The 115,343-nt window shown below is 71.7% G+C and carries 89 protein-coding genes (1 of these 89 only partly in view); 46 read left to right on the forward strand and 43 right to left on the reverse strand.

Features of this window, described 5'->3' with window-relative positions:
* The 4 genes from AW274_RS41065 to AW274_RS04410 all read right to left on the reverse strand — a co-directional run.
* On the reverse strand, nucleotides 1-1,481 hold the 5' portion of the coding sequence (locus AW274_RS41065; protein WP_062429545.1) for a thiamine pyrophosphate-binding protein. It extends 253 nt beyond the left edge of the window; the window shows 1,481 of its 1,734 coding nt (coding positions 1-1,481); it begins with the start codon at nucleotides 1,479-1,481; the stop codon falls past the left edge of the window.
* Nucleotides 1,478-2,644: an acyl-CoA dehydrogenase family protein gene (locus AW274_RS04400; protein ID WP_062429547.1), complete on the reverse strand. Its 1,167-nt coding sequence runs from the start codon at nucleotides 2,642-2,644 to the stop codon at nucleotides 1,478-1,480. The genes AW274_RS41065 and AW274_RS04400 overlap by 4 nt, the downstream gene beginning before the upstream one ends.
* Nucleotides 2,611-3,486 carry a DMT family transporter gene (locus AW274_RS04405; protein ID WP_198169003.1) on the reverse strand — a complete coding sequence of 292 codons (876 nt, stop codon included), beginning with the start codon at nucleotides 3,484-3,486 and terminating at the stop codon, nucleotides 2,611-2,613. The genes AW274_RS04400 and AW274_RS04405 overlap by 34 nt, the downstream gene beginning before the upstream one ends.
* A gap of 164 nt (nucleotides 3,487-3,650) precedes the next feature.
* The gene (locus AW274_RS04410) at nucleotides 3,651-4,874 is read right to left on the reverse strand and encodes a metal-dependent hydrolase family protein (RefSeq protein ID WP_083973823.1); all 1,224 of its coding nucleotides are present in this window, start codon (nucleotides 4,872-4,874) and stop codon (nucleotides 3,651-3,653) included.
* 75 nt (nucleotides 4,875-4,949) lie between these two features.
* On the opposite strand from AW274_RS04410, the gene AW274_RS04415 reads away from it, so the two are divergent.
* Nucleotides 4,950-6,734 carry a S9 family peptidase gene (locus tag AW274_RS04415; protein WP_062429549.1) on the forward strand — a complete coding sequence of 595 codons (1,785 nt, stop codon included), beginning with the start codon at nucleotides 4,950-4,952 and terminating at the stop codon, nucleotides 6,732-6,734.
* Between the two features lie 5 nt (nucleotides 6,735-6,739).
* On the opposite strand, the gene AW274_RS04420 is transcribed toward AW274_RS04415, so the two are convergent.
* The 4 genes from AW274_RS04420 to AW274_RS04435 form a co-directional block, all read right to left on the reverse strand.
* Nucleotides 6,740-7,537, reverse strand: a complete 798-nt coding sequence (locus tag AW274_RS04420) for a hypothetical protein (RefSeq protein ID WP_062429551.1) — start codon at nucleotides 7,535-7,537, stop codon at nucleotides 6,740-6,742.
* Between the two features lie 122 nt (nucleotides 7,538-7,659).
* Nucleotides 7,660-9,192: a glycoside hydrolase family 43 protein gene (locus AW274_RS04425; protein WP_062429553.1), complete on the reverse strand. Its 1,533-nt coding sequence runs from the start codon at nucleotides 9,190-9,192 to the stop codon at nucleotides 7,660-7,662.
* 85 nt (nucleotides 9,193-9,277) lie between these two features.
* Complete coding sequence (locus AW274_RS04430) at nucleotides 9,278-12,157, reverse strand: endo-1,4-beta-xylanase (protein ID WP_062429555.1); 2,880 nt, start codon at nucleotides 12,155-12,157, stop codon at nucleotides 9,278-9,280.
* A 26-nt stretch (nucleotides 12,158-12,183) separates the two neighbouring features.
* A complete protein-coding gene (locus AW274_RS04435) occupies nucleotides 12,184-13,554 on the reverse strand; it encodes a glycoside hydrolase family 5 protein (protein WP_062429556.1) in 1,371 nt (456 codons plus the stop codon).
* 157 nt (nucleotides 13,555-13,711) lie between these two features.
* Here AW274_RS04435 and AW274_RS04440 point away from each other — a divergent pair, with 157 nt between their 5' ends.
* Entirely contained in the window at nucleotides 13,712-14,740 is a 1,029-nt protein-coding gene (locus AW274_RS04440) for a LacI family DNA-binding transcriptional regulator (RefSeq protein WP_030454448.1), read from the forward strand.
* Here AW274_RS04440 and AW274_RS04445 read toward each other — a convergent pair.
* The 3 genes from AW274_RS04445 to AW274_RS04455 all read right to left on the reverse strand — a co-directional run bounded on the left by AW274_RS04445 (nucleotide 14,715) and on the right by AW274_RS04455 (nucleotide 17,873).
* Nucleotides 14,715-15,572 carry a carbohydrate ABC transporter permease gene (locus AW274_RS04445; RefSeq protein WP_062429558.1) on the reverse strand — a complete coding sequence of 286 codons (858 nt, stop codon included), beginning with the start codon at nucleotides 15,570-15,572 and terminating at the stop codon, nucleotides 14,715-14,717. The two genes, AW274_RS04440 and AW274_RS04445, sit on opposite strands and share 26 nt — an antisense overlap.
* Nucleotides 15,569-16,513: a carbohydrate ABC transporter permease gene (locus AW274_RS04450; protein ID WP_198169004.1), complete on the reverse strand. Its 945-nt coding sequence runs from the start codon at nucleotides 16,511-16,513 to the stop codon at nucleotides 15,569-15,571. Before AW274_RS04450 ends, AW274_RS04445 begins: the two co-directional genes overlap by 4 nt.
* Before the next feature lie 64 nt (nucleotides 16,514-16,577).
* A complete protein-coding gene (locus tag AW274_RS04455; RefSeq protein WP_062429562.1) occupies nucleotides 16,578-17,873 on the reverse strand; it encodes an extracellular solute-binding protein in 1,296 nt (431 codons plus the stop codon).
* A gap of 280 nt (nucleotides 17,874-18,153) precedes the next feature.
* On the opposite strand from AW274_RS04455, the gene AW274_RS04460 reads away from it, so the two are divergent.
* The 6 genes from AW274_RS04460 to AW274_RS04485 all read left to right on the forward strand — a co-directional run bounded on the left by AW274_RS04460 (nucleotide 18,154) and on the right by AW274_RS04485 (nucleotide 24,406).
* A complete protein-coding gene (locus tag AW274_RS04460) occupies nucleotides 18,154-19,911 on the forward strand; it encodes an alpha/beta fold hydrolase (RefSeq protein WP_157519759.1) in 1,758 nt (585 codons plus the stop codon).
* 237 nt (nucleotides 19,912-20,148) lie between these two features.
* Nucleotides 20,149-21,183 (forward strand): Gfo/Idh/MocA family protein, encoded by a 1,035-nt coding sequence (locus AW274_RS04465; RefSeq protein ID WP_062429566.1) that lies wholly within the window; start codon nucleotides 20,149-20,151, stop codon nucleotides 21,181-21,183.
* Nucleotides 21,171-22,010, forward strand: a complete 840-nt coding sequence (locus AW274_RS04470; protein ID WP_062429567.1) for a DUF6807 domain-containing protein — start codon at nucleotides 21,171-21,173, stop codon at nucleotides 22,008-22,010. The genes AW274_RS04465 and AW274_RS04470 overlap by 13 nt, the downstream gene beginning before the upstream one ends.
* Complete coding sequence (locus AW274_RS04475; protein WP_062334330.1) at nucleotides 21,998-22,636, forward strand: cupin domain-containing protein; 639 nt, start codon at nucleotides 21,998-22,000, stop codon at nucleotides 22,634-22,636. The genes AW274_RS04470 and AW274_RS04475 overlap by 13 nt, the downstream gene beginning before the upstream one ends.
* A 181-nt stretch (nucleotides 22,637-22,817) precedes the next feature.
* Complete coding sequence (locus AW274_RS04480) at nucleotides 22,818-23,387, forward strand: copper resistance CopC family protein (protein WP_062429569.1); 570 nt, start codon at nucleotides 22,818-22,820, stop codon at nucleotides 23,385-23,387.
* Nucleotides 23,384-24,406, forward strand: a complete 1,023-nt coding sequence (locus AW274_RS04485) for a CopD family protein (protein ID WP_062429571.1) — start codon at nucleotides 23,384-23,386, stop codon at nucleotides 24,404-24,406. The genes AW274_RS04480 and AW274_RS04485 overlap by 4 nt, the downstream gene beginning before the upstream one ends.
* On the opposite strand, the gene AW274_RS04490 is transcribed toward AW274_RS04485, so the two are convergent.
* A complete protein-coding gene (locus AW274_RS04490; RefSeq protein ID WP_232319971.1) occupies nucleotides 24,387-25,505 on the reverse strand; it encodes a hypothetical protein in 1,119 nt (372 codons plus the stop codon). The genes AW274_RS04485 and AW274_RS04490 overlap by 20 nt on opposite strands.
* A gap of 57 nt (nucleotides 25,506-25,562) precedes the next feature.
* Here AW274_RS04490 and AW274_RS04495 point away from each other — a divergent pair, with 57 nt between their 5' ends.
* The 4 genes from AW274_RS04495 (at nucleotide 25,563) to AW274_RS04510 (ending at nucleotide 32,557) form a co-directional block, all read left to right on the forward strand.
* Entirely contained in the window at nucleotides 25,563-27,854 is a 2,292-nt protein-coding gene (locus AW274_RS04495) for a beta-glucosidase family protein (protein ID WP_062429575.1), read from the forward strand.
* Entirely contained in the window at nucleotides 27,851-30,421 is a 2,571-nt protein-coding gene (locus AW274_RS04500; protein WP_062429577.1) for an alpha/beta fold hydrolase, read from the forward strand. Before AW274_RS04495 ends, AW274_RS04500 begins: the two co-directional genes overlap by 4 nt.
* Entirely contained in the window at nucleotides 30,418-31,260 is an 843-nt protein-coding gene (locus tag AW274_RS04505; protein WP_062429579.1) for an ABC transporter permease, read from the forward strand. Before AW274_RS04500 ends, AW274_RS04505 begins: the two co-directional genes overlap by 4 nt.
* Before the next feature lie 187 nt (nucleotides 31,261-31,447).
* A complete protein-coding gene (locus tag AW274_RS04510) occupies nucleotides 31,448-32,557 on the forward strand; it encodes a terpene synthase family protein (protein WP_157519760.1) in 1,110 nt (369 codons plus the stop codon).
* On the opposite strand, the gene AW274_RS41070 is transcribed toward AW274_RS04510, so the two are convergent.
* Nucleotides 32,558-32,722, reverse strand: a complete 165-nt coding sequence (locus AW274_RS41070) for a hypothetical protein (protein WP_169806296.1) — start codon at nucleotides 32,720-32,722, stop codon at nucleotides 32,558-32,560.
* A gap of 127 nt (nucleotides 32,723-32,849) precedes the next feature.
* Here AW274_RS41070 and AW274_RS04515 point away from each other — a divergent pair, with 127 nt between their 5' ends.
* Nucleotides 32,850-34,958 (forward strand): ATP-binding protein, encoded by a 2,109-nt coding sequence (locus tag AW274_RS04515; RefSeq protein ID WP_062429583.1) that lies wholly within the window; start codon nucleotides 32,850-32,852, stop codon nucleotides 34,956-34,958.
* Here the strand turns inward: AW274_RS04515 and AW274_RS04520 are convergent.
* A complete protein-coding gene (locus AW274_RS04520) occupies nucleotides 34,955-35,341 on the reverse strand; it encodes an ankyrin repeat domain-containing protein (protein ID WP_062429585.1) in 387 nt (128 codons plus the stop codon). The genes AW274_RS04515 and AW274_RS04520 overlap by 4 nt on opposite strands.
* A gap of 102 nt (nucleotides 35,342-35,443) precedes the next feature.
* Here AW274_RS04520 and AW274_RS04525 point away from each other — a divergent pair, with 102 nt between their 5' ends.
* Complete coding sequence (locus AW274_RS04525; RefSeq protein WP_062429587.1) at nucleotides 35,444-36,343, forward strand: proteasome assembly chaperone family protein; 900 nt, start codon at nucleotides 35,444-35,446, stop codon at nucleotides 36,341-36,343.
* Nucleotides 36,336-37,346 (forward strand): Gfo/Idh/MocA family oxidoreductase, encoded by a 1,011-nt coding sequence (locus AW274_RS04530; protein WP_062429589.1) that lies wholly within the window; start codon nucleotides 36,336-36,338, stop codon nucleotides 37,344-37,346. The genes AW274_RS04525 and AW274_RS04530 overlap by 8 nt, the downstream gene beginning before the upstream one ends.
* Here the strand turns inward: AW274_RS04530 and AW274_RS04535 are convergent.
* The 3 genes from AW274_RS04535 to AW274_RS04545 all read right to left on the reverse strand — a co-directional run bounded on the left by AW274_RS04535 (nucleotide 37,333) and on the right by AW274_RS04545 (nucleotide 41,465).
* The gene (locus AW274_RS04535; protein WP_062429591.1) at nucleotides 37,333-37,872 is read right to left on the reverse strand and encodes a hypothetical protein; all 540 of its coding nucleotides are present in this window, start codon (nucleotides 37,870-37,872) and stop codon (nucleotides 37,333-37,335) included. The two genes, AW274_RS04530 and AW274_RS04535, sit on opposite strands and share 14 nt — an antisense overlap.
* Before the next feature lie 71 nt (nucleotides 37,873-37,943).
* A complete protein-coding gene (locus AW274_RS04540) occupies nucleotides 37,944-38,750 on the reverse strand; it encodes a tyrosine-protein phosphatase (protein ID WP_062429593.1) in 807 nt (268 codons plus the stop codon).
* Between the two features lie 123 nt (nucleotides 38,751-38,873).
* Entirely contained in the window at nucleotides 38,874-41,465 is a 2,592-nt protein-coding gene (locus AW274_RS04545) for an ATP-binding protein (RefSeq protein ID WP_062429595.1), read from the reverse strand.
* Nucleotides 41,466-41,622: 157 nt separating this feature from the next.
* On the opposite strand from AW274_RS04545, the gene AW274_RS04550 reads away from it, so the two are divergent.
* From AW274_RS04550 to AW274_RS04560, 3 genes are all read left to right on the forward strand, one after another.
* The gene (locus tag AW274_RS04550; RefSeq protein ID WP_198169005.1) at nucleotides 41,623-42,777 is read left to right on the forward strand and encodes an SGNH/GDSL hydrolase family protein; all 1,155 of its coding nucleotides are present in this window, start codon (nucleotides 41,623-41,625) and stop codon (nucleotides 42,775-42,777) included.
* 69 nt (nucleotides 42,778-42,846) lie between these two features.
* Entirely contained in the window at nucleotides 42,847-44,373 is a 1,527-nt protein-coding gene (locus AW274_RS04555; RefSeq protein WP_062429599.1) for a choice-of-anchor I family protein, read from the forward strand.
* 18 nt (nucleotides 44,374-44,391) lie between these two features.
* Nucleotides 44,392-45,897, forward strand: a complete 1,506-nt coding sequence (locus tag AW274_RS04560; RefSeq protein ID WP_062429601.1) for a serine/threonine-protein kinase — start codon at nucleotides 44,392-44,394, stop codon at nucleotides 45,895-45,897.
* On the opposite strand, the gene AW274_RS04565 is transcribed toward AW274_RS04560, so the two are convergent.
* Genes AW274_RS04565 through AW274_RS04575 form a run of 3 tightly spaced genes read right to left on the reverse strand, consistent with a single transcriptional unit; the run spans nucleotide 45,898 to nucleotide 50,846 of the window.
* A complete protein-coding gene (locus AW274_RS04565; RefSeq protein ID WP_062429603.1) occupies nucleotides 45,898-46,545 on the reverse strand; it encodes an HAD family hydrolase in 648 nt (215 codons plus the stop codon). It abuts the gene before it with no gap.
* A complete protein-coding gene (hrpA, locus tag AW274_RS04570) occupies nucleotides 46,542-50,378 on the reverse strand; it encodes an ATP-dependent RNA helicase HrpA (RefSeq protein ID WP_062429605.1) in 3,837 nt (1,278 codons plus the stop codon). The genes AW274_RS04565 and hrpA overlap by 4 nt, the downstream gene beginning before the upstream one ends.
* 48 nt (nucleotides 50,379-50,426) lie before the next feature.
* On the reverse strand, nucleotides 50,427-50,846 hold the full coding sequence (locus AW274_RS04575; RefSeq protein WP_062429607.1) for a winged helix-turn-helix domain-containing protein: 420 nt from the start codon (nucleotides 50,844-50,846) through the stop codon (nucleotides 50,427-50,429).
* A 136-nt stretch (nucleotides 50,847-50,982) separates the two neighbouring features.
* Between AW274_RS04575 and AW274_RS04580 the strand changes: the two genes are divergently transcribed.
* Nucleotides 50,983-51,882: a diacylglycerol/lipid kinase family protein gene (locus tag AW274_RS04580; protein ID WP_232319972.1), complete on the forward strand. Its 900-nt coding sequence runs from the start codon at nucleotides 50,983-50,985 to the stop codon at nucleotides 51,880-51,882.
* Nucleotides 51,883-51,985: 103 nt separating this feature from the next.
* Here the strand turns inward: AW274_RS04580 and ppgK are convergent, their stop codons facing one another.
* From ppgK to AW274_RS04595, 3 genes are read right to left on the reverse strand one after another with little or no spacing between them, the layout of a single operon-like run.
* Complete coding sequence (gene ppgK / locus AW274_RS42890) at nucleotides 51,986-53,722, reverse strand: polyphosphate--glucose phosphotransferase (protein ID WP_369408605.1); 1,737 nt, start codon at nucleotides 53,720-53,722, stop codon at nucleotides 51,986-51,988.
* The gene (locus AW274_RS04590) at nucleotides 53,719-54,351 is read right to left on the reverse strand and encodes a response regulator transcription factor (protein WP_062429613.1); all 633 of its coding nucleotides are present in this window, start codon (nucleotides 54,349-54,351) and stop codon (nucleotides 53,719-53,721) included. Before AW274_RS04590 ends, ppgK begins: the two co-directional genes overlap by 4 nt.
* Nucleotides 54,348-56,318 carry a sensor histidine kinase gene (locus tag AW274_RS04595; RefSeq protein WP_062429615.1) on the reverse strand — a complete coding sequence of 657 codons (1,971 nt, stop codon included), beginning with the start codon at nucleotides 56,316-56,318 and terminating at the stop codon, nucleotides 54,348-54,350. Before AW274_RS04595 ends, AW274_RS04590 begins: the two co-directional genes overlap by 4 nt.
* Nucleotides 56,319-56,527: 209 nt before the next feature.
* Between AW274_RS04595 and AW274_RS04600 the strand changes: the two genes are divergently transcribed.
* Complete coding sequence (locus AW274_RS04600; RefSeq protein WP_062429616.1) at nucleotides 56,528-57,091, forward strand: hypothetical protein; 564 nt, start codon at nucleotides 56,528-56,530, stop codon at nucleotides 57,089-57,091.
* A 640-nt stretch (nucleotides 57,092-57,731) separates the two neighbouring features.
* Here AW274_RS04600 and AW274_RS04605 read toward each other — a convergent pair.
* On the reverse strand, nucleotides 57,732-61,118 hold the full coding sequence (locus tag AW274_RS04605; RefSeq protein WP_083973827.1) for a discoidin domain-containing protein: 3,387 nt from the start codon (nucleotides 61,116-61,118) through the stop codon (nucleotides 57,732-57,734).
* 517 nt (nucleotides 61,119-61,635) lie between these two features.
* On the opposite strand from AW274_RS04605, the gene AW274_RS04610 reads away from it, so the two are divergent.
* The 9 genes from AW274_RS04610 to AW274_RS04650 all read left to right on the forward strand — a co-directional run bounded on the left by AW274_RS04610 (nucleotide 61,636) and on the right by AW274_RS04650 (nucleotide 79,861).
* A complete protein-coding gene (locus AW274_RS04610) occupies nucleotides 61,636-66,831 on the forward strand; it encodes a non-ribosomal peptide synthetase/MFS transporter (RefSeq protein WP_232319973.1) in 5,196 nt (1,731 codons plus the stop codon).
* 47 nt (nucleotides 66,832-66,878) lie between these two features.
* The gene (locus tag AW274_RS04615; protein ID WP_198169008.1) at nucleotides 66,879-67,199 is read left to right on the forward strand and encodes an acyl carrier protein; all 321 of its coding nucleotides are present in this window, start codon (nucleotides 66,879-66,881) and stop codon (nucleotides 67,197-67,199) included.
* Nucleotides 67,187-68,425, forward strand: a complete 1,239-nt coding sequence (locus AW274_RS04620) for a glycosyltransferase (RefSeq protein ID WP_157519761.1) — start codon at nucleotides 67,187-67,189, stop codon at nucleotides 68,423-68,425. Before AW274_RS04615 ends, AW274_RS04620 begins: the two co-directional genes overlap by 13 nt.
* Nucleotides 68,422-71,457, forward strand: a complete 3,036-nt coding sequence (locus AW274_RS04625; RefSeq protein ID WP_062429622.1) for a non-ribosomal peptide synthetase — start codon at nucleotides 68,422-68,424, stop codon at nucleotides 71,455-71,457. The genes AW274_RS04620 and AW274_RS04625 overlap by 4 nt, the downstream gene beginning before the upstream one ends.
* 66 nt (nucleotides 71,458-71,523) lie before the next feature.
* Nucleotides 71,524-73,794 (forward strand): glycoside hydrolase family 3 C-terminal domain-containing protein, encoded by a 2,271-nt coding sequence (locus AW274_RS04630; protein ID WP_232319974.1) that lies wholly within the window; start codon nucleotides 71,524-71,526, stop codon nucleotides 73,792-73,794.
* 114 nt (nucleotides 73,795-73,908) lie between these two features.
* Entirely contained in the window at nucleotides 73,909-74,796 is an 888-nt protein-coding gene (locus tag AW274_RS04635) for a GNAT family N-acetyltransferase (protein ID WP_062429626.1), read from the forward strand.
* 100 nt (nucleotides 74,797-74,896) lie between these two features.
* The gene (locus AW274_RS04640) at nucleotides 74,897-76,234 is read left to right on the forward strand and encodes a DUF1996 domain-containing protein (RefSeq protein ID WP_198169009.1); all 1,338 of its coding nucleotides are present in this window, start codon (nucleotides 74,897-74,899) and stop codon (nucleotides 76,232-76,234) included.
* Nucleotides 76,235-76,364: 130 nt separating this feature from the next.
* The gene (locus AW274_RS04645) at nucleotides 76,365-78,803 is read left to right on the forward strand and encodes a helix-turn-helix transcriptional regulator (RefSeq protein WP_062429628.1); all 2,439 of its coding nucleotides are present in this window, start codon (nucleotides 76,365-76,367) and stop codon (nucleotides 78,801-78,803) included.
* A gap of 35 nt (nucleotides 78,804-78,838) precedes the next feature.
* Nucleotides 78,839-79,861: a hypothetical protein gene (locus AW274_RS04650; protein WP_062429630.1), complete on the forward strand. Its 1,023-nt coding sequence runs from the start codon at nucleotides 78,839-78,841 to the stop codon at nucleotides 79,859-79,861.
* On the opposite strand, the gene AW274_RS04655 is transcribed toward AW274_RS04650, so the two are convergent.
* From AW274_RS04655 to AW274_RS04665, 4 genes are all read right to left on the reverse strand, one after another.
* On the reverse strand, nucleotides 79,834-80,541 hold the full coding sequence (locus AW274_RS04655) for a lasso peptide biosynthesis B2 protein (protein WP_062429632.1): 708 nt from the start codon (nucleotides 80,539-80,541) through the stop codon (nucleotides 79,834-79,836). The genes AW274_RS04650 and AW274_RS04655 overlap by 28 nt on opposite strands.
* The gene (locus AW274_RS42560) at nucleotides 80,538-82,415 is read right to left on the reverse strand and encodes an asparagine synthase-related protein (RefSeq protein WP_062429634.1); all 1,878 of its coding nucleotides are present in this window, start codon (nucleotides 82,413-82,415) and stop codon (nucleotides 80,538-80,540) included. Before AW274_RS42560 ends, AW274_RS04655 begins: the two co-directional genes overlap by 4 nt.
* Nucleotides 82,416-82,503: 88 nt before the next feature.
* Nucleotides 82,504-82,647 carry a hypothetical protein gene (locus AW274_RS40020; protein WP_157519762.1) on the reverse strand — a complete coding sequence of 48 codons (144 nt, stop codon included), beginning with the start codon at nucleotides 82,645-82,647 and terminating at the stop codon, nucleotides 82,504-82,506.
* 61 nt (nucleotides 82,648-82,708) lie between these two features.
* A complete protein-coding gene (locus AW274_RS04665) occupies nucleotides 82,709-83,836 on the reverse strand; it encodes an ROK family transcriptional regulator (protein WP_157519763.1) in 1,128 nt (375 codons plus the stop codon).
* A gap of 293 nt (nucleotides 83,837-84,129) precedes the next feature.
* Between AW274_RS04665 and AW274_RS04670 the strand changes: the two genes are divergently transcribed.
* The 10 genes from AW274_RS04670 (at nucleotide 84,130) to AW274_RS04715 (ending at nucleotide 92,364) form a co-directional block, all read left to right on the forward strand.
* On the forward strand, nucleotides 84,130-86,541 hold the full coding sequence (locus tag AW274_RS04670; protein ID WP_062429638.1) for an ABC transporter substrate-binding protein: 2,412 nt from the start codon (nucleotides 84,130-84,132) through the stop codon (nucleotides 86,539-86,541).
* A 100-nt stretch (nucleotides 86,542-86,641) separates the two neighbouring features.
* On the forward strand, nucleotides 86,642-87,403 hold the full coding sequence (locus tag AW274_RS04675) for a DeoR/GlpR family DNA-binding transcription regulator (protein WP_062429640.1): 762 nt from the start codon (nucleotides 86,642-86,644) through the stop codon (nucleotides 87,401-87,403).
* Nucleotides 87,400-88,338, forward strand: a complete 939-nt coding sequence (gene pfkB / locus AW274_RS04680; protein ID WP_062429642.1) for a 1-phosphofructokinase — start codon at nucleotides 87,400-87,402, stop codon at nucleotides 88,336-88,338. The genes AW274_RS04675 and pfkB overlap by 4 nt, the downstream gene beginning before the upstream one ends.
* A 57-nt stretch (nucleotides 88,339-88,395) precedes the next feature.
* Nucleotides 88,396-89,499, forward strand: a complete 1,104-nt coding sequence (gene mtlA / locus AW274_RS04685) for a mannitol-specific PTS transporter subunit IIC (protein ID WP_062429644.1) — start codon at nucleotides 88,396-88,398, stop codon at nucleotides 89,497-89,499.
* A gap of 5 nt (nucleotides 89,500-89,504) precedes the next feature.
* A complete protein-coding gene (locus AW274_RS04690) occupies nucleotides 89,505-89,816 on the forward strand; it encodes a PTS sugar transporter subunit IIBC family protein (RefSeq protein ID WP_062429646.1) in 312 nt (103 codons plus the stop codon).
* Complete coding sequence (locus AW274_RS04695) at nucleotides 89,809-90,246, forward strand: PTS mannitol transporter subunit IIA (protein WP_062429648.1); 438 nt, start codon at nucleotides 89,809-89,811, stop codon at nucleotides 90,244-90,246. Before AW274_RS04690 ends, AW274_RS04695 begins: the two co-directional genes overlap by 8 nt.
* Entirely contained in the window at nucleotides 90,243-91,268 is a 1,026-nt protein-coding gene (locus AW274_RS04700) for a zinc-dependent dehydrogenase (RefSeq protein WP_062429650.1), read from the forward strand. The genes AW274_RS04695 and AW274_RS04700 overlap by 4 nt, the downstream gene beginning before the upstream one ends.
* Nucleotides 91,268-91,537, forward strand: a complete 270-nt coding sequence (locus AW274_RS04705) for an HPr family phosphocarrier protein (protein WP_062429652.1) — start codon at nucleotides 91,268-91,270, stop codon at nucleotides 91,535-91,537. Before AW274_RS04700 ends, AW274_RS04705 begins: the two co-directional genes overlap by 1 nt.
* 342 nt (nucleotides 91,538-91,879) lie before the next feature.
* Nucleotides 91,880-92,035 (forward strand): type II toxin-antitoxin system RelE/ParE family toxin, encoded by a 156-nt coding sequence (locus AW274_RS42895; protein WP_369408606.1) that lies wholly within the window; start codon nucleotides 91,880-91,882, stop codon nucleotides 92,033-92,035.
* Nucleotides 92,032-92,364 (forward strand): helix-turn-helix domain-containing protein, encoded by a 333-nt coding sequence (locus AW274_RS04715; protein ID WP_062429654.1) that lies wholly within the window; start codon nucleotides 92,032-92,034, stop codon nucleotides 92,362-92,364. The genes AW274_RS42895 and AW274_RS04715 overlap by 4 nt, the downstream gene beginning before the upstream one ends.
* Before the next feature lie 316 nt (nucleotides 92,365-92,680).
* Here AW274_RS04715 and AW274_RS04720 read toward each other — a convergent pair whose 3' ends face one another.
* The 3 genes from AW274_RS04720 to AW274_RS04730 all read right to left on the reverse strand — a co-directional run bounded on the left by AW274_RS04720 (nucleotide 92,681) and on the right by AW274_RS04730 (nucleotide 94,294).
* Complete coding sequence (locus AW274_RS04720) at nucleotides 92,681-93,355, reverse strand: hypothetical protein (protein WP_062429656.1); 675 nt, start codon at nucleotides 93,353-93,355, stop codon at nucleotides 92,681-92,683.
* Nucleotides 93,356-93,481: 126 nt separating this feature from the next.
* Nucleotides 93,482-93,850, reverse strand: coding sequence for an MmcQ/YjbR family DNA-binding protein (locus AW274_RS04725; protein WP_198169010.1), 369 nt, complete (start codon nucleotides 93,848-93,850; stop codon nucleotides 93,482-93,484).
* 33 nt (nucleotides 93,851-93,883) lie between these two features.
* Nucleotides 93,884-94,294, reverse strand: coding sequence for a MarR family winged helix-turn-helix transcriptional regulator (locus AW274_RS04730; RefSeq protein ID WP_062429659.1), 411 nt, complete (start codon nucleotides 94,292-94,294; stop codon nucleotides 93,884-93,886).
* 76 nt (nucleotides 94,295-94,370) lie between these two features.
* On the opposite strand from AW274_RS04730, the gene AW274_RS04735 reads away from it, so the two are divergent.
* A complete protein-coding gene (locus AW274_RS04735; RefSeq protein WP_269750533.1) occupies nucleotides 94,371-96,095 on the forward strand; it encodes an ABC transporter ATP-binding protein in 1,725 nt (574 codons plus the stop codon).
* Here the strand turns inward: AW274_RS04735 and AW274_RS04740 are convergent.
* Nucleotides 96,064-96,666 carry a DUF6518 family protein gene (locus AW274_RS04740; protein ID WP_062429661.1) on the reverse strand — a complete coding sequence of 201 codons (603 nt, stop codon included), beginning with the start codon at nucleotides 96,664-96,666 and terminating at the stop codon, nucleotides 96,064-96,066. The two genes, AW274_RS04735 and AW274_RS04740, sit on opposite strands and share 32 nt — an antisense overlap.
* Before the next feature lie 84 nt (nucleotides 96,667-96,750).
* Here AW274_RS04740 and AW274_RS04745 point away from each other — a divergent pair, with 84 nt between their 5' ends.
* Nucleotides 96,751-97,410, forward strand: a complete 660-nt coding sequence (locus AW274_RS04745; protein WP_062429668.1) for a ThuA domain-containing protein — start codon at nucleotides 96,751-96,753, stop codon at nucleotides 97,408-97,410.
* Nucleotides 97,395-98,456, forward strand: a complete 1,062-nt coding sequence (locus AW274_RS04750) for a Gfo/Idh/MocA family protein (RefSeq protein WP_062429670.1) — start codon at nucleotides 97,395-97,397, stop codon at nucleotides 98,454-98,456. The genes AW274_RS04745 and AW274_RS04750 overlap by 16 nt, the downstream gene beginning before the upstream one ends.
* Here AW274_RS04750 and AW274_RS04755 read toward each other — a convergent pair.
* Genes AW274_RS04755 through AW274_RS04765 form a run of 3 tightly spaced genes read right to left on the reverse strand, consistent with a single transcriptional unit; the run spans nucleotide 98,441 to nucleotide 101,372 of the window.
* A complete protein-coding gene (locus AW274_RS04755; RefSeq protein WP_083973832.1) occupies nucleotides 98,441-99,127 on the reverse strand; it encodes a response regulator transcription factor in 687 nt (228 codons plus the stop codon). The genes AW274_RS04750 and AW274_RS04755 overlap by 16 nt on opposite strands.
* The gene (locus AW274_RS04760; RefSeq protein WP_157519764.1) at nucleotides 99,124-100,239 is read right to left on the reverse strand and encodes a hypothetical protein; all 1,116 of its coding nucleotides are present in this window, start codon (nucleotides 100,237-100,239) and stop codon (nucleotides 99,124-99,126) included. Before AW274_RS04760 ends, AW274_RS04755 begins: the two co-directional genes overlap by 4 nt.
* Entirely contained in the window at nucleotides 100,236-101,372 is a 1,137-nt protein-coding gene (locus AW274_RS04765) for a sensor histidine kinase (protein ID WP_157519765.1), read from the reverse strand. Before AW274_RS04765 ends, AW274_RS04760 begins: the two co-directional genes overlap by 4 nt.
* 150 nt (nucleotides 101,373-101,522) lie before the next feature.
* On the opposite strand from AW274_RS04765, the gene AW274_RS04770 reads away from it, so the two are divergent.
* From AW274_RS04770 to AW274_RS04780, 3 genes are read left to right on the forward strand one after another with little or no spacing between them, the layout of a single operon-like run.
* Nucleotides 101,523-101,738, forward strand: a complete 216-nt coding sequence (locus tag AW274_RS04770) for a hypothetical protein (protein ID WP_062429676.1) — start codon at nucleotides 101,523-101,525, stop codon at nucleotides 101,736-101,738.
* Between the two features lie 13 nt (nucleotides 101,739-101,751).
* Nucleotides 101,752-102,681 (forward strand): alpha/beta hydrolase, encoded by a 930-nt coding sequence (locus tag AW274_RS04775; protein ID WP_062429678.1) that lies wholly within the window; start codon nucleotides 101,752-101,754, stop codon nucleotides 102,679-102,681.
* 10 nt (nucleotides 102,682-102,691) lie between these two features.
* Nucleotides 102,692-103,387 carry a helix-turn-helix transcriptional regulator gene (locus AW274_RS04780; RefSeq protein WP_062429680.1) on the forward strand — a complete coding sequence of 232 codons (696 nt, stop codon included), beginning with the start codon at nucleotides 102,692-102,694 and terminating at the stop codon, nucleotides 103,385-103,387.
* 22 nt (nucleotides 103,388-103,409) lie between these two features.
* Here the strand turns inward: AW274_RS04780 and AW274_RS04785 are convergent, their stop codons facing one another.
* The 7 genes from AW274_RS04785 to AW274_RS04815 form a co-directional block, all read right to left on the reverse strand.
* Nucleotides 103,410-104,519 carry a sensor histidine kinase gene (locus AW274_RS04785; RefSeq protein ID WP_083973895.1) on the reverse strand — a complete coding sequence of 370 codons (1,110 nt, stop codon included), beginning with the start codon at nucleotides 104,517-104,519 and terminating at the stop codon, nucleotides 103,410-103,412.
* 5 nt (nucleotides 104,520-104,524) lie between these two features.
* Nucleotides 104,525-105,178 carry a response regulator transcription factor gene (locus AW274_RS04790; RefSeq protein WP_062334536.1) on the reverse strand — a complete coding sequence of 218 codons (654 nt, stop codon included), beginning with the start codon at nucleotides 105,176-105,178 and terminating at the stop codon, nucleotides 104,525-104,527.
* Nucleotides 105,179-105,226: 48 nt separating this feature from the next.
* The gene (locus AW274_RS04795) at nucleotides 105,227-106,414 is read right to left on the reverse strand and encodes an ABC transporter permease (RefSeq protein ID WP_062429684.1); all 1,188 of its coding nucleotides are present in this window, start codon (nucleotides 106,412-106,414) and stop codon (nucleotides 105,227-105,229) included.
* Nucleotides 106,407-107,075, reverse strand: a complete 669-nt coding sequence (locus AW274_RS04800; RefSeq protein ID WP_062429686.1) for an ABC transporter ATP-binding protein — start codon at nucleotides 107,073-107,075, stop codon at nucleotides 106,407-106,409. Before AW274_RS04800 ends, AW274_RS04795 begins: the two co-directional genes overlap by 8 nt.
* The gene (locus tag AW274_RS04805; RefSeq protein WP_063813069.1) at nucleotides 107,072-108,085 is read right to left on the reverse strand and encodes a peptidoglycan-binding protein; all 1,014 of its coding nucleotides are present in this window, start codon (nucleotides 108,083-108,085) and stop codon (nucleotides 107,072-107,074) included. Before AW274_RS04805 ends, AW274_RS04800 begins: the two co-directional genes overlap by 4 nt.
* The gene (locus AW274_RS04810) at nucleotides 108,082-108,588 is read right to left on the reverse strand and encodes a hypothetical protein (protein WP_063813070.1); all 507 of its coding nucleotides are present in this window, start codon (nucleotides 108,586-108,588) and stop codon (nucleotides 108,082-108,084) included. The genes AW274_RS04805 and AW274_RS04810 overlap by 4 nt, the downstream gene beginning before the upstream one ends.
* A gap of 107 nt (nucleotides 108,589-108,695) precedes the next feature.
* Entirely contained in the window at nucleotides 108,696-110,444 is a 1,749-nt protein-coding gene (locus AW274_RS04815; protein ID WP_062429690.1) for a S1 family peptidase, read from the reverse strand.
* Between the two features lie 126 nt (nucleotides 110,445-110,570).
* Between AW274_RS04815 and AW274_RS04820 the strand changes: the two genes are divergently transcribed.
* On the forward strand, nucleotides 110,571-112,415 hold the full coding sequence (locus AW274_RS04820; protein ID WP_062429692.1) for a C1 family peptidase: 1,845 nt from the start codon (nucleotides 110,571-110,573) through the stop codon (nucleotides 112,413-112,415).
* 52 nt (nucleotides 112,416-112,467) lie between these two features.
* On the opposite strand, the gene aceE is transcribed toward AW274_RS04820, so the two are convergent.
* Nucleotides 112,468-115,215, reverse strand: a complete 2,748-nt coding sequence (gene aceE / locus AW274_RS04825; protein ID WP_062429694.1) for a pyruvate dehydrogenase (acetyl-transferring), homodimeric type — start codon at nucleotides 115,213-115,215, stop codon at nucleotides 112,468-112,470.
* Between the last annotated feature and the right edge of the window lie 128 nt (nucleotides 115,216-115,343).

Genomic DNA, 115,343 nt, shown 5'->3' on the forward strand with positions numbered 1-115,343 from the left:
GCCAGTTCTTGGACGCTGAACTGAAGCGCCCCGTCCCCTGCCAGGACGGCGACGGGGAGGTCGGGGTTCGCGACCTTGGCGCCGATGGCGGCGGGGAGCGCGTAACCGAGGGTGCCGAAGCCGGTGGGGAACAGGAACCGGTGCGGGAGGACGGCGAGGGCGCCGTAGTAACAGAACATCGAGTTGTCGGCGGCGACGACGGCGTGGCTGGGGAGGGCCTTGGCGATGGCGTCGAGCTCGGCCCGCCAGGGGGCGGAGAGGGCGGCACGCTCTTCACCGATCCGAAGCGCGACCTGAGCGAGAGAAACGTGCTGATCATCGATCTCCCGGGTGATCACGGGCAGGTCGGAACCGGGCGCATCCACAGCGGCCGTGCTCCGCTCGTCACCGACCTGCCTGATCGCGGCGAGGCCGGGGCTCGTGGGACCTGCGTGTCCGGCCGTTGTGCTGTGCTCCGCAGACAGATCGGGGTCGGCGTGCAGTGTGTGTCCAGCGGTCATGCCCTGCTCGTCACTGGCTTCTTGAAGGATCGCGGGCCAGTCGGGGGCGGTGCGCGCAACGAGTGTGGCCAACGTTGGGAGGGCGGTTTCCGCTCGCGCGGTGATGGGGATCGTCGCGTTCGTCGTCTGGGCCGGGTCGACGTCGATTCGGATGAGGGTGCCCTCGTAGGCGAAGTCCGTCCACAGATCTGAGGGGGCCAGTTCCGTTCCCACGGCCAGCAGCACGTCGCAGGACTTCAGCCACGCCTGGGTCGCCTTGAGGAAGAGCGCGGGGCCGAGGTTGCGGGGATGCGCCGGGAGGATGCCCGTCCCGTTGATGGTGGTGACGATCAGAGCGTCTACCGCGTCGGCGAGTTGGAGGGCCGCTTCGCCCGCGTGCCGGGCGCCGCCGCCCAGGACGATGCCCACCCGTCCGGCCCCGGCCAGGGCCGCGACGGCTTCGGGGAGGCCACCCCGCCCCGGGAGGGTGACGTCGCCCTCGGCGTCGAGGAGGTCGGCGGGGATCTCGATGTGGACGGGCCGGGGGCGCCCCGATGCGAAGAAGGTGAACGCCGCCGCGAGCGCCGACGGGATCTCGGCCACGGTCGTCACGCGGTGGCTCCAGGCGCAGACCGCGTCCATGGCCGCCGACTGGTTCTTCGTCTCGTGCAGGTAGCCGGTGCTCCGGCGCGGGTGGGTCGTCGGGACTCCCGGCGAGATCAGGAGCAGGGGGATCGAGTCGGAGTAGGCCTGCCCGGCCGCCGTGGCCGCGTTCAGGATGCCGGGGCCGGTCGTGGTCAGCACGACCCCCGGACGGCCCGTGATCCGGGCGTAGCCGTCGGCGGCGTAACCGGCTCCCTGTTCGTGCCGGGGGGTGACCAGCCGGGTGCCCTGGCGGGCGAGGGCGTCGTACAGGGCGAGGTTGTGGGTGCCCGGGATGCCGAACACCGTGTCGACCCCGTGGGCGGCCAGGGTGGCCGCGACCGCCGTCGCGCCGGTCATGAGCGGGCCAGGGACCGGGAGATGATCAGCCGCTGGATGTCGGAGGTGCCCTCTTCGAGCTCCTCCAGTTTGGCGTCGCGCAGCCACTTCTCCACGAGGAACTCGCGCGAGTAGCCCCATCCGCCGAACGTCTGCATCGCCGCCCACGCGCACCACACCGCGTTCTCCGACGCCGTCAGCTTGGCGATGGCGGCCTCCTCGGTGATGGAATGGCCGAGGTCGTGGAGGTCGGCGGCCCGGCGGGTGAGCAGCGCCGACACGTCGGTCCTGGCGGCCATGTCGGCGAGCCGGAACGCCACCGCCTGGTGGCCGATGATGGGCGTGCCGAACTGCTCTCTCTCCTTCGCGTACGCCAGCGACGCGTCCAGAGCGGCGCGCGACAACCCCGTGCAGGCGGCGGCGATGAGGACCCGGGAGGCGTCGAAGGTCCGCATGAGCCCCCGGAACCCCTGCCCTTCGTCGCCGAGCCGGTCGGACACCGGCACGCGCACCCCGTCGAGGAAGAGCTCCGCGCATGCGATGCCGCGCTGGCCCATCTTCGGCATCGGCGACCCGACCGTGAAGCCGGGTGCGTCGCGGTGGACGACGAAGGCCGTCACCCCTTTGGCGCGGGTGCCGGGCGCGACCGTCGCGAAGACGACGAACCATTCGGCGAACGGCGCGTTGGAGATCCACGTCTTCTGGCCGGTCAGCACGTAGTGGTCGCCGTCGCGTTCGGCCCGGGTGGTGATGGCGGCCGCGTCGGAGCCGACGCCGGGCTCGGTCGTGGCCAGCGCGGTCAGCGGCGGGTCGTCACCGGTCAGCGGCGCGAGCAGCCGTTCCTGCTGCTCCCGGGTGCCGAGTTCGAGCACCGGCGAGGCGAAGAAGCCCCCGGACGTGATCAGGTTCCCGATGGAGATGTCTCCGTGGCACAGCTCCTCCTGCACGAGGCACTGGGTGACCAGGTCGGTGACCCCGCCCCCGCCGAACTCCTCGGGGATCATGAACGACGTCAGCCCGGCCCGCGCCGCCTTCGCCCAGATCTCCCGGGGGAACACGTGATCGCCCTCGTCGACCTCGCGGGCCCGGGGCCGGATCTCCTCGGCGGCGAACCGTCGGGCCAGCGCGACGACGTCGGCCTGCTCCGGGCTCAGCTCACGGCCGAGACGCGGGACTCTGGACATGGTCTCTCCTCGGGTACGGGCCGGGCCACGATCCCCATGGCGGCCAGCATGCAGCCGCCCCCGACGAGGACGGTCCAGGTGAGCGGCTCGCCGTACAGGACGGCGGCGAACGCGGTCGCCCACACGGGCTCGACCGCGATGACGACGGCGGCGGCGGTCGGCGGCACGTGCGCCTGCGCCCACGTCTGGGCGAGAAACGTGCCGGCCCCGGCGACGGTGGCGAGGTAGACCACCCCGGTCCAGTCGACCGCGCTGTCGGGCAGCGCGATCCCGTCGGGCGCGGCGGCGACGGTCATCACGACGGCCAGCGTGAGGATCTGCACCACGGAGAGCGCATAGGCGTCTTGCGGCCGTGACCACTTCCCGAGGGCGACCAGATGGACGGCGTACAACGCCGCTGACACGGCGGTCAGCGCGACCGCGCCGGCGGGTGCGCTGGCGGGCCCGCTGAGCAGACTGAACGAGGCGGTGCCGACAGTGGCGAGCCCGACGGCCGCCCAGGTCGACCGGCCGACCCGCGTCTTCAGCCAGACCAGCGCGATCAGCGGCGTCATGACGAGATAGGAGCCGGTGACGAACCCGGAGACCGACGAGGGGAGCTCGGCCAGCCCGATGGTCTGCAACGTCAGCGCGACCCCGTAGACGAGCCCGAGGAGCGCCCCGACCGCCCACAGACGGGCGGGCAGGTTGCGCAGCGCCTTCGGCCGGATGGCGACGAGGACCACGACGGCGATCCCGAACCGCGCGGCGTAGAGGTCGGCGATAGGCAGGCGGGCGACGAGATCCTTGGTCAGCGGGAACGTCGATCCCCAGATGGCGGTGACCGAAACGAGCGCCAGCACCCCCAGGTGATAGTGACGCCTGCCGGATGACCCGGGCGGACTTGGGAGGCCCCCACCGGTCGCGGACGTATTGGTCGCTTCAGGGTGGGCGCGCGCGGTTGCGGGCACCGTCGCAACAACCTCAGTCGGCACCGAAAGCGGCACCGAGTGCTGGTCGCCGGTTGTCATGAGGCGGCCCGCAGGGTGTTCTCGACCACCTCGCCGCCCTTCATCACGAAGGCCACGTCGGCGAACTTCGTGATGTCGAGCTCTCCCGGCACCGCGACCAGGTCGGCGTACAGGCCAGGAGCGATGGAGCCGACCCGGTCAGCCCATCCCATGCACTCGGCGCTGGTCAGCGTCGCGGCTTTCAGTGCCTGGATCGGGGTGAGGCCGTGCTCGACCATGGTGGCCAGTTGCCGCCCCTGCAAACCGTGGGGGAAGCCGCCCGCGTCGGTGCCGAAGCCGATCTTCACCCCGGCCCGCACCGCCTTGCGGAAGCCCTCGCGCTGGGCCTCGGCGGTCTCGTCGTTCTTGCGGAGTTGTTCGGCGTCGTAGCCCTGCGACGGGCCCGTCTCTCGGATCCAGTCGGCCCACCAGATGTCGGCCGACAGGTAGGTCCCGTGGGCGGCCATCAGGTCGGCGGCCTCGTCGTCGAGGAAGCAGGCGTGCTCGATCGACCGCACGCCGGCGCGCACCGCCCGTTTGATGCCCTCGGTGCCGTGGGCGTGGGCGGCGACGTAGCGGCCGTACCAGGACGCCTCCTCGACGGCGGCGCGCATCTGGGCCTCGGTCAGCTCGGGCGCGCCGGGCACGGTGCCGTTGGCCAGCACCGCGCCGGTGGCGATCAGCTTGATCAGGTCGGCCCCGTGGAAGACGATCTCGCGGACCCGCTCCCTGATGTCGTCCACGGAACGCGTCTCGCCGAACCGGAACTCCTTGGGCACCTCGACGTCGGGGGCGAATCCGGTCAGCATCCCGCCACCGCCGCGAACCGTCACATAGGCCCCGGCGACGGCCATGCGCGGGCCGAGGACGTGCCCGGCGTCGATGGCGTCGCGCAGCGCCACGTCGACGAACGCCCGGAACGTGCCGACGTCGCGCACGGTGGTGAAGCCGGCGAGCAGCGTGTCGCGGGCGTTGGGGATGGACGCGAACGCCTGCCGGGCGGCGCTGTGCTTGAGCTCCTGGGCGTAGTCGCCGCACGCCGCCACCCCGACGAGATGGGTGTGCAGGTCGATCAGCCCGGGGGCCACGGTGACGTCGCCGAGGTCAACAACCTCTCCGTCGAACCCGGCGGCCGGACCGGTCGAGACGATCCGGTCGCCCTCGATGACGATGAGCTGATCGGTCAGCACCCGCTCGCCCACGACGTCGACGAGCCGGGCGCACCGCACCGCTCTGGTCACCGGTCCTCCCCTCCTGTTTTACTGAGTCGCTACTCAAACACAGCAGGGTTTACCTTGGCAATAACGGGAGCGGCGATGCAACCGAAGGACCTGGCGACCGACCGTCTGCTCACCGAACTGGCCGTCTCGCCCGACGGCCGCCACGTCGCCGTCGTCGAACGCCGCGTCGTCGCCGGCCGCGAACGCCACCGCCTCCTGCTGGTCCCGACGACCGGCGGCCGGCCCAGAGTCCTCACCGCCGAGGCGTCCGCGCCGTCGTTCTCTCCTTCGGGCACGTCCATCGCCTACCTGCACAAGAACCAGGTCCGTGTACGCCCCCTCGCCGGCGGCCCCGCCCGCACGGTGACGGCGTTCAAACGGGGCGTCGTGGAGTTCGCCTGGCTCGACGACACCCGCTTCGCCGTGCTGGCCCCCGACGACGAGTCGCCCGTGATGCGCGGCGACGTCGCCCGCGTCGTCCGCCGCCTCGACTGGCGCGAGGAGGGCCACGGCCTGCGCCTCCATCCGACCCACGTCCACGTGGTGGGCGACGAGGTGACGCGACTGACGCGGGGCGACTGGTGGGCGTCGTGCCTGCGCGTCCGCGGAGAGAAGATCGGTTTCATCGCCGACCGGGGCGACGACCGCGACCCGAACCCGCAGGTCCACGAGGTGACCCTGGCGGGCGAGCTGACCCAGCGCACCAGCCTGAAAGGCCCGGTCGTGCGCTTCACCTACACCGAGGACGGCGACGTCGTCGCGGTCGCGCCCCCGGTCCGCCGCCCCACCGACTGGGACCCGGAGACCGTCTGGCACGAGGACGCTCCGCTCACCGCCCACCTCGACAGGTTCGCCGGCCAGGCCCCCACCACCGACGAACGCCTGACGGTCGTCTGCGACGACGGCCGCGAATACGCCCGCGACCTGCGAACCGGCCGCGACCTGACTCCAAGGGAACTCGACCCGGTGGTGCACGCCCTGGCAGAAGGCGGCGGCGTCGTGTGCGCCATCGCGTCGTTCGGCGGCGCGGCCCGCCCCGACCTCTACCGCCTCGACCCGCTCGAACGCCTCATGTCATCGGGCTCGGCCTGGCTGGCCGACCACCCAGCCCCCGTCGAACGCGAAATGGAGATCGAGGGCATCCAGGTCTTCCTCACGGCCCCGCCCGGCACCGACCTCGACACCGCCCGCGGCCTCCCCACGGTGCTGGCCCTGCACGGCGGCCCGGCCTGGGCCTGGCCGGTCGCCCCCGACTCCGACGCGCTGCTGCTGGCGTCGGCGGGCTACCTGGTCGTCCGCCCCAACATCCGCGGCTCCTTCCACCGGGGCCGCGCGTGGGGCGACGCGCTCGGCGCGGACTGGGGCGGCCCGGACGCCGACGACTGCCACACCGTCGTCGACCACCTGACGGAGTCGGGCCTGGCCGGGAAACTGGCCTGCTACGGCAACTCCTACGGCGGCTTCCTGGTCAACTGGCTCATCGGCGTCAGCGACCGCTTCGCCGCGGCCATCAGCCAGAACGGGGTGACGAACCAGGTGTCGGGTTTCGCCGCCTGCGACCTCGGAGCCGTCTACGACGTGGACTCGGGCCTGGGCGACACCTGGACGGAAGAGGGGGTGGCCCACCTCTGGAAGATCAGCCCCCTGCGCAACGTCGCGAGGATCACCACGCCGCTGCTGCTCCTGCAGGGAGAACAGGACTTTCGCTGCCCGCCGTCGGACGCCGAGCAGATGTTCGTCGCGTTGCGACGGTTGAGGAGGGATGTGGAGTACGTCCTCTATCCGGACTCGGGCCACTCGATGACCCACGACGCCCGCCTGGATCGACGCGTCGACCGCTCAGAGAGGATGCTCCACTGGCTCAACCGCCACCTGCGCTGAGAACGCTAGACGAAGAGCTCAGCCGCGTCGTCGATGAAGGCCGCGCGCCTCACCCACTCGAGGATCTGGGTGGAGTCGGTGCACTCGGTCACCATCTCGCGCTGGACATCGTCGAGGGTCACCCCGCGCACGTCGAGGACGGCGAGCAGCGACTTGATCTCACCCTGGGTCTCCCCCACGGCGACGCCCTTGCCGAAGTGCTCCTTGGCGAACGGGCTGTACACGGGCCATTCGGTGGTCACGATCTCCTCCAGTTTGGTTCGGAGCGCTTCGGCGACGATGTTGTAGGCGTGTTCATAGTAGAACGCAGAGTGAGGACGGGGCATGTCCGCGAAGCCCCGCACGATCCCCAGAGCCACCTCGGGATCCTGGCCGTGGGCCATGAGCGACAGGGCGGCCAGGTGCGGGGCCTCGGGTACCTGCCGCCGGCCGACCACGGGGATGCGGTCAGGGCCGATGGCGATCGGATCGATGTGGAAGGTGTCGAGTTCGGTGGCGATCCGGCCGGCCGCCCATCCCGCCGTGTTCTGGTCGGGGCAGATGACCACCACCCAGACGGGACAGCTGTAGTGGAGCCACGTGGCCGCGACGTAGCGGGGTAGCTGCGGACGCTTCTCCGCGCTGGCGCGGAGTTGCATCTCGACGACCAGCGCGGCCTGCGGGAACCCCGGGGCTCCGACGGTGATGACCAGGTCGGGCCGGAGTTCCCGCGAGGGCCGGTCGTTCTTCTCGAACGGCTGGTGCTGGACCGGCAGCCCCTCCGGCAGATCGAGCAGCTTGGCCTGTTTCACCAGGTCAAGCACGAGCTGGGGCTGTTCGCGGAAAAGCTCGTTGAGTGTGTCGTGTTGTGATGAAGGCACGTGTCAGGAAGTTACCGACCCATTACCGTCCGCGCATCCGATTCAGTAGAACAGTCGCTCGAATTTCACCGCCCCTGATAGTCATACCAGGCAAAATGCGCCGAATTCGAGCTCTCTCGCCCCTCCGACGTCGCGTACAGCGCGATCATCGTCCCGATGAAGCCCCCGGCCACCGTCGAGCTCAGGATGCGCCCGTCGAGCACCGGCCCCAACGATCGCCACTCGCCCGGCGCGAGGGCGTAGCGGGCCTGGTAGTCCTGGCCGTGGGCCTCGAAGCCCAGCCACACGCGGCCCCCGGGGGCCTCGGTCCACCCGGCCAGGGTGTCGACGCCTTCGGCGCGGTGGATGAGTTCGAGGCCGCCGGCGCGCAGCGACAGGCGGATGTGGAAGTCGTCGTTCTGGATCAGGGCCAGGCCGGCGTGCTCCCCCTCCCCCGGCGTGAAGGTGAGTTCGGTGAAGACGGCGAAGTCGATGTGGGCCTGCGGCTGGGCGACCAGGCTGGGGTTGCCGTGCCCGGTCAGGGCGGGCGGGCGGACCTTGAGGGTCAGGCCGTCGCCGACCGTCCAGTAGGTCTCGCGCGGGGTGCGCAGGAACTGCCAGGCCGGGCCGAGGCGGTCGAAGTGGTCGCACGCCGGGGCGGCCGGCCACCGGTGGACGGGCAGCGCGGGGGCGGCGAAGTCGAGGGTCACCTGGTCGAAGACGGGCCATTCGTCTTCCCAGGTCACCCGGGTCAGGAAGGTCTCGCGGCCCAGGTTGTAGCCGTGCTCGCGCCGGACGTCCGCCATGGTGAGCGGGGTGGCGTCGGTGCCGCCGTAGGGGCGGGTGGCCAGCAGGACCGACCACCACTCGCCGTCGGGGGTGACGACCAGGTCGGGGTGGCCCGTCGAGGTGATGGGGTGGCGCAGGCCCAGGTGGCGGTGGGTCAGCACGGGGTTGCGCGGGTTGCCGACGTAGGGGCCGGCGACGCTGCGGGAGCGGGCCACCATGACGGCGTGGTCTTCGGCGGTGCCGCCCTCGGAGGTGACGAGGTAGTACCAGCCGTTCGCCTTGTAGATGTGGGGGCCCTCGGCCCAGATGCCGCCGCGCAGGTGGGGCGTCCAGATGACGGTTTCCTCGCCGACGAGCTTCTGCGAGGTCAGGTCGAGTTCGCGGAGCCAGATCTCGGTGTCGCCGTCGAACTCCTTGTTCTCGCGTTCGCGGGCGCCGTGCATCCAGCAGCGGCCGTCGTCGTCGAAGAACAGGGAGGGGTCGAAGCCGCGGGTCTCGGGGAACCAGACCGGCTCGCTCCACGGCCCTTCGGGCGAGGTGGCGGTGACCATGAAGTTGCCCGCCGTGTCCATCAGCGTCGTGATCATGTAGAAGACGCCGTCGTGGTGGCGGATGGTCGGGGCGTAGATGCCCAGCGACGGGCGCAGGTCGTCGAGGTCCAGCGAGTGGCAGACGTGGCCGAGCTGCCGCCAGTGGGTCAGGTCCCGGCTGTGGAAGATCGGGACCCCGGGGAACCATTCGAACGACGACGTCACCAGGTAGTAGTCGTCGCCGACGCGGCAGATCGAGGGGTCGGGGTGGTAGCCGGGAAGGATCGGGTTGCTGGACACCGGCGGGAGCCTCCGAACTGAGTGGCGCCGGGCCCCGCACGCTGCGGAAGGCGGGGCCCGGCGCCAGAACCTATTGGACCATGCACTACTTACCGAGCCGTAGCACGCCCCATCGCGCCGTGGACAGATAGCTCTGTCCGGTCGGGTCGTGCCAGGTCACCGCCGCGGTACGGGCGGTGCCGGTGGCGTCGTTGACCTGCACGTCGAAGCCGACGACCCGGTCGCGGGACAGGGTCACCGTGGGCAGCTTGATGGCCGCCTCGACGATGTAGCCGGTGGAGGTGCGCGAGACGGCGCTGGTCAGGTTGCCGCGGATCGCGAACGCGTCGAAGGTGCCGCCGATCGACTCGGCGCCGGCGAAGGAGATGCGGTACTGGCCGTCGTCGTCGTCATACCCCTTGGTCTTGTTGTTCTCCGGGTCGACGAAGATCTCGACGCTGTCCTCCTCCCACGCGTTGGGCGACTCGTCGCTGAGCACGGGGTCGGTGACCTTCGCCAGGACGTACAGCACGCCCGACGGCGACCACATCGCGCGGACCTTGGCGGTCGCGCCCGATGTGCCCTCGATCCAGGTGCCGGTGCCGACCGGGGTGGCCTTGTTCCAGGCCGCCTCGGCGACGCCGTCGACGACCGGGGTCTCCTTCGGCGCGGTGAACTCCTTCACCTCGGGGACGAAGGTCAGCGTGCCGCTGAAGACGGCGTCGGGGCCGGTGCGGGCGTCGTCGACCGTGAGGTCGAGCGTGGTGGCGGCGCCGGAGGGCAGCAGGGCCTCGGCCTGCCAGCCCGTGGAGGTCTTCCTGGTGTGCGCCTTGAACCCCTGGGCGGGCGCGCCGCGCGGGATCGTGTACGTCGCCGTCCCCAGCTTCAGGGACAGGGAGTCGGTGCGGTCGTCGGTCGCGTCGGTGACGTCCGCGAAGACGTACACGCCCGAAGGGGCCTTTCGCAGCTGGAAGGAGGCCGACACCGACCCGACCCGGGCCACGGGCTGGCCGGGCTGGCGGTCCCACTGCGCGTCGCGTTTGCCGTCGACGGTCACCGTGCCGGCCGGGACCGTCAGGGCGAGGCGGGCGGCGGGCAGCTTCGACGGGTCGGCGACGCCCCAGAAGGCGGGCTTGGCCTGGAGTTCGTCGTCGAAGGGCAGCGGCGCGTTGACGCGGGCGATCGGGAAGGTGGACAACCAGGTCTCGTCGTCGGCCACGCCCCAGATGGTCACCGACGACAACTTCGCGGCCTGCCGGCGGAAGACGTCGAAGATCTCCTTGTAGCGCTGCCCCTGGCGGGCCAGCACGTCGGCGGGCACCGTCGGGTAGGTCGACACGAAGTCGGTGTAGACCGACACGTCGAGCTCGGTGACCTGCTGGTCGACGCCGAGCGACGCGAACCGCTCGATGGTGTCCTCGATGTAGTAGGTCGGCGGCTGCTCGATGTTGACGTGGAGCTGGTGGCCGACGGCGTCGATCGGCACGCCCTCGTCGCGCAGCTGCTTGACGACCTTGTACATCGCCTCCCGCTTGCGCGGGAACTCGGTGTTGTAGTCGTTGAACACCAGCGTCGCGGCGGGGTCGACCTCGCGGGCGACCCGGAACGCGGTCCGGATGTAGTCGAGGCCGGTGATCTCGAACCACGGCGAGCGGCGCAGGCCGTCGGGCTGGTTCTCGTCGATGACCTCGTTGACGACGTCCCAGGTGCCGATGCGGCCCTTGTAGCGGCCCATCACGGCGCGGATGTGGTTCTCGATCCGCTGGAGCAGGACCTCCTTGGTCGCGCCCTCGAAGACCCACGCGGGGGTCTGGCTGTGCCAGACGAGGGTGTGGCCGCGGAACTCCAGCCCGTTGCCGGTGGCGAAGTCGACCAGGGCGTCGCCGTCGTCGAAGGTGAACCGCCCCTCTTCGGGCTCGGTCGCGTCCCACTTCAGCGAGTTGCCGGGGGTGACGCTCCCGTAGTGCTTGTCGATGAGCTTGGCGTGCTCGCCGAGCGTCGCGCCCCGGTGGAAGGCCGCGCCCAGGGTGAAGGGCACGGTGTCCTTGAGCGAGGGGATGTCGGTCTGGATGGGCTTCGGCTCGATGTATTCGAGCGTGAAGTCGTCGATCTCGAACGGCAGGGTGCCCTCGCCCGACTCGACGTAGACGCTCAGGAAGTCGACGTCGTGGGCGAGGGTGTAGGTCCCGGTCAGGCGGGTCCAGCCGGTGACGCTCACCGGCGCGGCGACGCGTTCGTACGACGGCGTGCCGTTCTGCCGCCGCTCGATCGACAGGCCGAGCGACTGCGCCTCGGCGCTGCGCACCCAGACCGACAGCGTGTACTTCGAGCCCTTGGCGAGCTTGCCCAGGACGTTCAGCGACGGGCCGTCCCACGACGCCTGGCGGTTGGTGACGGAGAGGCCGTACGCCCCCGCGTGTGCGGCCGCGCCCGTCGCCGTCAGGGTCGCGCTCGCGCGCGGGTTCCAGCCCTGGGCGGTGCCCGTCTCGAAGTCGGTGGACAGGCCCGACTGCGTGGGGTCGCTGTCCGACGTGATGACGATGTCGTCGACCGTGAACTCGGCCGTCGCGTCGGAGCTCTCGAAGTAGAGGTTCAGGGCCGAGTCGGCCGCGTAGCTGTAGGAGCCGGAGAGCTCGGTGAACTCACCCGGCGCCGACGTCGCCGCCCCGACGCGCTCCCAGGTCGTCGACCCGCCCGAGGGCGTGCGCTCGACGGTCAGCGCGACCGACCCCGACACCTTCGCGGTGACGTTGTAGGTCACGCCCTTCTCGAACGGCGGGGTGATCTGGGCGCCCATCCAGTTCTGGGTCCGCCCGCTCACCCGCAGGTTCCCGGCGGAGGTGTCGAGGGCGACCCCGTCTCCGCGCGGGCCCCAGCCCTGGGCGCCGGAGGAGAAGTCGTAGGAGGCGATGGTGGTGACATCCGCTCTAGCCGGGACGGCCAGGCATAACAGGACGAGCAGCGAGGCCGTCACGGCTCGGAACATGAGGGGGGTCTCCTAGTGCGGTTCCGCTAGTGCAGGTTCTGGTGGAGCAGGTCGAGCAGCGGCTGACGCCGGGCGCAGGAGGACAGGGCGAAGGAGTCGGCCAGGGCCAGCAGTTCGTCGTCGGATCGGCCGCGGAACACCTCGGCGTACTCGGGGACGAGCGCCTGGGCGATCAGGACGTGCCGGATGAGGTCGTCGATCTGGTAGCGGGCGCCCCAGGGGTAGGGGTTCCAGGAGGGGAACTCGGTCTCCATGAGCTGGTGCAGCGGCGTCAGTTCCGCCGTGCTCTCCTCCATGGTCGAGCCCCACCGGTCGGCCCCCAGACGGCCCTTCTTGGCGATGAAGTCGCCGAAGACGCCGATGTAAGGTTCACCGGCCGTCACGAGTCCCTGGAGACCGACGTCCTTGTACGTCCACAGCGACCACCCCGCGGAGTGCGCGTCGAAGATCTCCAGCTGGTCGCGGAGGATCTGGTACCGCTGCTCGTCGATGTCGGGGTTCCCCGTGTAGACGGGGCCGAACTCGCCCACCCAGATGGGGGTGCCGGTCTCGCGCTGGAACACCGTGCGCTTCTCGAAGGTGGCCTCCAGGGTCGAGCGGTCGACCCATTCGCCGCGCGTCTCGCCGGGGTAGGGGCCGCCGTGCGCGAACCCGGCCAGGGCGTAGTCGTGGCAGACGAAGACGGTGTTCTCGTAGACCTCGCGGAAGATCGAGAAGTCGGTCGAGTAGGTGTTGCCGTCGAGGAACAGCACATGGCCGGGGTCGACCGCGCGGATCGCCTTGACCAGCCGGTCGTAGTAGGGGCCGACGACCCGTCCGTGCACGTCGCCGGGCTCGTTGATGGGGTTGTAGCCGGCCACCCACGGGTTGTCCTTGTAGCGGTCGGCCATGGCCTCCCACAGGTGCACCGCGCGGTCCTGGAACTGGCGGTAGTTCCAGAAGGCGGCGATGTGGGTGGGGTTGTCGGAGTGCCAGTGCTGGTTCTGCGCGCCCGGGAGGGCGTGCAGGTCGATGACGCTGTAGATGCCGCGTTCGCCCAGCAGGCCGATGACCCGGTCGAGGTGGCGGAAGCCGTGTTCGATGATCTCGAACGGGCGGTCGTCCGACTCGAAGTGGCGGTAGTTGACCGGGATCCGGACGCAGTTCATGCCCAGGTCCCGTAAGAGGTCGGCGTCCTCCGGGCCGAAGAACGAGGTCAGCAGGCGGTCGAAGAACAGCTCCGATCGCTCCTCACCGAGGACCTCCCGGACGGCCGACCGCATGGTCGACTCGTTGGCCGAGTAGCCGGTGATGAAGTTCTCCATGTTCAGCCAGCCGCCGAGCCCGACGCCACGAAGGCGCACCGGACGCCCGGACGGGTCGACGAGGTGAGATCCGGACACGCGCAGGTCGGGCATCGCTTCCCCTTGAAAGTTTCGGAGTGTTACCGAATATTTCGCAAGCCGCAGCATAGATATCCAGCTCGCGGACCGTCAACAAACTGCTGGGAGCGCTACCACCGGGAATGACACCCCTGGTACGCGTACCCGAAACCTTTCGGATACACTTCCGGCCATGCCAGCGAAAAGGCGGGTGACGATCGCCGTAATCGCCCAAGAGGCGGGTGTGTCGGTCCCCACGGTGTCCAAGGTCATCAACGGCCGCCCCGAAGTCGCGCCGGAGACCCGGCAGCGGGTGGAACGACTGCTGCACAAACACGGCTACCAGCGCCGGGTCAGCCCCGGCGACGGCCCCGTGGGGCTCATCGACCTCGTGTTCGCCGAGATCGAGAGCCCCTGGGCCATGGAGATCGTGCGGGGCGCCGAGACGGCCGCCCGCGAGGCCGAGGCCAGCGTGGTCATCTCGGTCCTGCACACCCACGCCGGGCCGGGCCGCGACTGGCTGGAGCGCATCGCCGCCCGCCGCACCGACGGCGTCGTCGTGGTCGCCTCGCGCCTGTCGGCGGGTCTGCAGAACCAGCTGGCGGCCCGGTCGATGCCCTTCGTGGTGGTCGACCCCGAGGGCGAGCCGGCCGGTGGCGTCGCCTCCGTCGGCGCCACCAACTGGCACGGCGGCCTGGCCGCCACCCGGCACCTGCTGGAGCTCGGCCACCGCCGGATCGGGATGATCGGCGGCCCGGCCGACATGTTGTGCAGCCGGGCCCGCATAGACGGCTACCGGGCCGCGCTGGAGACCGCCGGGGTGCCCGTCGAGCCGGGCCTGATCCGCTACGGCAGCTTCCTCGCCGACGCCGGCCACGACCACGGTCATGCCCTGCTGTCGCTGCCTGACCGTCCGACGGCCATCTTCGCCGGCAGCGACATGCAGGCGTTCGGGGTCTTCGAGGCGGCCCGGCAGCGCGGGCTGCGCGTGCCCGAGGACCTCAGCGTGGTCGGCTTCGACGACCTGCCGCTGGCCCAGTCGGCGTGGCCGCCGCTCACCACGGTCCGCCAGCCGCTCCAGGACATGGCCGCGCTGGCCACCCGGATGGTGCTGGCGATGGGCCGCGGGGAACACCCCGAGGCCCGCCGGGTCGAGCTGGCCACCGACCTGGTGGTCCGCGAGAGCACGACGCCGATCACCCTTTCGTCGCCCCCGCAGTGAGGCCGCCGATGAGCTGCCGCTCGGCGACCGCGTAGAAGGCCAGCGCCGGGATCATCGCCAAGACCACGTACGCGAGGATCTTGGCGGTGTCGGCCGAATACTGGCCGCTGAACTGCTGCACGCCCACGGGGAGCGTCCACCACACCTTGTCGTTGAAGACCACCAGCGGCAGGAAGAAGTTGTTCCAGCTGTTGACGACGGCCAGCACCGACACCGTGGCCAGTGCGGGGCGGGCCATCGGCAGCAGGATCCGCCAGAAGAACCCGAACGGCGTGCAGCCGTCGAGGATGGCGGCCTCCTCCACCTCGTGCGGGATCGACCGGAAGAACGACCGCAGGATGATGATCGTCAGCGCCAGGCCGAAGGCGGCCTGGGGCAGGATCACCCCGAGCGGGTTGTTCAGCAGGCCGAAGAACCGCAGGATGATGAACAGCGGCAGGATCGCCACCGCGAACGGGAACATCAGCCCGGCCGCGAAGATGGTGAACAGCAGTTCCCGCCCCCGGAAGGCGAACCGGGCGAACACGAACGCCGCGAGCGCCGAGACCGCGACCGTGACCAGCGCCGTGCTGAGCGCGATCAGGGAACTGTTGAAGACCTGCCGCCAGAAGTCCGACGACGCCAGCACGTTCGTGTAGTTCTCAGGTACCCACGGCGCCGGCAGTCCGATCGGGTTGTTGGACAACTGCGGGTTGTCCTTGAAGCCGCCCAGAACGCCGTACACGATCGGCACGATGACGAACACGCCGATGACGATGACGATCGTGTGCAGGGCGATCGGCCGGGCGATCCGCGCCGGCGTGGTCCGGCGTTCCCGCGCGTGGACGCTCATCGGCGGCCACCTCCCATGGTCGTGGTGGCCCCGTCGAGGTCGCGCTTGAGCACGAACCGCTGGTAGCCGATGGCGAAGACCAGGCTGAGCAGGAACATCACCACGCTGATCGCGCTGGCGTAACCGACCTGGAAGCGGTTGAAGCCGATGTCGTACATCGTCACGCCGAGCGTCTCCGACGCGTGCACGGGACCGCCCCCTGTCAGCACGTACACCAGGTCGAAGAGCTGGATGGTGCCGATCACCGACAGGAAGATCGTGATCCGGATCGTCGGGCCGAGCAGCGGCAGCGTCACATAGCGGAACACGTGCCACGGGCCGCAGCCGTCGATCTGGGCCGCCTCGGTGAGCTCCTTGGGGATGCTCTGCCGGCCGGCCAGGTATAGGATCACGTAGAACCCGAAGTACTTCCAGGTGATGACCACGAACAGCGAGAACATGACCGTGTCGGGCTCGGACAGGAAGCTGGACGACCCGAGTCCGAGGAAGCCGAGGACCTCGTTGGCCAGCCCGCGCTCCGGCGAGAGCAGCATGCTGAACAGCACGGCCGCGATGACCTCGCTGAGCACGTACGGCGCGAAGAACAGCAGCCGGTAGACGGCCCGCAGGCGCATCTTCTGGTTCAGCAGCAGCGCGATCGCCAGGGACAGCGGCAGCTGCACCACCAGCGACAACACGATCAGGAGAGCACCGCGCCGCAGGTCGCCGAGGAAGATCTCGTTGTCCAGCAGCCGGGTGAAGTTGTCCAGCCCGACGAAGTTCGTCGGCAGCAGGCCGAAGCCGTTCCACTTGAAGACGCTGGAGTACATCGCCAGCAGGATCGGCGCCAGCACCAGCAGCGAGAACAGGATGACGCCGGGCAGAAGGAACAGGATGATGGTGATCCGCTTCCGCGCCTTGCCCTGGTTCTTGGGGGCCCGGGGCTGCGTCGGGGGGATCAATCGTCGCGGGACCGGAGAGGCCGTGACGGCGCTCTCCGGTCCTTTTGTCGTCTTCACGCCGCGACTACTCCGCCTGTGCGGTCTCGGTGATGGCCTTGACCACTTCTTCCGGCGACTTGGTCCCGGCGATCAGCTCGGCCACGCTGTCGTTGACCTGCGCGCCGACAGCCGGCGGGTAGGCCTGGTCGAGGTAGAGCTGGAAGCCGGTCGCCTTGGCCAGGACGTCCACGACCATCTTGCCGCGCGGGTCGGTGACGGCGTCCTCGGTGCCCTTGACGACGGGCAGGAGGGAGCCGGTGGCGATCTCCTTGCGGGCGTTCTCCGCCGACAGGATGAACTTCAGGAAGTCGGTGGCCTCCTTGGGGGCGTCCGCGCCGACCGCGAAGCCGCCGCCGCCGCCGAGCGCCTCGGTGGCCGCGCCCTTGCCGCCCTCGACCGAGGGGAAGGGGAAGAAGCCGAGCGCCTCGCCGAGGTCGCCGGCGGTGTCCTTCTGGACGGTCGGGGCCCACTGGCCCATCAGCTCCATGGCGGCCTTGCCGCCGCCCATCGCGGCGGCCTGGCCGTCGGGGGTGTCGTAGGGGGCGCCCAGGAAGCCGTTCTGGAACGGCTTGAGGTCGGCCAGTTCCTTGAGCTTCTGGCCCGCGGCGACGAAGTCGGGGTTCTCGAACGACTTCGCGGTCGCCGCCTCCTGGAGCGCGGGCAGACCGGCGATCCGCATCGCGAGGTAGGTCCAGTAGTAGTGACCGGGCCACTTGGCCTTGCCGGCCAGCGCGATCGGGGTGATGTTGGCGGCCTTCAGCTTGTTGACCGCGTCGATGAACTCGGTCCACGTCGCGGGCGGCTGCTCGATGCCGGCCTTCTTGAAGAGGTCCTTGTTGTACCAGAAGCCGACCATGCCGATGTCGTAGGGGACACCGTAGGTCTTGCCGCCTAACTGGTACGCCGCCAGGGCGGCCGGGTTGAAGGTGCCCTGCCAGTCGGCGATGTCGGCGGTGATGTCCTTCGCGATGCCGCCGTCGGCCTGCTGCTGGAGCACGCCGCCGCCCCAGGTCTGGTAGATGTCCGGTCCCTCGCCCGACTGGGCGACCGTGGTCATCTTGGCCTTGAAAGCTTCGTTCTCCAACGGGTTGATGTTAATCGTCACGTTGGGGTGGGCGGCCATGTACTCCTTGGCCATCGCGTCCCAGACCGGCAGCATGGGCTCGATGTTCTGGATGTGCCACCAGTCGATGACGACCTTCTCCTGCGCCGCCTGGCTTCCGCCTCCGGTGGCGGGCGCCTCCTCGCCTCCGGTTGAACAGCCAGCCAGCAGCAGTGCGGCGGCAGCCGCCGTCACCACTGCGCGTCGTGTCAGCGACATATCGGTGGTTCCTTCCGTCCCGGGAATGGACTCCAAGAAACTTTCGATGAAATTCCGATAGTTTCCCTTGATGGCAGGGAGGTTACATCGCGTTTTCCATGGGATCAACGGCCGTTGTGGAGCTGTTACTCGGCCCTTGCCGCTAGGGTTCTGCCGTGGTCCGGGCGGAGATCACGTGAAATCGCGTGCGATCCCCCATCAAGTGCGGATTTGGCAGTGAGGTTGACGGGTGCCCGGATGGAAGACGGCGGTGAGCCTGATCGCGGCTTCCGTCACGCTCATGGGACTTTCAGCGCCCGCGTCCGCACGGGCGCGCGCGGACATGGAGGAGCGTCCCTGCCCCGTCGCCGTGCCCGAGGGCACCACGTGCGGCTACCTGCTGGTACCCGAGCGGCGCGACGCCTACCAGAGCGACACGATCAAGGTCGGCTACGCCATCAGGAAGGCGGCCAGCCCGGTCGGCGAACCGGTCGTCTTCATGAGCGGCGGCCCGGGTTCGGCGTCGATCCCGCTGACCGAGCTGATCACCTCGATCGCGCCCGACCGCGACGTCGTGGTCATCGAGCAGCGCGGCGGGCGATGGTCCGAACCGCGCCTCGAATGCCCTGAGATCGTCGACGGCGTCCTGAAGGACCTCGCGCCGCCCACCGCCGTCACGGCCGACCCCAGCCCCAGCCCTCCGCCGGTCACGATGCCGATCACGGCCACGCCCGCGCCCGCCCCCAACGGGGCGATGGGGCTGGCGGCCCGCACCTGCAAGGCGCGGCTCAACGTCGACCTCCGGGGCTACCGCACCCAGGAGATCGCCGCCGACGTGGTCGAGCTGCGCCGCTCGCTCGGCTACGACAAGTGGACCCTGTTCGGCGTCAGCTACTCCACCCGCGCGATGCTGCTGGCCGCCGCGATGGACCCCGACGGCGCCAAGTCGCTCGTGCTCGACTCCTACCTGCCCGAGCGCTCCCCGTGGTACGACCAGGCGATGGGCGCCCTGCGGAGCACCCTCGACCGCCTCGGCGTGACCGACCGGTTCGACCGCGCGGTCGAGAACATCAACGCCGCCCCGGTCACCCTCGCCACCCGCGACCCGCTCACCCTCAGCCGCGTCATGGTCCGGCTCACCGGCGACGACGTCGCCACCCTGCTGGCCGAGTCGTTCGCCGACCCCGAGGCGCTGCCGATCCTGCCGGCGCTGGTCGACGGCCTGGCCGGCGGGCACACCGACCTGCTCCAGCCGCTCGTCGACGCCGCGGGCGGCGCGCTGACCAGCCACGAGTGGGGTCTCTACTACGCCGTCCAGTGCCAGGACGAGGCGCCCGCCAACACCTTCGCCGACCGCCGGCTGTTCACCGCCGACAACGACGCGACGGTGTGCTCGGAGTGGCGGCTGCCCCCCTCGGGCGAGGAGGGCGCGATCACCCAGGCGCCGGTGCTGATCCTGGCCGGCCAGTACGACCCCACCACCCCCTCGGGGGCGGCGAGCCAGGCGACCGAGAACCTGCCGGGCGCGCGGTTCGAGGAGTTCGCCGGCGTCGGCCACGGGGTGTTCCTGGCCAGCGAGTGCGGCCGCCGGACGATCAGCGCGTTCCTGGCCGACCCGGCCGCGCCGGCGCCCTGCGACCCGGCGGTCTCCCCCCGGGCGATGGTCGACCCGGGCTCGGTGCACTTCACCGGGGCCGCCTACACGGCCGTCGGGGCGCCGTGGGTGCTGGCGCCGCTCGGCGCGTTCGCGCTGCTGTCGCTCCTCCAGGTCGTCGGCGGCGCGCTCACGGTGCGCCGCGACGGGCTGCTGACCCTGCTGGCCGGGATCGCGGGTGTGCTCTTCTGCGCTGTCGCGGCCTGGAGCGTGTTGTCGGTCGACGACGAGGTGGCCTTCGCGGTCGGCATTCCGCCGATCATCTTCTGGACGAGTCCCCTGGCGGTCGTGTCGGCCGGCCTGTCGGTCGTGGCGGCGTTCCGGGAGCGTGCGCCGGGGGTGCTCATCCTGCCCGCGGCCACCGGTCTGGTGTTCGCCGCGTGGCTCGTCGGATGGGTTCTCTGACTCTTTTCCGACTCACGGCGTTGACGAGCGCCGTGTGCAGCCTTTACGTTACCCGCAACGAAAAGTCTCGGTAATCTTTTGAAACTTTCGGAAACCGGGTTTCCGCACGTCTCGACGTCGTCCGGACGGAACCCCGGCCCCGAACGCTCACGACGCTCGTCGTGAGGAGAGACGCCCGGGCGGGCGCCCCTGGGAGCGTGGGCGCCCGCCCGGGTCACAACTGGAAAGGACGGCCGGATGATCCGGGTCGCCGTCGTCGGGACCGGCGGGATCGCCGGCGCATGCCATCTTCCGGCGCTGCGGGCCGAGGCCCATCGCGCCGAGGTGGTCGCGGTCGCCGACGTGGACCTGGGCCGGGCCTGGCGGTTCGCCCGCGAGCACGGCGTGCCCCGCGCCTACTCGTCGTTGTCGGAGCTGCTCCAGCGCGAGCGCCCCGACCTGGTGCACCTGTGCACGCCGCCGGGGATGCACGCCGTCCAGGCGATCGAATGCCTCAAATCAGGCGCCTGGGTGTGGATCGAGAAGCCCGCGTGCCGTTCGCTCGCGGAGTGGGACGCCATCACCGCCGCCGAGGGGCCCGGCTACGCCTCCGTGGTCTCCCAGCACCGCTTCGGCTCCGGCGCGATCCACCTGAAGGAGATCGCGCCCCTGCTGGGCCGCCCGCTGGTCGCCCAGTGCGTGACGACCTGGTTCCGCGACCACGACTACTTCACGGTCCCGTGGCGGGGCCGGTTCCGGACCGAGGGCGGCGGCCCGACGGTCGGCCACGCGATCCACCAGATCGACGTCATGCTCTCGATCCTGGGCGACTGGGCCGAGGTGAGCGCGACGACCGCGACCCTCGACCGCGACGTCGAGTACGAGGACGTCGCCATGGCCACGGTCCGTTTCACCACCGGCGCGCTGGGCTCCGTCGTGACGAGCCTGCTGTCCCGCCGCGAGGAGAGCTACCTGCGCTTCGACTTCACCGACGCGACCGTGGAACTCCGCCACCTGTACGGCTACCGCAACGAGGACTGGACCGCCACGACCGACCTGTGGCAGCCCCCCGACGACCGCCCCAGCTCCCACGAGGCCCAGCTGAGCGTGCTCCTCGACGCCTTCCAGAAGGACGAGCGCCCGCCGATGAGCGCCCGCCAGGGCCGCCAGGCCCTGGAACTGGCGACCGGCATCTACGCCTCGGCCCACCGCCGGCGTCCGGTCGCCCGCGCCGAACTGACCCCCGACGACCCCTTCTACCACCGGCTGGACGGCGGTGCATGGACGAGCTGATCTACGACGAACGCGGCGTGGAGATCCTGCGCTACGTCTACGACGACCGCGACGCCGACGTCTTCGAGTCGCCCAAGCCCTACTTCCACCCGATCAGGACGCTCGACGGCGATCTGGTAAGCGCCTTCCGGCCACATGACCACCGGTGGCACAAGGGCCTGGCCATGACGGTCTCCGACCTGTCGGGGCAGAACTTCTGGGGCGGCGGCACCTACGTCCGCGAGAAGGCGGGCTACGTCGACCTGCCCAACACGGGCACGATCCGGCACGAGGGCTTCGAGCGGCCGGGCGTCCAGCGGCTCAGCTGGCACACCCGCGACGGCGAGCACTGGATCGACGAGCTGCGCGAGTTCCGGGTGACCGACGTCGAGGACGACTCGTGGGCGCTGGAGTTCGCCACGACGCTCCGCAACGTCAGGGGGGCCGGCCTGGTGTTCGGCAGCCCGACGACCAACGGCCGCCCGATGGCGGGCTACAGCGGCCTGTTCTGGCGCGGCCCGCGCTCCTTCGAGCACGGTGACGTGCTCGCCGAGACCGGTGAGGGGCCCGCGATGATGGGCCGCACCTCCCGGTGGCTGGCCTACGCCGGCCGTCACGACGGCGTCGACCGGTCGTCCACGCTGCTCTTCCAGTCCCCCGTCCCGGTGACGTGGTTCGTGCGGACCACTCCGTTCGCGGCGGTCAACCCCTCGATCGCGTTCACGGAGATTGTTAACCTGCCGCCTGGAGAGAGCATGCGGCTTGGCTACCGCGTCGTCGTCTGCTCGGGGGCCTGGGATCGGTCCCGGCTGGTCGCGTACGTGAAGGAGCACGCATGTTCGGCATAGGCGTCACCGCCCTGAGTGTCTACGACTGGCCCGGCGCCGACGGCAGATGCGGGGGCTCACCCCACCTGCACACGTTGTGCGCCGAGGCCTACGTCGTGGTGGCGGGCAGCGGGTCGGTGCAGACCCTGACCTGGGAGGGCTACCACGAGACCCCGCTCGTGCCGGGGGCGGTGGTGTGGTTCACCCCGGGCACCGTGCACCGCCTGGTGAACGACGGCGGGTTGAAGATCGTGGTGGTGATGCAGAACAGCGGGCTGCCCGAGGCGGGCGACGCGGTGTTCACCTTCCCCAACGCGGTGCTGAGCGGCGACTACAACCGGGCCGCCGGCATGGCCCCGCGCTGGCGGCGCGACCTGGCGCTGGAGGGTTTCCGGCAGCTGAAGGAGGCGGGCCGGCCGGGTTTCGAGAAGTTCCTGGAGCACGCCGTGCGCATCGTCGGCGACCGGCTCGACGACTTCGAGGACCTGTGGCGCGAGGGCCCGCTCAAGGCCGTCGAGGACACCGAGAAGCAGTTGGCGTCGCTGCGCCGGGGCGACTACGACTACCTGCGCGAGGCCCGCATCCAGGAGGCGTCGGGCGAGCCGCGCGACGGCATGTGCGGGCATCTGTTCACCTATCCCGGATAAGCCCGGCTTAAGAGCGCCTTAAAGCAGTACTATCAGTAAACTTTCTTAAAAGAGCACATTGACTCACCTGATCACGCGGCTTAGGTTCACGGTCATCGGGGCGGAACGACTCTGCCCGCCGAGGCGTCCGGGCCGCGTGAGAAAGGTGACGCTCACGCGGCCCGGGCTTACCCTGCCATTCGTGCGATTTCTCACCGTCCCGCTGGTGCTCCTGGCGGCCCTGCTGCTGCCGCTCCCAGCGTCGGCCCACAACGTCCTGAAGGGCAGCGACCCCGCCGACGGCGCGACCGTCTCCCGGCTCGACCGGGTGACGCTGACCTTCGACCAGCCGGTCCGCCCCGACTTCGCCAAGCTGGCGCTGACGGGCCCCGACGGGGCGCGCTACGAAGCCGGTCTGACGGTCCGCGACGAGGTCGTGACCGCGACGGTGAAACCCCTCGCTTCCGGGGGCGTGTACGTCATCGGCTGGCAGATCGTCTCCAACGACGGCCACCCGGTGAGCGGGACGATCCGGTTCACGTACAGCCCGAACGGAGCCGGCACCCCGACGGGGGCCGCGGCGACGCTGGCGCCCGCGCCCGGCGCGGTGGCCGCCCCGGTCCCGGCCGCCTCGGGTGGCGGCTGGGTCTGGGGCCTGCTGGTCTTCGCCCTGCTGCTGCTGGCCCTGTCGACCTGGGTGCTGCACCGCCACGAGTCCCGCCCCCGCAACGCCGGCTCGACGCCCCCCGCCCACGATCGGACCCTCGCGTGACCCTGCTCGACTCCCGCCCCGCCGCCGTCGACCGGCGGCTGGGCGCGCTCCCCCTGGCGGGGCTGATCGGCGCCGGGCTGACCGCCGTCGTGGTGGCCACGTGGGCCACGCTCCCGGAACCGCCCTTCGGGCTGCCCACAGCGGGCCCCTGGGTCGAGTTCGGGCTGCCGGTGGCCCGACTTGTCCTGGATGTCGCCGCGCTCGTCACCGTCGGTCTCAGCCTCTTGCCGAAGCTGCTCGGGTTCGACCACCCGGAGGCCACCGAGCCCGCCGCCTCGCGGGCGCGGCGCTGGGCGGTCTACTCGGCCGTGGTGTGGGCGTTCGCGGCGCTCGTCTCGACGCTGCTGAGCGCGGCCGAGGTGATGCCCGACCGGTTCCCCGACGTCCCGCTGTTCGTCGACGCGATCGGCTCCGGGCAGGGGCTCGTGGTGAGCGCGGCGGCGGCCACGCTCAGCGCGGCCATCGGGATGTTCGCCGTCAGGTTCGGCGAGAAGGTGCCCGCCGAGTTGCGGGTCGGCGCGGCCGTGTTCGGGCTGCTGCCGCTGCCGGTGACCGGGCACGCCACGAACTGGTACTGGCACGACCTGAGCATGGTCGCGATGGAGCTGCACGTCATCGGCGCGGCCCTGTGGACCGGCGGGCTGCTCGCGGTGGCCCTGCTGCTCACCACCGACCGCGAACTGCTGGGCCGGACGCTGCCGAGGTTCTCGCGGCTCGCCACCTGGGCGCTGCTCGTGGTCGCCGCCTCGGGCCTGTTCAGCGGGATCGTGGAGCTGCTGCTCTCCCCCGCCGAGCCGTTCCCCGCCTCGCTGGTGACGACCCACTACGGCGTGCTGGTGCTCGTGAAGGGCGCGCTGGCCGGGGTGATCGCCCTGCTGGGCGCCAACATCCGATACCGGCTGCTGCCCGGGGTGGTCGCCCGCCGCCCGACCGCGTTCGCGGCCTGGGCGGCGGTCGAGCTGACCGTGCTGGGCCTCGCCTACGGCGTGGCCGTCGTCATCACGCGGACGGGCGGCTGATCCGCCGCCCGACGAGTTCCACGACGAGCCACGCCACCGCGAGCCCGCCGATCGCGTAGGGCCACGCCCAGGGGGCGTACGGCGGCGCGACCAGGTAGGCGTCCTGGAGCCAGAGCCCGCCGAACACTCCGCCGGTCACGAGCAGCGCCCCCACCACCACCCGGGCGTAGACCACGGGCACCAGGAACGCCAGGTCGACGCAGATCGCCCCGAGGAGCAGGAAGAACGGGATCGCCGAACCCGGGAAGCCGGCGCCGACGAGCAGCGGCCAGATCACCATCCGGAAGGCCAGGTATCCGGCCGCGATGAAGGTCGCGGTGAACCGGTAGCGGGTCGCCATCCGCGCCGCCACCAGGATCGCCATCCCGACGATCACCGCCCAGAGCGAGTAGACCTGGTCGGGCACCGGCAGCGCGAAGTTCTCCACCGCGATCGTGTCGACCGGCCGCTTGAGCTGGGCGGCGGCGAAGTTCAGCAGCTCGGTGTCGGCCTCGGGCTCACCGCGCAACCAGGCGGCCAGGCCGAGCACGCCGTACTCCTGGTGCTCGCTCGGGAAGATCGCGTTCTCCAGGAAGAAGCCGAAGAACGCCGCCAGCACGACGGTCCGCCTGCGGCCCGGGGCCGCGCCGGTGTACCAGCCCCGGGTCACCCCGGCGATCATGAACGCGGTGCCGATGAACAGCAGCGCGTGCGACGGGCTCCACGCGGTGACGTCGAGGCCGTTGATCCGGTGGTTGATCAGGTCGAGCGGGACGGCCACCAGGAAGGTGCCGGTCCCCCACAGGATCAGCCGCTGGGCCGCCTTGTCGACGCCGTAGCCGGTGTACCAGTGCACGATCGTCAGGCCGACCACGAGCATCGTGCCGACCGTGTTGATCAGATGGGGCGGCGCGAGATCGTCGCGCAGCCAGCGGAAATGCCAGGACACGTCCCAGGACGCGCCGAGCACCTTGAGGCAGAACGCCACGATCCAGGCCGTGTAGAGCACCCGGAAGAGGTCGGGGGGCGTCGGGCGGCCGGGCAGGCCACGCGACCAGAGGGGCAGGCCCCAGGCCACGACCTGGCGGGGCACCCGCGTGAGCATCGTTCCAGTCACCACGCGCGAAATGATGCCGTTCCCTTTACTCACGGCGCAATCAAGAGATGAGGTAGCGCAATGGACCTCGATCGCAAAGCGGCCCTTCTCGGCGGCCAGGACATGTGGACGCTCCCGGCCGCGCCCGAGATCGGCCTGCCGTCTCTGGTGACCTCCGACGGCCCGATCGGGGTGCGCGGCGCCCGCTGGATCGCCGGCGACCCGGCCGTCGCGCTGCCCTCGCCGACCGCGCTCGCCGCCACGTGGGACGTCGCGCTCGCCCGCCGCGTGGGGGAACTGCTGGCCGCCGAGTGCCGCCGCAAGGGCGTGCACGTGCTGCTCGCGCCGACGGTCAACCTGCACCGCAGCCCCCTGGGCGGCCGCCACTTCGAGTGCTTCTCGGAGGACCCGCTGCTGACCGGGGAGATCGGGGCGGCGTACGTGGCCGGGGTGCAGTCGGGCGGGGTCGGCGTGACGGTGAAGCACTTCGTGGCCAACGACTCCGAGACCGACCGGATGACCGTGGACGTCCGGGTCGACGAGCGCACCCTGCGCGAGCTCTACCTGGCCCCCTTCGAGCACGTCGTGCGCACGGCGCGGCCGTGGGGGGTGATGGCGGCGTACAACGCCGTGAACGGGGTGCCGATGTGCGAGCACGCCGAGCTGATCGAGGGCGTGCTGCGCGGCGAGTGGGGCTTCGACGGGGTCGTGATGTCCGACTGGACGGCCGCCCGCGACGCCGTCGGGTGCGCGCTCGGCGGGCTCGACCTGGCCATGCCGGGGCCGGGCGGCGTCTACGGGGAGCCGCTGGTCAGGGCGGTGCTGGAGGGGCTCGTACCGGAGGAGCTGCTCGACCGGAAGCTGGGCAGGCTGCTGCGGCTCCACGAGAGGGTCGACCTGTCGGAGCGCGAGTCGCCCGACGGGGTCGCGCTCGCCCGGGAGGTCGCGGCCCGGTCGGCCACGCTGCTCGTCAACGACGGGGTGCTGCCGCTCGCGCCGTCGGCGAAGGTCGCCCTCATCGGCGGGCTGGCCGCCGACCCCCGGATCCTGGGCGGCGGCAGCGCCCTGGTCTTCCCCGAGCACGCCGTCTCGCCGCTCGACGGCCTCACCGCCGCCGGGCTCGACGTCACCTACAGCCGGGGCGCCGACGCGAGCGAGCGCGTCGCCCCCGCCGTGATGGCGGCCACCGCGACCGCCCGCGACGCCGCCGGGCGGGTGCTCGGCGAGTTCCCCCTGCGCGACGGCTCGCTCGTCTGGCTCGGCGACGTCCCGGTCCCCTACGAGGAGCTGCGCACCGTCGAGATCAGCGGCGTCCTCGACGCGGCCCCCGGCTGGAACACCCTGGCCGTCGAGGGCGCCGGCCGCTTCACCCTGGAGGCCGACGGCCGGACCCTGTTCGAGGGCGTCGTCCGCCCCGAGGGCGACGACCCGATGGCGGCGTTCTTCCTCCCCCCGCAGCACGAGGTACTCGCCGACCTGCCCGGACCGGTCGTCGTCAGCCTCGTCCACACCGTGGCGCGCACGTCGGCCGAGCCGTCCCACGTCGGCTTCGCCCTCTGCCACCGGCCGCCGAGGCCCACCACCGGCCGCATGATCACCGAGGCCGTCGCGGCGGCCCGGGAGGCCGACGTCGCCGTGGTCGTGGTCGGCACCTCCAAGGAGGTCGAGAGCGAGGGCTTCGACCGCACCTCGCTGCGCCTGCCCGGCCGCCAGGACGAACTCGTCGCGAAGGTCGCCGCCGCCAACCCGCGCACCGTGGTCGTGGTCAACGCCGGGTCGCCCGTCGAGATGCCGTGGCGTGACGAGGTCGCCGCGATCCTGCTGACGTGGTTCCCCGGCCAGGAGGGCGGCCACGCCCTGGCCGACGTCCTGACCGGCGCGACCGAACCGGGCGGCCGCCTGCCCACCACCTGGCCGGCCGCCCTCGCCGACTGCCCCGTGACCAACGTCACACCGGCCGGCGGAGTGCTCGCCTACGACGAGGGCCGCTTCATCGGCTACCGGGCGTGGGACCGCCACGACACCGCCCCCGCCTTCCCGTTCGGCCACGGCCTGGGCTACACGACGTGGTCGTACGACGAGATCGCCCTCGACGACCTGACGGTGACCGTGACCCTGACCAACACCGGTAACCGGCCCGGACGCGAGGTCGTGCAGGTCTACCTGGCCCCCGACGACCCGGGCGACCGCCCGTCGCGCTGGCTGGCGGGCTTCGCGACGTGCGCGGCCGACCCGGGCCAGACGGTTGCGGTCACCGTCGAGATCCCGCGGCGGGCGGTCGAAACCTGGACGGAAAAGGGCTGGCAGGCGGTGCCCGGCACGTACCGGGTCCTCAGCGGACTCTCAGCCGCCGCCGATAGTCTCGCGATATGACGTTTCGCGGGGGCCGGCGCGGCCTCGCCGTGCTCGCCGCCGTGCTCGTGGCCGTCGCCGGGATCATCTGGATCGCCTGGCCCTCCGACGGGCTCCCCCAGGGGCAGGACGTGGTCATCCCCGTCGTCGACGGGCCGGCCGACGACCAGAAGGTGCTGATCGACGCCGCCTACTTCCCGCCCGAGGGCGGGGGCAGGGCGCCGGCGGTGCTGCTGGGGCACGGGTTCGGCGGGAGCAAGAACAGCGTCCGCGACCAGGCCGGGCAGCTGGCCGAGCAGGGCTACGCGGTGCTCACCTGGTCGGCGCGCGGGTTCGGGCGCTCCACCGGGGAGATCGCGCTCAACTCGCCCGACTACGAGGTCAAGGACGTCCGGCAGCTCATCGACTGGCTGGCGAAGCGGCCCGAGGTGCTGCTCGACGCCGCCGGGGATCCCCGGGTCGGCATGGCGGGCGGCTCCTACGGCGGCGCGATCGCCCTGATGACGGCCGCCCACGACCCCCGCGTCGACGCGATCGTGCCCTCGATCACCTGGTACGACCTGGCCGACGCGCTGTTCCCCGAGGCGTCGGGGGCCGGGCCGGCGGCGGGCGTGTTCAAGAAGATGTGGGCCGGGATCTTCTTCAGCGCCGGGGGGTCGGGGCTCAACCCCGCCTCGCAGGCCGACGGGCTGGCCCGCCTGCTGACCGGCTCGGCGGGGCAGCCCGCCCCGGCCGCCGTGACGCCCGACCAGGCGCAGTGCGGGCGGTTCCTGCCGGCGATCTGCGCGGTCTACCAGGAGATCGCGGCCACCGGAAAGGCGACGCCGGAGGCCGTCGACCTGCTCCGGAAGTCGAGCCCGATCTCCGTGCAGGGGAAGATCAAGGTCCCGTCGCTGATCATCCAGGGGCAGCGCGACTCGTTGTTCCCGCTCGGCCACGCCGACCTGAACGCCAAGGCCATCGCGGCCACCGGCGCGCCGGTCGAGGTCGCCTGGATCGCCGGGGGCCACGACGGCGGCGACGCCGAGACCGACTTCGTCTTCGCCCAGACCCTCAACTGGTTCGACGCCTACCTGAAGAAGGACGGCGCGGCCACCGGCCAGGGGTTCACCGTCTCCCGCGACGGCGGGCGCGACCCGGGCACCCGGCAGAACGTCCTGCTGCACGCCGAGGGCCCCGCCTACGCCGGGCTCGGCGGCACCGTGACGACCGCACTCGACCTGCTCGGCCCCGACCAAGAGGTGGCCACGCCGCCCGGCGGCAGCCCGGCGGCGATCTCGTCGGTGCCCGGCCTGAGCGGCCTGCTCGGCGGCGGCGCGGGCGGCGGCGGCTCGGCGGGCGCCTCGCTCGACCTGCCGGGCCAGGTAGCGGTCTTCCAGACCCGCCCGCTCGACACCGCGCTCACCGTGACCGGTTCGCCCACCGCCGAGATCAGGGTGTACGGAGAGGGCGAGGTCACCCTCTTCGCCAAGCTCTACGACGCCGCGTCGGGACAGCTCGCGGTGCTGCCGGGCGGCCTGGCCGCGCCCCTGCGGGTCACCGCGACCCCGGCGGGCACGCCGGTCAAGGTGGCCCTCCCGGCGATCGACCGCCGCGTCGAGGCCGGCCACGTGCTTCGGCTGGCGATCACCACGACCGACATGGCCTACGCGCTCCCGGCGCAGCCCAGCGTCCACAAGATCGGCCTCGGCTCGACGACGCTGACGATGCCGGTCGACGCCGGGCTGGCCGCCCCCGCGCAGGGGCCCGCCTGGTGGACGTGGGCGTTCCCGCTCGTGTCGGTGCTGGCGGCGGCGGTGCTCCTGCTGACCGGACGGCCGCGCCGCGCGTCCGTCGCGCCCGACCCGGCGCTGGCCGAGGTGCCGCTGCAGATCACCGGCCTGGCCAAGCGCTACAAGAACGGCCACAAGGCCGTCGACGACCTGTCGTTCCGCGTCGAGAAGGGCCAGGTCCTGGGCCTGCTCGGGCCCAACGGCGCGGGCAAGACGACCACGATGCGGATGATGATGGGCCTCATCCACCCCGACGGCGGCGAGATCCGCATCTTCGGCGAGAAGGTCGTGCCGGGCTCGCCGGTGCTGGCGCGGCTGGGCTCGTTCGTCGAGGGCGCGGGCTTCCTGCCGCACCTGTCGGGCCGCGACAACCTCACGCTCTACTGGCAGGCCACCGGCCGTCCGGCCGCCGACGCCCACTTCGAGGAGGCGCTGGAGATCGCCGGTCTCGGCGCGGCCGTCGAGCGGGCGGTCCGCACCTACTCCCAGGGCATGCGGCAGCGGCTGGCCATCGCGCAGGCCATGCTGGGCCTGCCCGACCTGCTCGTGCTCGACGAGCCCACCAACGGGCTCGACCCGCCCCAGATCGCTGAGATGCGGCGGGTGCTGAAGGCGTACGCCACCGAGGGCCGGACCGTCATCGTGTCGAGCCACCTGCTCGGCGAGGTCGAGCAGACGTGCAGCCACGCCGTCGTCATGCACCGGGGCCGCCTGGTCTCCGCCGGTCCGGTCGCCGAGCTGCTGCGCCGCGGCGAACTCAACGGCTCCACCCGCCTGGAGGACGTGTTCCTCGACCTGATCGGAGAAAAGGCATGACCGCGACCGGCTACGCGCCCGGACGCACCCTCCCGCTGCGGGTCGAGTTCGTCCGCCAGTTCCGTCGCCGGCGCACGATGGTCATGTTCGGCCTGCTCGCGGCGCTGCCGTGGATCCTGGTGATCGCCTTCCAGTTCGGCCCGAACAACAACCGGGGCGGCAACGGCCTGCGCATCTCCGATCTGGCGATGGAGGGCGGCCTCAACTTCGCCGCGTTCGCCCTGTCGGTGTCGGCGAGCTTCCTGCTGATGGTCGCGGTGGCGCTGTTCTGCGGCGACACCGTGGCCAGCGAGGCCAACTGGTCGTCGCTGCGTTATCTGCTGGCCGCGCCGATCCCGCGCGACCGGCTGCTGCGGCAGAAGCTGATCGTCGCGCTGGCCTACTCGGCCGCGGCCGTCACGGTGGTGCCGGTGATGGCGGTGGTGGCGGGCACGCTGGCGTTCGGCTGGAACGACGTGCGGGTGCCCGGCACGGGTGAGGTCATCGCGGCCATGGACGTGCTGCCGAAATTCGGAATCGTCATCCTGTACGCCATGGTCACCAACCTGGTCGTCGCATCACTGGCGTTCCTGCTGTCGGTGAGCACCGACTCGCCGCTGGGCGCGGTCGGCGGCGCGGTCGGCCTGGTCATCGTCAGCACGATCCTGCAGGCCGTGGAGGCCCTGGGCGGCCTGCGCGAATTCCTGCCGACCTTCTGGAACACCGCCTGGCTCGACGCCCTCGCGCCGGTCCCCGACTACAGCGGCATGATCAAGGGCACCGCGATCGCGGTCACGTACGCGGCGGTCCTGCTGGCTTTCGCGTTCCGCCGGTTCCGCCGCAAAGACGTCGTTTCCTGACATTGACAGGTCTCCGATTTCGTGTAGGAATCGATGGGACAAAAGGCTCAATTAAGCTCGGACGCTTTAATTAAGCGCAATCACGCCCACACAACGCACCGGGCCGAAAACTCCTGCGCCCCTGGGACCGTGCCATTGCCGGTTCACTTTTGTCGCGCCCGGCCAGACGAATCGGAAGGACCTGCTCGTGACCAGTGTCGTTTCGTCGCCCCGGTTGGATGTCCCCTCCTTCTACTGCCCCTTCCCCTACGCCATCTCCCCCGAAGCCGACGATGTGGACCGTGCCACCGTCAAATGGATGGACGATTTCGGCCTTTTCCGCTCACCGGAACAACGGCAGTACCTCGCCGCCCAGCGCATCGGCCACTGCGCCGCCCTGGCCCTGCCGCACGGACGCGGTGAAGGGCTGCGCCTCGCCGCCGACTACGTCTTCTGGTTGTTCACCTTCGACGACATGTACTGCGACGAACGCGTCCACGAGATGTCGCTCGACGCGTTCGTGCAGTTCGTCAGCAAGCTGACGCGCATCGTCGAGGCGCCGACCGCGAGGATCCTCACCGACGACCCGTGGGCCGAGGGCCTGCGGGACATCCGCTTACGAATGGAGCGGACCGCGACCCCGGTCCAGCTCGCGCGCTGGGTCGAGGAGCAGCGCAAGTACCTGTTCGGCCTGATCTGGGAGACGGCCAACCGGCTGGAGGGACGGATCCCGCCGGTCGACGACTACGTGACCATGTGGCTGAACGCCAGCGCCTGCGGCGCCAGCGTGATGTTCGTGGACATCAGCGCGGGCTACGAGGTCAGCGCCGACGACATGGCCGACTCGAGGGTACGGGCGCTCACCGAGATGGCCAACGCGATCATCGCCTGGGACAACGACCTGATCTCCTTCAACAAGGAGTCGTACCGGCAGCACCGCTACGGCTACCCGCAGATCCAGAACCTGGTGAGCGTGCTGACCTCCGACGGCACGTCGGTGGAGGCGGCCTCGGCCGAGGCGGTGCGCATGCGCGACCGGGTGATGACCCTGTTCCTCAAGGTCGCCGACGAGGTGCGCGCCGACGCCTCGCCCGAACTCGACCGTTACGTCTACGGCCTGGGCGAGTGGATCAGGGGCTATCTGGCCTGGGCGATGAGCACCGGCCGCTACCTCGACCCGCGTAACCCCACCGACCGGATCGCGGCCGACCCGGTCTCGATGCCGGGTACGTGGAAGGAGCGGGCCAGCGACGACCGCCTCGACCCGCTTCCGCTGCCGGCCATCACGTGGTGGTGGGACCAGCTGGGCACCCGCTGATCACCAATGGGGCGGGCGGTCTTCGAGGAGTCGGGCGTCGTCGTCGGACTCCCGCCACTCGCCCCATCCGTGATCGGTGTCGTCGATCGTCTGGTCGGGGAGCACCGGAAGGCCGTCGTCGGACAGGTCGACCGGGCGCAGTTCATCGGGCTGCGGCTCTGACATGGCCTCAAGCCTAGCGAAGCACCGAGGCGGGATGAGGTATCTCCACTACGCTCCCACCGGCAAATCACATCAAAGGTACGATGCCGGAGCAGGTGTAAGCCGGAACGCGACACCCCCGTGAGGCGGCATGGCGACCCCAGCAGGTTGGCGAAGAGACGGCAATCTTCCCGCGGAGCTCACCAGCTTCGTCGGACGGTCGCGGCTCCTGACCCAGATCAGACAGCGCATCCAGCAGTCGCGCCTGGTCACGGTGACCGGGATCGGCGGCGTCGGGAAGACCCGCACCGCCCTCCGGGTCGCCCATCAGCTGCGCGCCCAGTTCGACGACGGCATCTGGTACGTCGACCTGGCCCGCCTCCAGGACCCGTCGATGCTCCACCACACGGTCCGCACCGCGCTGGGCCTGGCCGACCAGTCGAGCCGCACCAGCGGCGACTCGCTGGCCGACTGGCTGGGCCAGCGCAACGTGCTGCTGATCCTCGACACGTGCGAGCACATGGTCGACGCCTGCGCCGAGCTGATCGAAGACCTGCAGACCCGCAACCCCAACCTGAAGGTGCTGGCCACCAGCCGCCGCTCGCTCAACGCGGCCGGCGAGTCGGTCATCCCGATCCCGCCGCTGCCGGTGCCCGGCGACGACCCGGCCGAGTCGCCCTACCACAACGACGCCGTCGAGCTGTTCCGGCAGCGCGCCACGGCCGTGGTGCCCGACTTCTCGATCGAGGAGAACAACGTCACCTCGGTGGCGGAGTTGTGCGTGCGGCTCGACGGCATCCCGCTGGCGATCGAGCTCGCGGCGGTCCGGCTGCGGGCCCTGTCGGTCGACCAGATCCTCGGCCTGCTGACCGACCGGTTCTCGCTGCTGGCGGGCGCGTCGCGGACCGCGTTACCCCGCCACCAGACGCTCCGGGCCGCGATCGGCTGGAGCCACGAGTTGTGCGAACCGGCCGAGCGCCTGATGTGGGCGCGGCTGTCGGTCTTCGCGGGCGACTTCGAGCTCGACGCCGCGCGCTACGTCTGCGCCGGCGACACGCTGCCGCCCGACCGCATCATGGACGTCATCACCGGCCTGGTCGACAAGTCGGTGCTGCTCAGCTACAACACCGTCTCGGGCCAGCGCTACCGCCTGATCGACACCCTGCGCCAGTACGGCGAGGAGTGGCTCGGCAAGCTCGGCGAGACCGACAACCTGAAGCGCCGCCACCGCGACTACTACCTCCAGCTCGCCGAACGCGGCGAGCACGCCTGGTCGGGCCCGCGCCAGGTGCACTGGTTCGTCCGGATGCGCCAGGAGCACGACAACGTGCGCACGGCCGTCGACTTCTGCCTGTCGGCGCCGGGCGAGCACCGCATCGGCCTCGAACTGCTGTCGTCGCTCTGGTTCATGTGGGTCGCCTGCGGCTTCATGCGCGAGGGCCGCCACTACCTGGAACGCGCCCTGGGCATGTCCCGGCAGGCCAGCAAGGAACGCTGCCGGGCGTTGTGGACGCTCGCGTACGTCTGCAACATGCAGGGCGACCACGACGGCGCGACCGAGGCGGCCGAGAAGTGCTCCTCGGAGGCGCTGGAGGTCGGCGACTCGGGCGCGGTGATCTTCGCCACCAAGATGCTCGGCACCAGCGCCATGCTGAAGGGCGACTTCAAGCGGGCCACCGCGCTGCTCGGCGTGGCGATCGAGTTCCACAAGAGCGGCCGGGAGCTCAACCCGGGCCTGCTCCCGGCGGTGGCCGAGCTCGCGCTGGTGCTCACCTACCAGGGCGACTACATGGAGGCCGAGACCCTCGTCCAAGACTGCCTGAAGATCTGCAACGAGCGGGGCGAGTTGTGGATCCGCTCGTACGCGGTCTGGATCCAGGCCCTGATCGAGATCGGCACCGACCGGCACGACCAGGTCAAGACGAGCGCCCGCGAGGCGCTGCGCATCAAGCGGCACTTCCACGACGTGCCCGGCGTGCTGCTGTGCCTGGAGACCATGGCCCGCCACGCCGCCTCGTCGGGCGAGGTCGCCCACGCGGCCTACCTGCTGGGCGCCTCGGAGCAGAACTGGCGGGCGTCGGGGCTGGCCCAGCTGGGCTCGCCGTTCCTGAACGACGACTACAAGCGCACCATCAAGGAGTGCCGCGAGACCCTGGGCGCCCAGGAGTTCGAGCGGCTCTTCGTGGCCGGTCAGGCCCTGTCGCTGGAGGACACCATCGCGGTGGCGCTGGGCGAGCTGGAGATCTCCGACTCGCTCTAGGCCGCGCCGAAGATCTCCAGGGCGGTCGTGTCGCCGAACATGCGCGCGGTGTCGGCGGCCGACGGCCGGCCCGCGTGGGGGTCGGCGCCCGCCTCGAACAGGGCCCTGACCACGTCGTGGTTCTTCTTGAACACGGCCCCGGCCATCGGCAACTGACCCTTGTCGTTGGGCCGGTCGGGGTCGGCGCCCCGGTCGAGCAGGGCCCGGACCGTGTCGGCGTGGCCGTGGTAGGCGGCCAGCATGAGCAGGGTGTCGCCGTTCTCGTTGTGCAGGTCGACCGGCACGCCCGCGTCGACGTAGGCGACCAGTTCGGCGGTCTGCCCGGCGCGGGCGTGGCCGAACAGCCGAGTGGCGAAGTCGACGAGTTCCTGATCCGGCTCCATGCGCCCTATTGTCCAACGGTAGGGTCCCCGAAACGGCGTGGAATCGATTCACCTCGCCGTAGGTTCTGTAGATGAGACAGACCGTGAGAAAGGCTGCCAGTCGTGTACGACCCGACGGATCTCTACCGGCTCGACGGTGACGTCCCCGAGCTGACCGATCCGGTGATGCTCTACCACTTCGAAGGCTTCGTCGACGCGGGCGGGGCCGGCCGGCTGGCCCTCGGGCACCTGATGGCGGAGCTGGACCACCGGGTCGTGGCCACCTTCGACGTCGACCGCCTCATCGACTACCGCTCCCGACGGCCGATCATGGTCTTCGACACCGACCGCTGGGTCGAGGCCGACATGCCGGAGCTGACGCTCCACCTGGCCCACGACCTGACGGGCACCCCGTTCCTGCTGCTCACCGGCCCCGAGCCCGACCGCGAGTGGGAGCTGTTCACCGAGGCGATCGGCATGCTGGCGACCCGGTTGAACATCGGCAAGATGGTGACGATCCACGGCATCCCGATGGGCGTGCCGCACACCCGCCCGATCGGCCTGACCGCCCACGGCAGCCGCCCCGAGCTGATCAACGGCCAGGTGAGCCCGTTCGGCAAGGTGCAGGTGCCCGGCAGCGTGGCGGCCCTGCTCGAACTGCGCCTGGGCTCCAAGGGCCACGACGCCCTCGGCTACTCCATCCACGTGCCCCACTACCTGGCCCAGGCGGAATACCCGCAGGCCGCGGTGACCGCGCTGGAGGCGATCACCCGGGGCACCGGCCTGGTCTTCCCGATGGACGCCCTGCGCGACGCCGCCGACAAGACCACCGCCGAGATCGAGGAGCAGATCCAGGCCAGTGCCGAGTTGTCGGGCGCGATCACCGGCCTGGAGCAGCAGTACGACGCCTTCACCGCCGGCAAGGACAACCTGCTGGCCGAGTCGACCCCGATGCCGACGGGCGACGAGCTGGCCGCCCAGTTCGAGGCGTTCCTGGCCGAGCGCGACGACCGCGATGGCTGACGAGATCAAGGTCGGGCTGGTCGGCTACGGCCCGGCCGGTGAGTTCTTCCACGCGCCGCTGATCAGGGCCACCCCGGGCCTGCGGCTGGCCGCCGTGGTGACGGGCGACCCCGAGAAGGCGGCCCGCGTCGGCCCCGGCGTGGCCGTGGTCCGGCACGCCGCCGACCTCCATCCCCTGGTCGACCTCGTCGTGGTCGCCTCCCCCAACCGCACCCACGTGCCCATCGCGGCCGAGGCGCTGCGCGCCGGGTTGCCGGTCGTGGTCGACAAGCCGCTGGCCGCGACGGCAGAGGAGGCCCTGGAGCTGGCCGCGCTGGCCCGCGAGCGGGGCCTGATGCTGACGGTCTTCCAGAACCGCCGCTGGGACGGCGACTTCCTCACGATCGAGCGCCTGCGCCCCCGGCTGGGCGAGATCCGGCGTTTCGAGTCGCGCTTCGAACGCTGGCGGCCGGTCCCGAAGGGCGGCTGGCGCGAGCAGGGCGGCCCCGAAGACCTCGCGGGCCTCCTCTACGACCTGGGCAGCCACCTGGTCGACCAGGCCCTCCAGCTGCTCGGCCCGGTCGCCTCGGTCTACGCCGAGGCCGACATCCGGCGCGCGGGCGTGCGGGCCGACGACGACTCATTCATCGCCCTGACCCACGCCAACGGCGCGCGCTCCCACCTGTGGGTGAGCGCGGTCGCGGCCGACCTGGGGCCGAGGTTCCGCGTGCTGGGCTCGGAGGCGGCGTACGTGAAGTGGGGCATGGACCCGCAGGAAGACCGCCTGCGCGCGGGCCGCAGCCCCGCCGAGCCCGATTTCGGCGACGGCGAGCCCGGCTTCGTCGGCGACGAGCGGGTGCCGACCGAGCCGGGGAACTACCGGGCCTTCTACGAGGGCGTGGTGCGGGCGCTGTGGGGCGAGGCCCCGCCGCCGGTGACCGCGGAGTCGGCCGCCGAGGCCCTGGTCGTCCTGCGCGCCGCCCGCGTCTCGGCCGACGAGGGCCGCGTGGTCACTCTCGGCTAGGGAACAACGCGCCGTTCGGGTCGGCGGCCGGGGAGTAGCGGTTCGGGCCGTGAAACCGCTCGGCAGCCGCCCTGAGCGGCTCGGGGAGCCGGTCGTCGATCTCCGCGTAGTAGAACCCGAGGGATTCGAGGATCATCTCCTCGACCAGTCCCCGGAGATACGTCCTGTCGGCGTCGGGGTTCTCGGCGGCGATCTCCAGGATGAGTTCGGAGAGCCGGGAGAGCGTCGCCGCGTCCCGGTTCTCGATGGCCGGCCAGAGGCGGTCCCAGAGAATCTGCAGGAAGTCGCGATAGGAGAGCGGGTCGTCGGGGTCGACGAAGTGGTGCTCGCGCTCCGCCTGCTCGATGTCGGGCTCGAATTCGGGCAGCCACCGGATCATCGCCGCCCGGAGGTAGGGGCGGGCGTCGTCGCCGCCGTCGGCGCCCGCTTGGGCGCGGTACTCCAGGGCCAGCTCGATCAGGTCGCCGTGGATCGGCCGCAGGCCGAACCAGCGGCGGACCCTGTTCCTGGCTCCCCTCAGGCGCATGGCGGGCTCCCCAAGTGGCTGCGCCTGGTCGGGTGGCCGGCCAGGCGGAGCCGTAACGGAAAAAAGAGCTTTTAGTCTCTGAGACGGGCGCGGAGGGCGGCGGTGTCGTCGGCGGTCCAGCTGTGTTCGGTGAGCCAGCCCATCGGGCCGCCGTAGCGGGTGTCGAGGATCTCCAGGAAGTGCTCGATGTACTCCGCGCGCGGGACGTGGCTGTCGGCGGGCTTGGAGTCGAGGTCGACGCGGTAGGTGTCGCTGGAGCGGAGCCGTTCGATGATGGCGGCGATGCGTTCGCCGGTGGCGACGTAGTCGGCCACGATGGCCTCGCGGGTCACGCCGGCGACCTCTTCCGCCAGGGCGCAGAGCACGCCGGTGCGGTCTTTGCCGGCGGCGCAGTGGACCAGCGCGGCGCCGTCGCCGTGGGCCATCACGCGGAGGGCGGCCACCACCGAGTCGGGGCGGTCGCGCAGGTAGCCGTAGTAGTGGCCGGTGACGCGCAGTTCGGGGTCGAGGCGTTCGGCGTCGGCCCAGGGGAGGGCGCGCTCGTCGAGTTCCTCGTCGGGCGGGTCGTCGCTGGCCGCGTCGGTGAACAGGCCGCCCTCGGCGAAGAGCGTGTGGTGGTGGATCTCCACGACCGACTCGTCGGTGAGGGGGCCGGGGCCCTCCAGCCGGACCTCGGTGTTCGACCGCAGGTCGATGACGTGGCGCAGCTTCAGCTCCGCCACCAGCAGGTTCACGTCGGCCGGAGTCAGGCTCTGCAGGTTGTCGCCGCGCAGCACCCGGCCGGAACGGGTGACGCCGCCGTCGACGGTCGGCAGGCCCCCCAGGTCCCGGACGTTGACCGCGCCTTCGAGAACTATCCAACGCCCATTCTCATTCATCACGTATGAGCCTATCTGTCTGAGCGAGACGCGCACGGCCGGAGGCCGGGTGTGGCTCGCGCCTCGGAATCTGCCCGATCAACACGTCGGCGGCGTGGCCCCCGCATGAACTCCGTACCCGGTTCAGCGCGGGGGTCGGGCCCGGTCGAGCGCCTCCCTCGCGCGGCGGGCGCCGGCCTCGTTTCCGAGGTGCAGGTAGATGTCCAGCGCCTGGCGGGCGGGGTGGTATGCCTCGGCCGGGCGGCCGGCCCGGATCAGCACCTCGGCCTCGGTGCGCAGCCCCCGCGCCTGCCACCACCGGTCGCCGAGCGCCTCGAAGTCGTGGACGGCCCCGCGCAGCATGCCCACCGCCTCGTCGACGCGGCCCAGGCGTTCCAGCACCCGTCCCTCGCTGACCTCCGACCGGGCCACGCCCCAGGAGTCGCCCAGTTTGGCCAGCATCTCCTTGGCGTCGCGCACGTTGGCGTGCTCGGTGAGCATGTTCGACGGGTCGCCGATCTCCCCGGCGGCGCGCAGGCTGCGGGCCTGCTCCCACTCCTCGCCCCGGTCGCGGAACGACCGCACGGCGAACCCGAGCGCGTTCCCGGCCAGCACGAAGGTGCGTTCGGCCGCGTGGGCGTCGCCCCGGGTCAGGTGCATGCGGGCCTCGGCGGCCAGCACCTCGCCCAGGGCCCGCTGGGTCTGCGCCTCGGAGTAGCGGTTGCCGGCCCGCTGGAAGGTGGTCAGCGCCTCCTCCAGCAGTTCGCGGGCCTCGGTGTAGCCGCGCTGGGCCAGGCGCAGTTCGGCCAGGTTGCGCTGGGTGCGGGCGGTCCACCAGCCGTCTCCCCCGGCCTTGAAGGCGGTGATCGCGCCGATGAGGTAGTCCTGGCCCCGGTCGAGGTGGCCGCTGGTGAACAGGGTCATGCCGACCGCGCGCATGGCGCGCGCCGCCCACCACGCCTCGTTCTGCTCGGTCAGCAGGTCGAGGGCGCGCTGGGCGTCCTTCAGCGCCTCCTCCCCGCGGCCGACTCCCCCGGCGACGGCCGAGCGTTCGAGCAGCGCGATGCCCAGGGCGCGGGGGTCCTCCATGCGCTCGGCGGCGGCGCAGATGACGTCGGCCACGGCCTGCCAGTCGGACCAGTAGGCCCGCAGCGAGTGGCACAGGGAGCAGAAGGCGCGGCCGATGCCCCAGGCCAGGTCCCACATCTCCTCGGCCTGGGCGGTCTGCACGGCCGACAGCAGCGACAGGCGTTCGGCGGAGAACCAGGTGCCCGAGGTGACCTCGGGACTCTTCAGCACGCGGATGGCCGAGCCGGTGGCCTCGATGCGCGGCCAGGTGATCTCCTCGGCCGGGCGGGTGGTGGGGTGCGAACCGGGGCGGGGGCTCCAGTCCTGGGGCCAGCGGATCGCGGCGGCGGCCTCGGCGCGGCGGCGGTAGCCGTACAGGACGCGTTCCATGGCGGCGTGCCGGGCGGGGCCGTGGTCGGCGCGCTGTTCCTGGGCGAACAGGCGGACCAGGTCGTGGAGGCGGTAGCGGGTCTGGCCGGTCAGGTCGCGGCCGGTCACCTCGGCGAGGTGGCTGGCCACCAGCGCCTCGATCTGGTCGGCGCCGTCGGCCTCGGAGACGTCGAGCAGGTCGCCGGCCACCCAGTCGGGCACGTCGGGGGCGGGGAAGCGGGCCAGCAGGCGTAACAGGCGGCGCTGGGTGCCGGTGCACTCGTCGTACGACAGCTGGACCGAGGCGCGCACGCTCTTGTCGATCTCCCGGCCGACCTCCAGCTGGTCGAGGCGACGGCGTTCGTCGACGAGGCGGTCGTACAGGTCGGCCAGGGACCAGTGGGTGCGGGTGGCCAGGCGGCCGCCGCAGATGCTGATGGCCAGCGGCAGCCGGTCGCAGGCCCGGACGATGCCGAGCGCGGCGTCGAGGTCGGCGGCCACCCGTTCGGAGCCGGCCAGCCGGGCCAGCAGCTCGACGCCCTGGGCCTCGGTGAACGCCTGCACCTGGGCGTCGTAGGTGTTGCGCAGCATCAGCGACCGGCGCGAGGTGACGATGACGGCGCAGCGCGGCTCGGTCGGGATCAGGTCCTTGATCTGGTCGCCGTCCTCGGCGTTGTCGAGGAAGATCAGCAGCCGCCGGCCGGTGGTCCACGTCCACCAGAGTTTCTGCAGTTCCCGCAGGCTGCCGACGTCGGTGGTGAGGCGGGCGCCCAGGGCCCGCAGGAAGGACATCAGCACCTCCTCGGGCCGGACCGCGCCGTCGGCGCCGCGCAGGTCGAAGTAGAGCTGGCCGTCGGGGTAGCGGCCGACCATCTCGTGGGCGAACCGGGAGGCCAGCGCCGACTTGCCGACGCCGCCCTGGCCGTAGAGGGAGGCCACCGTCGGGGAGTCGCCGTCGCGGCGGCCGAACAGTTCGCGCAGCTCGGCGAGCAGGTCGGCCCGGCCGGTGAAGTGGGCGATGACGGGCGGGAGCTCGGCCGGGACGGGGGTGCCGCCGGCCTTCGCCTTGCGCTCGCGGCGGCCCGAGGGGTCGGCGGTGGCCCAGGCGAGCACCCCGGCGAGCACGGCGGCCACGCCGGTGATGCCGACGCCCGCCGCGACGGGGAGGTCCCAGATGTTGGTGACGGCCGCCATGGCGCTGGCGACGGCGGCCACGATCCCGATGGCGGCCGGAGCGGCGGCGGACGAGCGGCGCTTCGACGGCGAACGATCGTCGTCGTCGCGGGAGACTTCCGACATCCAGCTGGTCCCCTCACGAAAGTGATCTAGTCAGGATTCAAGCACGCCTGTCACCATTCATCCGCAACTAACGGTCTCCTGAGCTAAATGGCCGTAATGTATGGCGTCTCAGCGATCGAACGTTCAGGGGAGAGGGATGTCGCGGCCGGTCGTCCGGATGATCGTTCTGGTATCGGTGCTGGTCGCGGGGTTGCTCACCCCAGGACAGGCCGTCGCCGCGCCGAAGACCCACCTGGTGGGCACCTGGTCCGCGGCGACCGACCGGCTCCCCACCGCGATCGGCGGGCAGACCGTGCGCATGATCGTCCGGCTCTCCGCGGGCGGCTCGGGGCTGCGTCTCCGGTTGTCGAATCTGTACGGTCCGGCCCCCATCGTCCTGCGGTCGGTGCACGTCGGCCTCCAGGCGTACGGGGCGGAGATCGAGACCGGCACCAACAAGCCGGTGCTGTTCGGCCGCCGGCCCTACGTCCGGATCCCGGCCGGCAAGGCGGTGTGGAGCGATCCGCTGCCGAAGCGGTTCACGGCCGGGAGCGACCTCGTCGTCAGCGTGTTCGTGCCGGGCACCCACTCGCGGGTGACCGGGCACGAGAGGGCGTACGCGACGACCTTCCTGTCCGACCCGGGCGACCACGCCGCCAAGGACGACGGGTTCCAGTTCAGCTACACCAGCACGCAGTGGTACTTCCTCGACCGCGTCGCCGTCACCGCGCCCGCGACGGTGCCCGCCGTGGTCGCCATCGGCGACTCGCTCACCGACGGCGCGGGCCAGCCGACCGACTCCAACCGCCGCTGGACCGACTTCCTCAGCCACCGGCTCCGGGGCCGGGCCTCGGTGCTGAACGTCGGCATCTCCGGCAACCGGCTGCTGCGGCCGGTGACGGGCGCGAGCGTGCTCCAGCGGTTCAGCCGCGACGCGCTCGGCCAGCCGGGCGTGAAGACGGTCGTGGTGTTCTCCGGCATCAACGACATCTGCAAGGGCGACTACACCTCGGCGGCGCCGCTGATCTCGGCGTACAAGAGGATCATCAGGCTGGCCCACCGGCAGAAGGTGCGCGTCGTCGGGGCCACGCTGACCCCCTTCTACGGCTACCCCGCGTGGAACGAGGAGCGGGAGGCGGTGCGGCAGCAGGTGAACCGGTGGATCCGGTCCAGCGGGGCGTTCGACGCCGTCGCCGACTTCGACGCGGCGCTGCGCGACCCCACCTACCCCGACCAGCTGCGGGTCTCCTACGACTCGGGCGACCACATCCACCTGAGCGACGCGGGCCGCCGGAAACTGGCCTATTCACTGCGGTTGTCCCAGATCGTCTGAGACGTCCGGTTAATCCGGCGGCCACCGCGCCGTCAGCGCCGATTCACGCGTCTTCGCCACGCTTCGCGCATGCACACCAGGACCCTCCTCCTCACTGGCGCGCTCGCCGCCGGGCTGCTCACCGCCACGCCCGCGGCGGCGACCCCGCACAAGGGCATCACGCTGCAGTTCCTCGGCCGGTACACCACCGGCGCCTTCGACGCCGGCGCGTCGGAGATCACCGCGTACGACGCGAGAACCCGCCGGGTCTTCGTCGTCAACGCCCAGGACGGCACCGTCGACGTGCTCGACATCCGCGACCCGAGGGCCCCCAAGAAGGTCGGCACCCTGCGGACGCCCGGCGCCAACAGCGTCGCCGTCAAGGACGGCCTCGTCGCCGTCGCCCAGCAGGCCGACGACAAGACCAAGCCCGGCACGGTCGGCTTCTTCTCCGCCGGCAGCCTGAAGAAGCTGCGCTCGGTGACCGTCGGCGCGCTGCCCGACATGCTGACCTTCACCCCCGACGGCTCGACGGTGCTCGTCGCCAACGAGGGCGAACCGGCCGGCTACTGCGAGGGCGACGCCGACCCCGAAGGCTCGATCAGCATCGTGGACGTCCGCCGCGGGTCGGTGAAGACGGCCGACTTCAGGAAGTGGGTCGGCAGGGAGGACCGGCTCCGCGCCCAGGGCGTGCGGATCTACGGCCCCAAGGCCACCGCCGCGCAGGACCTCGAGCCCGAGTACATCACCACCGACGGCCGCACCGCCTGGGTCTCGCTCCAGGAGAACAACGCCTTCGCGATCGTCGACCTGCGCTCGGGCCGGGTCGAGGAGATCGTGCCACTCGGCCTGAAGGACCACCTGCGCCCCGGCAACGGCCTGGACGCCTCCGACAAGGACGGCAGGATCAACATCGTGCCGCGCCCGGTCAAGGGCATGTACCAGCCCGACGCGCTGGCCTCCTACCGGTCCCACGGCCGCACCTACGTCGTGGCCGCCAACGAGGGCGACGCCCGCGACTGGGAGTGCTTCGCCGAGGAGGTCCGCGTCAAGGACCTCAAGACGACGCTGCCCGACGCGCTCAAGGCCGACGCCGAGCTCGGCCGGCTGACCGTCACCTCGACCTCGCCGAAGAACGCCGAGGGCGTCACCACCGAGCTGCACGCCATCGGCGCCCGCTCGATCTCGATCCGCGACGCCTCCGGCCGCCTGGTGTGGGACTCCGGCGACCAGATCGAGAAGCTCGTCGCCAAGGAGCTCCCGGCCGAGTTCAACGCAGACCAGGAGAACAAGAGCTTCGACTCGCGCAGCGACAACAAGGGCCCCGAGCCCGAGGGCGTGGCCGTCGGCGACGTCAAGGGCCGCACCTACGCCTTCGCCGGCCTGGAGCGCGTCGGCGGCGTGGTCGCCTTCGACGTGACCGACCCCCGCCACCCGAGGCTCGCCGACTACGTCAACAGCCGCAACTTCGCCGGTGACGTCGAGGCCGGCACCGGCGGCGACTCCGGCCCGGAGGGCGTGCTGTTCGTGCCCGCGTCCGACAGCCCGACGCGTAAGCCGCTGCTCGTGGTGGGTCACGAAATTTCCGGTACGACCGCGATCTACGAGATCCGCTGACGGTCTACCGTTTGGGGCATGGCGACCCCGCTCGACCCTGACGACCCGCGCTCCCTGGGCGAATACCGGCTGACCGGACGCCTCGGGGAGGGCGGGCAGGGGGTCGTCTACCTGGGTGTGGCGCCGTCGGGCGGGCCCGTGGCGGTCAAACTGCTGCGCGGCGCCGACGACGGCGTCCGCCACCAGCTGGGCCGCGAACTGGCCGCTCTCCGGAACGTGGCCCCGTTCTGCACGGCCCGGGTCCTGGCGGCCGACGTGGCCGGCCGCCGGCCCTACGTGGTCTCGGAGTACGTCGACGGCCCCTCCTTGCAGGAACGGGTCTCCTCCGCCGGCCCCCTGACGGGCGGCGAGCTCGACCGCCTCGCCGTCGGCACGGCGACGGCGCTGGCCGCCATCCACGCGGCCGGGGTGGTGCACCGCGACTTCAAGCCCGGCAACGTGCTGCTGGGCCCGGACGGCCCGCGCGTGGTCGACTTCGGCATCGCCCGCCCGAGCGAGAGCGAGACCATCACCGGCGGCCCGATCGGCACCCCCGCCTACATGGCCCCGGAGCAGATAGCGGGACAGCGGGCGTCGGCGGCCTCCGACGTGTTCGCCTGGGGCGCGACGATCATCTACGCCGCGACGGGCCGCGCGGCCTTCGGCGCCGACTCGGTGGCCTCGGTCCTGCACCGCATCATGACGGTGGACCCCGACGTGTCGGGCGTGCCCGCACCGCTGAGGGGCCTGGTGGCCCGCTGCGTGGCGAAGGACCCGGCGATCCGCCCATCGGCCCGCGACCTGTTGCTGACCTTGGTGGGAGCGGCCCCCGACCCACTACGCGCAGGCGAGGCGGCAGCCCATGGAGGACCTTTCGGCACCGGGCCGCGTGATCCTCGGAGCCCGGGTGATCCCGCGCCTGGGCTCTGGGCCGGCGATCCCGATCGGCGGCGGTTCACCGAGCCGCCCGCGTGGGCGGGACAACCGACCCACGACTCCCCCGGGCGAGGTCAGGGGCCCGCCGCGCCGCCGCCCGGCCGCAGGGCGACGGCGCTGGTGCTCGCCGCCCTCGGAGCGGCGCTGGTCGCGGCCGCGGTCGTCTTCGTGCCGCCGCTGCTCGCCCCCGGCCGGGAGCCCACGATCGTCGAGACGACCTCGACGCCGACGCGGACCAGGACCTCCGCGCCGCCGCCTCGGCAGGTCGATTCCCCGCCTTCCGCGTCTTCAGGATCGGGCATCCCGGAGGCGTTCGACGGGCGGTGGGAGGGGCACATCGTGCCGTCCAACCCCGTCATGAGCGAACACGACATCTCCGTCGACCTCGACGCGGGCGAGAGCACCGGCAGGTGGGCCGAGGACCCGTGTGAGGGCACCCTCACGCTCACGTCGGCCACGGCCGAATCGGCCGAGTTCCGGCTCGACGGGCTGGGCGGGCAGTGTGTGCCGGGCACCGTGACGCTGACGCTCAAGGGCGGCCAGGCCGAGTACGTCTGGAACGACGACCTCGGCCTGCTCTCCTACACCGGCACGCTGACCAGGAAATAGCTAGCGGAGGCGTTCGGCCAGTTCGGTCAGGCTGTCGACGATCATGTCGGCCTTCGCGGCGTCGTCGCGGCGGGCGTGCAGGTAACCCCACGGGCCGCGGCGCAGCAGCGCGGTCTTCATCCCGGCCGCCAGCGCCGGCAGGACGTCGTTGTCGACCCGGTCGCCCACGTAGAGGATCTCCTCGGGCGCGTGGCCGGTCACGGCCAGGACCTTGCCGAAGAACGCCGGGTCGGGCTTGGAGACGCCCCAGCCGGCGCTGGTGTAGATGCCGTCGTGGGGCAGGTCCATGACGACCAGCTGGTCGTACGCCTGGACGGGCTGGTTGCCGGCGATGACGACCTGGTAGCCGGCGTCGCGCATGGCGGCCAGCGACGATCGGACGTCGGGGTAGAGGTCGCCCGCGTCGAAGTTCTCGCGCAGGCCGTCGGGGTCGTCCTTCTCCCAGGCGGCGAGTTCGGCGGACAGGTCGATGCCGGGGCGGACCAGCTCGAAGGCCGCGCGGTAGGAGCCGTTGGTGGCGGCCATGGCTCCCAGCGCGCCCATCAGGGTCATCGGGGTGACGCCGAGGCGGATCGCCCAGCGGGTCCAGATGCGCGTCTCGTCGATCAGGGTCTCGCCGACGTCGAGCACCACGGAGCGGATCGTCATAGCTGGGCCATCGCCTTTCTGATGCGTTTCTCCGACACGGGGGTCGGGGTGCCCAACTGCTGGGCGAAGAAGCTGACGCGGAGTTCCTCGAGCATCCACCGGATCTCGCCGACCGCCGGGGCGTCACGGCGAGCGGGAGGCAGGCCCGCGACCAGGTCGCGGTAGTCGTCTTCGAGCTCGTGGAGCTGGTGCATCAGGGTGCGGTCGCGGTGGACGTCGTCGGCCAGCTTCTCCAGCCGCCGTTCGACCGCCCGCAGGTAGCGGTGCAGGTCGGGGAGGCGCTGGTAGCCGGTCTCCAGGACGAAGCCGGGATGGACGAGCGCGGACAGCTGATCGTTGACGTCGGCGACGATGTCGGGCGGGCCCTGGAGCCGGTTCTGGACGGCGTGCCAGACGCCCAGCACCTTCTCGACCCGCGTCACGGTCTCCCAGGTGACGGAGTAGAGGTCGGCGCGGACCTGGTCGAGCAGGGCGGTGAAGGCCGCTTCGTCCCAGGCGGGGCCCTTGGCGTCGGCGATGAGCTTGTCGGCGGCGCAGGCGACGCAGTCGTCGAACAGGGCGGGCGCGCCGCCGTGGGGGCTGCGCGAGAGCGACAACTTCTCGGCCGTCGACAGGCCGCGCAGGATCTGCTTGGCGGGGTTCACCACGTTGAGCAGCACCAGCCGGCGGGTGCCGGCCCACATGGCGCGCTCCTGTTCGGCCGCGGTCTCGTACATGCGGACCGAGACGCTGGTCGTCTGGTCGGTCAGGGCCGGGTAGGCCTTGAGGCGGCCCTGTTCGAAGACCTTCGGGAGGGCGCCGATGGTCCACGACGTGAGGCCGGTCCGCTCCAGGTCGTCGGCCGCCTCCGACAGGGTCTCGCGGATCTTGGGCGCCAGGCGGCGCTTGAGGCCCTGGAGGTCCTTGTCCTCGGCGACCATGCGCCGGTTGTCGTCGACGACCCGGTAGGTGACCCGCAGGTGGTCGGGCAGCGCCTCGACGTTCCACGCGTCGCGGGGCACGGCGACGCCGGTCTGCCGCAGCAGCTCGCGTTCGAGGGCGTCGAGCACCGGCTCGCTGCCGGGCTTGACCTGGGCGAGCACGGCCTTGGCGTAGTTGGGGGCCGGCACGAAGTTGCGGCGCAGGTGCTTGGGCAGCGACCGGATCAGGGCCGTGACGAGTTCCTCGCGCAGGCCGGGGATCTGCCAGTCGAGGCCCGCGTCGGTCACCTGGTTGAGCACCGACAGCGGGACGTGGACGGTCACGCCGTCGGCCTCGGTGCCGGGCTCGAACTGGTAGGTCAGCCGCATGCGGTGGCCGCCCTGGCGGACGGCGTCGGGGTAGTCCTGCGCGGAGACGCCGGAGTTCTCGTTGACCAGCATCTCGGGCGTGAAGGTCAGCGACGACTTGTCGGGCTGCTTCTTCCACCACGCGTCGAAGTGGGCGCCGGAGACGACGTCAGATGGGATGCGCTGGTCGTAGAAGTCGAAGAGGGTCTCGTCGTCGACGACGATGTCGCGGCGGCGGGCCTTCTCCTCCAGCTCGGCGGCCTCGGCGAGCAGCTTGCGGTTCTCGTGGAAGAACTTGTGGTGGGTGCGCCAGTCGCCCTCGACCAGGGCGTTGCGCACGAACAGCTCGCGGGCCAGCTCGGGGTCGATGCGGCCGTAGTTGACCTTGCGTTCGGTGACGATCGGGACGCCGTACAGGGTGACCTTCTCGTAGGCCATCACGGCGGCCTGGTCCTTCTCCCAGTGCGGTTCGCTGTAGGTGCGTTTGACCAGGTGCTGGGCGAGCGGCTCGATCCACGACGGCTCGATCTTGGCGTTCACCCGCGCCCACAGGCGCGAGGTCTCGACCAGCTCGGCCGACATGACCCACTGGGGCTGCTGCCGGGCCAGGGCCGAGCCGGGGAAGATGGCGAACCGGGCGTTGCGGGCGCCGATGTACTCGGTCATCGGGCGGCGGCCGCCGGGCTGGTCCTTCTTGGCGACGTCCTTGACGCCGATGTGCGACAGCAGGCCGGCCAGCAGCGACAGGTGGACCCGCTGCGGGTCGGCGTCGGCGGTGTTGACGACCACGCCGAGGGTGCGGGCGACCGAGCGGAGCTGGGCGTCGATGTCCTGCCACTCGCGCACGCGCAGGTAGTTGAGGTATTCGGCCTTGCAGAGCCGCCGGAACGCGCTCGACGACAGTTCCTTCTGCTGTTCGCGCAGGTAGCGCCACAGGTTCAGGTAGGTCAGGAAGTCGGATTCCTTGTCGGAGAACCGCCGGTGCTTCTCGTCGGCGGCCTGCTGCTTGTCGGCGGGGCGCTCGCGCGGGTCCTGGATCGACAACGCCGCCGTGATGATCATCACTTCGCGGGCGCAGCCGTTGGTCTGGGCCTCCAGCACCATCCGGGCCAGCCGCGGGTCGACCGGGAGCTGGGCGAGCTTGCGGCCCATGGGGGTGAGGCCCTTGGCGTCGAGGGCGCCGAGCTCCTGGAGCAGGTTGACGCCGTCTTTGACCTGGCGCTGGTCGGGCGGCTCGACGAACGGGAACGCCGAGATGTCGCCCAGGCCGAGGCTGGTCATCTGGAGGATGACGCTGGCCAGGTTGGTGCGCAGGATCTCGGGGTCGGTGAACTCGGGGCGGCCGGTGAAGTCCTCTTCGTCGTAGAGGCGGATGCAGATGCCGTCGCTGGTGCGGCCGCAGCGGCCCTTTCGCTGGTTGGCCGACGCCTGCGAGATGGGCTCGATCGGCAGGCGCTGCACCTTCAGCCGGTGGCTGTAGCGGGAGACGCGGGCGGTGCCGGGGTCGATGACGTACTTGATGCCCGGCACGGTCAGCGAGGTCTCGGCGACGTTGGTCGCCAGCACGATCCGGCGCCGCGACCCCCGCTGGAAGACCTTGTGCTGCTCGCCGGCCGAGAGGCGGGCGTACAGGGGCAGGACCTCCTCACGGCGGCCCTTCAGCGCCTCGGCGGTGTCGCGGATCTCGCGTTCGCCGCTGAGGAACACCAGGATGTCGCCGCCCGGCCCCTCGGCGACCAGTTCGTCGACGGCCTCGACGATGGCCTGGGTCTGGTCGTCCTGCTCGTCTTCGATCGGGCGGTAGCGGACCTCGACCGGGTAGGTGCGGCCGCTGACCTCGATGATCGGGGCGTGGTCGAAGTGGCGGGAGAAACGTTCGGGGTCGATGGTCGCCGAGGTGATGACGACCTTCAGGTCGGGGCGCTTGGGCAGCAGCTGCTTCAGGTAGCCGAGGATGAAGTCGATGTTGAGGCTGCGCTCGTGGGCCTCGTCGATGATGAGGGTGTCGTACTGGCTGAGGAACCGGTCGGTCTGCATCTCGGCCAGCAGGATGCCGTCGGTCATCAGCTTGACCAGCGTGTCGTCGCTGGAGTGGTCGGTGAACCTGACCTTGTAGCCGATCGCCGCGCCCAGCTCGACGTTCAGCTCCTCGGCGATGCGCTCGGCGACGGTGCGGGCGGCGAGCCGGCGTGGCTGGGTGTGCCCGATCTGGCCTTGTACGCCCCTCCCGAGCTCCAGGCAGATCTTGGGCAGCTGGGTGGTCTTCCCCGACCCCGTCTCCCCCGCGACGATCACGACCTGGTGGTCGCGGATGGCTTCGAGCAGGTCGTCTCTGCGTTGGCTGACCGGCAGCTGCGCAGGGTAACCGATCGCCGGCATCGCCTCGCGGCGGGCGGCGACCCGCCCCTCGGCGGTCTCGACCTCGCCGGAGAGCTCGGTGAGGATCTTCTGGCGGGCCTTCGGGTCGCGTACCTTGCGCACGCCGTCGACGCGGCGGCGCAACCGCCGCTGGTCGCGCAGCATCAGGCCGGACAGGCGGTTCTGGAGATCGGAGAGCGTGTTCATCCCATCCTCAAGGATAGGCAGCCTGCCCGGCCCTCCAGCCAATGGTTTTTACCCGGCGTACTTGTAACCCACGTTACGCACCGTGACGATCCGGCTCGCGTGGCGCCCCAGCTTGCGGCGCAGGCGCAGGATGTGGACGTCGACCGTGCGGGCCCCGGCGTCGTCGTAGCGGTCCCATACGGCGGCCAGGAGCTGGCGGCGGTTGTAGACCCGGCCCGGAGCGGCGGCCAGGTAGTCGAGCAGTTCGAACTCGCGGTACGTCAGGTCGATCTCGGCGCCGTCGGCGGTGACGGTGCGGCTGTCGCGGTCGATCTCGATCTCGCGCCTGGGCCGGGGGGCCGCGCCCGTGTCGCCGACCAGGTAGCCGACGACGACCAGGGAGGCGCCCGTCTCGGGCACGGGGATGACGCCCAGCACCGCGCCTTCGCCGGGGTCGGCTCCGGCGGCGGCGTCTCGCTGGCGAGCCATGAGATCGATGACTGTCGCATGGGTCATGGTCGTCCCCTTTCCTCGTCGTTGCCGAGAACAATACCACCTATACAAGTAGGAATTAAGGGTTAGATCGGCGGGCATGTGCGGCGCTTCGGCGGGTAGCAAGGCGCGCGTGAAGACGATCGCTGTTGTCGCGCATCAGAAGAAGACGCTCGGCGGGGGTCTCGACCGCCTCCGGTCGCTGCTGGCCGAGCATCACGACGGTGAGCTGCTCTGGTACGAGGTCCCGAAGAGCAAGAAGGCCCCGAAGGCCGCCAAGGCCGCCCTCAAGAAGGGCGCGGAACTGGTCTTCGTGTGGGGCGGCGACGGGACCGTGCAGCGTTGTGTCGACGTGCTGGCCGGCTCGAAGGCCGCGGTGGCCATCCTGCCCGCCGGCACCGCCAACCTCCTGGCCCACAACCTCGGCGTGCCCGCCGACCTCGAAGAGGCCGTCAAGATCGGGTTCCACGGGCGGCGTGAACGGCTCGACCTGGGACGGCTCAACGGCGAGCACTTCGCCGTGATGGCCGGGGCCGGGTTCGACGCCGAGATGATCGCCGACGCCGACCGGGGCCTGAAGGAGCGCATGGGCAAGCTCGCCTACTGGTGGACGGGCCTGCGGCACGCCGGGTCGAGCGTGGTCGCCACCAGCATCGACCTCGACGGCGAACGCTGGTTCGAGGGCGACGCCTCCTGCGTGCTGTTCGGCAACGTCGGCACGGTCGGCGGCGGCATCGAGGCGTTCGACGACGCCAAACCCGACGACGGGTGGCTGGAGGTAGGCGTGTCCACGGCCAAGGGGCCGATCGAGTGGGCGCGCACCCTCGGCCAGATGTCGTCGGGACGGTCGGACGAGTCGCCGTTCCTGCGCATCACCCGGGCGCGCAAGGTGACGGTCCGGTTCGCGGCGCCGACGACGTACGAGATGGACGGGGGCGCCCGCGGACGGGCGGACAAGCTCAAGGTCAAGATCGTCCCGAAGGCGATCACCTTCTGCGTGCCCGACGCCGCGCCCTACGCCCAGAGCGCCTGAACAGCCTTCGGGGTGCCGCCTGGTCTCCAGGTCGGCACCCCGGTGCCGTCACCTCACGGACGTAATAAGGGCCCGGCCGGCTCCATCTGGCCGGGGCCCCGGATCAGCCCCTCATCCGGCGCGTCCCGGACGAGCGCTTCGGCGTCGCCGACCGGCGGGTGCTGCCCCCGGCCGAACGGGTGGTGCGGCGCGCGGCCGACGGCGTGCTCGTACGGCTCGTCGTGCGGCTCGTCGACGTCCGGCGCGAGCTCGTCGAACGGGCCGGCGACATCCGCGACGTGGTCGAGCGACCCGAGGCCGAGGACCCGTTCGACCGCGAGGCCGCGCTCTTCGGGGCGCCCGTCGAACGGCTCGCGGTGAACCGGCCGCTCGTCGAGCGGCTCGGCGTGGCGCGGCTCGTGGTGGAGCGCCCGGTCGTGGAACGGCTGGTCGTGCCGGTCTTCCTGGCCGTCGTGGAACGGCTCGGGGTGGCGCGGCTGGTCGTGCTGCTCTTCCTGGCCGTGGTCGAACGGCTCGGAGTGGCGCGACTCGTCGTGCCGGTCTTCCTGGCCGTCGTGGAACGGCTCGGCGTGGTGCGGCTGGTCGTGCCGGTCTTCCTGGCCGTGGTCGAACGGCTCGGGGTGGCGCGACTGGTCGTGCCGCTCTTCCTGGCCGTGGTCGAGCGGCTCGTGGACGAACGGCTCGGCGTGGAACGGCTCGGCGTGGAACGGCTCGGCGTGGAACGGCTCGTCGTGCCGGTCTTCCGCGCGGTCGTTGAGCGGCTCGTGGTGGAGCGCCCAGAGGTGGAACGGCTCGGCGTGGAACGGCTGGTCGTGCCGGTCTTCCGCGCCGTGGTCGAGCGGCCTGTGGTCGAGCGGCCGGTGGTGCTCCGGGACGTGCCGGAAGAGGCAGGCCGGCGGGTCGACGTGGTGCCGGACCGGGTCGAGGTGCCGCGGTTCGGGGTGGTCGCGGCGGATCTGCGGGCGGCGCTGCGGGTCGCGCCCGTGGTGGCGCGGGCGCCGCGGGGCCGCGAGGTGGTCGAGGTGGTGCGGCGCGCAGTGGTGCGGCGCGAGGTCGGGCGCGACGGCTTGAGGGCCATCGTCTCCTCGGCGGCCAGGGCCGCGCCGATGATGCCGGCCTCGTTCAGGAGCCGGGCCGGGACGACCGGCGTGCGCAGGTCGACCATGGGCAGGTACTTGTCGCTCTTCTTGCTGATGCCGCCGCCGACCACCATCAGGGCGGGGCTGAAGAGCATTTCCATGTGGCGCAGGTACTGGCCGATGCGCTTGGCGTATTTTCCCCATGACATGTCGCGTTTGTCGCGGGCGGCGTCGGACGCCCTGGACTCGGCTTCCTTACCCTTGAGTTCGAGATGGCCGAACTCCGTGTTGGGCACCAGCTTTCCGCCCACGAAGAGGGCGCTGCCGATGCCGGTGCCGATGGTCATGACCAGGACGACGCCCTGGTTGTTCTTTCCCGCGCCGAAGGCCATCTCCGCCATGCCGGCGGCGTCGGCGTCGTTGAGAACCATGACGCTGTCGAGTTTCTTGCCGAAGAGCTTGTTGGCGTTGACGCCGATCCACGACTTGTCGACGTTCGCGGCGGTGCGGATGACTCCGTCGACCACCACCCCCGGGAACGTGATGCCGACCGGACCGGTCCACTGGAAATGGTCGACGAGTTTGGCCACGACCTCCGCGACCGCCTTCGGGGTGGCCGGCTGCGGGGTCGGAATGCGGTGGCGCACCCCAACGAGTTCGCCCGTTTTCGTGTCAACGGGCGCGCCCTTGATTCCGGAGCCGCCGATGTCGATACCGAGAACGTTCATACTCGGAGCGTTACCCGGAGGAATCACCCTCATTCCCCCATACCGGCGTCTCTAGCTCGGGCAACGGCCGCCGCGCGGTCGGTCACGCCGAGTTTCGCGAAGATGTTGGAGACGTGATTTCGCACCGTTTTCTCGCTGAGGACGAGCTTTCTGGCGATTGCGTGGTTCGTCAGTCCACGCGCGAGGAGGGCGAGCACCTCCGATTCGCGTCCGGTCAATTCCGGGAACGGGCTTGACCTTTTCGATGGGTTCGAAAGCGCGGCCAGAACACGCGCGCCGGCCCCGTGGCCGAACACGACCTGCCCGGCGGCGACCGCGGCGACCGACCGGGCTATCTCCTCCGGGGTGGCCTCCTTCAGCAGGTAACCGCGCGCGCCGGCCCGGACCATGTCGTGGATGGTGGCGTCGTCGCCGAGCATCGTCAGGGCGAGCACCGCCACGTCGGGCTGCTCGGCCACGATGACGCGGGTCGCCTCGACCCCGCTCATCCCGGGCAGGTGCAGGTCCATCAGCACGACGTCGGGCCGGGTCTCGCGGGCTAACTCGACCGCGCGTTCGCCGGTGGCGGCGTGCCCGGCGACCTCCACGCCGTCGAGGTCGCCCAGCAGGGCGACCAGGCCGTCGGCGAACATCGGGTGGTCTTCGACGACGAGGACCTTCATGGCTCCTCCACCGGTTCCTCCAGGGGCAGGACGACGCGGACGGACAGGCCGCCGCCGGGCGGTGCGACCAGGTCGAACGTGCCGCCGAGGTCGGCCGCGCGGCGGCGCATCGACGACAGTCCGACGCCGGGCCGCACCGGCTCGGGCAGCCCGGAGCCGTCGTCGTCGATCCGGATTCGCAAGCCACCTTCGCAGACGTCCAGGTCGATGGCGCAGCATGACGCGCCCGAATGGCGGGCGGCGTTGTTCATCGCCTCGGCGGCGATCCGGTAGGCGGCCAGTTCGACCGGGGCGGGCATGACCGGCAGCGCGCCCCCGGTCCGCACGGTCACCGACAGGCCGCCGGCGAAGTTCCCGGCCAGTTCCTCCAGCGCGCCGGTCAGGCCCAGGTCGTCGAGGGGCGGCGGGCGCAGGTCGTTGACGATCGCCCGGACGTTCACCACGGTCGCCCTGATCTGGGTCGCCAGCCCGGCCAGCAGCTCGGCCGCCTCCGGGGCCTGGCGGCGGGCCCGGTCGGCCTGGAACGCCAGCGCGGCCAGGGTGGGGCCGACGCCGTCGTGCAGTTCGTGCATGAGGCGGGCGCGCTCCTCCTCGCGGGCGGCCAGCAGCCGCCGGTGCGACCGTTCGAGGTCGGCGGCCAGGCGGTGGGCCCGCACGGTCACCGCGATGTGCGGGGCGAGCTCGGTCAGCACGGTCCGATCGCGCCGGCGCAGCGGCTCGCCGACGACGAGCGTGCCGGTCTCGGCGCCCCGGTGCCGCAGCGGCACCCGTTCGAGCGGGCCGCCGGGCTCGCCCCAGGCCGCGACGACCACGCCGTCCTCCTCGACGGCGACGTACCGCACCCGCAGCGCCCTCCCGAGCGACTCGGTGACCTGTTCGAGCAGTTCGGAGGGGTGCCCGGCGCCGGCGAGCCGGTCGCCCAGCCGGCGCAGGGCGGCCACCGGGTCGTCGCGCTCGCCGAAGACCACCTGGTTGGCCCGCCGGTGAATGCCCGTGTACGCCGGATACGCCAGCGCCGCCGCCGCGGCCAGGGCCGGCGGGGAGAGGCCGCCGAGGAGGAGGGCGCAGGCGGCGTACACGACCACGAGGGTCACCACCAGGGCGGCGACGGTGAGGGTGCGGGCCAGCAGCAGGTCGATGTCCCACAACCGGTGCCGCAACACCGCGACGGCGAGCGCCACCGGCAGCGGGACCGGCGCCAGGATGATCAGCTCGGGGCTGTCGAGCACCGGCGGCGCGGCCGCCGCGACCACCGCGAGCGTCAGCAGCCCGCCCGCCAGCACCCACTGCACCTGCCGCCTGACCTCCCCCGACGCCCGGCGGTAGCGCCAGACGAGCGACCCGATCGCGGCCACGGCGGCGGCCAGCCCGAGGACCTGCCCGGCGGTCATCAGCTCCGGCGCGAGCTCCTGGAACGGCGGCGTCAGCCCGGTGTAGCCGGGCGGGAAGAGGCCGGCCACGTCGACGTCACCGGCCGGCATCAGCGCCCAGCCGGCCGCGCCGGCCGCCATCGCCGCCACCGCCAGCGCGGCGACCGGCCACCAGCGGCGCGAGGGCAGCCGCCCGTCGGGCAGGAACAGCGGGAACACCGTCGGCACGGCCAGGTAGGGCGGCACCCACAACCAGTTCGACACCCACATGAGCTCGTCGTCGAACGGCAACGCCCGGTCGTTGATCCCGACGAGCCCGTAGGCCCCGGCGGCCAGCGAGACCCCCTGCGCGAACCCGACCGCCAGCAGCAACCACCCGACCCGCAACTCGGGCCGGCGAGTGACCACGAACGCCCCCGGCACCCCGAACGCGACCGCCGCAACGGCCCGGAACGCGTCGAACCGCTCGACGAACCCGGCGACGTGGCGCTCCCTCAGCACCGGCTCGACGGCCAGCGCCCCCGCCACGAACAGCAGGATGAGCCCGGCGACCGCGAACCCGGAATCGCCGAGAATCCGTCTGTTCCTGCCGTTCATCCGGCTCATCGTCGCATTCGGGACGTCCCGACGTCATGGGACGAGAAGTCCCGGGTCAGACGTGATCAGAGCCTCATGCGAACGGCTTCCCGGGGACCTCAGAGTGGCCGCATGACGGCACGACGCCCCGAGGCGACCAAGCACACTTTCCTCAAGGGGCGAATGACGGCCCGGCCGGGCGTGGTCGGCGGCGGCCTTCCGGCCGACGCATGAGCACACGCTCGCCGGCCGAGACGCTGACCCCGTTCACGGTGGCCGGGGCGGTGAGCGCGCTGGGCTGGTTCGGCCTGGGCATCGAGTCGATCGTGCGCCCGGCCCCGGCGGACTTCCGCGACGCCCTGGTCCTGGTGCCGTGGGCACTGCTGACGGTGACCCTGCTGGGGGTCCACCTGGCCCAGCGCGACCGCTCGGGGCGGGCCGGTCTCGCCGGGCTGGGCCTGATCGTGGCGGGGGCGGCGATCGCGCTCACGGGGAACGTGGGGCTGGTGCTCGGCACCGAGGCGCTGGTCTTCCTGTCATTCCCGGTCGGGCCGCTGGTGTTCGGCGCGGGCCTGATCGTCTTCGGCGTCGCCACGTGGCGGGCGGGGGTGTTCCCCAGATGGGTGGCGGCGCTGATCGGGACGAGCCAGGTCATGACGACGGCGCTGGGAGTGGGGCTGTCGGCCTGGGTGCCGATCAGCGACCACGGAAGCTACACGGGCGGTCTGTGGCACGGGGTGACCATGCTCGCCGTGGCGGTGTCGCTGCGACGGGCACGGCAGGTCACATCATGAAATTTCCGGCATACAGAGGGCGGGGGTGAACACCCGAGACAGCCCGTCACACCGCTCCAGGAGGAGGGTGAGCGCCGCAAACAGCTCATCGCGGCGGCGCGAAGCGAGGGGCGAACACCCCACATGGCCCATCGCCGCAGTGCGGCGCCAGGGTGAGCACCCCAAACAGCTCATCGCGGCGGCCCAAAGCGAGGGGCGAACACCCCACATGGCCCATCGCCGGGGTGCGGCGCGAGTGTGAGCGCCGCAAACGGCTCGCCAGGGTGGTGCGGGGCGGGGATAGAAGCCCCACATGGGCCGTTTCGGCGGAGTGAGGCCGAGGGTGAGGGCCCCAGATGGCGCGTTGCGGTGGTGCATGAAGCGGTGGTTTGCGCCGGGTGCGGGGGCCGCCCGGACGGCGGGCGGGGCCGGGGTGGGCGGAGCCGTAACGGAAGAAGGCAGTTGAAGGCGGTACGGCCGAGAAGGGGCGGAAACCGCCGGCGCCCGGGTCGGCGGTTTCCTGTTGCGGGGTCGCTTGGGTCGGCGGTTTCCGTTGCGGGGCGCCTGGGTCGGCGGTTTCCGTTGCGGGGCGCCTGGGTCGGCGGTTTCCGTTGCGGGGTCGCCCGGTCCCGGGACCGGGCGACTCCGCTGCATGGATGAGTTACACGTAGACGCCGAATTCCCAGAGGGAGTAGCCCCATGGTGTGCCGCGTTGGGTCATCTCCACCCGCACGTACCGGGCCGTCGCCGTCAGGTTGAGGCTGTCGAAGCCGCCGTCGCCCGTCGTGGTCGCGAAGGATTCGGTCCAGGTCGTGCCGTTGGTGCTGGTCAGGATGCGATACGACTTTCCGTAGGCCCCCTCCCAGGCCAACTGCACGTGTTTCACCGCCTGGTTGGAGCCCAGGTCGACCTGGATCCACTGGGGGTCGGCCCATTCGCTGGCCCAGCGGGTGGTGTAGCTGCCGTCGGTGGCGCGGGCGGCGTTGAAGGGGCCGCCGTCGCCGGTGGCCTGGTAGGTCGAGGCCGTCGTGGTCTTGCCGGCGGCCACGTTGGTGCCGGACACCACCGGGGGCACGACCCGGAACGACTTGGTCTCGATGCCGACGTTGCCGTGGCCGTCGTAGGCGTATACGTAGACCTTCCAGACGCCCATGGCCTGCGGCGCGGTGACCGAGAAGCGGCCGGGGGCGGTCTCGGTGAACCGCACGTGGTCGAAGCCGCGGTTCCCGTTGACGTGCTTGTTGGAGAACATCAGGTTGTAGCGGATCAGGTCGCCGTTCGGGTCCGTCGTGTTGGTCTCCACGACGAACTGGGAGCCCGCGGGGACGGCCGTCTGGTTCTGGACGGTCATCGAGTTGATCTCCGGCGGGGTGTTGGCCGAGGCCGTGCCCGTGTAGGCCCGCTTCAGCGAGTGGTAGCCGTGCCGCCGCCAGCCGCCCGTGAGGGTGTTGAGCCAGACGCCACCGAAGTCGTTCTCCAGGCCGTAGTGGAACTGGGTCGCGCCCAGCGCCACGCCGGTGTGGTTGTGGATGGCGTTGTAGCTGGCCGTGTACATGTCGCGTTTCTGCAGGTCCGTGGGCTCGGTCGGCACCCCGTTGACGTCGTTGGGCACCTCCCACTCGCCGTCGGGGCCGGCTTCGGTGACGATGTAGGGCTTGGTGTAGCCGCCGTTGATCCAGTCGGTGCGGACGGTGTGGATCGCGCCGTAGGAGTTGACCGCCAGCAGGTCGAGGGCGGGCGAGTGGGCCTTGTAGTAGGTCCAGGCGAAGGTGTAGGCGTCGGTCGAGGTCACCGGGTGGTTCGGGTCGGCCGCCTTGATGGCGACGGCGACCTCGTTGACGAACTGGGCGTAGGCGACGCGCCGGGCCTCGACGGTGGCGGCGGGCAGGCCGTGGTCCTGCATCGTCAGGACGACCTCGTTGCCGACGTCCCACATGAGCACGCCCTGGCGGCCCTTCAGGGCGTTCACCCGGGCCACGATCTCGGCCTTCACGGCGGTCTTGTACGCCGTGTCGTTCACGTAGTCGGCCCCCTGGTTGAGCCAGTGGCCGACGATCACCTTGAGGCCGTGCTGGGCGGCCTTGTCGAGCAGGGCCGGGGTGGCGTCGTCGACGCCCCAGATGCGGATCGTGTTGACGCCCATGTTCTTCAGGTCGCGCATGTAGCCGTCGCCGGCGCCCTGCGGCGGGCCGTACGTGAGGCCCTTGACCTCCCACGGCTGGCCATTCACCTGGAGCTGCCAGTTGCCCTGGGTGCCCGTCACCCGCACGACCGACGGGCCCGCCGGGGTCGCCGGGTCGGTCATCGCGGTCGGGGTGGTGCCGGTCTGGCGGGCGACCTGGACCCAGTCGACGCTCAGCACGCCCCCCGGCGTGGTCGCGGCCGTCGGGGTGGTCTGACCGGCCAGCGCGTTCGGCAGCGAGCCGCCGATGGCCAGGTCGAGCCGCAGGTAGAAGCCATGATGGATGGCCGCCTGCCAGGCCGCCACGCCGACCTGGGACTCCCTGACGACCCAGGTCTGCCGGCCGTCGAGGTAGAAGCGGATCTCCTCGTCGGTCTTGGTGCGGTCGATGATCTGTGTGTACTCGTGGTAGCCGGTCTGGCAGCCGGTGCACGACGCGAAACCGCTGGTGCGGCCGTCGTACTCGTTGCAGACGCCGGCGGGCGCGGTGCCGCAGTGGAGGGTCTGGGCGAGCTGGTTGCGGCCGTTGACGTTGGTCATGATGTCGGTCTCGCCGACGCCGGGCCAGTTGGTGTAGTTGCCGCGGTAGGCGGCGCCGGTGGCGCGGAAGCCGGGCCAGTAGCCGAGGGCGTTGGCGACGTCGGGCTGCTTGAGGCGGGCGCTGAACCGCAACATCTGGCCGGGCTGCGGGGCGAAGTCGGTGCGCTGGGTCTCGACGCGGCCGGAGGTCCAGTTGCCGCCGCCGTCGCGCAGCGCCTTGATCTCCAGGAAGCCCTGGCCGTTCAGCGCCACGTTGGCGGTGGAGGCGCTCATCGTCTCGACCTCGCCGGTGCCCCAGTTGGCGGCCCCGCCGGGGTAGGAGGTGCCGGTGCGCAGCAGCCAGTTGGCGGCGCTCGGCGAGGTGCCGGCCGTGCCGGTGAAGTCGTCGCGCCAGACCTCGGTCCAGTCGCCGGGCGGCTCCTGGGTGCCGCCGCCGTCGCCCTGGTAGACGGCCATCTCCCACAGGCTGTAGCCCCAGCCGGAGTTGCGGGCGGTGCCGTGCATGCGGATGTAGCGGCCGGTCCCGCTCACGTTGAGGGTCTGCGTGCCGCCGGCGCCCGTCGTGGTGCTGTGGAGGTCGGTCCAGGTCGTGCCGTTCGTGCTCGACTGGATCTTGTACGCCGTCGCGTACGCGCCCTCCCAGGTCAGCACGACCTTGCAGACCGGCAGCGACGAGCCGAGGTCCACCTGGAGCCACTGCGGGTCGCTGTAGGCGCTCGACCAGCGGGTCGTGGCGGAGCCGTCGAACGCGGCGCTCGCGGGGGTCCCGGCGTTCTCGAGGCTGGAGGCGGTCGCCGTCTTGCCCTGGGCCACGTTGGTGGTGCCGCACGTGCCGCCGGGGTCGCCGGTGCCGCCGCCCGTACCGAAGACCTGGAACTCCCACAGGGAGTAGCCGTAGCCGGTGCCGCGCTGGGTGCCGTAGAGGCGGACGTACCGGCCGGAACCGGTGACGTTCAGGGTCTGGACGCCGCCCGCGCCGGTCGTGGTGGTGTAGACGTCGGTCCAGGTCGTGCCGTTGGTGCTGGTCTGGATGGCGAAGGAGCGGCCGAAGGCGGCCTCCCAGTGCAGCACGACCTGGCTGATCTGCTGGGTCGAGCCGAGGTCGGCCTGGATCCACTGCGGGTCGCTGAAGTTGGAGGCCCAGCGGGTGGTGAGGTCGCCGTCGAAGGCGGCGGACGGGACGAAGGCCCCGCCCTCGGAAGAGGAGGCGGTCGCGGGTTTGCCCTGCGAGAGCGGCGGATCGGCGGCCGCCGCCGGGGAGGTGACGGCCAGCCCGGACGCGACGAGCGCGACCAGGGTGGCGATGAACAGGCCTAAGCGGGACACGGCCGCTCCTTGGGGGGTGAAGGGCTTCGCGGTTGGAGAGCGCTCTCCAAATCAAGAGACTCGCGCGGGCGGCTGACAGGTGTCAAGGCCCCAATCCCCGGCGGGGAAACACCCACGAAACACCCGGGAGGGCCGGAAGGGGGCGTCGGCGCAGGTGGAGAGCGCTCTCCATCGATGAAGACCGCCGACCGAAACACCCGCTTTGACCTGCAGTAAGACGCCGCCTGACCTAGATCGTCTGGTCGCCCGGCTGTCAAGGGGTGCCGCTGAATCGGCGCTAAAACTGCAGGACGTTACCGCGATGTCATGAAAAGTAATGAAATTTCATCGTTTCCTTGACCCTGCCGAAAGCGCGTCCCTAGCCTCGCTGAAGGGCGTAGTGGGAGCGCTCCCAAATCACTCGGCGGGGGCGCGGATTCGTGCTGTCCGCGATGCGAGACGCGGGCGGTCCCCGGCCGGTCGCAGCTCGCGCCGCGCATCTGCCCGAAGACGGGCCTCGACGAATCCGGAGCATCTGTTGACCAGTCTCTCCCCGGCCAAACAGGCACTTCTCGCTCGCCGGCTCCAGCGCCGGACCGTCTCGGAGACCATCGCGCCACGTTCACCCGAGGTCGTCCCGCCGTTGTCGCACGCGCAGGAACGCCTGTGGTTCCTGGAGCACTACCGGGCGGGCACGACGGCGTACACGGTCCCCTTCACGGTCCGCCTCACCGGCGACCTCGACGCGGCGGCCTTCGAGGCGGCGGTGACCGAGGTCTCGCGGCGGCACGAGAGCCTCCGCATGCGTTTCCTCGCCTCCGACGACGGCCTCCCCGAGGTGGTCGTCGACCCCGAGCCGTCGACCGAGTTCACGCTCGTCGAGGCCGGCTCGGAGGAGGCCGCGCGGGAGCTGATGGCCGAACTGCAGACCCGCACCTTCGACCTGTCGGCCGGCGGGCTGCTGCGCGTCCTGCTGATCCGGCTGGCCGCCGACGACCACGTGCTGCTGATGGCCGCCCACCACGCGATCACCGACGGCTGGTCGGGCGAGATCCTGCTGCGCGAACTGCTGGCCCTGCACGCGGGCGAGACCCTCGACCCGCTGCCGATCCAGTACGGCGACTACGCCCTGTGGGAACGCACCCGCGACCACACCCGCGACCTGGCCTACTGGCGCGAGCGGCTGACCGGGGTGCCGCCGCTGGAGCTGCCGCTCGACTTCCCCCGCCCGGCCGAGCAGACCACCAGCGGACAGGGCCGGCGGTTCCGCGTCGACACCGAGCTGCTGGGCCGGTTCACCGACCAGGGGGTGACGCCCTACATGGTCATGCTGGCCGCGCTCCAGCTCACCCTCGGCAAGTGGTCGGGGCAGCCCGACTTCGCGGTCGGCTCGCCGGTCAGCGGACGGCCGCTGCCCGAGCTCGAACCCCTCGCCGGCATGTTCGTCAACACCCTCGCCATGCGGGCCGACCTGTCGGGCGACCCCACCTTCGGGGAGTTCCTGCTCCGGGTCCGCGACTCCTGCCTGGACGCCTACGCCCACCAGGAGGTGCCGTTCGACAAGCTGGTCGGCGAGCTGAAGGTGGAGCGCGACGTCAGCCGGTCGGCGGTGTTCCAGGTGCTGCTGGCGCTGCAGAACTACCGGGCGCCCGACGACAACGGGCTGGCGGTCTCGCCGTTCCACCCCGAGGCGACGGTCAGCCGCTTCGACCTGGCCTTCTACCTGTGGGACGACGACGGCCTGCTCATCTACAACCCCGACCTGTTCCGGCCCGAGACCGTCACGCTGCTGATCGACTCGCTGACGACGGTTCTGCGGGCCGCGCCCGAGACCCCGTTGTCGCAGGTGGCGTGGGTGCCCGACGCCGAAGGGGTGCTGGCGCTGGGCGTCGCGCCCCCCGCCCGGCCCTTGGCGGCGCGGCTGCTGCACGAGCTGCCCTCGGGCGACGCCGAGGTGGCCGTGGTGTTCGGGGACGAGGCGCTGACGTACCGGGAACTGGACCTTCGCGCCAACCATCTGGCCCACCGGCTGCGCTCCCTGGGGGTGCGGCCCGGCGACCGGGTGGCGGTCTGCCTGGAGCAGTCGGCCGGGCTGGCCGTCGCCCTGCTGGGCGTGCTCAAGGCGGGCGCGGCCTACGTCCCGCTCGACCCGGAGCAGCCGGACGACCGGCTCGCCTACCTGATCGGCGACTCGCGGGCGCGGCTCTCGGTCACCGGACGCCCGTTGCCCGGCGGCACCGTCGAGCTCGGCCTGGAACCGGGCGAGGCGGACAACCCGCCCGACACCGGCGTCACCCCCGACGACCTGGCCTACGTGATCTACACCTCCGGCACGACCGGCCGCCCCAAGGGCGTGGCGGTGCAGCACCGCGAGGTGCTGACCTACCTGTCGGGGGTGCGGGAGCGGTTCGGCATCGAGGACGGGAAGGTCTTCGCCCTCCCCCAGTCGCTCGCCTTCGACTTCGGGGTGACGATCTTCTACCTGTCGCTGATGACGGGCGGCACCCTGCACCTGATCCCGCCGAAGTCGACCGACCCGTGGCCGGTCCGCCCCGACTACCTGAAGATGACCCCCTCCCACCTGGCGGCCCTCGACGTCGAGCCGCCCAGGGAGCTGCTCATCCTCGGCGGCGAGGCGTCGACCGTCGGCTGGGCCTCGGATCTGGCCGGACGCTGCCGGGTGGTCAACCACTACGGCCCCACCGAGGCCACCGTCGGCGTGACCACCTTCGAGGTCGAGCCCGGCCAGACCGGCCAGGCCACGCTGCCCATCGGCCGGCCGCTGCCGGGGGCGCGGGTCTACGTCCTGGACGAGCACATGCGGCCCGTCCCGCCCGGGGTCACCGGGGAGATCCACCTGGGCGGCGACCGGCTCGCCCGCGGCTACCTCGGCAAGCCCGCCCTCACCGCCGAGAAGTTCCTCCCCGACCCCTACGGCCCGCCCGGCTCCCGCGTCTACCGGACCGGCGACCTGGGCCGGTGGACCCACGACGGCGTGCTGCAGTTCCTCGGCCGCCGCGACCTCCAGGTCAAGATCCGGGGCTACCGGGTCGAGCTGAGCGAGGTCGAGACCGTGCTCGCGGAGCATCCCGCCGTCGCGCAGGCGGTGGTGGAGCTGCGGGAGCAACGGCTGGTCGCCTACCTGGTCGGGGACGAGATCCCGGCCGCCGACCTGCGGGCCTGGGCCAAGGACCGGCTGCCCGACTACATGGTCCCGGCCCGCTGGACGTGGCTCGACGTGCTGCCGCTCAAGTCGCACGGCAAGGTCGACCGCGCGGCGCTGCCGTCGCCCGACGAGCCGGCCATGACCGGCCTGGTCGCGCCCGAGACGGAGGCCGAGGAGACGATCGCCGCGATCTGGGCGGCGGTGCTCGGGCTGGAGCGGGTCGGGGTGACCGACGACTTCTTCGACCTGGGCGGCCACTCGCTGCTGGCCATGCAGGTGGTGGCCCGGATGCGCAAGGCCGGGCACGAGGTCACGCTGATGCGGCTGTTCTCCCACCCGACCGTGCGCGAGCTGGCCCGCGCGGACTCCGGCTCGGGCGGCCTGCTGCACCGGCTCACCCCCGCGCGTCCCGTCACGGCCTCGCTGGTCTGCGCCCCTTACGGCGGCGGCAGCGCGGTGGTGTTCAAGCCGCTGGCCGACGCGATGCCCGCCGACTGGGCGCTGCACTCGATCGCGGTGCCCGGCAACGAGCTGGGCGAGGAGCCGCGCCCGACCGACGAGGTCGCCGACCAGGTCACCGCCGAGATCCTGGCGGGCGTCGAGGGCCGGGTCGTCCTCTACGGCCACTGCGGCGCGGGCACCACGCTCGTCGCGGCCATCGCCCGCCGGCTCGAAGCGGCCGGCCGCCCGGTCGAGGCCGTCTACCTGGGCGGCGTCTTCCCCTTCACCCGTCCTCGGGGGCTGTTCACCCGGTTCGGCGAGTGGCTGGAGGACCACGGCAGCGACCAGGCGCGCATCAACGCCCTGGTGGCCTCGGGCCTCGACGTGGCCGAGTTCGACCAGGACGAGCTCGAACTCATCGTCGCCAACCGGCGGCGCGGCACCCGGGAGGCGGAGGCGTACTTCGCCCGGCTCTTCGAGGAGGGCGCCGAGCCGCTGTCGGCCCCGGTGATCGCGGTGGCCGGGGAGCGCGACCCGGTCATGGAGTTCTACCAGGAGCGCTACCGCGAGTGGCACTGCCTGTCGCGGGTGACGGCCTGCGTGGTTCTCGACGAGGCGGCGCACTACTTCGTGAAGTACCGGGCCGAGGAGCTGGCCACGATCGTGACCACCGTCCACGCCGACCTCGACGCGGCCGAAGGGCCGGGGTCGTGGTGGGTCGAGGGCGTCTCCCGGGTCGAGGACGACACCACGGGCCTGCCGCAGTCGACCGGGCCCGCGCCGAGCCTGCGCCGGTTCCTGGTGCTCGCGGCGGGTCAGCTGGTCTCGATGACCGGGTCGGCGCTGACCGAGTTCGCCGTCCCGCTCTGGATCTACCTGGAGACGGGCTCGCTGGCGAACTTCGCGCTGTTCTCGGTGCTGGGCCTGCTGCCGGGGCTGCTCGCCGCGCCGCTCGCCGGGGCGGTGGTCGACCGGTTCAACCGGCGGGCGGTGCTGATGTGCGCCGACATCGCGGCCGGGGGGACCCAGCTCGCGCTGGGCGTCCTGGTCTGGACCGGAACGATACAGATCTGGCATGTCTACCCGCTGCTCGTGACGTTGTCGGTCGCGCTCACCTTCCAGCGGGTCGCCTACGCCTCGGCGATCCCCCAGCTGGTGCCGAAACGCTTCCTCGGGCACGCCAACGGCGTGGTCGGCATGGCCAACGGGGTCGCGCAGCTCGTGGTCCCGCTGGTCGCGGCGGGCCTGCTCGCGGTCATCGGGCTGGGCGGGATCCTGGTCATCGACGTGGTCAGCTACGCGGTCGCGATCGTCGTGCTGGCCGCGATCAGATTCCCGCGCACGCTGCCGTGGAAGCGGCGCGAGACCGTGCTGAAGGAGATGGCCGAGGGCTTCCGCTACACGTGGGGGCACCTGGGCATCCGGCGCATGCTGCTGTTCTTCGCGGTCGTGAACCTGTTCATGTCGCCGCTGTTCCTGCTGGTCTCGCCGCTGGTGCTGAGCTTCGCCGACACCGCCGCCGTCGGGCGGGTGGCGTTCTTCGGCGGGCTCGGGGTGTTCCTCGGCGGGCTCGCCATGACCTTCTGGGGCGGCCCGCGCCGCCTGCGGCTGCGCGGCCAGCTGCTCGCGACGTTGTCGCTGGCGGCCTTCGCGCTGGTGGTCGGGGTGCGGGAGGACCTGGTCGTGATCGCGGTCGGCGTGTTCGGCATGTTCGCCTCGCTGACCGTGCTGAACGGCATCTACAACACGATCATCCAGGTGAAGGTGCCGCAGCGGTTCCACGGCCGGGTCTTCGCCCTCAACCAGCTTGTGGCCTTTTCGACACTCCCTATCGGCTATGGGCTGATCGCCCCTTACGGAACGGCGCTGTTCGAGCCGCTGATGGCCGCGGACGGCCCGCTGACCAGCACGGTCGGCCTGATCATCGGCACCGGGGAGGGCCGTGGGATCGCTCTCATGTACGTCCTGTTCGCCCTGGTCATGGCGGCTGCGGTCGCCGTCGGGACGCGGATGCGGCGGTTGTGGAATTTCGACCTGGAGGTTCCGGACGCCATCCCCGACGATGTCATCGGGTTCGCGGCACTTGGCGCGAAAAGCGGGACGCGGACGGCCTCGGGCCGGCCATGACTCGCGCCGTGAATCTGCCCAGAAATCAGGCAAAGCACGGAGGAAAAGTGAACGTAGAGCGGGTCATGCGGCTCTGGAGCGACATCCTCGGCGTCCCGGTCACGTCCCCGGACGACGACTTCTTCGACCTCGGCGGTCAGTCGCTCTCGATGGTGCAGTTCCTGGCCCGGGTGGAGGGCGAGTTCGGCGTGGTGCTGCCGGTCGAGGTGCTGTTCGCGGGCGACCTGACCGCGTCCGGGGCGGCACGGGCCATCCAGGAGGTCCTCGACGAGGAGGGCGAGGACGTCGACGCGCTGCTCGCCGAGGTCGACGCCCTCCCGGCGGGCGACATCAAGGCGCTCCTGGGAGACCGCACGTGGCGCGAGTGATCATGTCCACGCACGGCAGCCATGGTGACGTGCTGCCGTTCGTGGCCCTCGGCCGGGCGCTGCGCGAGCGCGGCCACGAGGTCGAGCTCCTCACCCACGCCCCGTTCGGAGACCTGGCCGAACGGGCCGGCCTGGCGTTCACCGCGATCGACACGAAGGAGGCGTACGAGGCGAACCTGGCGGACACTCCCCCGCTGCTGGGCGCCGGCCTGCGGCGGTGGCGCGACTACTACGAGGCCAACGGCCTGTTCGAGCAGATCGCGTTCGAGGTCAGGCACACGATGGAACGATACGTTCCCGGCGAGACGATCCTGGTGGGGCGGCACACCACGGCCATCTCCACGCTGTTCGCGGCCGAGGCGCTCGACGCCCCGGCCGCCTGGGTCGCGGTGACGCCGATCCAGTACATGTCCGAGCGCGGCGTCGCGCACACCTACGCCCGGACCATGGCCGACCGCCTCGACGCGGTCCGCGAGGCCGTCGGGCTGCCGCCCGTCCGCGACTGGGCGGCGTGGTTCGCCTCGGCCACCCTCGACGTCGCGCTGTGGCCCTCGTGGTTCGACCAGGCGGGCACCCCCGCCCCCAAGCGGGTGCGGCTGACCGGCGCGCCGCTCGGCGACGCGGGCGGCGGCCACGACCTCCCGCCCGAAGCCGAGGAGCTGCTCGACCAGGACGCCGTGCTGGTCACCGGCGGGACCGGGCGGATGCTGCACCAGCGGTTCTACCAGGTCGCCGTCGAAGCCTGCCGGGCGGTCGGGCGGCCGGCGCTGCTGGCCGTACGGCACCGCGACCTGGTGCCCGAGACGCTGCCCGACGGCATGCGCTGGTTCCCCGGCCTGCCGTTCGACCGGGTCGTCCCGCGAGTCGGGGCGATCCTGCACCACGGCGGGATCGGCACCCTGATCAGGGCGGCCGCCTCCGGCACCCCGCAGGTCGTGCTGGCCCACGGGTTCGACCGGGCCGAGAACGGGGCCCGGGTCGCCGCCGCCGGGCTCGGGTCGTGGTTGCCCGAGCAGCGGTGGTCGCCCGAGGAGGCGGCGGCGCTGCTGAAGACCGCGCTGACCGGGCCGCGTGCCCGGGTGCCCGCCGACGGCGGGCTCGGCGCGGCGGCCGAGGCGATCGAAGGGCTGGCCGGAAGCTCGGCCCCCTACTCGGCCAGACATCTACTCACCCGGGACGAGCGCCTGACGCTCGCCCGCCGACTGCGTTCAGGAGAGACGGCATGACCCCGGCTCAGTTACGCGCCTGGTTCCTCCAGCAGTTCGACCCCGAGGACGCCGCCTTCAACCTGCACCGGGTCCGGCTGCTGACCGGGCCCCTCGACCCCGCCGCGCTCGAGAAGGCGCTGACGTCGCTGGCCCGGCGGCACGAGACGCTCCGCACCCGCTTCCCCGCCGTCGACGGGCGGCCGGTGCTGGTCGTCGAACCGGCCGCGCCGATCGAGGTCGAGTGGTTGCGGGCCGCCTCCGCCGAGGAGGCCGAGGCGCTCGTCGCCGCCCGCACCAACCGGCCGTTCGACCTGGTCGGCGACCTGCCGTTCCGGGTCTCCGTGGTCGGGCTCGGGCCCGAGAGCCACGTGCTGGTGGTGGTCGTCCACCACATCATCTGCGACGGCTGGTCGCTGGACGTCCTCATGGACGACCTGGCGGTCTTCTACGGCGGCGGCGAACCCGCGCCGCTGGAGATCACCGCCCGGGAGCACGCCGAGCAGACGCCGGAGATCGACCCGAAGGAGCTGGCGTACTGGCGGGAGCGCCTGGCGAACCCGCCGACGCTGGAGCTGCCCGCCGACCGGCCCCGCCCGGCCGAGCGGATCGGGCACGGCGACGAGATGGCGTTCCGGATCCCGGCGGAGCTGGTCACCCGGTTGTCTGAGGTGGCCCGCGCCTCGCGCTGCACGCTGTTCGCGCTGCTGCTGGCCGCCTACCAGGTGCTGCTGTCGCGGCACTCCGGCCAGGACGACGTGACCGTCGGCGTGCCCGACGGCGGGCGCGACACCGAGGAGACCCACGCCCTGGTGGCGGGCCTGTCGGGCATGCTGGTGCTGCGCGGCGACCTGTCGGGCGACCCGCCGTTCCAGAAGTTCCTGCGCGGCACGATGGCCGCCCTGCTCGGGGCGCTGTCGCGGCGGCGGGTGCCGTTCGAGCGGCTGGTCGAGGAGCTCGACATCGGCCGCGACCTCAGCGTCACGCCGTTCTACCAGACCACGCTCACCCTCCACCCGGGCGAGCTGGAGCGCGAGCAGCACTTCTCCGGGCTGACGGCGACCCCCTTCCCGCACGGCTGGAAGTGGGTGCGCTGCGACGTCGCGGTCGACGTGTTCCGGGCCGGCGACGACAGCGGCGACCTGGTGACGGTGGTCCGCTACGACACCGACCTGTTCAACGAGCCGACCATGACGGCCCTGTTCGAGCGCTTCCGCGTGCTGCTGCGCGGCATCGCCGACGACCCGTCCCTGCCGCTGTCGCGGCTGCCCCTGATGACGGCCGACGAGCGCGACCGGCTCGTCTCGGCCTGGAACGCCACCGGCCGGCCGATCCCGGCGCCGCTGCCCCGGCTGTTCGCCGAGCAGGTGGCCCGCACCCCCGACGCGATCGCCTTCTCCGACGGCGAGCACGTGCTGACCTACGCCGAGCTCGACCGGGCCGCGAGCCGGATCGCCGGGCGGCTCGGCGACCGGCGGGGCTCGGTCGTGGCGGTGTGCGTCGACCGGTCGGTGCGGGTGCTGCCCGCGCTGCTGGGCGTGATGCGGTCGGGGGCGGCCTACCTGCCGATCGACCCCGACAACCCGCCGGCCCGCATCCAGTACATGCTGGAGGACTCGGGCGCGGTGCTGGTGCTGGCCGACGAGGGGCCCGCGGAGCGCCTCCCGGCCGAGGTCGAGGTCGTCACGGTCAGCGAGGCGCTGGCGGCCGACCCGTCCGACGGCTTCCCGCCGGGGCCCGACGACCACGCGTACACCCTCTACACCTCGGGCTCCACCGGGCGGCCCAAGGGCGTGGTGATCCGGCACTCGGCGCTGGCGAACTTCCTGGCCGGCATGGCCGACCTGCTCGGGTCGGACCCCGGGCAGGTGTGGCTGGTGCTCTCGTCGGTGTCGTTCGACATCTCGGCGCTGGAGCTCTACCTGCCGCTGGTCGGCGGGGGCCGGGCCGTCATCGCCGGGCGCGACGTCGCGGTCGACGGCGCGGCGCAGATCAAGCTGATCGAGGACGCCGGCGTCACCCACATCCAGTCGACGCCGTCGGGCTGGCGGGTGCTGATCGAGGCCGGGTTCTCCGCCCCGGAGATCACCGGGCTGGTCGGCGGCGAGGCGCTGCCCGAGGAGCTGTCGCGCGAGCTGCGGCCGAGGCTCGGCCGCCTGGTCAACGTGTACGGCCCCACCGAGACCACCATCTGGTCGACGACCTGGGAGGTGCCGCCCGGCGGCGGGGAGCCCCGGATCGGGCGGCCGATCGCCAACACCACCTGCTACGTCGCCGACCGGGCGGGCGGCGTCGCGCCGACGTTCGTCGCCGGCGAGCTGCTGATCGGCGGGGCCGGGGTGGCCGACGGCTACCACGGCCGCCCGGAGCTGACCGCCGAGCGGTTCGTCGAGTTCGCGGGCGAGCGGGTCTACCGGACCGGCGACCGGGCCCGGTGGAACTTCGACGGGAACCTGGAGTTCCTCGGCCGCATGGACAACCAGGTCAAGGTGCGCGGGTTCCGCGTGGAGCCGGGCGAGGTCGAGGCGGCGATCCTCACCTGCCCGGGGGTCGACCAGGCGGCGGTGACGGCGCGGGGCGACATCCTCGTCGGCTACATCGTCGGCGACGCCGACCTCGGCGACCTGCGCGACCACCTGGAGAAGATCCTTCCGGCGTACATGATGCCGGCGCTCTGGACCCGCCTCGGATCCATGCCGATGACCATCAGCGGCAAGGTCGACCGCAAGGCGCTGCCCGATCCGGTCGCCGAGAGCGGCGCGGAGTTCGTCGAGCCGCGCACCGACGCCGAACGCCTGGTGGCCGACATCTGGCAGGAGGTCCTCGGCCTCGACCGGATCGGGGCGCTCGACGACTTCTTCGCCGTCGGCGGGCACTCCCTGATCGCGGTGCGGGTGGCCGCCCGGATCCGCGCGATCATCGACCTCGACGTGCCGATCAGGTATCTGTTCCTGCGCCGGACGGTCGAGGAGCTGGCCAGGACCATCGAGGACCTGCTGGCCGAGGAGCTCGACGAGCTGACCGACGAGGAGGCGGCCCGGCTGGTGGATTGACAGGGCCGGTCCCGGATCCCTTCAATGGAGAGCGCTCTCCAAACCCACTCAGACGCGGGGGGATCTGTGGACTTCGTCCGGCTGTTGTCCGGGTCGTCGGTATGGCGGACCGCTTCGGAGCCTCTTCTGGGGCTGCCCGAACTCGTCATGTCCGACGGCCCGGTCGGGGTGCGCGGCCCCGGCTGGGACGAGCGGCGCACCTCGCTCGTCCTGCCCTCCCCGACCGCGCTGGCGGCGACCTGGGACCTCGATCTCGTGCGCGAGCTCGGCGCCCTCCTCGGCGCCGAGGCCCGCCGCAAGGGGGTCGACGTGCTGCTGGCCCCCAACCTCAACCTGCACCGCTCCCCGCTCGGGGGCCGCCACTTCGAGTGCTTCTCCGAAGACCCGCTGCTGACCGGGCTGGCCGGGGCCGCCTACATCAGCGGGGTCCAGTCGCGCGGCGTCGCGGCGACGGCCAAGCACTACGTGGGCAACGAGGCCGAGACCGAGCGCATGACCTACGACTCGCTCATCGCCGCCCGCGTGCTGCGGGAGGTCTACCTCGCGCCGTTCGAGGCGGCGGTGGCGGCGGGGGTGTGGGTGGTGATGTCGGCGTACAACCAGGTCAACGGGGTTCCGATGGCCGAGAGCCCGCTGCTGCGCGAGCCGCTGAAGGACGAGTGGGGCTTCGACGGGGTGGTGGTCTCCGACTGGGGCGGCGTCCGGTCGACGGTCGCCTCCGCCCTGTCGGGCCAGGACCTGGCGATGCCGGGGCCGAACGACTTCTGGGGCGACCCCTTACGCGCGGCCGTCGACGACGGAACGGTTCCCGAGGAGGTCGTGCGCGACAAGGTCGCCCGCCTGCGGCGGCTGGCCGGCCGGGTCCGCGACCGGCCCTCGACGGTGTCGCCGTCCGACCCCGCCGAGCTGGCGCTGCTCCGGCGGGCGGTCGCCGACTCGTGCGTGCTGCTGAAGAACGACGGCGAGGTGCTGCCGCTGTCCACGCCGAAGATCGCGGTCATCGGCGCGCACGCGGCGCGGACCCGGATCCAGGGCGGCGGGAGCGGGGGCGTCTACCCCTCCTCGGTGGTGTCGATCCTCGACGGGCTGCGGGAGGTCGCGCCCGGCCTGGTGCACGTGCCCGGGGTCGACCTCCAGGCCGGGCCGTCGCCGGTCGACCGGGTGTGGGTCCGCATGCTCGGCGACGACGGCGAGGAGCTCTTCACCGAAGACCGGCGGACGGGGTGGCTCCCCGAGCCGTCGGTGGTCGAGGGCACCCGGACCGTCGAGGTCAGCTCCTTCCTGCGGCCGGAGGTCTCCGGGCACTGGCGGCTCTCCATGGCCGGGTGGGGGCGGCTGACCCTGAGCGTCGACGGGCGGCGGGTGCTCGACACGCACGTCCCGTGCGACAGCGACGACCCCGCCACGGTCCACCTGAAACCGCCGTTCCGGCACGCCGTCGTCTGGCTGGAGGAGGGCGTCGAGGTGCTCGTCCAGGGCACCCGCGCGATCGAGCCGCACACCGGCCGGGCGTGCGTGCTGGCCGCCGACCCGCCCGCCCTCGACGACGACGCGGCCATCCGGCAGGCCGTCGAGGCCGCCGCCGAGGCCGACGTCGCGATCGTCGTCGTCGGCACCACCGAGGAGATCGAGAGCGAGGCGCACGACCGGACCGGCCTCGGCCTCCCCGGCCGCCAGGACGACCTCGTCAAGGCCGTCGCCGCCGCCGCGACGACCGTCGTCGTGGTCAACTCGGGCGGGCCGGTCGCGATGCCGTGGCGCGACGAGGTCGACGCGCTGCTGCTCTGCTGGTTCCCCGGCCAGCAGGGCGGGCACGGCGTCGCCGACGTGCTGTCGGGCCGCCGCGAGCCGGGCGGCCGGCTGCCGACGACCTGGAGCGACGTGCCGCTGGTGGAGGCCGCGCCGGTGCACGGGCAGGTGATCTACGCCGAGGGGCTGAACGCCGGCCATCGCGGCTGGCTGACCGCCGACCGCTCGCCGGGCTACTGGTTCGGCCACGGCCTCGGCTACACGACGTGGTCCTACGAGGACCTCACGCCGACCGGCGACGGGGTCAGGGTCAGGGTGCGGAACACCGGCGAGCGGGCCGGCCGGGAGGTCGTGCAGGTCTACCTGTCGAGACCGGGGTCGGGCCGGCCGCCGCGCTGGCTGGCCGGGTTCGCCGTCGTACGGGCCGAGCCCGGCGAGGCGGTCGAGGCGACCGTGGCGCTGCCCCGCCGGGCCTTCCAGCACTGGGAGGCGGGCGGGTGGCGTACCGACGAAGGGGAGTTCGTCGTGCACGCCGGGCGCTCGGTGGTCGACCTGCGGCTGAAATGCGTTGCGTCGCCGTCGCCGTGACCGCTATCAATGGAGGCCGGAAGAAAGGAGGAATCGCCATGTACGCCAACATCACGCCCGGTTCCTCCCGTCAGGGCGAGGAGTGACCCGGGCGACCTTTCCCCAAGGAAGCCCATGCTGGAAGTCCGGCCCCTGAAAGGCCGTCACGAACTCGACCTGTTCCGCCGTTTCCCCTCGTCGCTCAACGCCGAGCTGGAATCCGACCTCGACACCGGCCGCCGCCGTCTCGACTGGTTGTGGCTGGCCCTCGACGACGGCGAGCCCGTCGCCCGCGCCGCCTGGTGGCGTCGCGACCCCGGCGAGCGACCGGCCGTCATGGACGTCTTCGACCTCGCCACCCCGGACGCCGGACGGGCGCTGCTCGACGCCGCCCTGCGCGAGGTGGTGACCGGCGCCCCGCCGCCGTTCCTGCGGTTCGTCCCGCCCGACTGGCGCGACCACGACACGACCTGGCTCGACGTGCTGCGGGAGGCGGGCGCGACCCCGCTGGTGGAGCGCCTGCGCCTCGAATGGCGGCCCGGCACGCCCATCGCCGCCACCGGCGCGCGGTTCCGCGAACCGGCCGGCCGGGAGGAACTGGTCGGCCTGATGGAACGGGTCGTCGAGGGCAGCCTCGACGTCCACACGAAAGCGGAACTGACCCGGATGAGCCCCCGGGAACAGGCCGAGGCCCAGTACGAGCACGAACTGGACCTCTACGACTCGCCCCGCGAATGGTGGCGGGTCGTGGTGGTCGGCGGCGCGCCCGCCGGTTTCGTCATCCCGGCCCGCAACCCCTACAACCCGATCATCGCCTACATCGGCGTCGTCCCGGAGCACCGGGGGAAGGGGCTGGTCGGCGAGCTGCTCGCCGAGGGCACCCGGATCCTGGCGGGAAACGGCGTTCCCAGGATCCGCGCCAGCACCGACGTCACCAACGTGCCGATGGCCCGCGCGTTCGCCCGCGCGGGCTACGTCACCATCGAGCACCAGGTCGACATGGTCTGGGAGCAGCCTGTGTGAACTGCGTGTTTCCGTCACGGTATTGACAAGGTGAGATGACACGGCCCACTCTCCTTTGGAGAGCGCTCTCCATCACCCCCCTTCTTGCCGAGGAGACGCCGTGCATCCACGAATACGCCTGAGCCTGATCGTCGCCACCATCGTGGCGACGATCACGGCCGGGCTGGCCGTCATCGCGCCCGCGATGGCCGCCGACGCCCTCATCTCCCAGAACCGGCCGGCCACCGCCTCGTCGAACGAGGGCGACGGCTACGCCGCCGGCGCCGCGTTCGACGGCAACACCGGCACCCGCTGGGCCAGCGCCTTCAGCGACCCCCAGTGGATCCAGGTCGACCTGGGCGGCAACGCCACGATCTCCCAGGTGGTCCTCCAGTGGGAGGGCGCCTACGGGAAGACGTTCAAGATCCAGACCTCCGCCAACGCGGGCGGGCCGTACACGGACGTCTACTCCACCACGACCGGCGCGGGCGGCACGCAGACGCTGAACGTCACCGGCTCGGGGCGCTACGTCCGCCTCTACGGCACCCAGCGCGGCACCGGCTACGGCTACTCGCTCTGGGAGTTCAAGGTCTACGGCACCGGCGGCTCCGGCCAGCAGCCGGTCCCGAGCCCGACGTTCACCGACCCGGTCACCCACCGCGAGTTCCAGGCCAACTGCTCGCTCACCCAGCACCGCCCCGACGACCCCATCGTCTACCCGAACCTGCCGGGCGCCTCCCACATGCACACGTTCGTCGGCAACACCACGACGAACGCGGCCAGCACGTCGGCGTCGCTGCTCAACGGCTCGACCTCGTGCACCAACCCGCACGACAAGTCGGCCTACTGGTTCCCGAGCTTCTACAAGGGCGACCAGCTGATCGCCCCGACCGGCCACCAGGTCATCTACTACAAGTCCGGCATCCACGAGTACTGGCGCGTGGTGCCCTTCCCGCAGGGCCTGCGCTTCGTCGTCGGCAGCCCGACCGCCACGCTCGCCGAGTTCCGCGACTCCCCCGGCCGGGTCGAGGGCTTCGAGTGCGGCAACCTGTCCTTCCAGTGGGACATCCCGGCCAACTGCCCGGCGGGCAGCCAGGTCAACGTGCGTTACCAGGCCCCGAGCTGCTGGGACGGGGTGAACCTCGACAGCGCCAACCACAAGAGCCACATGGCCTACCCGGTCGGCGGCTACTGCCCGTCGTCCCACCCGGTGGCGGTGCCGATGCTCGAATTCAAGATCGCCTTCCCGGCGAGCGGAGACCTGTCGAACGCCAGGTTGTCGAGTGGCCGCGGCTACTCGTGGCACTACGACTTCTTCAACGCCTGGGACAACCCGGCGATCCTGGCCGCGCTGGTCCGCCACTGCATCAACGGCGGCCTCCAGTGCAACCCGCGCGGCTACGACCTCTACAAACCCCATCGAGGGGCGGCGCTGACGGAGAACTTCGAACTCCCGTGACGCGCCGCTGACCAGCTCCCGGCCCGGCGCGGCCGGGAGCCCGTGAAAGATTCAAAAGCCAAGAGCCTCTTTTCTGTACGGCTGCCGCCAACCTTGGGCGAAGTCGGCGCAGGCGCGTTGAATAGCCGGAATGCAGGAGGTTTTCGTCGGCCGCGAATGCGAGCTGACCTGGCTCGCCACCACCCGGGCGCATGTGGTGGGGATCGACGGCGAACCGGGCATCGGCAAGACGGCGCTGGCCCGCCGTTTCACCGCGAGCCAGGACCGCCCGGTCTTCTGGGCCGCCGCCGACGAACACGAACCGGAACTGGCCTGGGAGGGCCCCGAACCGGTGTTCCGCGACTGCGTCGTGGTGCTCGACGACGCCCACTGGGCCGACCGCGACCAGCTCGGCGCGCTGCGCCTGGCCGTCCGGCGGCGGCCCGACGTGTTCGTCGTGGTCGTCGGTGACCTCGAAGCCCTGGGCGACGGCTGGCGCCGCCTGATGACCGAACGGGTCACCCTATCCGGCCTGCCCGCCGCCGACCTGATCCGGCTGGCCGCCCTGTGCGGGCACCCGGAGCTGTCGGCCGCCGGGGCGGCCCGCCTGCACGAGCACACCGGCGGCCACCCCCTGCACGCCCGCCACCTGCTCGACGAGCTCGACCCGCACACCCTGGCCTACGGCGCCGGGCCGCTGCCCGCGCCCCGCTCGGTCGTCACGGCCGTGCGCGACCGCCTGCGGAGATGCGCGCCCGAGGTCAGGGCCCTGCTGGAGGCCGGTTCCGTGGAGGGGCGGCGCTGGCCCGCCGACTCCGACGCGGCGGTGGCGACCGGCCTGGTCAGGCGGACCGGCAAGGGGCTGGAGTTCACCAGCGCGCTGGTCCGCAGCGTGCTCTACCACGACATCCCCGAACCCCGCCGCCGGACCCTGCACGCCCGGCACGACTCGCTCCGGCACCGCATCGCCGCCGCCGGCGGCACGCCCGACGAGGCGCTGGCCGCTGACATCGCCCGAGAGGCGACGCGGTTGCAGCGCGACTCCCGCACCCAGGAGGCGGCGGTCCTGCTGGCCCAGTCGCTCCCGCTGACCGGCGACCGCGACCTGCGGCTGGCCGCGCTGGAGGCCATGCTGGTGGCCGGCGACCTGGCCCGCACCCTGCCCTTCCGCGGCTGGCTGGCCGCCGACCGGGGCAGGCGGGGCCGCTACGTGCACGGCTACCAGACGCTGCTGATGGGCCAGGTCGCCGAGGCGCGGTCGCTGCTGCTGCGGGCGCTCGACCTGCCGCCGGAGGAGGGCCCGGCCGACCTCGACGCCCGGATCGCCAGCCAGCTGGCCGTCATCGGCGTCGTCACCGTCTCCGACCACGACATGATCACCTACGGGGCGCGGGCGGTCGCGGGCGCGCGCGAACCGTGGGTGGCCGCGTTCGCCTGGTTCGCCCGCGCGCTCGGCCTGGCCGTCGCCGGACGCGCTGGCGAGGCGCTGGAGCTGCTCACCTCCGCCGACACCCCCGGCGCGCCCGCCGGACTCGACGGCCTGGTGGCCCGCGGCATGATCCGCCTGTGGCGCGGCGACCTCGACGGCTCGTGCGCCGACCTGCGGCTGGCCGTGCACCGCGCCGCCGAGGGCGAGCCGCTGCGGGTCGGGCAGGCGCTCGGCTTCCTCGGCGAGGCGCTCTACCGGCGCGGCGAACTGGCCGAGGCGGTGCTGCACACCGAACTCGCCGTCGCCGACGCCCAGGACAACGAGCGCGTCTGGGACTACGCCATGCTGCACGCCCAGGCCGCCTACCCGCTGGCCGCGATGGGCGAGTGGGCCCGCGCGGGCGCGCACGCCGAGGAGTCGGCCCGCTGGGCCCGCGCCACCGGCATCCCCGCCGCCCGCGTCTACGCCGCCGCCGCGGCCATCGCCATCGCGCGGGCCCGCGACGACCCGTCGTGGGCGCTGGCCGCGTCGACCGACCTGGCCGGGATCTATCCGGCCGGCGAACCGGGCACCCACCTGCTCGGCGCGGTCCGGGAGGAGGCCCTCGCGCAACTGGGCCGGGCGGGCGATCTGGGCGACGTCCCCGATTTCCCGGACGGCCTGGGCGCCTCCCGGGCCCGCGGGCTGATCGCGACGGCACGCGGCGAACACGAGCGGGCCCTGGCCTGTTTCGCCGAGGCCCGCGCCCACGCCGCGCCGTTCCCGCTGGAGCGCGCGTTCGTCGACCTCCTCACGGCCCGCTGCCACCTGCTCCGGGGCCGGGCGAAGGCGGGCGAGCGGGCGCTGCGGGCGGCGTACCGGGAGTTCGAGCGCATCGGCGCCCGCGCCTACCAGGACCTGACCCGCGCCGCCGCCCGCGAGGCGGGCCTCGTCGTCGACGGCCCCGCGCGCCCCTTCGACGACCTCACCCCGGCGGAACGCGCCGTCGCCGGGCTGGCCTGCGACGGCCTGACCAACCGGGAGATCGCCGACCGGCTCGTGGTCAGCGTGAAGACGGTCGAGTTCCACCTCGGGCACGTCTTCCGGCGGCTCGACATCTCCTCGCGGCGGGAACTGCGCGAGCTGGGGTCGACGGCCGGAATTCCCGGGGTCGCACCCTGAAGCGCGCGGCCCGCGCCCCCGCCTACCCTCGCGCCATGCCGCTGCGCAAAGCGCTCATCCTGACACTGACGACGGCGCTGGTCCTGACCCCGTCGACGGCCGGCGCCCACCCGAAACCCACCAACGGCTTCGCGCCGTGGGGCCCGTGGAACCAGAAGCTCCCCCGCAACGTGCCGCTGGCCCCGAACTCGCAGGCCATCGTCGACAACATCAAACTCGACAAGGAACAGAACTACGGCAGCTGGGCGATCAACACCGACGAGTACTCCGCGCCCATCTACTCCGTCGGCCGGCACACCCCCCGCAAACAGTGGCGTTTCTCCGACTGCCTCGGCCTCCCCCACCTGGCCCCGGTCATCGCCGACTCGCTGCGCTCGGTCCCCACGCCGGCCGACCTGATCGTCTCGAAGGGCACCGACGCCTCCGTGGCGATCTACCAGCCCTCCACCGACACGTACTGGGACTTCTGGCGCGCCGAGAAGGACGCCCTGGGGAACTGGTCGGCCTGCTGGGGCGGCAAGATCGACAACTATTCGCGGAACCCCGGCATCTTCGACAACCCCCTCGGCGCGACCGCGACGGGCCTCCCGTTCGGCGCGTTCACGATCCGCATCGAGGAACTCAAGCGGGGCCGCATCGACCACGCGCTGAACATCGTGACGGTCCGGACGAGGGCGAACTGCAACAGCTGGCCCGCCACCCGCAACGACGGCTTCGTCGAAGGCGCCGACATCCCCTGCGAGGGCCAGCGCTTCCGCCTCGACCCCGCCTTCGACGTCTCGACCCTGACCTCCCCCGCCGCCCGCACCATCGCGCGGGCGATGCAGGAATACGGCCTGATCATGACCGACAAGGGCGGCGCACTGGTGACGTACGCCGAAGACCCCCGGCCGTACATGGCCCGCAACGGCGGCGTCGACCCGTACTTCGAGCTCTTCGACCCCGACCACCTGGTGGAACCGGACGGCCCGGAGAAGTACTTCGTCCTGTCGGAGATCCCGGTCGAACGCCTCCAGGCGCTGCCGATGGACTACGGCAAGGGCCGCAGCCGGTGGTAGGACGGTTCGTCGCCGGTGGTGATGGCTTCTCCGTCGGCCTCGATCCAGGCGTGGAAGGTGTACGGGTCGGGCAGCACGCCGAAGCACCAGTCGGCCCGGCGTCCTCGCGACCCCGCCCACAACACCGTCGCCAACGAGATCTGCAGGCAGGCCGCCCGGCCGGGGAACCACCCGGCGGCGCGGGAGACGTCGGCGGCCATCCGGCGGGCGGTCGCCGGATCGAGGGCCGGCCGGTTGCGCCCCGCCCGTAGGGCGAGCCGGTGGGCGACCTTGAACGGGAAGACCAGCAACACCGCCGCCAACATGAGGAAGACGGCCGCCCGGGCTCCCGGGCGGCCCGGGGGCCCGGCCGCCATCGGCACGTCGACCGCCTGCGCCCGTCCCGGCCCGGCCGGGACGTCGCCGGGGGCGGTGACGATCTCGTCCAGCGGGCTCAGGCCGCCCGGCACCAGGCCGACCTGGTGGAGGTCGTCGAGCAGGGCGTCGACGTCGGCGCGCAGCCGCTCGCCCGGGACGGCCGGATAGCGGGAGGCCAGGGCGCTGACCGCGTCGTCGCGGGTGCCGCCCGAGCTGAGCACGCTCCAGGTCACCATGCCGGGCGGGTTCAGCACATGGCACTCGCCCGTGCGGACGTCGACCAGGACGAGACCCCGCTCATCGTCGGCCAGTTGGTAGATCATCTCCGCAGCCACACCTCCAGGGCGACCAGCCGCCCGAGCGCGCTCAGGGGGACCGGCGCCCCGGCGTTCAACCGGGTCAGGGTGGTTCTGACGGCGTCCGGGTCGACCACCCCGAGGTCGGCCAGCCGGGAGTCGTCCAGCAGAGCGGTGATCTGACGGCGGGCCGCGCGGGCGCCCGCGTACTCCTCGGCCTGGTAGGCGCCCTTGGTCCGCCGCCCCAGAACGCTCTCGGGCACCAGCCCGGCAAGGGCGTCGGCCAGCAGCGGCTTGGCCCTGGACGGGTCGGGAACGGGTTCGGGCCCGTCGAGCACGGCGGCGATAACCGCGTCGTCCAGGTAGGGGGCGTGCACCGCCACCCCGAGGCGGTCGCCGAGCGTGCGGAGAAAACGCTGCGCGTCGGCCGCCGACCGCAACGACGCGAGCGTCGCATGCCGAGCCGGGGTCACCCCAGCCGGGAGCTTCCGAGCCGTCGACGGGTCGGCGGCCACATCGGCCAGCTCGCGCCTGATCCGCGGCGTCAGCCATCCGGCGGCCTCACCCGCCACACTCCACCAGCCGATGGCATCGGCAGGAGCCGTCCCCGGGCCGGAGGGCCGAACCAGAGACCGGGCCAGCGCACGGAGCGCCCGGCCATGAGAGGTGGCGGCCAGCCGAGCCGCCCGCACCGCCAGCTCGACCGCCGACGCCTGCCGCAACCGGCTCAACCTGGCACTATGGCTCACCCATCTCCGCAGGTCCCCCTGCCTGAACAGAGTGGCGAGATAGGAGGGCGACGGCTGGAACAGCGCGTCGGCGCCTTCCCCGGTGAGATGAACCCTCGACCCGCTCCGACGAGCCCAGTCGAGCCGCAACGCCGCCCGCCGATACGCCAGCATGCCTGGCGCCGGCCAGTCGAGCCGAGGCATCGCCAGCCCGAGAACCAGGCCACCCCGCTGATGCTCCATCGCGCTCACCCCGGCCGACCCACTCGAACCGGGCCACTCAAGTCCCATCGCCCTCCCGGCCAGGCCACCCGGAGCAGGCCAAGCGGTTCCCAAAGCACTCAAGTCGCCCGCGCCACCCGAAACGGACTTCGCGCTTCCCAACGCATTCGCCTCAGCCGGGTCATTCGAAGCGTGCCCCGTGAATTCCAAAGCGCTCGCCCCAGCGAGACCACCCGCATCCCGGCCGGTTCCCGTCGCCGGCAGCGCATGCCCCCGCAGGCCAAGACCAGGCAGGTCGAACCGGTAAGGGAGGGTGTCCCGGTCTCCGGTGACCACGTTCAGGCGGATGCGGTCGTTCAGGCCCGCCGCCAGCTGGGCCGCGGCCAGGTCGGCCGCTGGGAGCTCCTCGTGGTGGTAGACGACCGCGTCGACCGGGCCCCCGGCGGCGGCGAGGAAGGCCAGGGAGGTCGAGTCGATGCCGCCGCTGAAGTCGGCGGTCACTCCCGGGCCGCGCCGGGCGACCGCTTCCGTCAGCGCTTCGCGCAGCGGGCGCACGGGGCCGTGATGGGCATTTTCGTATCGCCCGACATCGGTGTAGAAGGAACGGCCCATTGTCAGCGGGAGCACATTCGGGCACACGATCTGAATCGCCGCCGAGAGCGGGTCGGGGGTGCGGGAATGGAGTGCGGCCAGGAGGGTGGCGTGATGGGCGATGAGAGTCTCGTGGCCGCGTACGGAGATATGGAAAGGGAATTGACCCGCGCGGTCGGTGTGCAGCTCGACCCCGGCGGCGGTGGCGATCACGCAGGAATAGGCGCCGGGCAGCTCGCGGATCGGGGCGGTCCGCAGTTCCCGCTCGGTGGCCGTCAGGTGGCCGAGGAAGACGGCCAGGGCGCCGTCGCGGTCGACGGCTCTGACCAGGGACGGCGGGGGTGATCCGTAGAGTCTCACCGCCTCGGCGCCGGGGCGGACCGGCTGCCCGGGGAGCCCGGAGCCGCCGTCTGGGCGGCCGTCGACCAGTCTGATCAGAATTCCGAAATCACCAGTAATAGTCGGAATTCGCGTCGGCGTTTCCGCTGCTGGAGTTCCCGCCGAATAGATCGGTGACCCGGCCGAGGCGGATGAGGGTGGGCGGTTCATAGTCGGGCTCCGGCGAAGGCAGTTCGGGCCCCTCTGCTGACATGAATGACCACCTGTGCCTGTGAAGTGGGATACGGAAGAGACCAGAGTGACTCTACCGAGAGTCAGCGGAGATGGCCGATGAGCCCGAGAATCAGCGCCCCGTGGGCGGCGGCGTCCGGTTGGGCGAACCGGAGTTCCATGTGGCGGGTCCACGCCGAGCGGCGGAGCTCCTGTTCGCACTCCGACGCGACCAGCCGCAGGCCGGGGGCGAGCGGGCCGCCGAGCACGACCGCCTGGGTCTCCAGGGTGACGGCGCTCTCGCGCAGGGCGCGGGCCAGCCGTTTCGCGGCGGCGGTGAGGGCCCAGCGGCAGTCGGGGTCGCCCGCGCGGGCACGGGCGACGAGGGCGTCGATCGACGTGGGCGGGTCCTCCCCTCGGGCCCGGAGGCTCACGTACACCCCCTCCAACACCGCCGGCACGCTGATGTAACGTTCCAAACATCCCCTTTTGCCACACCAGCAGTCGAGGCCGCCGGGCTCGGCCGCGTGGTGGCCCACGCTTCCGGCGCGGCCGAGCGCGCCGCGCACCATGCGCGGGCCGACGACCAGCCCGCCGAGCACGTGTTCGGCGATCTCGACGTAGAGCAGCGTCTCGTACGGATGGTGGTAGGTCTGCTCGTTCAGCGCGCCGAGCCGCGCGTCGGCGTCCACGACGACCTTGACCTCGCCGAACCGGGCCGCGAGCCGCCGGTGCAGGTCGGGCGCGGCGAACCAGGGCGACGGGGGCGAGGGCGACAGGTCGCGCGGGTCGACCGGCCACGGCACGGCCAGCCCGACCGTCGCCAGGTCGGCCGGGCCGCGCCCGATCGAGGCGGCGAGCCCGGCCACGGCGTCGGCCGTCGCGTCGATCCAGGCGTCGCCGTCGCGCAGGCCCCGTCCGAGCGTGACGAGCCGCACCTGCTCACGCGGCCAGTGGGGCAGCCGGGCGGCCACGGTGACGTGGCGGGCGCCGACCTGGACGCCGACGGCGACCCCGGTCACCGGCCGCAGCGCGACGGCCTCCTTCTTGCCGCCCTGGGCGATGCCGTCGTCGAGCAGCCGCTGCACCGCCGTGCTGACCGACGCGATCGACAGGCCGGTGCGCCTGGCGAGCTCGGTGCGCATGCCGGAACGGCACATCAGCGCCCTGATGACCTGGAGCACGCTGTCGCTCCTGGCCTCCGGGTCGAGTAGGTCACGTGTCTCGTGCACGGGCACCCCGCCGCCGAATTCGAATTACGAGTCGTGCCGCCTCGATCGTGACACAGCGAGTTCAGCCCGAAAAGCGATCACACGGTGACATGTCGCCACATCACGGCCTACTTGAGGAGACGCTCGTGGTGACCACTGAAATTTGAAATTCCGTGATATCGATGGCCGATCCCCTGCGACGCACAGTAGGTTCCCGGTTACATTGCGCGTGCGACTAGGTGGGGAATGTCGTGCAGAATCCCTTTTGGGCGCCGGAAAACGGGCCGCTTCCGCGCGGCGTTCATCTCCTGGCCATGCAGCTCGACGCGGTCATCGCCACCCGGCCGCGCCGGTCGATGCCGCCCGCGCTGCTGCTCGGCGGTCCGGCCGCCGGGGCGATCGTAGCCGGTTACCGCGAGCGGCTGGTCGACCGGCGGCTCGGGCGGCGGAACGTCAGCCTGGTCCCCCACGCGCTGCTCACCGACGAGGTGGCCGGCGCGCCGGAGCCGCACGTGCGGATCGTGCTCGACCTGGCCGACCGTTTGCACGAGACGATGCCGCAGGGCAGCGGCGCCCTGCGGCTGCCGTTGTTGCGGACCTGCGAGGCCGTGCTGGGCGCGCCCGCGACCGGCGGCGACCCGGCGGCCCGGCGCAGGGCGCTGCGCGACCGGCTCTACGAGGAGCTGACCCTCCGGCGTCCGTGGCTCGGTCACGCGCAGCGGGCCGCTTCGCACACCGGGCAGGGCGTCTCGCTCGCCGCCGTCGCGCAGGCCGTGCTGCAGGTGTTCGTCGTGGTGTTCCCCCGCTGGGTGTACGGCCTCTGGTTGTCGCGGCGGTCGATGCACTGGGCCGGGGAACTCCTGGAGGCCCCCGACCGCCGGTTCCCGCACGCCGCGCTGGAGCTCACCGAGGGCGGCGGGCTGCGCGGCAACACGGCGCTGGTCCAGGAGCTGCTGGTGACCGCGCTGCTGCGGGACCTCGACCAGGCCGCGCGGCCGTCGCGGTTCTGGGTCCACCGGGCGCGGCGGCGCTGGTCGTTCGTGGTGCTGCTCGGCACGGTCGGGGGCGCCGACTCGCCGTGCAAGGTGCTGCTCGACACCTTCGAGCGGGCCGCGTCCAAGGGAGCGCAGGCGCCGCTCCTGGTGCTGGGCGCGCTCACCGCCGAACCGCCGTCGGTCGCGGCCGCGCTCACGGCGGCCGACGTCGCCGAGCTCTACCACCGTCCCGGCCGGCGCGTGTACGCCCTCCCGCTGCCCGAAGAGGAGGACGACGGCGCCGCCCGGCAGTGGTTCGAGACCAACCTCCGGGTCCACCCCCGGCCCGCCGCCCGAGCCGACTACGTGCGCGCGACCGCCCCGGTGGCCGCGCTGCTGCTGGTGGCGGCCGCGGTGCCGGTCTACGTGTGGGGTCCCGGCGGGTGCCGGGCCGTCGAGGGCGGGGAGGTCGTCGGCGTCACCGACGGCGCCGAGTGCAGCCTCGCCCCGCCCGGCCCCGAAGGCGACCAACTGCGGGAGCTGGAGCGGCTGGCGGCGGCCCACAACGCGGCGGTCGACCTGAGCGAGCCCCACCGGACCACGGTCTTCTTCGCCCCCGTCACGGTCCGGGACGGTTCGGGCAACACCACGCTGAACGGCGTCCAGAGCCTGCGCGGGGTGCTGGTCGCGCTGGCCGAGGTCAACGCGAGCCCCGGCGTGAACCACATGCGCCAGCGCATTCTCATCGCCAACCCGGGCGACGCGTTCGCCCACGGGACCGAGGTCGCCCGGATGATCCTCGAACGGGCGGCCCGCGACCGAATCTCCGCCGTGGTGGGCGTCACGCAGAGCCGCCCGGCCGCGCTCGAAGCCGTGGCGACGCTCAGCGACGGCAAGATCCCGGTGATCGGGAGCTCCGTCACGGGCAGCGCGATGGTGGAGGGCCCGGGCGCGCCGACCCGCTACGTCCAGGTGTCGCCGTCGAACGGCCAGGTCTCCGCGATCACGGCGGAGTTCGTCCGGTCCCGGAAGGCCACCACGCTGATCCTCGTCGCCCACCCCGACGACGAGGTGTTCAGCGTCGACCTGGCCGACAAGGTGGCGGCCCGCTTCACGGCCGCCCGCACGGTCCGCGTCGACTACTCCGAGTTCGGCCAGGACCACACCGCCGACGACGCGGCCCGGCGCATCTGCGCGCGGGCCGTCCAAGCCGGCGCCTTCGTCGTGTACGCGGGCCGTTCGGCCCGGTTGATGGAGCTGCTGAACGCCATGCGCGGCCGGTCGGGCTGCACCCGCGCCGACGGCGGCCGCTTCGGCTTCCTGGCCGAGGCCATGCCGAGCGAGTACCTCGACGACCCGGCCCGGCTCACCACCGGCTACCCGTTCGCGGAGTTCTCCCGCATCTCGTTCTCGCCCGACGTGGACCGGCCGAGGCCGCACCACTTCGTCCGGAGCTTCCCTGCCTACTTCGCCTCCCGTGGCCTGCCCGCCCACGTCCCGAACAGCGACGCCGCGGGCGCCTACGACGCGGTGATGGTCGCCGCCAAGGCCACCGACGGCGCGTTCGCCGACGAGGCGCCCGACGAGGACTTCCCCGCCAACGCCGTCTACACCTGGCTGATGGAACCGGGTGTACGGGACCTGAACGGCGCGACCGGCGGCATCACGCTGAACCGCGAGAACCGCTACCCCGCCCACCGGACCCTGTACGTCCTGGGCCCGCATCCCTTCGAGTACGACGTCCACCCCTGAGGCGTTTGCTTGGTTTCGTATTGGTTTCAGCTCTTGACCGTCCAGGTAAAACGGGTGTAATCACAGATAAAACAACACACCCAAGGACGAAACCAACATCATGTACGCCGAGGAGCGACAGCAGGAGATCCTGCGCCGGGCCCGCGCCGCCGGTCGGGTCGACGTGGTGACCCTGGCCGAGGAGTTCGCCGTCACCACCGAGACCGTGCGCCGTGACCTGACCGTCCTCGAGAAGGCCGGGGTGCTGCGGCGGGTGCACGGCGGGGCCATCCCCGTCGAGCGGCTCGGGTTCGAGCCCGCGCTGGCGGCGCGTGACGAGGTCATGACGTCCGAAAAGGAACGCATCGCCAAGGCCGCCATCGCCGAGCTGCCGCAGGACGGCGCGATCATCATCGACGCCGGGTCGACGACCCGGCGGCTGGCCCAGGAACTGCCCGCCGACCGCGAGCTGACGGTCATCGTGAACTCGCCGCCGCTGGCCACCATCCTGGCCGCGCGGGCCAGCCTGAACGTGATCATGCTCGGCGGCCGGGTACGCGGCCGCACCCTCGCCACCGTCGATGACTGGGCGCTGCGGCCGCTGGCCGACATCCACGTCGACGTGGCGTTCATGGGCACCAACGGCATCTCCGTGGCCAAGGGCCTGACCACGCCCGACCCGGCCGAGGCCGCGATCAAGCGCGCGATGATCGCCTCCGCGCAGCGCAGCGTGCTGCTGGCCGACCACACCAAGTTCAGCGACACCTTCCTGGCCCGCTTCGCGACCCTGGCCGAGATCGACGTCGTGATCACCGACACCGTCCTGGACGCCCAGGTGGCCGCCGACCTGGCGCTGCACGGCCCGGAGGTGGTCCGCGCATGATCCTGACGCTGACCCTGAACCCCAGCCTCGACCGCACCGTCGACATACCGTCGCTGGCGCGCGGCGAGGTCATCCGGGCCGCCGCCGCCCACCTCGACCCCGGCGGCAAGGGCGTCAACGTCTCCCGCGCCCTGCTCGCCAACCACGTGCGCTCGTGCGCCGTGGTGCCCTACGGCGGCGAGGAGGGCCGGCGGCTCATCGAGCTGCTCGACCTCGAGGGCATCGACATGATCATGGTCCCGGTCGCCGGGACCACCCGTTCCAACATCACCCTCGCCGAACCCGACGGCACCGTCACGAAGGTCAACGAGCCCGGCGCCACGCTCACCGCGCGTGAGCTGGAGGAGATCGCCACCGCCGTCCTGGGCGCCGCGCACAGCGCGGACTGGGTGGTCGCCTCGGGCAGCCTGCCGCCCGAGGTCCCATCCGATGTGTACGCCACCCTCTGCCGCCGCTTCCGGCAGGCGGGCATCAACGTGGCCGTCGACACGAGTGGCCCGGCCCTGCTGGCCGCCGTGCAGGCCGGGCCCCGGCTGGTCAAGCCCAACCGCGAGGAGCTCGCCGAGGCCACCGGCTCCCCCATCGACACGGTCGGCGACGCCCTGGAGGCCGCCGCGAAACTGCGCGCGATGGGCGCGGAGACCGTACTGGCGAGCCTCGGACGTGACGGCGCCCTGCTGGTCGACGACGGAACCGTGTGGCACGGCGAGTGCGCGGCGGAGGAGCCGCGCAGCTCCGTCGGGGCCGGCGACGCATTACTGGCCGGGTTCCTCGCCGCCGGCGCCCGTGGGAAGGCGGCCCTCGTCGAGGGGCTGGCCTGGGCGACCGCGGCGGTGCAGCTGCCGGGCAGCCGCATGCCGGGGCCCGGCGACATCAGACGTGATCGGGTGACCGTCAGCGAACCCGATCCCACGCGGCCGCTTTCGGGGGGCTGATCGCGGCCTGAAGACTCCCCCCTTTCCACCCCCCGAGCTCCCCGGAAAGGAGCACACATGACCACCGACTACACCCCGCCCGTCCAGGGCACCGGGATAAAGGCCACGATCCAGAGGTTCGGCGGCTATCTGGCCGGGATGATCATGCCGAACATCGGCGCGTTCATCGCGTGGGGCCTGATCACGGCCCTGTTCATCCCGACCGGCTGGATCCCGAACGAGATGTTCGCCGGCCTGGTCGGACCGATGATCACGGTGCTGCTGCCGGTCCTGATCGGCTACACCGGCGGCCGCATGGTCCACGGCCAGCGCGGCGCCGTGGTCGGCGCGGTCGCCACGATGGGCGTCGTGGTCGGCGCCGACGTGCCGATGTTCCTCGGCGCGATGATCGTCGGACCGCTGGCCGCGTTCCTGCTGAAGCTGTTCGACAACGCGGTCAAGGACCGCATCAAAGCCGGCTTCGAGATGCTCGTCGACAACTTCTCGGCGGGCATCATCGGCGGCGCGGTCGCGCTGCTGGGCGTGTGGGGCATCGGCCCGATCATCGAGGCCGTCACCAAGGTCGCCGGCGACGCCGCCAACTGGCTCGTCACCGCCAAGGTGCTCCCGCTGGCCTCGATCGTCATCGAGCCCGCCAAGGTGCTGTTCCTGAACAACGCCATCAACCACGGCGTGCTCACCCCGCTCGGCGCCGCCGACGTCGCCGAGGCCGGCAAGTCGATCCTGTTCATGCTGGAGACCAACCCGGGGCCGGGTCTGGGCCTGCTGCTGGCGTACTTCTTCTTCGGCCCGCGCGCCCTGCGGCCGAGCGCCCCGGCGGCCATCATCATCCACTTCTTCGGCGGCATCCACGAGATCTACTTCCCGTACGTGCTGATGAAGCCCCGCCTGATCCTCGCCATGATCGCCGGTGGCGCCTCCGGCATCCTGGTCTTCATCGCGACGGGTTCGGGCCTGGTGGCCTCCCCCGCGCCGGGAAGCATCTTCGCCTATCTGGCCGTTACCCCGGCGGGCGGCTACTTCGGCGTGCTCGCGGGCATCCTCGTCGCCACCGGCGTCACCTTCGTGGTCGCCTCGGCGCTCCTCGGCTTCGGCCGGGGCGAGAAGGAGGCCCCGGCGGAGGAGACCGAGCAGCCCACCACCACTCCCCAGGAGGCGTGATCCCTATGGCCGGCATCGACAGCGCGGCAGTCAAGAAGATCGTCATCGCCTGCGACGCGGGGATGGGCAGCAGCGTGATGCTGGCCTCCACGCTCCGCAAGCAGCTCAAGGGCAACGGCGTCGAGGTCGTCCACGCACCGGTCGACCAGATCCCGGCCGACGCGAACGTCGTCGTCACCCACGCGGGCCTGGCCGCCCGCGCCCGCAAGTCGACGCCCGAAGGGGCGGTGCTGATCCCGTTCCAGGTGTTCATCGGCGACCCGGCGGTGACGAAGCTGGTGAACGCCATCAAGAGCGGCGGCGTGGTCGGTGGCTGACATCCCGCTCGACCCGAGCGCCATCAGGCTCGACTGCGTCGCGACGGATCGCGACGACGCGATCCGCCAGTGCGGCGAGACGCTCGTGGCGGTCGGGGCGGCGGCGGAGCCGTACATCGCGGCGATGCTGGAGCGCGAGCGCACGCTCTCCACCTACGTGGGGGAGGGCGTCGCGATCCCGCACGGCACGGTGAAGGCCAAGGAGGTCGTGCACCGCGACGCGGTGTGCGTGCTGCGCTTCCCCGCCGGCGTCGACTGGGACGGCGAACAGGTCAACCTGTGCGTCGGCATCGCCGCCAAGGGCGACGGCCACGTCCGCCTGCTGGCCGAACTGGCCGAAATACTCATGGACCCCGACGCCGCCGAGGCTCTGCGCCAGACGGCCGACGAGGCGGAGGTCCTCCGACTCCTCATGGAGGGAACAGAATGAAGGTCGCGCGCTTCCACGCGCCCGGCGACATCCGGGTCGAGGACGCCCCGGAGCCGGTGGCGGGTCCGGGCGAACTGCTGATCCGGGTGCGCAACTGCTCCACCTGCGGCACCGACGCCAAGATCCTGAAGTTCGGCCACCACCACATCCGGCCCCCGCGCGTCATGGGCCACGAGATCGCCGGTGAGGTCGTGACCGGGACCGGCGCGTTCGAGCCCGGCGACCGGGTCCAGGTGATCGCGGCGATCCCGTGCGGGACGTGCGGCGAGTGCACCCGCGGCCGGATGACGGTCTGCCCGAACCAGGAGTCGATGGGCTACCACTACGACGGCGGCTTCGCCGAGTACATGGTGGTGCCCGCGAAGGTCCTCGCCGTCGACGGCGTCAACCGGATCCCGGCCGGGGTCGGCTTCGCCGAGGCGTCGGTCGCCGAGCCCCTGGCCTGCGTGCTGAACGGCCAGGAACTCGCCCGCGTCGGCCCCGGCGACGACGTGGTCGTGATCGGCTCGGGCCCGATCGGCTGCCTGCACGTCCGCCTGGCCCGCGCCCGGGGAGCCCGGCGGGTCATCCTCGCCGACCTGAACCCCGACCGCCTGGAGATGGCGGCCGTCCTGGTCAACCCCGACGCCGCCCTGCACGGCGACGACGTCACCGAGGCGGTGCTGAAGCTCACCGAAGGCCGCGGCGCCGACGTGGTCATCACCGCGGCGGCCTCGGGCGTGGCGCAGGAACAGGCCCTCGGCATGGTCGCCCGCCAGGGCCGCATCAGCTTCTTCGGCGGCCTGCCGAAGGACAACCCGATCATCAGGCTCGACTCGAACCTCGTCCACTACCGCGAGCTGACCATCGTCGGCGCCAACGGTTCGAGCCCCGCCCACAACAAGCAGGCCCTCGAACTCATCGCGTCGGGCGCGGTGCCGGTGGCCGACCTGATCACCCACCGCCTGCCGCTGACCGACGTCCTGGAGGGCATCGACATCGTCATGCGCGGCGAGGCCATCAAAGTCACCGTGGAGCCGTGATGCCAGAGAGAACAGTGACCGTGGCCTCCTCGACGGGCCTGCACGCCCGCCCGGCCAAACTCTTCGTCCAGGCCGCGGCCGGAACGGGCGTACCGGTGAAGATCCGCATCGGCGAGGGCAAGTCGGTCAGGGCCGACAGCATGCTCGCCGTCCTGTCCCTCGGCGCGACCCACGGAACCGAGGTGACCCTGTCGGCGGAGGGAGACGGCGCCGACGCGGCCCTGGAGACGCTGGCGGAACTGCTGGCACGGGACCTCGACGCGGAGTAGCACGACGCGGGACGGCCGGGCACCCATTCGGGGGGCGCCCGGCCGTCTTCGCATTGTCCGCTAATCAGTCGGTGTTCCAGGCTTGACTCAGTCGGCCAGAAATAGAAGTTTTCCTTATATTGGCTGGATGACCTGGAATCAATGTCCACGACGAGGTGAACCGGTGGTACCTGGACATCTGTGAGAAAGATCCCGAGACGGCCGACAAGATCGAAGAGGCCCTGGACGAACTCGCTCTGCGAGGGCCCAGCCTTGGTCGGCCCCTCGTCGATCGCATTTACCACTCACGGGTACACAACCTAAGAACTGCGGCCACGCGCGCCCGGCGACGCGGAGATCCGTATGCTCTTCGTTTTCGACCCCAGTCGGGAGGCGATAGTCCTCGTCGCCGGCGACAAGTCGGGAGAATGGAACAGGTGGTACCGCACCGCGATCCCCCTCGCAGAGCAGCGCTACCTGCGGTATCAGGAGACCAGGGCGCACGAGGAGGAGTCATGAGCGAGTTCGTGAAGTGGTCTGAGACGAAGGCCAGACGTCGCGAGATCGACCCCGACTACGACTCTCCCGAGCGCGTCGAGGCCCGCGAAGCCGGCCGCGAGCAGATGCGGGCCGAGTTGCGTGGCGTGCAACTCGCGGACATGCGCAAACGCCTGGGCGTCTCCCAGCGGGTACTCGCCGAACGGATGGGAATCACCCAGGCGCGCGTCTCCCAGATCGAACACGGTCAAATCGGCGGCCTCGACGTCGTCCGGAGCTACGTCACCGCGCTCGGAGGAACACTCGAGGTGGTCGCCGACTTCGGCGACCACACCGTCAAGGTCGCCTGAACGACGCCGGCCGGTCTGTCGCCTCCCTGAACAGGCGCCAAGCTCAAGAAGGATCAGCCGAAGGCCCGGTGGCTGATCCCCGAACAGCCCGTGGCGTGTCCGCAGCACCGTCCGTGGCGGATCTGCCGCGGTGGATCCGCTGCACCATTCGCGATGGATCCGCCTCGTGGTGAATCCAACCCTTCTTGCGGATGTGCCGGGCAAGCACTGCGAGCGACGGGCCGCCTTGGTCGTGTCGGAGTCGTCGAGGCTCGGTGATCGCCCTGCTGACGGTGCCGCGGGAGCCGGTTGAGCACCTGGCTGTGATCAGGCGTGCTCAGGTCGTGGCGCGTTGGGCCGTGAGCTGGTCGAGGTTCCAGATGGTGATCTCGTACTGGTCGACCGCGCCCTCCCACATCGCGACGACCGCCTCGTTCAGCGCCTGCGGGCAATAAGCCAGGTCGTCGGACGTCGTATCGGAGAACGCCTCCAGGTGCGCCAGCACCGCCCGCTCGTCGGGCTCCTCCGACGGCGGGATCAGGCTCTGCGGTGAGTCGCCGACGGCGGTCGCGGCCCTGAGCGCGCCCAGGAGGGTGCCGTCGGAGGCGATGCGGGCCTGCCACAACTGCCAGCCGGGCTCACCGGGATGTCCGTCGAGCAGCATGGCGAGGTCGCGGCCCCGCACGATCCCCGGCTTGGCGAAGACCGACACCGACGCCACGAGGCCGTCGGCGAACTCGGCCGGGTCGACCTCGAACAGCGACTCGCTTGCGTCGAAGACCAGGTCGGCGTAGCCGTCGAGCAGGATCAGGACCTCGGGATGGCGCACCGTCTCCTGTCCCGAGAGCGCCTCGCGGCGCACCCAGCCGGGGTGGCGGTCGAGGCCGGTCTCGTAGAGCCAGTTGCCGCCGTAGAACGCCCCGTAGGTCGCGGTGGGGTCGTGGTCGGCGAGCGGGCGGCCGAGCAGCTGCCCGAAGGCGTGCGTCAGCGCGGATTCCCAAGCGGAGGACACGGTTTGCGGTTCCTGTTCGTCGTCGCGGAGGCGGTCGTCAATGGGTGAGAAGCAGATGCCGTGGACAGGCCGACCACTTACGGCCGGCCCGCCGTCGCCGCCCCAGGTGCACTGCCGTGCGCCCTTTCAGGTCGAGGGGTAGAGCTGCGGCCACAACACGATCTCATGACTCTCGACCAGGGTCTTCGGGGCCGTCATGCACCACGCCTCGGTCACCAGTTCGAACAGCTCGTCGGCCTCGATGCGGTCGAGGTGGACCACCACCCAGCCCGTCGACTCGGTCGTGAACTGCACCTCGAAGACGTCGGGGCGCTCCGCCACCAGGGCCCGCTGTTCTTCGATGGTCGACTTGAGGCCGACCGTCTGAGTGCGTTCCCACAGGTAGCCGAAGCCCTTGCCGCGCACCTTCAGCGCCACCCAGTCGCCGCCGAAGCCCTGTTTCACCTCGGGCAGATGGTCAAGCATCTTGAGGAACTCGTCCACGCTCACCGCCATGCCCCCTAGGGCTACCAGACCCCACCGACATTTTCAGCCGTCGAGCAGGCCCAGCAGGTCGGACAACTGCCGGCGCTGTTCGTCCGAAAGTACCGAGAAGACCTCCGCCGCGGCCTCGCGCCGGGCCACGCGGGCCCGTTCGTGGACGGCCAGCCCGGCGGGGGTGACCGAGACGAGGGTGGAGCGGCGGTTGGTGGGGTCGACGGTGCGGGCGACGTAGCCCGACGACTCCAGGGCGTCCACGACCGAGGTCAGGGAGCGGGGGACGATGCCGAGCAGTTCGGCGAGGCGGGCCATGCGCAGGGGCTCGCCCGCGGAGACCAGAGCGCGCAGGGCGCGCGACTGGCCCGGGTTGACGCCCAGAGGTTCGAGGCGTTCCCGGTATCCGCGCCGGATGCGGTGGTCGACCCGGTGGACCAGCTCGAACAGTTCTCCGTCGGACAAAGCACTCGCCTCATGGAATGAATGTGAGCTAACCTCCGTTTGAGTGTACATCATGGACAATGAACCCCGAGCGCCCTTGAGGCGCGTCATCCGCCTTTTCACGCCCTACCGCCGCAAGCTGGGCGCGGTCGGGCTGCTGATCGTGTTGTCGTCGGTGGTGTCGCTGGCCTCGCCGTTCCTGTTGCGGGAGATCCTCGACGTCGCCCTGCCTGAGCGCGACGCCCGGCTGCTGTCGATGCTGGCTCTCGGCATGATCGCCATCGCCGTGACGACCAGCGTGCTCGACGTGCTGCAGACGTTCATCTCGACGACGGTCGGCCAGCGGGTCATGCACGACCTGCGCAAGTCCGTCTACAACCACCTCCAGCGCATGTCGCTGGCCTTCTTCACCCGGACCAAGACCGGTGAGGTGCAGTCGCGGATCGCCAACGACATCGGGGCCATGCAGGCCGTCGTGACGACCACCGCGACCTCGTTCATCTCCTACCTGACCTCGGTGATCGCGACGATCGCGGCCATGGTGGCGCTCGACTGGCGGCTCACGCTGATCTCCCTCGGGCTGCTGCCGGTGTTCGTGTGGATCAGCCGGAAGGTCGGCAAGGAGCGGCGGCGGATCACCACGCAGCGCCAGGTCACGATGGCGTCGATGGCCTCGATGGTGCAGGAGTCGTTGTCGATCAGCGGGATCCTGCTGGGGCGCACGATGGGGCGTACCGGAACCCTCACCGAACGGTTCGCGGCCTCCTCCGACGACCTCGCCGATCTGGAGGTCCGGTCGTCGATGGCGGGGCGGTGGCGGCAGTCGTCGATCCAGATCGTGATGGCGGCCATGCCGGCGGTGATCTACTGGGCCGTCGGGTGGACGGGCGCGGTGTCGGTCGGCACGCTGGTGGCGTTCACCACCCTGCAGACCTCGATGTTCCGGCCGTCGGTGCAGCTGCTGCACCTCGGGGTCGAGGTGCAGAGCTCGATGTCGCTGTTCGGGCGGATCTTCGAGTACCTCGACCTGAAGGTCGACATCCACCCCGGCGACCGGGTGCTCGACCGGGTCAAGGGCGACGTGCGGTTCGAGGACGTCGACTTCTCCTACGGCTCGGCCCCCACCCTCACCGGCATCGACGTCGCCGTGCCGCCCGGCAGCCGCCTGGCGATCGTGGGCGAGACCGGATCGGGCAAGACCACCCTCAGCTACCTGCTCCCCCGCCTCTACGACGTCACCGGCGGCCGGGTCACCATCGACGGCGTCGACGTGCGGGATCTGACGTTCGAGTCGCTGGCCGAGACGGTCGGCGTGGTCTCCCAGGAGACCTACCTCTTCCACGCCTCGGTGGCCGACAACCTGCGCTTCGCCAAGCCCGGCGCCACCGACGAGGAACTGCACGCCGCGGCCCGCGCGGCCCGCATCCACGACCACCTGATGTCGCTGCCCGAGGGTTACGACACCCTGGTCGGCGAGCGCGGCTACCGCTTCTCCGGCGGCGAGAAGCAGCGCCTGGCCATCGCCCGCACCCTGCTGCGCAACCCCCCGGTGCTGATCCTCGACGAGGCCACCAGCTCCCTCGACACCCAGACCGAGAGGGCCGTCCAGGAGGCCCTGGACGAACTGGCCGCAGGCCGCACCACCCTGACGATCGCCCACCGGTTGTCCACGGTCCGCGACGCCGACCAGATCATCGTCCTGGACGCCGGCCGCATCGTCGAGCGCGGCACCCACGACGAGCTGCTCGTCCTGGGCGGCCACTACGCGGCGCTGGTCGACCGCGACGAGCTCAGACTGACAACGACTGAAGCGGCAGGCTGATCACCAGATAGGCGAGCCCGGCCAGCGGCGCCGCCGCGAGCAGCGTCAGCCCCCTCTCCCGCAGCGTGCGGGCCAGCAGCGGCACGAGCAGGAACACCGCCAGGCAGGCCCAGGCCTGCGGGAAGTACTCCAGGACGAACGCGTAGTAGACGCCCTCCATCCCGAAGACCCCTGCCAGCGCGGCGAGCCCGGCGACCCGCCGCCACCGCGCCGTCCCGCGCCGCCACCACAGCCCCGCGACCCCGAACACCGGCCCGGCGACGCACGCGACGACCACCCAGACCAGCGCCCAGGAGAAGTCCCCCATGACGTCGCGGACGAACGTGGCATAGGCGTAGTACCCGACGACGAGCCCCAGCTCGGCGGCGAGCCCCGCGAGGACCGCCCGCAGCAGGGCGGAGCGGCCGGGCGGCGCCAGTGCGCCCGCCACGAACGCCGCCACCGACCACACCGCGCCCGAGTTGGCGATCTGGTTCCAGGCCCCCGGGAGCCGGCCCTGCGCCAGGTTGGTCAGCACCCCGAGGGCGAGCCCGGCCCCCAGGGCGATCGCCGTCGACTTCCAGTTCTTCATTAGGCCCCCCTTGCCAGGCCGGAACTGTAGCGAAAGCGCCCGGACATCTGCTCATTTGAGTCTGCAAATGGGATAATTCGGCTGGTGAAGTTACGACACGCGCTAGTCGTCCGAGGCGGCTGGGAGGGCCATGAGCCCGTCGCCGCCACCGATCTCTTCCTCCCCCACCTCACCCAAGAGGGCTTCTCCCTCACGGTCGAGGACTCCCCCGCCCCCTACGCCGACCCCGATTTCATGGCGGGGGTCGATCTGGTCGTCCAGTGCTTCACGATGGGCACGATCACCCGCGAGCAGAGCACCGGACTGTCGCAAGCGGTCGCGGCGGGCACCGGGTTCGCGGGGTGGCACGGCGGCGTCGTAGACGCCTTCCGCGCCGAGCCCGACTACCTCCACCTGACCGGCGGGCAGTTCGCCTGCCACCCCGAGGCGGGCGGCGAGACCTTCGTGCCCCACCGGATCGAGATCACCGACCCCGGCCACCCGATCACCAAGGGGATCGCCGACTTCGACCTGGTCACCGAGCAGTACTGGGTGCTGACCGACCCGTACAGCACCGTGCTCGCCACCACCACCCACGCCGCGCAGGGGCCGTGGAGGCGGCCGGTCACGGTGCCGGCCGTGTGGACCCGCGAGTGGGGCGAGGGCCGCGTCTTCGTCGCCACGCCGGGCCACGACGTGGCCACCCTCGAGAACCCGAGCGTGCGGACGATCGTCGAAAGGGGTCTCGCATGGGCGAGCCGGTGAAGGTCGGGATCGTCGGCTGCGGCAAGATCTCCGAGCAGTACACCGAGACCCTCACGAAGCTGCCGGGTCTGGTCCTGTACGCCGTCGCGGACCTCGACCCCGCCCGCGCCCTGGCCACCGCCACCGAAACGGGCGCGACGTCGATGGGCGTCGACGACCTGGTCGACGCCTGCGACCTGGTCGTCAACCTGACCATCCCGGCCGCGCACACCGAGATCGCGCTGCGGGCCATCGCGGGCGGCAAGGACGTCTACGGCGAGAAGCCCCTCGCCGCGACCCTCGACGAGGCCAAGACGATCATGGCCAAGGGCGCCGGGGTGAAGGTCGGCTGCGCCCCCGACACCGTCCTCGGCACCGGCTTCCAGACCGCCCGCCACCACCTCGACGCCGGGCTCGTCGGCCGCCCGGCGGCGGCCGTGGCGACCATGGTCACCGGGGGCCCCGAGCCGTGGCACCCCGACCCCGACTTCTACTACCGGCCGGGCGGCGGCCCGCTGCTCGACATGGGCCCCTACTACGTGACGGCCCTGGTGACGCTGCTCGGCCCGGTCGTGTCGGCGATCGGCTCGGCCAGCCGCATCCGGGACGAACGGGTCATCGGCAGCGGCTACCGGCAGGGGGAACGGCTGCCGGTCAGCACCGACACGCACGTCACCGGGGTGCTCACGCACGCCTCCGGCGCCCTGTCGACGCTGATCATGTCGTTCGACGGGGTGACCTCCCGCGCGCCCAACATCGAGGTGCACGGCGAGCTCGGCACGATGATCGTCCCGGACCCCAACCGGTTCGACGGCGAGGTGCTGATCCACCGGCCCGCCGGGGCGTGGGAGACGCTCCCGGTCGCCGCCGGCTACCGGGACGCCGGCCGCGGCGTCGGCGTGTACGACATGGTCACCGCCCCCCGCCCGCGCGCCTCCGGAGAGGTGGCCCTGCACGTGCTCGACGTGATGGAGTCGCTGCTCCGGTCGGCCGTCACCGGACGGGCGGAGACGGTCGAGAGCACCTGCGAGCGGCCCGATCCGGTGCCGCTTCAGTCTCTCGTGTGATGGTCGGCGGCGAGTGACTGGTATTCGATGATGTCGTCGGCCGTGATCAGGCCGTCTTGGATGGCGCGGGCCAGCAGGGTCGTCTTGGTCGGGGCGGCCCTGCCGGTGCTGGCGTACTTCACCCGGGCGCGTTCGATGTACTGTTTCACGGTCGCCTCGGAGATGCCCATGCGGAGCGCGACCGACTGCTTGTTCATGCCCTGGAACCACAGCAGCAGCGCCTCGCGCTCCCGCGCCGACAACATCGGCCGGGACGTCTGCCCGTCGGCCGCCACCAGCGCCCCGGCCATCACCGGCGGGACGTAGGGCCGGTCGCGGGCGACGGCCACGATCGTGTCGACGCAGTGCTCCTTGGTCTCGTTCTTGGCGATGAACGTCGAGGCGCCCGCCTGGAGCACGGCCATCACGGTCGCGTCGTCCTCGTGCACCGAGTAGACGACCACCCGCCGCCCGGCCGCGACCAGCTCGGGGATGCGCGGCAGCGAGTTGACGCCGTTGTCGAGCTCCAGGTCGAGCAGCAGCACGTCGGCGTGCGCGCCCGCGCCGTCGAGGACGGAGTCGACCGTGTTGCCGCTGGCCACGATCTCGACCCGTCTCCCGGGGTCGGCGGCCACCCACGACCGGATGCCCTCCAGCACGACCGGGGTGTCCTCCACCACGGCGAGGGTCACGGGGCGGTCCAGCGGCTCTCTATCCACAGTTGGCTTCCTCCGTTCTCGGCTTCGACGCGGGTGGCGACGTTGGCGGCGCGCGACCCGTCGGCCGAGGGCAGCGACGGGGCGTCGGTCAGCACGCTGACGATGACCTCGCGCGGGGTCGCGACGAGGGTGACCCTGGCCTGGCGGCGGGCCCGCGCCATGCCCTCGATGGGGGCCTCGACGAGCGCGCGGCGCACCTCCAGCGGCAGCGGCGGCACCGTGCCTGCGGTCAGGAAGAGCACCACGACGCCGCGCCGTTCGACGTCGAACGCGCAGGCCCGCAGGGTGTGCAGGAGCGGGTCGGGGGCGTCGTCGGTCTCGGCGATCAGGCGGCGTAATCGGGCCGCGCCGACGGCGCTCTCGTGCCGGACGTCGGGGTCGGCCGGGTCGGCTCCCCCGGCGAGCAGGTTCAGCACCGGCGCGACGGCCGAGCGCACCTCGGCGTAGCGGGCCAGCCGGTCGGCGTGGACCTGGTCGGCGGCCTTCCTGGCGGCCTCGGCCCCGGCGGTCCGGTTGGAGTTCTCCACCGCCCACCGGGCGGCCAGGTCGAGGGCGTGGCCCCCGGCGCTCGCGCCCGCCTGGAGGGTGATCGCGCCGACGCTGACGACGAGGAACTTGCTCAGCGACCGGGGGTCGAGGGTGCCGGCCAGCGCCAGCCCGGCGAGCGTGACGACCACGTTGGCCAGCAGGAACAGGCTCAGGTCGCGCAACCAGGTCGGCCGGTCCCAGAACAGGACCATGGCCAGCCAGCCGACCGAGCCCCACCCCCAGTCGGCGGCGTTGACGACGTCGCCCGGCTCGCAGGCGGCCATCACCATCGCCGAGACCGCCAGCGCGCCGGCCGCGTAGGGCCAGACGGTGAAGCGGAGCGGCAGCTCGCGCAGCAGGGCGACGGCGGCGACCACGGCGATGGCGGCGTAGAGCACCCAGGCGAGCCCGGCCAGCCACGGGAACCGGTAGTCCTCCCACGTGCCGACGGTGCCGACGAGGTCGAAGCCGAGATGCCAGGCGGCCACGATCGAGACGGCGGCCCGGCGCGCCCCCAGGCTGTAGTTGCGGCGGACGCTCGTCTCCGAGGCGGTCACGGCGTCCACCTGAGAGTGATCTTGGTGCCCTGGGGGCCCGACTCGACCACGCCCCGGCCGCCGACCATCTCGATGCGGGCCAGGATCGACACCCGCAGGCCGTAGCGGTGGTCGGGCACGCGGGCCACGTCGAAGCCCAGGCCCCGGTCGCGCACCTCGACGACGACCGCGCCGTCGTCGGCCACGGTCAGCACCACGGCGGCGACGGTGACGTTGGCGTGCCGCACCACGTTCGCGAGCGCCTCGGCGACCGCTTCGAGGAACGCCTCGGCGACCTCCCACGGCACCGACACCGGCGTCAGCCGGGTGTGGATGGTCAGCCCCGACCGGGCCGCCCCGGCGGCCAGCCGCTCGTGCAGCGGCACGTGGTCGGGCCCGGTGCCGCCGCCCTGCGACATGCGGTCGAGGTCGGCCAGGTGGCGGGCGGCGGTCTCGCGCAGCATGGGCGAGGTCGCGCCGATGCCGCCCGCGCCGATCATCATGAGGGTGGCGAGCACGCTGCCGTGCATGCGGCTGTTCTGGGCGCGTTCGTCGCGGCGGCGTTCGCGTTCGACGGTGGCCTTCTCCTCGGCCTCGCGGGCCGCCGCGAGCTCGCCGTCGGCGTTCGCCGCGCCCCTGCGGAGCAGGCTCATCAGCACGGCCGTCGCGCCGACCTGGAGCACGTGGATGCCGGCCACCGCGAACGAGCCCGAGCCGTAGAGGTGGGCGACGACCACCACGAGCCCGGCCGGGACCGCCGGACCGGCCCGCCAGGCCAGGTTGACCGCCACGATCGTCATGGTCACCAGCCCGCCGACCCAGCTGGCGCTGTCGCCGATGAGGGTGCGCGCGACGAGTTCGCGCTGGAAGACGCACAGGGCCGAGGTGATGAGCACCTCGACGGTGATCACCCAGGGCAGCAGCCCGTAGGCCCAGCCCGCCCAGGTGAAGAAGACGCTCCAGCACAACAGCCCGGCCACGACCGGGACCAGCACGGTGGGGTCGACCGGCGGGGCGAGCCCGAGGAGTGCGGCGGTGGCCGCGACGACCCCCGCGACGCCCCGCATGACGGCTCCGCAGCGGGCGGTCACCCGGTCGAGCGCGGCGGTCGCGGGCATGCGCCCACCCGCGTCGAGCCGTACACCCAATGCCATCAGACGCCTCACTCGGAAGGCCGGATCATGACCGCGCCCTGAGAGTGTAGAGCCGTTTGTATGGTTGTCGGCCGAACGGCCGTCATAGGTACGCGTCTGTAACCCGGTCTAATTGAGACGATATTCGTCACGGGTGGAGGGCCGGGCAACATGCAGTACGCGACGGAGAGCGAGATCCGCTCGACGATCACCTCGGCACGGGTCACGGATCCGGGGATCGCGATCCAGTTCGACGACCGGGTGAGCCGCGGCGACCTGACCGCCCTGGTCAGCCTGATCGCCAGCATCGTCCGGCTGTTCCTGGGCCTGGCCAAGAAGATCGACGACGAGACCGCTTCACGGGTGGCGCGCTCCTACCTGGCCTGATACGCATGGGTTCATGACGCTTCACCCGAATCTGGATCCCGATCTGCGGGCCGAACTCGCGGCGGATGACGCTCCCCCTTACGACCTGGACACGGCCGACCTCGGCCAGATCCGCCGCGACCGCGCCTCCGTCTGCCTCCCGCCCGGCGAGGGGATCACGGTGAAGGACGTCGACGCCGACGGCCTGCGGCTGCGCGTCTACCGCCCGGCGGACGCCGGGGACGAGCCGCTCCCCTGCCTCTACTGGATCCACGGCGGCGGCATGGTCTTCGGCCTGCCGGAGATGGACGACGCCCGGGTGTCGCGCTGGATCGACGCGCTCGGCTGCGCCGTGGTCTCGGTCGACTACCGGCTGGCCCCCGAACACCCCTTCCCGATCCCCCTGGACGACTGCTACCGGGGACTGGTGTGGACGGCCGACAACGCCGCCTCCCTGGGGGTGAACGCCGGCCGCCTGGCGATCGGCGGCAACTCGGCGGGCGGGGGCCTGGCGGCCGGCTGCGCGCTGATGGCCAGAGACCGCGGCGGCCCGGCGCTGCGCCTGCAGATGCTGCTGTGCCCGATGCTCGACGACCGCGACGACACCCCCTCGACCGAGCAGTTCGCCGACTCGATGTGGTCGCGGACCAACAACCGCTGGGCCTGGCGGGCCTACCTGGGCGACCTGACCGAGACGCCGGTCTACGCCGCCCCGGCCCGCGCGACCGACCTGTCGGGCCTGCCGCCCGCCTACGTGGACGTCGGCGAACTGGAGATCTTCCGCGACGAGGACGCCCGGTACGCCCTGCGGCTGGCGGCGGCCGGGGTGCCGGTCGAGTTCCACCTGTGGCCCGGGGCCGTGCACGGCTTCGCCGGGGCCTTCTGGCACACCCCCATCGGGCGGCGCTCGACGGCCGAGCAGATCGAGGCGCTGCGGCGCGGTTTTGTCGGTGGGGGTATCTAGGCTGCCGCGTGTGAACCGTACGGATCGGCTATACGCCCTCGTCGAGGAACTGCGGGCCGTCTCGCCCCGGCCCCGGTCGGCCCGCGAGCTGGCCGAGAGGTTCGAAGTGAGCGTGCGCACCATCGAGCGCGACGTGGCCGCGCTCCAGGAGGCGCGTGTCCCCATCTACGCCGAGTTCGGCCGCCGCGGCGGCTACGTGCTCGACCGGCGCATGTCGCTGCCGCCCCTCAACTTCACCCCCGAGGAGGCGGTGGCCATCGCCGTCGCCCTCAGCCACGAGGAGCTCCCCTTCGCCGAACAGGCCAGGAGCGCCCTGCGCAAGGTCATGGACGCCATGCCCGACGGCGAGGGCGAACGCGCCCGCGCCCTGGCCGAGCGGGTCCAGCTGGTCCGCGACGACGACCGCCCCGCCGACCCGATCGCCACCGTCATCGACCAGGCGGTCCTCAGCGGCGGCGTGCTCCGCATCGGCTACGCCGACGCCAAGGGCGTGCCGACCGAACGCGAGGTCGAACCGGGCGTCTTCGTCGGCAACCGGAGGGGCGAGTGGTATCTGGTCGGCTGGTGCCGCTTACGCGAGGCGGTCCGCGTCTTCCGCCTCGACCGCATCGCGGGCGCGGAGGCCACCGGCGAACGCGCCCCGGCGCGCCCGGCGGCCACCTTCGCCTCCGAAGCCGGCCTCCTCCGCCAGCCCGCCCTGAGCTGACTGCCCATGCGAGAGCCGGTCGTCAGACCGCGGCGTTCTGCGCGAGCAGCGGCAGCCTGACCGTCACGATCAGCCCGCCGCCCTCCCGAGGCCGGGCCTCCGCCGTGCCCCCGTGGGCCCGCGCGATGGCGCGCACGATCGAGAGGCCCAGCCCGGCCCCGCCCGCCGAGCCGGTCCGGTCGGGGTCGAGGCGGATGAAGGGGTCGAACAGCCGGGCGGCCTGGGCGGGGGCGATCTCGCGGCCGGTGTTCTCCACGGTCACGTAGGAGTGGCCGGCGCCGTTGCCGGTGCGGACCGTCACCTCGGCGCGGTCGTCGTTGTAGGTCACCGCGTTGTCGACCAGGTTGCGGATCATGCGTTCCAGCAGCACCCCGTCGCCGACCACCGGGGCCGGGAACTGGCGCGCCACCGTGAGGCCGTGGGCGAGCAGCGACGGGCGGGCCAGGTCGGCCAGGTCGCCGTCCTCCCGCCCCGACAGGTCGCGTTCGCTCAGCGCCAGGGTGAGCAGGCCCTCGATGAGGCGTTCCTGCCGGGAGTTCGAGTCCAGCAGTTCGTCGCGCACCGGCCGCAGCGCCGCCGGGATCAGGCCGTCGGACATGGAGACCTGGAGCAGCGCCCGGTTGATGGCCAGCGGGGTGCGCAGTTCGTGGGAGGCGTTGGCGACGAAGCGCCGCTGGCCGTCGAAGGCGTTGTCGAGGCGTTCGAGCATCGAGTCGAACGTGTCGGCCAGGTCCTTGATCTCGTCGTGCGGGCCGGTCATCGAGATGCGCCGGTGCAGGGTGTCGGTCGACAGGCGGCGGGCGGTGTCGGTGACGTGCTGGAGGGGGTCGAGGGCACGTTTGGCGACGTACCAGCCGACGGCGAGGCCGACCAGGCCGACGAGCACGGCGGCGAGCAGCGACCACCAGACCAGGGCCCCGAGGACCGTCTCGTGGTAGTCCTCGACCTGCTTGTTGAAGAAGAACAGCTGCTTGTCGCCGGTGAGCGGCGGCAGCTGGTCGAGCGGCAGGCGGATCGTGACGCGCCGCGTGAGCTGCCTGCTGACGACGATGTAGTTGATCATCACGAGGACCAGCGCCGCCGCGAAGAACAGGCTCCCGTAGACGAGGGTGAGCCGGGCCCTGATCGGCATGCGGTTCACAGGCGGTATCCGGCGCCGGTGACGGTCTCGATGACGGGCGGGTCGCCGAGCTTCTTGCGCAGGGTCATGACGGTGACCCGCACCGAGTTGGTGAAGTAGCTGATGTTCTCGTCCCACGCCTTCTCCAGCAGGTCCTCCGCGCTGACCACGGCGCCGTCGGCGCGCAGCAGGATCTCCAGCACCGCGAACTCCTTGGGGCTGAGGGCGACGTACCGGCCGTCGCGGAACACCTCCCGGCGGGCCGGGTCGAGCCGCACCCCGGCCCGCGCCAGCACCGGCGGGTGCGCGAGAGGCACCCGCCGGGCCAGCGCCCGGAGCCGGGCGACCAGTTCGGGGAAGTCGAACGGCTTGGCGAGGTAGTCGTCGGCGCCGATCGACAGGCCCTCGACCTTGGAGCGCAGGTCGCCGGCGGCGGTCAGCATGATGATGCGGGCCGGGATCCGCCGGGCGACCAGCTGGCGGCACACGTCGTCGCCGTGCACCGCCGGCAGGTCGCGGTCGAGCACGATGACGTCGTAGTCGTTGGTCAGCGCGCGTTCCAGGGCGGCGTCGCCGTCGTGCACGACGTCCACCGCCATCGTCTCCCGGCGCAGCCCGGCCGCCACGACCCGGGCCAGCACCTGCTCGTCTTCGGCCACCAGCACCCGCATGGTCCGCATCCTGCCGGTCCGGGGGTAAACACGGCTTAAGCGCCCTGTTTACGCACTCAGGGCGAGAGTCGGCGACATGCGGGCGGCCCGCATCGCCGGGTAGAGCCCGGCGACCGTCCCGACGAGCAGGGTCGCCGTCAGCGCCCCGGCCGGCGCCCAGGCCGGCACCGTCGGGGGCAGGCCCGTCCAGGTCGCGTACGCCACCGTGACCGCCCCGCCCAGCAGCGCCCCGGCCACCCCGCCGAGCCCCGATAGCAGCAGCGACTCGGCGAGGAACTGGCCGCGCACCTGGCCCCGGGTCGCCCCGAGCGACCGCCGCAGGCCGATCTCCCTGCGCCGTTCGAGCACCGAGATGACCATCGTGTTGGCCACCCCCACCCCGCCGACGAGCAGCGCGACCGCCCCGATGCCGAGCAGCAGGCCGGTGAACGCCGAGTCGGCGGCGGCCCGCGCCGCCAGCGCGTCCGACGGGCGGCTGACCTCCACCTCCTCCGGGTTCTGCGGCGAGGCGGTGGCCGGCAGGACCGCCCGCACGGCGTCGACCTGCGCCGGCTCGGTCCGGGTGTAGATCGTGGTCGGGTGGCCGTCGAAGTTCAGGTACGTCCCGGCCGCCCCGAACCCGACCAGCGCCGACCGGTCGACCTCCGGCGCGAGCGGCGAGGCGGCGAGGATGCCGACGACGGTCCACCACCGGCCGCCGATCCACAACTGCTCCCCCACGTCGCGCACCCCGAGCCGGTCGGCCGCCACCGTGCCGAGCACGACCGCGCGCAGCGACGCGGTGCCCTCGTTCAGCCAGACGCCCTCGGCGACCGGGGTCTGCAGCGCCCGCAGCAGTTCCGGCGAGGCGGCCCGGGTGGTCAGCCCGCGGGTCGACTGCGGGTCGATCCGGTCGGTGCGGTAGACGGGCGTGCCGGTGTCGCCGGTCGCGCCCGCCACCTCGACCGGGCCGACCGCGCCGACCATCGCGAGCGCGGTCTCCGGCAGCGAGGTCGGCTGGCCGAACAGGCTCTGGCCGGGCGTGACCCGCAGCAGGTTGGTGCCGAGCCGGTCGAGCTCGGCCAGCAGCTGGGCCTTGGACGACGACGAGATCCCGACGACGGCGACCATGGTCGCGATGCCGATGGCGATGCCGAGGGCCGACAACACCGCCCGCGCGGGCCGCACCCGCAACCCGGCCGCGCCGACCCTGACCAGGTCGCCCCAGGTGAGCCGGGCCGGACGCAACTCAGCCATCGGACACCACCACGCCGTCGCGCAGCCTGATCCGGCGCGGCGCGGCGGCGGCCACGTCGGCGTCGTGCGTGATGATCACCACGGTGGTGCCGGCGGCGTTCAGCTCGCCCAGGAGCGTGAGCACCCCCGTACCGGAGACCGAGTCGAGGTTGCCGGTCGGCTCGTCGGCGAGCAGCAGCGCGGGTTCGCCCACGACGGCGCGGGCCACCGCGACCCGCTGCCGCTCGCCGCCCGACAACTCGTTGGGCCGGTGGCCCAGCCGGTGGCCGAGGCCGACCCGGGCCAGCGCGCCGGCGGCCCGTTCCCGGCGTTCGCGGCGGCCGACCCCGGCGTAGAGCAGCCCGTCGGCGACGTTGTCGAGCGCGCTGACGCCGTCGGCCAGGTGGAACTGCTGGAAGACGAAGCCGATGCGCCGGGCGCGCAGCGCCGACAACTCCCGGTCGGACAACGTGGCGACGTCGTATCCGGCGATCTTCACGGTGCCCTCGGAGGGCCGGTCGAGGGTGCCGATGAGGTGCAGCATCGTCGACTTGCCCGACCCCGACGGCCCGGCGATGGCCACCAGCTCGCCCGAGGCGACGTGCAGGTCGACGCCGCGCAGGGCGTGCACGCCGCCCGGATAGGTCTTGGCGGCGCCGGCCAGTTCGATGACGGCGGTCATTCGGCCGGCACCTCGACCTTCATGCCCTCGGCCAGCCCGGCGCCCTCGATCTCGACGCGCCCGGCCGCGAACAGCCCGGTCGTCACCTTCGTGACCGCGCCGGCGATCCGCACGCCGTAGCCGCCCTCGCGCAGCGCCAGCAGCGCCTCGACCGGCACCGACAACACGCCCTTCCGGGTCTCGCCGGTCAGCCCGACGTCGACGGGGGCCTGGTCGAACCGGCCGAGCCGGCCGTCGGCGGTGATCTCGACGTCGATGGTGGCCTCGCCGCCCTCCTGGGCGGGCGGCCGGGCGACCGTGCCGATCGAGGTGATGCGCCCCTTGCCGGTCCGCCCGTCGGGGGTCTCCAGCGTCACCGCCGCGCCGAGCCGGGCCAGTTCCTGGTCGGAGGCGTTGAGGTCGACGTGCACGACCCGCTTGGTGCCGGTCGTGGCGATGACCGACCGCCCGGCGGGCATGCCCGGCTCGGCCGTCACCTGGGCGACCCGCACCGCGCCGGCGGCGACCACCACCTCCTCGGGCCCGACCGTGCCGGTCTCGTCGAGGTTCAGGTCCTCCTGCCAGTCCTGTACGGCCTCCCGCGTCGACCAGGTGAACTCGTCGTCGACCGTGCCGGGGTCGTAGCCGAGCGCCTTCAGGTTGCGCTCCAGCTGCCGGACGTCGCGCCCCGACGTGGCGGTGCCGAGGCGGCGGTACATGGGCGTGGCGCCGTACAGGAGGACGACGGGTTTGCCCGAGACGGCGTAGAGCCGTTTGCCGCGCCGGACGACGGCGCCCTCCTCGGGCGTCCAGGTGACGGTGCCGCGGGCGGCGTTGGGCAGGTCGCGGCGGTTCTCGTAGCCGAGGGTGCCGCCGACGGTCTCGGCGTCGGCCAGGTCGCCGCGGGTGATCTCAGCGGTCGCCACCGCGACCGGCGGGGGCGGCGGGGGCTCGTCGAGCGTGGCCGCCGCGACGCCGCCCCCGGCCAGCGCGGCGACCGCCACCCCGCCGGCGAGCAGCCCCTTCCTCACTTCGGGCCCCCGCCGGGCAGGTGCTTCTCGCAGATCGCCTGCGCCTTCTCCGCCTCGGCGGAGCCCATGACCCCCTTGGGCGCCCGGATGAGCATGCGCCCGCCCTCGACCTGCGGGTCGGGCATGTCGACGCCGTTCTCGCGCATGCAGTCGGTGTATTTCTGGACGGCGTCGGCGAATTGCGCGTCGCCCATTCCGGGCCCGCCGCCGATCGGCCGGTACTGCTCGCACGCCTCGTTGGCCTTCTCGACGGTCGCCGGGTCGACCCCCTCCTTGATCCGCACCCTGACGGCGTTGCCGCCGGGCTCCGGATCGGGCACGTCGATGCCGTGCTCACGCATGCACTGGGCGAATTTGACGGCGTCTCCGGACGCCGCCGGGCTGGGCGCGGGGGCGGAGGCGGTCACGCCCCCGGCGGTCGCGACGCCGCTCTGCTGGGCGGTTCCGCACGCGGCCAGGAACAGCGGCACCGCCGCGATCAAAGCCATTCTGATTCGGGTCATGCGCAATTTCTAGCGAGACCCCGTTAAACACCCATTAAGCGAATTCGTTTATCTCGTGTTTAGGTGACGGAAAAGGCCCGCGGAGAAGACGGGCCTTTTCCCGGAGGTTACTGCGGCGGCCGGTTGCCGAGCTGGCGGCGGAGCTGCTCCAGCTCACGCTCCAGGTCGGCCACGTTCCGGTCCTGCGGCTGCTGGGGCTGGGCCTGCGGCTGGTGGCCGTAGGGCTGGTGCTGCGGAACCGGCCCGCCCCCGTGCTGTCCGTACTGGCCGGCCGGCTGCTGACCGTGCTGGCCGCCGTGGGCCTGCTGGTAGGCCTGGTAGGGCTGCGACGGGGGCCGGTAGCGGGTGGTGCTCTCGGCCGGGGGCAGCGAGTGGGCCTGCGGCGGCTGGTAGGCCGGGATCTGCTGGGCCTGCGCCTGGTAGGGCGGGGCGCCGTTGTAGACCGGGATCTGGGCGCGCTTGTTCCGCTTGGCCCGCTTGACCAGCAGGCGGAGCAGCACCAGGCCGAGCAGGATCGCGACGATCACCCCGGCGCCGATGAGCAGCCAGAAGCCCGACGACTGCGGCGACTCGTCCTTGCCGGCCGTGATGGCCTGCTGCGAGTTGGTGATGTACTCGGCGACCCATGGGTGGGTGGGGTGCAGCGCCTGGACCTCGCGGAAGACGGGCAGCGCCTCGGAGTAGTGCTTGAGGAAGAAGGCGTCCAGGGCCGTGTTCCAGCGGGTCGTGGTGGCCGAGGCGGTCGGCTTGATGCCCTTCTCGTTGAGCTTCTCCTTGATCACCGAGATCGGGAGCACGAACGACTCGTTCTCCGACGCCTCCCCGCCCTCGGAGACCGTGCCCGCGATCAGCATGCCGATCACGTCGCCGTCCTTGGAGAACACCGGCCCGCCGGAGTTGCCGTGGTAGGAGGGCGCCTGCGTCTGGATGTACGGGACGCCCTTGTCGGTCGTCCGCAGCGCGTTGTACGGCCCCTCGGTCAGCGCCGGGTCGAGCTTCGACTCCAGGCTGAAGAACGGGGTGTTGGTGACCAGCCCGGGGAACCCGCTGATGTAGAGCGTCGACCCGACCTGGACGTCGGCGTCGTCGCCGAGCGGCACGGTCGGCAGGTTCTGCTGCCCGTTGACCTTGAGCAGCGCGTAGTCCTTGCCGGGGTAGCTCTCGCCGACGTCCACGAGCTCGGCCACGATCGGCTTGGCGGTCTTGTCGACGCCGCCGCCCGGGTGGGCCTGCAGCACCGCGATCTCCTTCTTGAGACCGTCGATCCGCATGTTGGCCGCGTTGAAGTTGATGAAGAGGTTCTCGGCGAGCTTGATCATCTCTTCGTCGGGCGAGAGGTCCTTGACCATCTCCAGGATCCCCTGCGCGTCCTCCTCGTAGAACTTGGAGAGCGCCTGCTGGGCGAAGACGTCGTTGAGCTGCTTGTCGCCCATCTCGACGCAGTGCGCGCCGGTGACCATGTACCCGTCGGGGGTGACCCACCAGCCGGTGCACATGCCGCCGACCTCGGCGTCCACGACCCGGTTCGGGCTGCCCGGCACCAGGTAGGCGCCGACGTTCGCGTTCATCTGCTCGAACATGTACTTGGCGATGGTGCGCTGGTCGGAGGCGACCTTGCCGGCCACGACGTCGGCGGTGATCTTGTCGACGAGCGCGTAGAGGTTGGCCTCGTTGACGGCCGGGGTGGGCACGCTGACCTGGCCCGTGTAGGTGAGGCTGGTGAGCTGGACGGCGGGGTGGGTCTGCGCGGCGAGCCGGGTCCCGATCGGGACGTCAGGCGTCTCATCCGCGTACGCGGGAGATGCGGCGAGCACCGACACCGCCGCGGTGGCGACGATGATTCTTCTGAGGTTCACGGCACTGATCGTCGGCCAGCCGCCTTGTCCACCACTTGTGAGTGACTTGGGGTTTCCATTACCCGAGGGAAAACCCCAGGGCAGACCCGGTGGTGGACGGTTTGGCCCGTTCCTACCGTTGCGGACATGGCCAGAGCCGTCCCGCCCGGGACCGTCACGATCGCCGGCCGCCCCTTCGTCGCGGCGGTGCTCCCCGACGTGTACGACGCCCGCGACCTCCCCTACCGCCCCCTCCTGCGGCCGCTGCCCGACGTGGTCGACAACCGCGCCGGACGGCGGGTCCTCACCCAGGAGGGGGCCTCGTGCACCGGCCACGCCCTGGCGGCCGTCATCGCCTCGGCGCGCGACGGCCTGGCGGTGAGCCCGTACATGCTCTACCGCCTCGGCCGCCGCTACGACGAGTTCGCCGGGGAGGAGGACGTCGGCTCCTCGCTCCGGGGCGTCCTGAAGGGCTGGTACCACCACGGCGTGCTGCCCGAGGACGCCTGGACCGACCCCGAGCCCGACCTCAACGACCCGCTGGTCGCGGCGGAGGCGGCCCGCATCCCGATGGGCGCCTACTACCGGGTGACGCCCGGCAACCTCGACGACGTGCAGTCGGCCATCGCCGAGGCGGGCGCGGTGTGCGTGTCGGCGCTCGTGCACGAGGGCTGGCGGGAGCCGTGCCCGGAGAACGGCGCCCACGTCATCCGCCGTCTCGGCGGCCACGTGCCGCTGGGCGGCCACGCCTTCGCCTTGGTCGGCTACGACGAGACGGGTTTCCTGGTGCAGAACTCGTGGGGCCCGTCGTGGGCCGGCGGCGGCTTCGCCACCCTCCCGTACGACGAGTGGCTCGCCACCGCCTACGACGCCTTCGCGGTCCGCCCCGGCGTGCGGGGCACCCCGCTGAGCACCCGCTCGCGCCCGGCCCCGGAGGTCGCCGCCGCGGCCGCGGGCGTGGACCTGGCCCCCTACGTGGTGAACCTGGGCAACGACGGCCGCCTGGCCCGGATCGGGACCTTCGAGAGCTCCCCCCGCCAGATCGAGGCCGCTCTCACCCAGATGGACGCCGCCCACGACAAGTGGGGCGGCGAGGAACGCCACGTGGTCCTCTACGCCCACGGCGGCCTGACCAGCGGCGGCCGGGGCCAGGACATCGCCCGGCGGGACCTCGGCTGGTGGCTGGCCAACCGGATCTACCCGGTCACCTTCGCCTGGCAGACGGGCGCGATCGAGACCCTCGTCGACCAGCTGGCCGACCTGACCCGCCGCTTCCTGCCCGCAGGCGGCCCGGCGGAGTGGCTGACCGAGCAGGCCGACCGCGCGGTCGAGGTGGTGGCGCGCGGCAGCCTCGCGTGGGCCTGGGACCAGATGAAGCAGAACGCCCGCGCGGCCTCGGAACCGGTGGCGGACGAGGTCGACTGGACCGCCACCCGCTCGCGGCACCCGGGCGCCACCCTGACCGCGCTGGCGCTCGCGAACCACCTGCACCCGGGCACCCGCGTCCACCTGGTGGGCCACAGCGCCGGCTCGATCTTCCTGGCCGCCCTGGCCGGACGGCTGGTGGAGGCGGGCGTGCCGATCGCGTCCACGACGTTCCTGGCCCCCGCCATCACCGTGGCCGACTTCCGGCGTACCCTCGGCCCGCTGCTCCCCCGGCTCGGCCGGTTCACCACGTTCGCCCTGACCGACGACCTGGAGCTCGGTGACGTGTGCGGCGCCGTCTACCGCAAGTCGATCCTCTACCTGGTCTCCCGCGCCTTCGAACGGCCCGCCGAGGCGGGCGGCGAGGTGCCGATCCTCGGCATGGCCAAGCATCTGGCGGGCCTCGACGTCCCGGTCGTGCTGGCCGGCACGATGACCCCGATCACCGACCACTGCGCCGCCCGGGGCCACTCCGACTTCGACACCGACACGGCGACCATGACCTCGGCGCTGCTGCGCATCCTGGGCCGCCGGGCCCTCGACGCGACCCTCACTCCCTACCGCTGAGACGGGAAAGGCCCCCGAGAGACTCGGGGGCCTTTCAGCGAGACGCCTGGGCTCAGACGCCCATCGCCTCGGTGTCGTTCGACTCGGCGGTGGTGCCGATCTCGGTGACGCCGTTCTTGAGGTGGTAGCGGGCGATCGCGTCCTTCAGCGTCTCCGGCTTCACCTCGCCGCGCTTGGCGAGCTGGGTGAGCACCGCCAGGGTGATCGAGGCCGCGTCGACGTGGAAGTGCCGCCGCAGCGCCGAACGGGTGTCGGACAGGCCGAAGCCGTCGGTCCCGAGCGAGGTCCAGTCGCCCGGCACCCACTGCGCGATCTGGTCCTGTACGGCCCGCATGTAGTCGCTGACGCCCACGAAGGGCCCGGGTACATTCGACAGCTTGGTCGTGACGTAGGGGACCTTCTGCTCGGCCTCAGGGTTGAGCAGGTTGTGCTCGTCGCACGCCAGGGCGTCGCGGCGCAGCTCCGACCACGAGGTGGCCGACCACACCGAGGCGGCCACGCCCCACTCGTCGGCCAGCATGCGCTGCGCCTCCAGGGCCCACGGCCCGGCGACGCCCGACACCAGGATGTTGGCCTTGGGGCCGTCACCCTGGGCGGGGGCGAACAGGTAGAGACCCTTGAGCAGGCCCTCGACGTCGAGGCCGGCCGGCTCGGCGGGCTGCTGGTAGGGCTCGTTGTAGACGGTCAGGTAGTAGAAGACGTCTTCGGCGTTCTCGCCGTACATCCTCCGCAGGCCGTCGCGCACGATGTGGGCCACCTCGTAGGCCCACGACGGGTCGTAGGACACCGCGGCGGGGTTGGTCGAGGCGATGAGCGGCGTGTGGCCGTCTTCGTGCTGCAGGCCCTCGCCGTTCAGGGTGGTCCGGCCGGCGGTGGCGCCGAGCAGGAAGCCGCGGCCCATCTGGTCGGCCAGCTGCCACATCTGGTCGGCCGTGCGCTGCCACCCGAACATCGAGTAGAAGATGTAGATCGGGATCATGTGCTCGCCGTGCGTGGCGTACGCCGAGCCGACCGCGATCGTGGAGGCCATCGAGCCCGACTCGGTGATGCCCTCGTGCAGGATCTGACCCTCGGTCGACTCCTTGTAGGACAGCAGCAGGTCCCGGTCGACCGCCTCGTAGGTCTGCCCGTAGGGCGAGTAGATCTTGGCGGTCGGGAACATCGCGTCGATGCCGAAGGTGCGGGCCTCGTCGGGGATGATCGGCACGAAGCGCTTGCCGATCTCCTTGTCGCGCATGAGGTCTTTCAGCAGGCGGACGAACGCCATGGTGGTGGCGACGTTCTGCTTGCCCGACCCCTTCGACATCTGCTTGTAGGCGTCGTCGCCCGGCAGCTTGAGGGTCTTGGCGCGCACGACCCGCTTGGGCAGGAAGCCGCCCAGCGCGTGGCGGCGCTCCTTCATGTAGGCGATCTCGTCGCTGTCGGGACCCGGGTGGTAGTAGGGCGGCAGGTCGCCCTCGAGGTCCTTGTCGGGGATCGGAAGGTAGAGCCGGTCGCGGAACTCCTTGAGCTCCGCCTTGCTCAGCTTCTTCATCTGGTGGGTGGCGTTGCGGGCCTCGAAGTCCTTGCCCAGCGTCCAGCCCTTGATGGTCTGCGCCAGGATGACCGTCGGCTGGCCGACGTGGTCGCGGGCCGACTTGAAGGCCGCGTAGACCTTGCGGTAGTCGTGACCGCCGCGCGAGAGCTTGCGGATCTCGTCGTCGGACAGGTGCTCGACCATCTTGCGCAGGCGAGGGTCGCCGCCGAAGAAGTGGTCGCGGATGTAGCCGCCGTTCTCGACCGAGTAGGTCTGGAACTGGCCGTCGGGCGTGGTGTTCATCTGGTTGACCAGCACGCCGTCGACGTCGGCCGCCAGCAGCGGATCCCAGTCACGGCCCCAGACGACCTTGATGACGTTCCACCCGGCGCCCCGGAAGTACGACTCGAGCTCCTGGATGATCTTGCCGTTGCCCCGGACCGGGCCGTCGAGCCGCTGCAGGTTGCAGTTGATGACGAAGGTCAGGTTGTCGAGCTCCTCGCGGGCCGCGAGACCGATGGCGCCGAGCGACTCGGGCTCGTCCATCTCGCCGTCGCCGAGGAAGGCCCACACGTGGCTGCGCGAGGTGTCCTTGATCTTGCGGTCGTGCAGGTAGCGGTTGAACCGCGCCTGGTAGATCGCGCCGATCGGGCCCAGCCCCATGGAGACCGTGGGGAACTCCCAGAAGTCGGGCATGAGGCGCGGGTGGGGGTAGGACGGCAGCCCCTTGAACCCGTGGGACAGCTCCTGCCGGAAGGCGTCGAGCTGGGTCTCGGTGAGGCGGCCCTCGAGGAAGGCGCGCGCGTAGATCCCCGGGGCCGCGTGGCCCTGGAAGAACACCTGGTCGCCCGACTCGCCGTGGTCCTTGCCGCGGAAGAAGTGGTTGAAGCCCACTTCGTAGAGGGACGCGGCGGAGGCGTAGGTGGCGATGTGGCCGCCCACGTTGGTGCGGGCGTTGGCCCTGGTCACCATGATCGCGGCGTTCCACCTGCTGTAGGCGCGGATCCGCCGCTCGACGTATTCGTCGCCGGGGAACCACGGCTCGCGCTCGGGGGCGATCGTGTTGATGTAGTCGGTGCTGCGCAGACCCGGGACGCCGACCTGATGCTCACGCGCCCGTTCGAGCAGGCGGAGCATCAGATAGCGCGCTCGGGTTCGCCCCTCCGTCCTGACGACGTTGTCGAGCGACTCAAGCCACTCCTGGGTCTCGCTTGGATCGACATCAGGGAACTGGCTGGGTAGGCCGTCACTGATGATCGAGAAACGCTGGCGTCCGGAAGCCACTGGGTCTCGCCTTCCGAGAATGGACTTTTGTCGGTCTAGGGTTCGGGTTCCATCCTGGCTGCTCCCTGCGGAAGATGCATCTCTACCGCGGGGTAACCGGGTGGTCTTTGGCCTAGACCACCGATGGT

The organism is Herbidospora daliensis, assembly GCF_001570585.1.
Taxonomy (GTDB): Bacteria; Actinomycetota; Actinomycetes; order Streptosporangiales; family Streptosporangiaceae; genus Herbidospora; species Herbidospora daliensis.

Excerpts from the sequence above, each read along its gene's own strand:
- AW274_RS04600 (WP_062429616.1), top strand. The coding sequence starts at position 56,528 with ATGAGCACACGCTCGCCGGCCGAGACGCTGACCCCGTTCACGGTGGCC.
- AW274_RS04670 (WP_062429638.1), top strand. The coding sequence starts at position 84,130 with ATGCAGCTCGACGCGGTCATCGCCACCCGGCCGCGCCGGTCGATGCCG.
- AW274_RS04725 (WP_198169010.1), bottom strand. The coding sequence starts at position 93,850 with ATGGCGGTGAGCGTGGACGAGTTCCTCAAGATGCTTGACCATCTGCCC.
- AW274_RS04655 (WP_062429632.1), bottom strand. The coding sequence starts at position 80,541 with ATGATCTACCAACTGGCCGACGATGAGCGGGGTCTCGTCCTGGTCGAC.
- AW274_RS04535 (WP_062429591.1), bottom strand. The coding sequence starts at position 37,872 with ATGCGCCTGAGGGGAGCCAGGAACAGGGTCCGCCGCTGGTTCGGCCTG.
- AW274_RS04435 (WP_062429556.1), bottom strand. The coding sequence starts at position 13,554 with ATGCCCGACCTGCGCGTGTCCGGATCTCACCTCGTCGACCCGTCCGGG.
- AW274_RS04540 (WP_062429593.1), bottom strand. The coding sequence starts at position 38,750 with ATGAATGAGAATGGGCGTTGGATAGTTCTCGAAGGCGCGGTCAACGTC.
- AW274_RS04565 (WP_062429603.1), bottom strand. The coding sequence starts at position 46,545 with ATGACGATCCGCTCCGTGGTGCTCGACGTCGGCGAGACCCTGATCGAC.
- AW274_RS04550 (WP_198169005.1), top strand. The coding sequence starts at position 41,623 with ATGATCGTTCTGGTATCGGTGCTGGTCGCGGGGTTGCTCACCCCAGGA.
- AW274_RS04590 (WP_062429613.1), bottom strand. The coding sequence starts at position 54,351 with ATGAAGGTCCTCGTCGTCGAAGACCACCCGATGTTCGCCGACGGCCTG.
- AW274_RS04520 (WP_062429585.1), bottom strand. The coding sequence starts at position 35,341 with ATGGAGCCGGATCAGGAACTCGTCGACTTCGCCACTCGGCTGTTCGGC.
- AW274_RS04440 (WP_030454448.1), top strand. The coding sequence starts at position 13,712 with ATGCCAGCGAAAAGGCGGGTGACGATCGCCGTAATCGCCCAAGAGGCG.
- pfkB (WP_062429642.1), top strand. The coding sequence starts at position 87,400 with ATGATCCTGACGCTGACCCTGAACCCCAGCCTCGACCGCACCGTCGAC.
- AW274_RS04445 (WP_062429558.1), bottom strand. The coding sequence starts at position 15,572 with ATGAGCGTCCACGCGCGGGAACGCCGGACCACGCCGGCGCGGATCGCC.
- AW274_RS04530 (WP_062429589.1), top strand. The coding sequence starts at position 36,336 with ATGGCTGACGAGATCAAGGTCGGGCTGGTCGGCTACGGCCCGGCCGGT.
- AW274_RS04400 (WP_062429547.1), bottom strand. The coding sequence starts at position 2,644 with ATGTCCAGAGTCCCGCGTCTCGGCCGTGAGCTGAGCCCGGAGCAGGCC.
- AW274_RS04650 (WP_062429630.1), top strand. The coding sequence starts at position 78,839 with ATGCCGCTGCGCAAAGCGCTCATCCTGACACTGACGACGGCGCTGGTC.
- AW274_RS04795 (WP_062429684.1), bottom strand. The coding sequence starts at position 106,414 with ATGGCTGAGTTGCGTCCGGCCCGGCTCACCTGGGGCGACCTGGTCAGG.
- AW274_RS04430 (WP_062429555.1), bottom strand. The coding sequence starts at position 12,157 with ATGTTCCGAGCCGTGACGGCCTCGCTGCTCGTCCTGTTATGCCTGGCC.
- AW274_RS04775 (WP_062429678.1), top strand. The coding sequence starts at position 101,752 with ATGACGCTTCACCCGAATCTGGATCCCGATCTGCGGGCCGAACTCGCG.
- AW274_RS04820 (WP_062429692.1), top strand. The coding sequence starts at position 110,571 with ATGGCCAGAGCCGTCCCGCCCGGGACCGTCACGATCGCCGGCCGCCCC.
- AW274_RS04705 (WP_062429652.1), top strand. The coding sequence starts at position 91,268 with ATGCCAGAGAGAACAGTGACCGTGGCCTCCTCGACGGGCCTGCACGCC.
- AW274_RS04635 (WP_062429626.1), top strand. The coding sequence starts at position 73,909 with ATGCTGGAAGTCCGGCCCCTGAAAGGCCGTCACGAACTCGACCTGTTC.
- AW274_RS04575 (WP_062429607.1), bottom strand. The coding sequence starts at position 50,846 with ATGGCTCGCCAGCGAGACGCCGCCGCCGGAGCCGACCCCGGCGAAGGC.
- AW274_RS04515 (WP_062429583.1), top strand. The coding sequence starts at position 32,850 with ATGGCGACCCCAGCAGGTTGGCGAAGAGACGGCAATCTTCCCGCGGAG.
- AW274_RS04810 (WP_063813070.1), bottom strand. The coding sequence starts at position 108,588 with ATGACCCGAATCAGAATGGCTTTGATCGCGGCGGTGCCGCTGTTCCTG.
- AW274_RS04460 (WP_157519759.1), top strand. The coding sequence starts at position 18,154 with ATGGGACTTTCAGCGCCCGCGTCCGCACGGGCGCGCGCGGACATGGAG.
- hrpA (WP_062429605.1), bottom strand. The coding sequence starts at position 50,378 with ATGAACACGCTCTCCGATCTCCAGAACCGCCTGTCCGGCCTGATGCTG.
- AW274_RS04505 (WP_062429579.1), top strand. The coding sequence starts at position 30,418 with ATGACCGCGACCGGCTACGCGCCCGGACGCACCCTCCCGCTGCGGGTC.
- mtlA (WP_062429644.1), top strand. The coding sequence starts at position 88,396 with ATGACCACCGACTACACCCCGCCCGTCCAGGGCACCGGGATAAAGGCC.
- AW274_RS04415 (WP_062429549.1), top strand. The coding sequence starts at position 4,950 with ATGCAACCGAAGGACCTGGCGACCGACCGTCTGCTCACCGAACTGGCC.
- AW274_RS04785 (WP_083973895.1), bottom strand. The coding sequence starts at position 104,519 with ATGCCGATCAGGGCCCGGCTCACCCTCGTCTACGGGAGCCTGTTCTTC.
- AW274_RS04475 (WP_062334330.1), top strand. The coding sequence starts at position 21,998 with ATGTTCGGCATAGGCGTCACCGCCCTGAGTGTCTACGACTGGCCCGGC.
- ppgK (WP_369408605.1), bottom strand. The coding sequence starts at position 53,722 with ATGAGGGTGATTCCTCCGGGTAACGCTCCGAGTATGAACGTTCTCGGT.
- AW274_RS04765 (WP_157519765.1), bottom strand. The coding sequence starts at position 101,372 with ATGGCATTGGGTGTACGGCTCGACGCGGGTGGGCGCATGCCCGCGACC.
- AW274_RS04595 (WP_062429615.1), bottom strand. The coding sequence starts at position 56,318 with ATGAACGGCAGGAACAGACGGATTCTCGGCGATTCCGGGTTCGCGGTC.
- AW274_RS04790 (WP_062334536.1), bottom strand. The coding sequence starts at position 105,178 with ATGCGGGTGCTGGTGGCCGAAGACGAGCAGGTGCTGGCCCGGGTCGTG.
- AW274_RS04700 (WP_062429650.1), top strand. The coding sequence starts at position 90,243 with ATGAAGGTCGCGCGCTTCCACGCGCCCGGCGACATCCGGGTCGAGGAC.
- AW274_RS04645 (WP_062429628.1), top strand. The coding sequence starts at position 76,365 with ATGCAGGAGGTTTTCGTCGGCCGCGAATGCGAGCTGACCTGGCTCGCC.
- AW274_RS04500 (WP_062429577.1), top strand. The coding sequence starts at position 27,851 with ATGACGTTTCGCGGGGGCCGGCGCGGCCTCGCCGTGCTCGCCGCCGTG.
- AW274_RS04555 (WP_062429599.1), top strand. The coding sequence starts at position 42,847 with ATGCACACCAGGACCCTCCTCCTCACTGGCGCGCTCGCCGCCGGGCTG.
- AW274_RS04750 (WP_062429670.1), top strand. The coding sequence starts at position 97,395 with ATGGGCGAGCCGGTGAAGGTCGGGATCGTCGGCTGCGGCAAGATCTCC.
- AW274_RS04715 (WP_062429654.1), top strand. The coding sequence starts at position 92,032 with ATGAGCGAGTTCGTGAAGTGGTCTGAGACGAAGGCCAGACGTCGCGAG.
- AW274_RS04740 (WP_062429661.1), bottom strand. The coding sequence starts at position 96,666 with ATGAAGAACTGGAAGTCGACGGCGATCGCCCTGGGGGCCGGGCTCGCC.
- AW274_RS04465 (WP_062429566.1), top strand. The coding sequence starts at position 20,149 with ATGATCCGGGTCGCCGTCGTCGGGACCGGCGGGATCGCCGGCGCATGC.
- AW274_RS04560 (WP_062429601.1), top strand. The coding sequence starts at position 44,392 with ATGGCGACCCCGCTCGACCCTGACGACCCGCGCTCCCTGGGCGAATAC.
- AW274_RS04470 (WP_062429567.1), top strand. The coding sequence starts at position 21,171 with ATGGACGAGCTGATCTACGACGAACGCGGCGTGGAGATCCTGCGCTAC.
- AW274_RS42895 (WP_369408606.1), top strand. The coding sequence starts at position 91,880 with ATGCTCTTCGTTTTCGACCCCAGTCGGGAGGCGATAGTCCTCGTCGCC.
- AW274_RS04800 (WP_062429686.1), bottom strand. The coding sequence starts at position 107,075 with ATGACCGCCGTCATCGAACTGGCCGGCGCCGCCAAGACCTATCCGGGC.
- AW274_RS41070 (WP_169806296.1), bottom strand. The coding sequence starts at position 32,722 with ATGTCAGAGCCGCAGCCCGATGAACTGCGCCCGGTCGACCTGTCCGAC.
- AW274_RS04455 (WP_062429562.1), bottom strand. The coding sequence starts at position 17,873 with ATGTCGCTGACACGACGCGCAGTGGTGACGGCGGCTGCCGCCGCACTG.
- AW274_RS04625 (WP_062429622.1), top strand. The coding sequence starts at position 68,422 with ATGACCCCGGCTCAGTTACGCGCCTGGTTCCTCCAGCAGTTCGACCCC.
- AW274_RS04495 (WP_062429575.1), top strand. The coding sequence starts at position 25,563 with ATGGACCTCGATCGCAAAGCGGCCCTTCTCGGCGGCCAGGACATGTGG.
- AW274_RS40020 (WP_157519762.1), bottom strand. The coding sequence starts at position 82,647 with ATGTCAGCAGAGGGGCCCGAACTGCCTTCGCCGGAGCCCGACTATGAA.
- AW274_RS04545 (WP_062429595.1), bottom strand. The coding sequence starts at position 41,465 with ATGTCGGAAGTCTCCCGCGACGACGACGATCGTTCGCCGTCGAAGCGC.
- AW274_RS04690 (WP_062429646.1), top strand. The coding sequence starts at position 89,505 with ATGGCCGGCATCGACAGCGCGGCAGTCAAGAAGATCGTCATCGCCTGC.
- AW274_RS04675 (WP_062429640.1), top strand. The coding sequence starts at position 86,642 with ATGTACGCCGAGGAGCGACAGCAGGAGATCCTGCGCCGGGCCCGCGCC.
- AW274_RS04770 (WP_062429676.1), top strand. The coding sequence starts at position 101,523 with ATGCAGTACGCGACGGAGAGCGAGATCCGCTCGACGATCACCTCGGCA.